Origin of the sequence: Bartonella sp. AP4SXKL (assembly GCF_042195845.1) — a bacterium.
Classification (GTDB): Bacteria; Pseudomonadota; Alphaproteobacteria; order Rhizobiales; family Rhizobiaceae; genus Bartonella.
Genome location: NZ_JBHIPA010000001.1, coordinates 1 through 115343 on the forward strand (window position 1 = coordinate 1; position 115343 = coordinate 115343).

Sequence of the window (115343 nt, forward strand, 5' to 3'; positions counted from 1 at the left end):
CTTGTAATTTTGATTGCAAACCTTTTATCGGCTTGTGCATTAGCACCAAAGCTAAAACAGCCCAATGATAGGAACCGTGTGCCCATTAATAAAACAATCCCTGCCGAAATCAAGCGAGGAGACAGATGAAAACAAAACAAGCAAAACCAGTGAAAGCCGAACAACTTAGAAGTTATTATGAAGAAAGCCGTGGCTTAGAACGTGATCTTATCAATGAATTTATAAGGTCGCGCAGAACGGCATGGCGTGTTGCGAGTACTGTGGGTCTTTTTGGCTTATTCGGTATGATATGTGGAGTTGTTGGATTTTCTCAACCAGCTCCAACTCCCTTAGTATTGCGCGTTGATAATACGACGGGTGCAGTTGATGTTATCTCAATCATGCGTGAACACGAAGAAAGCTATGGTGAAGTTGTAGATAGATATTGGCTAAATCAATATGTGCTTAACCGCGAAACTTACGACTACGATACTATTCAACTGAACTATGACACAACAGCACTTTTAAGTGCGGCATCTGTTCAACAAGAATATTATAAAATCTATGATGGAGAAAATGCACGGGACAAAGTGCTTTCCAACAAAGCACGTATTACAGTTAAAGTACGATCAATCCAGCCTAATGGACTCGGTCAAGCAACTGTACGTTTTACGACTCAGCAACTTGACAGTAACGGTGCTGCTACTGGACCAAAACAGCACCAAATTGCAACAATTGGTTACACCTATGTTGGTGCACCCATGAAATCATCTGATCGATTGCTTAACCCCCTTGGTTTTCAAGTAACAAGTTACCGTTCTGACCCAGAAATACTGTTGAATGATTAAGGAATTGATTGTTATGAAAAAACTTGCGTTCGTTGTTCTATTGTCTTCGTTTTCTTCTCTTTATACGGTACCTGTTCAGGCGCTCAAAAGTCCATCAAATTCACAATATGATCATCGCATTCGCTATATAACATATAACGAAGCCGATGTGGTTCAAATTGAAACAGTTCTTGGTGTGGCAACACATATTATTCTTGAAGAAGGTGAACAGTACATAACTCATGCCTTTGGCGATTCTGAAGCCTATGCCTTTGCTCATAAAGGGCGGCATATTTTTATTAAACCAAAAGCAGAACTTGCCAATACCAATCTCATCGTTGTAACCGACAAACGGAGTTATAAATTCCGACTACAATTTCGGAATGACCGTGCGGGATCAACATATGAATTGGCTTTCCATTATCCCGATTCAAACGATGAAAAGTCAGAAGAAAACAATCGACGCCTTGCGATTGAACGTGGTTTTCACCAAAGCGTCAACGGCTATAATCTCAGTTATACCATGAGTGGTCACCAAGATATTGCTCCGATAAATGCTTGGGACAATGGGCGTATTACTTACTTTAAATTTCCCGCTAACATGGATATGCCATCGATTTATGTCGTAGATGCTGAAGGTAATGAAAGCTTAATACCACGCACCGTTATCGGCAGTTCTAATGATATTATCGCCGTTCATAAGGTCAATCCTAAATGGCTTATACGGCTTGGTAAACGCGCTCTAGCTGTTTTTAATGAAGCCTATGACCCCAATGGCGTACCAAACACAACAGGGACAGTATCTTCGGTGGTTTATCGTATCAATAAAGGAGGAAAATGATGTTTGACAATAAGGAAGGAGAGGGAAAAGGTACAAAACTGGACAACGTCGAACAAAAACATATTGAAGGTACCTATGGAGGGTCCGAACTAGGTTCTGAACGTCGTCCAACAATTCCAGGTACCCGTGCATTGTTAATGGTAGGACTTATTGTCATAGTAGCGATACCGATTGCCTTGACTTGGAAAGCTTTTAAAATGCGTAATACCGTGGAGGTTGAGGAAGAAAAACCACAACAAATAGTACAGCAAATTATACCAAACTATGTCCCTCGGATTATAGAAGAGCCAAAGATTGTAGAAGAAGCAGAAAAATCAACACAAACAGAAGATTCAAACTTGGATATTCCACCGGCATTGAGTAAACTTCTTCAAACAGCCATTCCTCCACATATGCTCCAAGATTCTGAAGAATTAGCACGCAAACGTATGCTCAGTTCTAGCCTTAACAACGGTGGTAGCGAAGGATCTACAGATACAAATAATAAAGCATCGAATAATGATAGAGGTAATGGCGTATTATTTGATAACCTTCAGCCCGTGCGTTTAGGTCAATCACATGCGATGCAACTTCGTAACCGTGACTTTTTGATTACACAAGGAACGCAAATAGATTGTACGTTAGAAACAAAAATCATTACATCACAACCCGGAATGACGACGTGTCATTTAACACGCGATATTTATTCCACGAGTGGACGTGTTGTTTTGCTTGACCGTGGTTCTAAAGTTGTTGGTTTTTACCAAAGTGGCATACAACAAGGACAAACGCGCGTGTTTGTGCAATGGTTACGCATTGAAACGCCTTCTGGTGTTGTTGTCAATCTTGACTCACCAGGCACAGGTCCTCTGGGTGAAGCGGGTATTGGTGGCTGGGTTGACAGACATTTTTGGGAACGATTTGGTAGTGCAATTATGGTAAGCATTATCGGTGATTTAGGAGAATGGGTAAGAGGAAAAGTTGGTAAAAGCAGCAAAGAAAATAAAGATAACTCACAAAATAAAGGAGCTCAGAATGCTGAATCTATAGCAATCGATGTTCTTCAAAATTCCATCAATATCACACCAACACTTTACAAAAACCAAGGCGAACGAGTAAATATTTTTGTTGCTCGTGATCTGGATTTCAGCGATGTCTACAGTCTCGTCACACGTTAACCCGATACAAAAAGATCAAGCAGTTTTTCAGCTTCTGCAACCGCTTGATTGTTTTTTAGAAGATCCCACGATCACTGAATTATCGATTTGCCGCCCCTGTGAAGTATGGACGAAAAGCTTTAAGGGTTGGCAACTACACAGCGTACCAGAGTTAACAACCACTTTTTTGCAAACGCTTATTACAGCTATTATCGTTTATAACGGTATGGCTCCCAGAAGTATTAATTATGTGCTCTTGCCTGGTGGACAACGTGGTACAATTATACAAACACCAGCTGTTGTTGATGGTGCTCTTTCCTTTGTAATTCGTAAACATTCTCTCATAGTTAAAACGTTAGAAGAACTCAAAGAAGAAGGGGCATTTGACGATTTTTCTGATGTAAGTTTTAATAAGCCTTCAGCAAAAGAAGCCAATAACTTGTTATCGAGGCAGGACTTCACACGGTTGGAACCATTTGAAGTTCAACTCTTACAAAGTAAACGTGAGGGAAAAATTCTTGAATTTTTGGAAGAATGCGTCCTTCACAAACGCAACATTATTATTGCAGGCAAAACAGGATCTGGTAAAACAACATTTGCTCGCTCTTTAATTGAAAAGGTCCCTGTAGAGGAGCGTATTATCACAATTGAAGATGTTCATGAGCTTTTTCTACCCAATCATCCCAATCATGTACATATGATTTATGGTAACAATGTAGGCCGTGTTTCAGCTGAAGAATGCCTAGATGCGTGTATGCGTCAGTCGCCTGACAGAATTTTTCTCGCTGAATTGCGAGGCAATGAAGCATGGGAATATCTCAATTCGCTCAACACTGGTCATCCCGGATCGATTACAACAACGCATGCTAACAGCGCTTTGCAGACATTTGAGCGATGTGCCACCTTGATTAAAAGATCAGAAATTGGCCGGCAACTCGAGTTAGAAATGATAAAAATCGTTCTCTATACAACAGTTGACGTAGTGTTGTTCTTTAAAGATAGAAAACTCTCTGAAGTCTTTTACGACCCGATTTTTGCTAAATCAAAAATCGCTTAAGGGGAGCTTCCTCTCTCGGTAATATGAAGCAAACAAAAATAGCCGTAACTAATTGTTACGGCTATTTATTTAACTTTTCCTATTCTCTTTGCTTCTCCGATGGATTTTCTACACTCTTCATGAGGAAAAAAGTTAATAGACAACAACTCTACGAGAAAACCAAATTATACATAAGGTTCTCTTTATTCTCTTGCCTTTGATCATTCTTTCCATTTACCTTTTGAAAAAGTATCTTTGATGCAAAAAAGAAAAAATAGCTGCAAAATAAATATTTAAACAAAAGAAAAGAATAAATTTTGATTCGCCTATCAATGAAAGCTTCGTAAAATAGGTACTTTCGATCATCACAAATAATTATCGTCATCAAGACCAAAACTTACCGTTTAAAAATTCTAAGCGCTATTTTCAAGTGATTAATAAATATGTTTTTTAACCAAACAATCTCCAAATACGGAAAACCTCATACGAAATAAATTATCATTTCGATTTAGCATCCATAAACCACGTTCTATTTGGTAATAAAAAGTATAGTAGTATATACGACGTCTTCTTCGGACGAAGAAAGATTCTTAACCTCCAGTTGTTCGTAAACAACCAAATTTCTCTTAAGAAAGCTTTGCTAACCATATCACGTGGCTTATGTCCCTCTCCTAAAGATGATATCCATAGACTACATAAGGTAAGCTCTACTCTGAATATTCCTGCTCTCTTCTCTGCACCACAAAAAGCAAAAATTCCTAAAAGAACAGATCTACAATCACTCTTCTTAAGATGCATCACATTGTCTTATAAAGAGTGTTCATTATTTTGCGTGTTGGATAAAAGATCTTAGTACCGTAGGATTCTCTCATTTCAAAGCTGTTTATTAACCAAAACCATGTCTCTTGCACATTATAAGTAAATAAAGCCGTATAGAATGAAACTGTACAAAAAAGCACTAAAAATGCCTTTTATAAACCATCCAAAATGCCAAAAATTGTCACAACATTGGGAGTTTGCAAAGTGTCTAATGGCGCCCAACTTGTTCTTTTATGAAGTGTAAAAATGGAGATGCTCTATAAATTTTATATTATTCATCGGGGCTTTACCATTATACCATCCACGAACTCTGTAGTGAAATAAGCTTAGGCACCTTAAAGAAAGGTTTCTTAAAAACAAGCGTGCAAATTGACAAGCAAAGTGTATTTGGTTCGGGGCGTTCTGTTTTACATAAGGGTTTTGATCTTATTAAAGAACGAGAGAAACAAAAGCGTGAAGCAATGCGTAATCTCTATTATTTAAAAGACATTACTCTAAATGCTTTTGAAAGTCGTAAAGCAGAATTAAAAAATGATGCTAAAAATGGAAACTGGTTTGCACCTTTACAGCTTCATATTCTCCTCAAATTAGGCGGCTGTATAGCAACTTTCAAAGATTACGTCAACAGAGATACATAATACTCTTAACTCCCATTTGATAAGTAAAAGCTGCAACAGCAAAAGCTCTTTTAGAAAAACAACGCCATAAAGTCATTAATAAACCGGCAATGAATTGGAGAAATGTTCCAGATTTTTATCAAACACTCTGCAAAGCAACAATAATGATACAACTGGCTTTGCATCTGCTTATTCTTACAGGTGTTCGTACCCATCTCTTGCATCAATTCGTGAAGATCAGATTGAAGAGGATATATGAACAATTCTTGGCTCGAGAATACGAACGGTCTGCGTGATACTACAGGAGATTTCACATGCCATTATGATCACAAATATTAAAAATTTTAAAATAAGCACGCTTGTTTTTTCGCAATGATTTCTGTTTTCTGTAACCGGTCGTAGTCCTTATTAATGTGAATTTCCTATCACAATATATAAGAGAGATTAGACTAAAAACCTGTCCACGTAGATTTCGCTCTAGTTTACGTAATTGGCTAACAGACTCCACCTATCACACCTCAAAGGACGAAGCCTCTTAACACGCCACTGATCTGCAAACAATCCGCCCCCTCACCTAGCAGATTTCACCTTCTAACCACTCTAATTACCACATCCTAAATAAGATAGTGTTTTACAGCACAACAGAATAAATACCAAAACAATGGCTGATTATACCGTTAATACTTGGACACCTCTCTTTCATGTTAAGAAATATCTTTTATGCTAAAAAATAAAATAAAAAACACTTTTACTGCTTAAATAACTTTCTTCAGCATATATACAAGAAAAAATGAAATCCCCTAACATAATAAATAAGACCTAAATCTAGAAATCTCTATTTTTTATAGATAAAAACATATAAAATAAAAACCCACGAAACTCATAAAAATACAACATGTTTTCTTTGATGATTGAATTCATTCAACTCAAACGAACCTATAAACATCCCTTGTACCACATTCGCAACACGTGTTCTTAGAATTCTCACTAGCCTTTTCTAAATTTTTAGAAAAAACTATAAATTTGATATTTTTTAAAAACGTCTTATTTGCTCTTTAGTGAATTTAAATCTATGATGTTACAATATTTTTAAATTACTACCCCCTTAACTATATAATCTATCTCTACAATAGAGAAGGATTTTACGTTCTCCATTTTTTGAGAACTATAAATTTTGTTTTTTAATGCGATTAACAATCCAATCTTTAAAATAAAAAATATGACCTTTAAATATATAATGATATTATCAAAAATTCCTAATCCTTGAATATTAGCAATGTTTTCGATATTACAATAAATGTGTCGTAAAATGACGAATTGTCATAATGATCACTCCTTTGTATTTCATTTAGATAATTTACATGCGTTATAATATTTGTATCAGCATTTATTTTTGTGCTATATTTATACAGAGTAATCATTTTTTATAAAAAATGATTACTTAAATCTGCATCAAAGTATAAATTATGATGCGAATTTAATAAAAATAAAAACACATGGCATATTGATTTTATTGTTTTTACATAGAACGCTATTTAAAGTATAGTTTACTCGAAAGACTAATGCCTTTTTAAAGGCAATAATAACTATACTAACCGCCTCATAGAAGCCAATAAATTTTTAGAGATTAAGCCTCAAAGAGGCACAAAAACATGCACAATTTTCTATTTTTCTTTTTACTGTTCGTTAATCGGTCAAATTTCAAAGATAATATTCAACTATGAGTTTTCTGCTCAGCCATTGCAAGGATTGCTTCTACAAGGATTGCTTAATTTTTTAGGGATTACTTCACTTTTAGAATGATTATAGCTACTGCACCCTCATAAGCAGCCGATCTTCTTTTAGAGATTTAATTGCTAAAAGGAGATACAATTTTTTCCACCTTACGCTTTATTTTGATCAATCAGTAAATTTTCAAAGGCGGCGTTCAACCATGAGTTTTTTAATTTCAGCAATCGCTTTCGCTGGATTTAATCCCTTTGGACAAGTTTGCGCACAATTCATAATCGTATGGCAACGATAAAGGCGGAAAGGATCTTCTAAATTATCAAGACGTTCACCACACATCTCATCACGTGAATCCGCAATCCAGCGATAAGCTTGAAGCAAAACAGCGGGCCCCAAATAACGATCACCGTTCCACCAATAACTTGGACATGAAGTCTGACAACACGCACACAAAATACATTCATAAAGGCCATCGATTTTTTGGCGATCGGAGTGACTTTGTAACCATTCTTTTGCAGGTTCAGGAGAAACTGTTTGCAACCAAGGCTCAATGACTCGGTGTTGTGCATAAAAACGCTTTAAATCAGGAACCAAATCTTTAACAACCGGCATGGAAGGCAACGGATAGACCTTAATGGGATGTTTTACATCATCCATCCCTTTGGTACAAGCTAATGTATTGGTTCCATCAATATTCATCGCACATGAACCACAGATGCCTTCACGGCATGATCGACGAAGTGTCAAAGTTGGATCAATATGGTTTTTAATAAACAAAAGCCCATCAAGAATCATAGGACCACAAGCAGAACGATCCACATAATAAGTATCTAAATGAGGATTTTCCTCATCATCAGGCGACCAACGATACACGTGAAATTCCGTCAGCTTTGTAGCACCTTCAGGTTTAGGCCAAACCTTTCCCGGTTTTACTTGAGAATTTTTGGGAAGCTTAATTTGTACCATATTTCATTCTCCCCTTAATAAACCCGTTTTTTAGGTGCAATGCGCTTTAAATCGATCCCACCATCAGCTTCAGATGTTAACGGGTCCACATGGACAGGTCGATATGATAATGTCACCTTACCCTCTTTTGACAAATGTGAAATCGTATGTTTACGCCAGTTTTTATCATCACGCTCTGGATAATCTTCACGAGCGTGAGCGCCACGGCTTTCTGAACGTGCTTCGGCAGAATGAACAGTCATGATTGCATTCGCCATAAGATTTTCAAGCTCTAATGTTTCAACCAAATCAGAATTCCATATCAGAGAACGATCTGTGACTTTGAGATCCGACAATTCCCCCCAGATTTTATTCATCCGTTGACATCCCTGTTTCAAAGAATCTTCTGTACGGAAGACTGCTGCGTCTTCTTGCATCGTGCGTTGCATTTTTTCACGCAATACAGCTGTTGGTATTGCCCCTTGTGCAAAACGTAAACGATCAAAACGCGCTATAATTTCGTCAACAGCTTCTTCATTGATGGGTGGAATTTCTGCATTCCGATCAATAACTTCACCCGCGCGAATGGCAGCAGCACGACCAAACACCACAAGATCAATTAATGAATTTGACCCCAAGCGGTTAGCTCCATGAACAGAAGCACATCCTGCTTCTCCTACCGCCATCAGCCCTGGTTGAATACGATCAGGCGAATCAGCCGTTGGATTGAGAACTTCCCCGTAGTAATTGGTAGGAATCCCACCCATATTATAATGAACCGTTGGCAAGATGGGGATAGGCTCTTTTGTTACATCCACCCCTGCAAATATCCGTGCTGATTCTGAAATCCCTGGTAAACGCTCATGCAAGATTGCAGGATCAATATGATTGAGAACCAAATGAATATGATCCTTCTTAGGTCCAACGCCACGCCCTTCACGAATTTCAAGTGTGATACAACGCGAAACCAAGTCACGTGAAGCCAAATCCTTAAAGGAAGGTGCATAACGCTCCATAAAGCGTTCACCTTCAGAATTGATTAAATAGCCTCCTTCACCACGAGCTCCTTCTGTAATTAAGCAGCCAGAACCGTAAATCCCTGTCGGATGGAATTGCACAAACTCCATATCCTGAAGTGGCAATCCAGCACGTGCGATCATTCCACCACCATCACCCGTACAGGTATGCGCCGATGTCGCAGAAAAATAAGCGCGTCCATAACCACCGGTTGCAAGAACAACCATTTTGGCAGAAAAACGATGTATTGTACCATCATCGAGATTCCATGCCACAACCCCCGTACAAACCCCATCCGTCATGATGAGATCGAGTGCAAAATATTCAATAAAAAATTGCGCATTATGCTTTAAGCTTTGTCCATAAAGCGTATGCAAAATGGCATGGCCTGTACGGTCAGCTGCTGCGCAAGTACGCTGAACAGGCGGACCTTCACCAAATTGTGTCGTATGTCCACCAAAAGGACGCTGATAAATTTTGCCTTCTTGCGTTCGCGAAAAAGGAACGCCATAATGTTCTAATTCATACACAGCAGCAGGAGCATTACGCACCAAATATTCCATTGCATCGGTATCGCCCAACCAATCAGAACCTTTCACGGTATCATATAAATGCCACTGCCAATTGTCAGGTCCCATATTTGAAAGCGATGCAGCAATTCCCCCTTGTGCTGCAACCGTATGTGAGCGCGTTGGAAAAACCTTCGTAATACAAGCTGTCTTTAATCCTTGTTCTGCCATACCCAGTGTCGCACGTAATCCTGCACCACCTGCCCCAACAACAACAACATCAAATTTATGATCTACAGTGCGATAAGGGGCGTTACCTGCTTTAGCACCCAGAGATGATCCTGTACCCGCCATACTTGTTTAACCCCCTAATGCAATTTTCAAAAGAGAAAAAATAATGATACCACCTATGAGAAAACAAAATAAAATATTTAACGTCAAAAAGAATATCCGAAAACCTTCACGTGGAATATAATCTTCAATCACTACCTGCATACCAAGTTTCATATGATAAAGGACCGAAAAAGTCATCAATCCCATCAAAATAGCAACAATAGGATGTGCAAGTCTTGCACGCACAATACTATAATCCTTTCCCACAAGCGAAAGAATAAGAACAATAAAAAATATCAAAAGTGGTAGATTGATAAACCCCGTCAAACGTTCTAGCCAAAAATGCTCTGTTCCTTCATGAGCACTGCCACGCCCCCGTACTTTTCCAAGTTCCGTTCGAAAATCTTTTTTCATGTCTCTTTTCACCCCCAGCTAAACAACGGTATATCCAATAATCCAAATCGCAAAAGTAACAATAAGAGAAATAAACACTGTCGCCCAAGCAGTGACTGTTGCCTTTTCTTTTGCCAAAAGGCAAGGCTTCAGATCCCAAACAATGTGGCGAACACCACCAACCATGTGATGAACCCCTGCCAAAGTATAAAGAAACAAAATACACAATCCAAACCAAGAACTATAAATTTCGTAAACTGTTCTAAATGTCTCCTCGCCACACGCAATAGCAATTAACCAAACAGCAAGAAAAACCGTTCCAACATAAAGTGCCATACCCGTAATGCGGTGTGCAATGGACATGGCCATAGTAATTGTCCAACGATAAATACTTATATGAGGGGAACGAGGGCGCTCTTTTATCCTAGTTGTCTCTATCATAAAATATCCTGACCTGGTTTATCATAAAATATCCTGACCTGGTTTTTGCAACCGCAATGAACGAGAAAGTTCGCGCAAAACGACTAAACATACTCTCTCGTTTTTACTTGTTTGGCATCTCAAGATACCGATATTACAGGTCGGTTGTCTCAAATAACGGATTAAAGGTCACGCATAAAAAAACCGATTACTCCCTGGATATGATCCGCAAAACTCGCCTTAATCTAATACACTTTTATCTTCACGTCAAAGGTCTAAAATCTTTTCCAAATATAAACAGACATTTTTTCAGATTAAACTTATCCTTTTGAGTATTCACGATATACGCAATAGTCTCTTAAACTGCACCCATAATTAAGAATAAAAAGAGGAAAAATTGATAGATTGAACATTTTTATGTCCACTCCAAGCCTTTTAAAAGGCAAAACGAATCAAGAAAGACACAAATAAGCGGCATAAAAGCCGCTTTTGCATAAAGTTTAACCGATATAATCTTTACTCAGAAACTTGCTTTTCAACATCTGTGCTGACAGATGCTGCTTCTACTTTCTCAACAACCTTTTCAGCTTTTTTCCGATAATCTCTCTTTTCAGCTATACGTGCAGCTTTACCTCTCAAGCCACGTAGATAATAGAGTTTTGCACGGCGCACTTTACCACGGCGCACCAGCTCAACACCTTCAATCAAAGGAGAATAAACAGGAAATACCCTCTCCACCCCTTCACCATAAGAAATCTTGCGTACTGTAAAGGTCTCATTCAACCCACCGCCTGAACGCGCAATACAGACACCTTCATAAGCCTGAACACGCGTCCGTGTACCTTCTGTCACACGCACCATAACACGGACTGTATCTCCTGGCTGAAATGCTGGAAATTGGCGCTTTTCTTCAATTTTTGCACATTGTTCAGCTTCAAGCTGTGCGATAATATTCATTTCTTTTATCCTTCATGTTCTTTATCGAACAGTCAGAGCGCTCAACTCTTACCAAAAAAGCCTTTATTAAGAATAAGGAGCTCTTTAGGCTATGTCTTACACAGGAGCGAATACACCATTCCTTCATTTTAATTTTGGAACTACAGAAAACCTTTTATAAAAAACTCTCTAAAAAGAGAGCCATGCAATACACCACCTTATCATATGAATCAAGTTTTCTGATGATTTTTATTATAACGCGCATAAAGATCAGGGCGACGTTGACGTGTTAACAATTCGGCTTGGCTTTGACGCCAATCTGCGATCGCTTTGTGATGACCTGAGAGCAATACAGGCGGAATACCCCGCCCTTCGAAAAGAGAAGGGCGGGTATATTGCGGATGTTCCAGCAAGTCATTTTCAAAACTTTCACACCTTGCAGAAGCTGCATTCCCCATCACTCCAGGCAGAAGACGTATAATAGCATCTAAGATAACCAATGCAGCTGTTTCACCCCCTGAAAGAATATAATCACCAATAGAGACTTCTTCTAGTTCTCGTGCCTCTATGACTCGCTCATCAACCCCTTCAAAACGTCCACAAACTAACGTTACACCCGTATCACGAGCCAAGCTATGCGCGTAAGCTTGGTCAAAAGGACGCCCACGTGGACTCATCAACAATCTTGGCGAATCCTGTGGACAGCAGTCAAGAGCAGCCGCCAATACATCCGCCCGCATTACCATACCAGCTCCCCCACCAGCAGGTTTATCATCAACGCTATGGTGTTTGTCTAAAGCAAAATCCCTAATCTGTACCGTCTCCAGTGACCAAATTCCACGCTCTAAAGCTTGCCCTGCTAAAGAATACCCTAAAAAACCAGGAAACATTTCAGGATAAAGGGTTAAAACGCGCGCCTGAAATTTCATTTTATTTCTTATCCTTATTTTCTTAAACAGACTCTTAATAGCAAAAATAGCACAAACAAGACTTTTAACGCCATAGCGTTAATCTGAGTCTTCTTGATCTGCGCCATATTCAATACGATCCTTCTAAATACTTGCACTAAAAAAGACTCTAAAAATTCAGGACTATTTCGAGATAAAGTGCTTACAATATCTGCTCAAAAGAGCATTTTTAATATTTTCACACATTCCACTTTTTATTGACGAAATTCATCTGTTGTTTTTTACCTTCATCTTTATTTTTAGATTCAAGCTATTTCCTTTTTATCATTGTCTCCCCCATCAATTAAACCAGCGGCCATGGGATCAACAACAAGAAAACCAGAATCCATACAAATTTCTGGTACCGCCGCCTTACTAAAGGGAATAAGAACTCTTTTACCTGTATTCAAACGTATTTCAAGCAAATCACCAGCCCCGAAATTAAAAAAACCACACACTTCACCTAAGATTTTCCCCCCACAATCTTGGACACACAAGCCTATTAAATCGACTTGATAAAACTCATCCTCCATCAAATCATCAATTAATTGATCACGCGTCACATAAAGGCGAATCCCTTTTAAAGACTCAGCCGCATTACGATTTTCTACCCCTTTAAAACGTACAATCGCCTTATTTTTTTGTATGCGAAGAGTTACAATTTCATAAGAACGCCCCATATCATCATAAAGAGTGCTGTAAAACTTGAAACGCTGTGGCTCAGCACTTAGAATTTTAACAAAAACATCTCCTTTTATACCATGAGGCATACCAATAATGGCAAGATAGACTTTATTTTTAAGCTTTTCTTTATTATACTTCATGCAAAAATATTATCTCTCAAAAATGAACCCTTCAATCTTATAGTTTTCTATTCAATCTTGTTGCCATATGAGACAATCTTCTAAAAGACCTTTCTTGGTAACAAAAAACAAATTAATAAAGGAGAAAGTCTTATGGCAAATATTATGCTATTTTACAAAGATATCACACCAATCAACAAAATTTCCCATAAAAATCTAAAATTTGCTCCTCCAACTGATATGTCTTTTGCCAAGGATACTCATTGGGTTCCTTTAGCAAGTACTGAATATTTTCAAGCAGCGCTAGACTATCCTATTTTATTTATGTGCGCCGAAGATGAACAAAAAAAACGGCACTACACATCCGCAGCTCTTGTCGGTCTTTCTAATGACGAAAATGACTATATCGCTTCTGATAAAAGTTGGAAAAACAATACTTATGTTCCAGCTTTTGTCCGTCGCTATCCTTTTGTTTTGGCACAAATTAGCAATGAAAAAGAACTTTCTGTCTGCTTTGATCAACAGTCCGGTATGTTTAATGAAGTTGCAGGAACAGAACTTTTTAATTCCGATGGCTCTATTTCTCCTTTTATGGAAGAACGTATTCGCTTTCTTGAAAGTTTTAAAATCGCTATGGAGAAAACCTCTGAGTTTATTGATGCTCTTGTAGAAATGGATCTTCTAAGCCAAAAATCCATCAATGTGAAAAACGATAAAGGTCTCTCAGCGCAATTGGAACATTTTTGGGTTGTTGATGAAGAAAAATTGAATAAATTATCAGCAAGCCAACTTGCCAAACTTCATAAAAATGGCTTTTTAGGATTAATTTTTGCGCATTTGATGTCAACACACAATCTTGTGAAAATACTCTCTCTCAAAGGTGAAAAGCAACTTATCAATCGTGAAGAGCAACCCCAAAACAAGAATGGTCATTCTAACGATGAAAAATCTAAAAAGAAAGAAACTCTCAACTAGATAATGCCCATCAAAAACGACAAGAGAAAAGATGAAAATATTCCTCTCATTCCAGCAGACCATGCAATTTTAAACGCAAGGAAAAATTGGTTAGAGTGTCTTACCCAAACACGTCGTATGTCAGCACAAACAGTGCAAGCCTATGAACGTGATACGCGGCAATTTTTGTCTTTTCTCTGTCAACACTTAAGCCATACACCAACCCTTACAGATCTTGCTCATTTACGCATCAGTGACTTGCGTGCTTATCTTGCTTATCGGCGTACAAACAATATAAGTGCGCGCTCTTTAAGCCGAGGGGTGGCAGGCATCCGTTCTTTTTTCAAATACTTATCACGTGAAGGAATCGTCAATGTTCCCGCGGCTCAACTTATCCGAAGCCCCAAACACCCCAAATTGCTCCCAAAACCTTTAGCGATAAAATCAGCACTTCACATAGTCAAACAAGAAAATCAACTGGAAAATGAATCTTGGATTAGCGCTCGTAATGCTGCTGTCCTCATGCTTCTTTATGGCTGTGGAATGCGAATATCAGAAGCCTTAAGCCTCACACCAGAACAATTTTCTGATCCTAAAAAAACAAGTTTATTTATAACAGGAAAAGGCGGCAAAACACGCCTTGTTCCTCTCATCAAAATTGTTTACGAAGCTGTACAAAATTATCTCAAATGTTGCCCATATCCTTTATTGGATAACCAACCCATATTTCGTGGGGCGCGAGGCGGTCCCCTACAGCCTGCCATTATTCAAAAAGCTGTCCGTAATTTACGTGCAAGCCTTGGTTTACCAGAAACTGCAACGCCTCATACACTGCGCCATTCTTTTGCCACCCATCTTTTATCACGGGGGGGAGATTTGCGCACGATTCAAGAACTTCTTGGGCACGCTAGTCTTTCCACCACACAAATCTATACCCACGTCGATACAGACCATTTGTTAAAAATCTATCAAAAGGCCCATCCCCGTTCCTAAAAACGTCTCATCAAAAAATTAGAGTGTTTCAACCTCAAGTGCCAAAGCATGAACACAAGTAGCTAACTCTTCTTGTAAAACTTTATAAATCGCTCGATGTATTTCTACGCGTGTCATATTAGAAAAAGAAGAAGATAAAATTTTCACTCGAAAATGTGTTTCTCCTTTACCATCAAAAGCATGTTCATTATGAGGATGCCCCTCATGAAGATGACTTTCGTTAATCACTTCAAGCTTTTGCGGATGAAAAGCATCCTGAAGCTTTCTCTGAATTATTGTTTCTATAAACATTTTTCATTCCTCAAACAAAATGAACGTGCAAAAATACACCTTTTTCATAATAGAATAAGTGTGAAAACAAATTTTTCAAAAGTCAATTCTTGTAAAATTAATCAATTTTGCATAAACCAATAATATGACAATAACATCTAAATTATTCGATTCAATTCGCATAAGCTCAAATAAAAAACAAAAAGCTGAGCCAGAAGCACAACAGTGTCAGTGGGAAGGTTGTGAAAAAACAGGGTCCCATAAAGCACCAGCAGGTCGAAATCACGAAGGACAATATTTATATTTTTGTATTGAACACGTACGCGCCTATAATAAAAATTTTAATTACTTCTCTGGTCTTAGCAATAAAGATATCGCAAAATTTCAAAAGGATGCTCTCACAGGACATCGTCCGACATGGCCTACAGATCTGAGCAATGGTACATCGAAAAAAACAGCCGCGAATTATGCAAAGATTCGCTCTGGAACAGCTGCCTATCAAAATCGCATGCGCGATCCCTTCACGCTTTTTACTGGGCAGCATTCAAACAATAAGTTCTCACGAAAATTAAAGCCCTTAGAAGCAAAAGCTTTTGATACACTGGGACTACAGGCAAACGCTTCAGCAGAAGACATCAAAATGAAATATAAAGAGTTGGTAAAAAAGCACCATCCTGATTCCAATGGTGGTAATCGTGCTTCAGAAGAGCGCTTTCGTGATGTTTTACATGCTTACAATTTGCTAAAAAAGTCTGGTTTGTGCTGAAAACATGCGCTTATATGAGTCTATTTTCATTTAGACCATCATTATTTGCGCAAAATGTTACTTTTTTTGCAAAACATTATAGAATACGTAAAAAAATCTTTCTTCAATATCTAAGGCTCTCATTATAGAGCATTGCATAAATACTTTAACTCTTGTATCGTTTCTAATGAATAAATAGCGTCCTCTCCCTTCCAGAAACATAATGACAAATCTTACCGTTGAAAATTTGCCCGATATTACACTTTGTGCTCGCGATCTATTTCATATTGAAACAGATCTGAAAGTCCCTGCTTTTAGCACAAAAAGTCCCCATGTTCCTGATATCGATCCTGATTATCTTTTTGATCAGCAAACAACTTTAGCGATTCTCGCAGGTTTTACCTTTAACCGCCGTGTAATGGTTTCTGGCTATCACGGTACAGGGAAATCAACGCATATTGAACAAGTTGCTGCACGTCTTAACTGGCCTTGTCTTCGCATTAATCTCGATAGTCATGTAAGTCGTATCGATCTTGTAGGAAAAGATGCTATCGTTTTAAAAGATGGCTTACAAATCACTGAATTTAAAGAGGGCATTTTGCCATGGGCTTATCAAAATAATATTGCTCTTGTTTTCGACGAATATGATGCGGGGCGTCCCGATGTTATGTTTGTCATCCAACGCGTTCTTGAAACCTCTGGAAAACTAAGCTTACTTGATCAAAGCCGTGTCATCTCTCCACACCCAGCATTTCGTCTTTTTGCAACGGCAAACACCATTGGTCTTGGTGATACAACCGGTCTCTATCATGGTACCCAACAGATCAATCAAGCTCAAATGGACCGCTGGTCTATTGTTACGATACTCAATTATTTACCCCATGATAAAGAGGTTAATATCATTTGTTCAAAGGTCAAATCTTTTCAAACGGCTGAGGGAAAAAAGACAATTTCACAAATGGTTCATGTTGCTGATATGGTACGCCAATCTTTTATCAATGGAGATCTTTCAACTGTCATGAGTCCACGTACCGTCATTACTTGGGCAGAAAATACAACAATTTTTCAAGATGTCGGCTTTGCCTTCCGATTAACCTTTCTCAATAAATGTGATGAACTCGAACGTGCCACTGTTGCAGAATTTTATCAACGCGCCTTTGGACAAGAGCTTCCCGAATCACTCATTCATGGTGTTTCGCCTTAAGGAATCTGTCACTCATGGCTACCGATATTGGCGACAACAAAAATCCGGCAAAAGATTCTTCCAACAACACTCTTAATGCTGAAGCTTTTAAAAAAGCACTTTCCGCCTGTATGCGTGCGATTGCAGGCACAAACAACCTTGAAGTTTCCTTTAGTCATAACCGACCATCTTTAAGCGAAAGTTGCGCGCGTTTACCAGAATTACCTCAATACGCAACGAATAAAGACATCACTATTACCCGCGGACTAGGTGATTCCATGGCTCTGCGCAAAGCATGGCATGACAACCGCATTCACATGCAATTTTCTCCACTAGAATCAGAAGCACGTGCTGTCTTTGATGCCCTCGAACAAACACGTGTTGAAGCAATTGGTACTTTAGCCATGGAGGGACTTGCAAAAAATCTTGATGTCATGCTCGCCGATAAATACAAAAGAGCCCATTATCATAAAATTAGCAACCAAAGTGAAGCCCCCATCCAAGAAGCGATTGCACTTTTATTGCGTGAAAAAATAACAAAGCGCGCAGCTCCAAGAGAAGCGGGTTCTGTCTTAGAATTGTGGCGTAAAGAACTCGAACAAAAAGCAGCATCACAACTCAATGAACTCCCACATCATATTTACAACCAACAAGCTTTTGCACAGATTGTTCGCCAAATGCTTGTTACACTCAAAATGACAGTGCAACAAGCTGAAGCTTCTAACAGTGAAAACAATAAAAAATTAAAAAATGCGTGTGAACCTCAAGACCAAAGAGAAGAAGAGAGTAAAAACAAAAAACACGCTCAAAGTGAAGAACAAACCAGCACTGAACAAGAAAGTGATGTGCAAGATGATGGAAAAACACAAGCGACACAATCAAACAACAATGATCAAGCTGACGGCGAGCAAAAAAATGGACCTTGGCAAGAAAAGCCGAGCAAACCCAAACACCTTTTTTCTGATTCGGAACAAATGCAAAGACTTGGCAATTATAAAATCTTCACCCGTCAATTTGATGAAATTTTGGAAGCAACAGATTTTTGTTCTGAAAACGAGTTAGATCACTTACGCCGTTATCTTGATAAGCAAATCAATCATCTGCAAAACATCGTTGGACGTTTAGCAAACCGTCTCCAGCGCCGCTTGATGGCGCAACAAAATCGCAACTGGAACTTTGACCTTGAAGAAGGATATCTTGATACAACACGGCTTCCACGTCTAATTATTGACCCCATGCAACCCCTTTCTTTTAAAATGGAAAGCAACACCCAATTTCGGGACACAGTTGTTTCACTCCTCATTGATAATTCTGGCTCAATGCGCGGACGCCCCATTAGCGTTGCTGCAAGTTGTGCTGATATTTTGGCACAAACTCTTGAACGTTGTGGTGTCAAAGTTGAAATTTTAGGTTTTACCACCAAAACTTGGAAAGGGGGAAAATCGCGCGAACAATGGCTTACCCAAAACAAACTCCATAATCCTGGACGCCTCAATGATTTATGCCATATCATCTATAAAAGTGCTGATACCCCATGGCGTCGCGCACGACGCAATTTAGGTTTGATGATGCAAGAAGGATTATTAAAAGAAAATATCGACGGAGAAGCTTTAATTTGGGCTCATCAACGCCTTTTATCACGGCGTGAACAACGTCGCATCCTCATGGTCATTTCTGATGGCGCTCCTGTTGACGATTCGACACTATCGGTCAACTCCAGCAATTATTTAGAAAAACACTTACGCGCAGTGATTCAAGAAATCCAAACACACTCCCCTATCGAACTCATTGCCATTGGAATTGGTCATGACGTCACACGTTATTATCAACGTGCTGTAACAATTATGAATGCTGAAGAACTCGCCGACGCCATAACAAAACAATTAGAAATACTTTTTAGTGATAAAAGAACTCATATTCATAAGAAATGAACCTGCCTTGAATTAGCAACGATTACATTTTAAAAAATTATCTCTATCATTAAACCATCGGAATTTGATGGCTAACAACCTGAGAAGATAATCCCACAAATTGAATATCGAATTTTAAAGAAGCTTCTACTTTACTGGATGCATTATGAGCTCTAAAAGAAATGCTCCAACCATCTTCAAAAATTGTAATGAGTTTGTTTTTACTTTCTGGTTATATTGCGACTGATAAAGTTTTGCTTAGAACTTTCCATTTACGACCATATCCCAGAGTACCATTCAAATTCAAAGACTGAATAATCACCCATTTTTGTCTCGATCTTGTGTTATTTCATTATATTGAAATACACGTATATAGAAAAATATCTCCACTAGACATAGCTCTAAAATGCTGCTCTCACAGAAAATATAATGCCTAAACTTCCACCTTCAGTAATACAAAAAGATAAAAGTTGTATTTATTATACGCAAAAAAAGAGGATATTTTAAACACTAAGAATTTCTTTATAAAAGAATCGGCATAAATGGATTCATAGCAATTTTTCGGCAAAAATTGCTAAAGCAAGCGAAAGCCAACCTGTCCCCTAACCTTCCCAAAACAGTACTCACCACGGGTGATCTATCAACATAAGCTCCCATCTCATGGATAAAAGAAAAAATCTTTACTCACATAAAATATAAGAAAAACACGAAAAAAAATATTACTTCATTCACGAAAAAGAACACACCATTATATATCTTATCCGCACTCCTACATTCTTCCTTGCTTCCAAGCTTATTTCACAACAGCGCCCATATATGGCATAATGCAAAATCCAGAATCATCCTTTACTTTACAAGCTACAAGCCAAAAGCAGAATCCTACTTTCAAGTTTCCAATGTTTTTAAGATAAATCAATATACTTTCAGCGCCTAATATTGCACTTTTATTGCATTAAAGCTCTTCATAAGAAGTATTTCTTTCTCAAATGACGTTGTCCGCACGCCAATTCCTCTTATAACATAGGCAAGCAAATGATTTTTATTAACTCAATATAAGAGTATTTAAAACGCGTAAAATTTTATGATATTGGGCTCTTTCACTCAAATGAAAAATATAAGTTATCATTTTAAATCAATCTATTAATAAACATCAGTTGCAATTTCTGTCACATTGAATCATTTGTAAAAGCATATTTAGCCCCTTCTCAAACAAATGACTTTATCTTTTCCTCACAAGAGAATTTTGAAATAAAAAAGCGTTTTGTGTTGGAGTTCTTACTTAAGTTGGTAAATGATAAAGTATCCATTATAACTAACGTGTCACACCAAGCATAGCGTACAATTTTCTTGGCTTCAGGAAAACAAAAAGACAAAAATCCTTATTTGTGACAAACAAAAGAGGAATCATCTTTTGAATGACATTGATAAAGAGGAAGCTTTACGATGTTAAGAATTGTCCCATAAGGAATCAACATCAACAGACTCATAATAATTTTTACCGAAAAATCACCAAAAGCAAGCGATAGCCAAACTGGCATGCCTATCCCTCCCAAAACAGTACTCTCCACCAGTGAACTATCTGCATACCCTGTTATCTTATCAAAAACAGCAAACGAGCTAGAAAAAGCAAGAGCAAAAAACAGCACTGTATCCAAAGCTGAACCAACCAACGCTGCTGCTAAAGGTGCTTTCCACCATGTTTTACGTCGCAAAGGAGTAAAAACCACAATATCAAGGAGTTGCCCAAATAAAAATGCAAAACTAGAAGCAAGTGCAAGCCGTGGTGTCGCCAATATCCAAGAAACAAAGACACCCGTAAAAAAACCAGCATAAACCACACGCCGCGCAGCAGATGGACCATAAAAACGATTGGTCAAATCATTGATTAGAAAAGCAAATGGATAGGTAAAAGCCCCGTAAGTCAACAGCTCATTCAAATCAAACCAATAGACAGGATATTGAACTAAAATATTAGAAGCCGTGACAGCAAGGCACATTGCAAAAATAGAAAAAACAACATACCTTTTCTTTTGCTGTTCTAATAAAAGACCGCTTGAAGACATTTTTTTTAACCTGGGATATGGAACCAATAAAATGAAACGATCAACCTGCAAAAAACTTAACTTCTAGAACAGAAAACCGAAATCAAAGCATTAATAAACCAAAAAGAATGGCGCTAACAATTATGCTGCCTGTTCAGCCTTTTGCTCACCTTCTTGCTCAGCTTTTTTCTTAATGATTTGGCGTTTTAGCAAACGCGCACGTTGCGACAACTCTTTATCGTCTGCTTTAATCAAAAAACCATCAAGACCACCGCGGTGCTCAACAGAACGCAATGCATTTGCTGAAATACGCAAGCGATAACTTTGCTGTAACACCTCTGAAATCAATGTCACATTGCAAAGATTTGGTAAAAAACGACGCCGAGTCTTATTATTCGCATGGCTAACATTATTACCATACAGAACCGTCTTCCCTGTCAATTCACATGCACGAGACATAAACTTCACCCTTAAACTCTAAGAAACTTTCAAATCCCCATACCCAAAGGACACAATGAACGCAAAACACGCGCAATGCAACCTTGAACGGGCATCATTGGGAAGTTTCTTTCTAATAGGGGGTCGACAACAAAAGGTCAAGTCTTTTATAAAACCTTTTTCATCTCTTGTTGGCTCATTTTTCATCTTTTTCCTCAATAAGGCGTGCAAATTCTGCCAAAAAGCGTACAAAATGTTTCTTTTAATATATACCATGTTAGAATAAAAGCCTATTGTCCCGAAAGGAAGCACAAATCATGAGCAAAAAAGACCCCCCCATGACAAAGCTTCAGGGAAATTCTTGCCGTTTTTCTTCTTTTTTATTTGGAACTTTATGTATTTGTTTTTTTCTTCTCTTCAGTGCATTAGGTATATGGCAAGTACAACGGTTAAACTGGAAAACAAATCTTATCACCAGTACCAATCAGCGCATTCATTTACCCCCCATAAAAGCCCCTCCAAAAAATCAATGGTCAGATGTTACTTTTGAAAAATATGAATATCAACCTGTTATTATCACAGGAAAATTTTTAACAGATAAAAATATTTTAGTCACTGCTGCCGCTCAAAATACTACAGGCTATTGGGTTTTGACTCCCTTACAAACTGCTGATAATATACTGATCTTTATCAACCGTGGCTTTATCCCTATGGATGAACGTAACAATTTTCAAAACACAGAGCAATCGCATACAAATGCCTTATCTCAGCAAAATTCTACCACGGACACAGAACAAACAACGATTATAGGTTTATTACGCATGAGTGAAAAAAATGGATTTTTCCCGCGTAAAAATAATCCTGACAAAAATTTATGGTATACGCGCGATCTCCCCGCTATGGCACAAAAACTTGGTTTGTCCACTGTTGCCCCTTATTTCATTGATGCCAGAAAAACATCTCCACAAGCAAAACTTCCCGTCGTTGGTCTTACGATTATCCATTTTCGAAATAATCATCTCGTTTATGCAATCACGTGGTTTATTTTAGCTGCTGGTGTGTTAGGAGGTTTTCTTTTTCTGCTACGGCAAAAAAACTAAAAAAATACCTCTTCCATCTCAAGTAACAAAAATTTTTAGAATCTTGAAAACTGATAAAGAGAATAAAATCTACCAACTTGCGCCTTTGTTAAATATCGTCATAAACGCTTTTGAAAAATATAAAGTTAAATTTAAAAATGATAGGAAAGATGAGCACTCATTTTTGCCTTTATAATTTTATATTCTTGCTTCATTAGATTATTTCCCATTTCAGAGATTACTCCAATTGATATACGCAATACTTTCGCCTTCATCTAGTATAAAGGCTAATATAGCAGAGAACATACGGATGCATTTTTTGTTTCAAAACTGCTATGAAGATGAGATATTGAGTTATAAGCAACAAAAAAATATTTAATGTCTCAATGAGACTTTTATACCTATCACCACACCTCAAATGAGAGGTTTTTACAGGATAATAGAAAAAGGTGAATCATCCTATATTCTAAAAAGACAGTTTATCCTTTCAGTGTATTTTGCTAAAGGCTTATGCTATAAACGTATAAGCGTGTTTTACTAGAATTTTAACTCTTTCATTTTTAAGGCTTCTGTTATGGGTGTTGTTGCCAAAAATTTTCCCATACCTGATCTTCATCGGGTTCGTCGTGTTCTCTTTTCTGTGTCTGATAAAACGGGTGTGGTTGCTTTTGCACAAGCCCTTCATGCTACTTACAATGTTGAATTAATTTCAACAGGAGGAACAGCAAAAACCCTCATAGCAGCTGGTTTACCCGTAAAAGATGTTGCTGAAGTTACCGGATTTCCTGAAATAATGGATGGGCGTGTAAAAACACTCCATCCTTTGATTCATGGTGCTTTGTTAGGGGTAAGAGAAGATCCTAACCATAGGGAAGCTATGGAAAAGAACAGCATTCATGGAATTGATCTTTTAGTGGTGAATCTTTACCCTTTTGAAGAGACGATCCTTTCGGGAGCTGATGGGCAAACGACTCTTGAAAATATTGATATCGGTGGACCGGCGATGATTCGCGCTGCGGCAAAAAATTATGCTTATACCGGTGTTGTAACAGCGATAAAAGATTATGATTCGATTCTAGCTGAATTAAAGCAGCATAATGGATGTTTAAGCTTATCTATGCGTCATCAGCTAGCAATGCGCGCTTATGCACACACCGCTGCCTATGATACGGCAATAGCATCGTGGTTTGCACGGGATTTAAAAATTGAAACTCCATCATGGCAGAGTTTTTCCGGTCATCTTGAAAGTGTTATGCGCTATGGGGAAAATCCACATCAACAGGCAGCATTTTATCGCAATAATGAAAAACGTTTTGGTATTGCAACAGCAAAACTTTTACAAGGCAAAGCGCTTTCTTATAACAATCTGAATGATACAGATGCAGCCTTTGAACTTGTGGCAGAATTTGATCCGCAAAAAACCGCTGCTGTCGCTCTTATTAAACATGCCAATCCTTGTGGTGTTGCGGAAGGAGAAAATTTGAAAGACGCTTATTTGAAAGCTCTTATGTGTGATAATGTATCGGCATTTGGTGGAATTGTTGCTTTAAATCAAACCCTTGATGAGGAATGTGCTGAAGAAATTGTTAAAATTTTCACAGAAGTGATTATTGCTCCTGATGCCACAATGGCGGCACGTGAAATTATTGCCAAGAAAAAAAATCTTCGTTTGCTCATTACAGGTGGAGTTCCTGATCCACGCTGTGGAGGACTTCTTGCGAAAACACTTGCAGGAGGCATTTTAGTACAATCACGTGATAACGTGGTAGTCGATGATCTTAAATTGCAAGTAGTGACAAAGCGGGCACCAACTCAAGATGAAATGCGTGATCTTCAATTTGCTTTTCGTGTAGCAAAGCACGTTAAATCAAATGCTATTGTGTACGCGAAAAATAGCGCAACAGTTGGAATTGGAGCCGGACAAATGAGCCGCATCGATTCAGCAAAAATTGCTGCAAGTAAAGCAGCAGAAAGTGCGCAAAGAGCAGGCTTAACAGAAACTCTCACAAAAGGATCTGTTGTTGCATCAGATGCATTTTTTCCTTTTGCTGATGGTTTATTAGCAGCAGCTGAAGCAGGAGCAACAGCAGTTATTCAACCAGGAGGCTCCATGCGTGATGAAGAAGTTATCGCCGCTGCTGATGCACAGGGGTTAGCGATGGTTTTTACAGGAACACGTCACTTCCGCCATTAATAATTTTGCTGCTTTTCTTTTCGTATGAGACAAATGTTTCAAGGAATTTTTCATAATTATCGTATGACTATTGATAACTGTTGAAATGGAAGCAGTTATTCAATCCAAAGAAGCTACACGTGAAGAAGTTTATCACCGCAGAAAATGCACATAATTTAGCCATTGGTTAGGGATAAGATGTTCTTGTTGATATTTTTAATGGTTACCCTTTCGCATGAGGAAAATGTTAAAGGGACATTATCTTGTATGTAGATGCATACCTGCTATGATATTATAACACAACTCTTTTTAGTAATATACTCTATTCTTAAACTAAAGAGTGTAATGAAAAGTTTGAGTAGGGGATATGAATATTCTACGTTTTTATAGTAATTGGCGCCGTTATCGTCGAACCGTTAATGCGTTAAGTCGTCTTTCAACATATGAACTTAGTGATCTTGGAATTTGTCGAGGTGATATTGATTCAATTGCACGACGTTATTCGCGTAAATCTTTATGAAAATTGTTTAAGATATTTGAGAGAATGCTTTGCTATAAAAAAGCGCGCATTTTGTGGTTTGTTATTATAACTTCATTTTTAGTATAATAACAAAGAGCAGAAGAGTTATTTTTCTCGGCCATTGTTATGTATTGTTTCTCGAATTTTCAATGCTTCTGTGATGTACAACATTTGATTTGTAATAATAATTTAGCGTTATTCATATTAAATTAGAACCCCGAATACCGTAAAATTCTTCCATTTCAAATCTGTGTATGTTGAATCAACCAAAACCATTCGCCTGCACGTTACAAGCGCGGGGAGAGCTGTATGGATAAAAGCTATTAAGAAAAGGCTAAAAATGCCTCTTATGAACTATCTCTAGTGCCAAGAGCTTGTTACAAACATTGGGCACTGATCAATAGTGTGATAGTGCCGAACTGCTCCTTCATAAGCATAAAGATGGGGGGGGCTTAATGGATTTACCGTTATACCCATCACGGGCATCGTCGCAAAATAGCTTGGAAGCGTTAAGGAATTTTTCTTTAAAATAAGTTCGTGAATATACAATACAATAGCGCTCTGTTTTTCGTGAAGAACGTAATCCTATTAATGCAACTCTCTCAGAGAGAAATATTGATCCCAACAGCACACTTAAAAATTTATCGAAGATAAGAACGACTTAATTTTCTCTCTATATCTTTAAAGGATCAAAATCCTTAACTAGTACTCATCTGTCAACAATGGTCTTTCAAAAACCTTTTTTTCTGAAGCCAATTCCTTTAGCATCACCTCATGAGATTCTATGAGCAAACCTTGCCTAAAAACATCCAACCCATACTCCCAAAAAATGCTTCGTGTATAAAATTGATATGATCTTCAAATTTTGAGAATATTACCACAATAAACGATGATGTTTTGCGACACGCAAGATAAAACGCAATATACTATGGGTTGGAACAATGTTCTAATTTTTTATCAAACGCTTTACGGATAAAACGCCAACGAACTTTTTCCTGAAATGCAGGACGAAAATATAAAACAATCTGTTGTGTCCGTTGTGGACCTGTTAATTCTGCAAAATCAATCGAATCTTCAAGACAAATATCTGCGTCAGGCGATATAAAATACCATATTTGTTCACTCTTCACGTTCTCATTCTTTACGGCTAAACACACACGTTTGCCATCATAGTTAACTTCAACTTGTGGATGAAGATGAAACCGAACAGCAACATGATTTTGTTCATTTTGCACACTCTTGTGTCTCTTTCCCCCTTTATTTGGCATAAAAAAGCGATCAAAACCTTCAATCGTATCTCCATTTGTCGCCAAAATAAGACCACGCTCATGAATAAGATTAAAGGGTCGCATATAACCATTATGACTCGCAATAAAACCCGTCTTCTCTGAATCCTCTATACGGCACACTTGAACGTCTGTTGGTCCATCAAACAAAAATGGCGCGCCATTTTTGTTTTTATGATAAAAAGCACCCACTGAACAATCATTAAGCGTAGCTGTTGAATGTGCTGCAGTAACACGCCCTAAATGTCGATACTCTTCCCGCCCATCAGGATTAACACCGGCATTGATAATAAAACGGTGCCCTTGTGAAGACATTTCAAAAGACAAACACCCCGAACAAGCCTGCTGTGCTACAGAGCGAGGTGGAAACTTTCCTGTATCTGCAAGCACTGTTGTTTGATTGGCTTTTAAGCGCTGAAATCCTGAATAACGGGCATAACTAAAAGGATGTCCTCCTGTTTCATCAAGCTCCAAAAGTGATGATAACCGTTCCGATACAAGGGGACCAACCCCATTAAAATGGGCCAACGTTTGATCCTCATGGATAAAGAATCGTAAAGCTGGCAACATACGCTCAACAGAATCAATCAAAATACGGGGTGCTGTTTCATTGCTACGCATAAAAAGATGCCGTAACGACAATAAATCCGATAACAAATTCAGCAAAATAACAGGACTACGGGAAATATGCCCACCATCAACTAGGATTTGACGGGAAAGCTCCTCTATAAGTGTGGTTTGTACCTTTTTTTTCACTGCCGCTGAAACAGGCAAAGCAAGAGATGCGAATGTCAAAGCCACTGCTGCTTGTAAACGTTGATCATTGTGCTCCATACTACAAACTGTTACGCGCAAATAACGAAATTGCAAACCAAGTGCACGTAAAAAGCGTTTTTCAAACCGTTCACTTGCCCCTTCTAACAACATTTTCGAATGACAAATCCATGAAATCAAGCGCCGCGCCACAACAGGATCACTCCAAGCAAGCCCTTTTACCTTCTTACCAGCATGGTCAAACCAGTCTTCTAAAAGAGAGCGTGCATGTGCAGAAGCTAAATCACTTCCTGCTGCCTCCATATGGCGCAACCAATGAAAATCATGTAGAGCCGCTTCCCATTCTAGCGTTGGTGGAACCAATGAAAACGGCGAAACAGCACCAGAATGAACAATGTGACCAGCAAAAGCAAAACGACCATGATAAAATTCATGCGCCATCATCGGATCAGCTACATGCAAATCCATGGGATGCGCTAAAATTTTATGAGGACGAAACCCTGAAAATCGCCAACGAAACAATGGTCCAACCCATAAACGCCGCATAACATTCTGTATCGTATCGATACAGGCTGCCACTTTTACCTGAGGAGCTTTTACCGCAACCGCCAAAATTTCATCTCCATTTATGCTGAATCAAATACAATTTCGACCATTTTTGTAAATGAAGCGTTAATTAAGCAATTTTTCGTAAGCGCGCAGCGAAAAAACCATCCATTCCTAAAAATACGGTTTTCTCAGCATCAAAATTTTTATGACAAAAATCCGCAGGCGTTGTCCGTAACATCCCCCCACAAAGCAAATGTTCCAGTGCTCCCATTTCCTCTGGATAAATAGGGTCTAAAACAATGTCATTGCGTATCGATAAAATTTTCTCAATAAGATCTTCACCTTCTTCTCTTGCCAATGAACAATTGGAAAAAACAATCCGCCCCCCCTCCTTCACCAAAGAAATTGCTGCGACAAGCAAATCATATTGCAACGCCGCTAACTTGACGATATCTTCCCTCGATTTCGTCCATAAAATATCTGGATGACGACGGATTGTTCCTGTAGAAGAACAAGGAGCATCAAGAAGAACCGCATCAAAAAGCTGTGTTGAATGGAAATTTTTCACATCGCCCTGCCAAATATGAACTGAAAAATGAAGCCGTTCCATATTTTCTTTTAAACGCTTTATGCGGTTAGCAGAAAGCTCAATTGCAGTCACCTCAGCCCCTTGCAAAGCCAATTGTGCTGTTTTTCCTCCAGGGCTCGCACAAAGATCAGCAACGCGTTTACCCTCAATACTCCCAAGTAAACAAGCAGGCAAAGCTGCTGCAAAATCTTGGACCCACCAAGACCCTTCACGATAGCCTGGTAAATCAGAAACAGAACACTCCAGACGCTTCAATCGAACAGAACCATTGGGCAATACCACACCGCCAAGCCTTTCAGCCCATCCACCACTATCAGATTTCACTGTCAAATCGAAAGGAGGTTCCACACTTTGAATTGCGATAATCTGATGTACCTTTTCTGTTCCATAAGCTGATATTAAAAGCTGTCCAAACCACGCTGGCACACCTTCAATGGTAGGAACTTGTTGGCGTAAAGGCTCTGCCTCACGTGCAACATTGCGCAAAAGAGCATTCACCACCCCTGAAAAACGGCGCATTCGAGGATCAAGTTTCGCCACACGCACAGCTAAATCAATAGCCGCATGATCGGGAATATCAAGATAAAGAATTTGTGCAACACTGATATGCAAAAGATGCTGAAGTGAAAGTGCTTGTGAAGGCAAAGGACGCGCCAAAAAGCGTGAGAGAGCCGCCATAATCTGCCCTCGATGACGCAATGAAGCTGTTAAAATAGCCCGACATAACAAACGATCTCGTTGTGAAAGCTTCAAATATTGTGGATGTCCGTGTTCATTATCCGTCAAACCAGACAGAGGCGTGTACTTATCAACTACCGCCCCCAAAAGACGCACACACACCTGTCGAACAGCTAATCCTGGAACATTTTTTTCAGACACATGCCCCGCTTTTTTGTGTTTCAAAACACCACCTTTATATCACAGTTTTCTCAAGAGCTCTCTCAATAATTCTATGAACGAGATCTTTTTGAATTTTCATAACGAAGCCAAGAAGGACGTTTTGTAACACGCTGAAAAGAACTGTTTTCTTGCTCACCTAATGCATGAGCCTGACCACTATGAAAATCTCCATAGTTCATCCCGCTGCTTTTTTCATGTATAGCGTCTTCTTTATTCCATCCCACACTTTTGGCAAGAGCCCCTTTCATCTCTTCTGCTTGCTGATAAAGAGCAGCGATACGATTTGCAGTTGCTGGATGTGTCGAAAAAAGACTATCCGCTCCCTCACCGCTCAAAGGATTAATAATAAACAGATGCGCGGTTGCTGGATTATGCTCTGCTTCTTCATTATATACCCCACGTCCTCCATCAGCAATCTTACGCAATGCCGAAGCCAACCATAAAGGATTACCACATATTTCAGCCCCTCTACGATCCGCAGCATATTCCCGTGTACGGCTAATCGCCATTTGCACCAGCATCGCTGCAAAAGGCGCCACGAGCAATGCAATAAATCCTCCAATTGCCCCAGCGCCATGAGAATCTTCTGAAGAATTACGCTGTCCTCCCATAAAGAAAGCAAAATTACCAAGCATCGAAATTGCCCCTGCAATCGTTGCGGTTAGAGTCATTGTTAACGTATCACGATGCTCAATATGTGCGAGCTCATGCGCCATAACGCCGGCAATTTCCTCAGCGCTTAACCGCTCTAACAACCCAGTACTTGCAGCAACAGCTGCATTTTGCGGATTACGTCCCGTTGCAAAAGCATTTGGCTGTGCATTCTCAATAACATAAACCTTTGGTTGAGGAAGAGAAGCTTTTTTAGCTAAATCGCTTACAATCTTATAATAAACTGGTGCTGAATGCTGATCAACTTCACGCGCCCCGTACATGCGTAAAACGATTTTATCTGAATTCCAATAAGAAAAAAAGTTTAAACCACTTGCCATCAAAAGAGCAATGACCATGCCACCGCCCCCTCCAACAAGATAACCAACTCCCATAAAGAGAGCAGTTAAAAAAGCCAAAAGCATAGCTGTACGCATTATATTCATTACTCAAAAAACTCCATGATAAAAGTCAATCAATACTATATGATGGTGTTTTCTTTCTGCTTCTTCAATGGAATAGGTGTAAAATGAATAAAAAAGATGAGAAAACAAGCAAAAAAAATGCAACTGTCGTTAAACAGCAATCTCTTTCTCCCGCAGCACAACGCGCCCTTAAAGAAGCTGAAGAAAGACGAAAACGCGCAGCAAAAAAAGAACAACCTTTAGAAAACGGCGGACGCGGCGGCAAAGACCCTTCCCGCTATGGAGACTGGGAAATTAAAGGCCGCGCCATTGATTTTTAAAACCATTGATTTAAAAAAAACGGCGCAATTTAAACAAGCAGCTTTTTAATGAAAATCCGTTTTTGATAGACAAAAACGGATAATATTTATTTTTCTAAAGCTTTTAAAAACACATTGATTAAACAATCATGCTTCTTATGCTGAAGCAGATTCTGCTTCAGCCGCTGCCGCTGCTTCTTCTGCTGCTTGCTTTGCTGCTGCTATACGTTCTTGTGCTTTTTTACCCGGTTCACCTTTATGTGGATTATTACGAGTTGGACGCTTTTTCAAGCCAGCTGCATCTAAAAACCGTAAAACGCGATCTGTTGGTTGAGCCCCTTGCCCAAGCCAATATTGGATACGTTCTTCATTAAGTTTCACCCTCGGTCCATCTTTAGGCAACATTGGATCCCATGCACCAACACGTTCAAGAAACCGCCCATCGCGCGGACTACGAACATCTGCAACGACGATATGATAGTAAGGACGTTTTTTTGAACCTCCACGGGACAAACGAATTTTCAATGCCATATTTTATCTCCTATTGTCAGCTCTGGCTTTCGTTTAAATTGACTTTTTTTGTTTTTTGCTCTTCAGCAATAACTTCATGATGACTCACAACTTCTTTAATAATAAATTTTAAAAATCTTTCAGCAAAATCAGGATCAAGATCACTATCCATAGCCAATTGCCGCAAACGCGCTACCTGATATTGCTCACGCAGAGGATCTACTTTAGGTAAATCATAACGCGCTTTTAAGCGCCCAACAGCTTTCGTACAACGAAACCGCTCTGCTAAGATATGAATCAAAGTTGCATCAAAATTATCAATGGATGCTCGTAAATGTGCCAATTCGTTTAATACTGTTTCCTGCATTATATTCCTTTCCCTCTTTACATCTTATTTTTTCTTAGGATGCTGAGGAAAATTTCCCCCATCGACAATGCCATTGGAAAGACCAGGAAATGTAGGTCCACGCTTAGGAAGTCCGGGCAAGAGCTTCCCTCCATTACCATTTTCAATTTGCTTTTGAAGCGTTGAGAATTGCTTTGGATCCAATCCCGACAAATCCGGCATAGCTGGAGAATCCCCTCCCAAGTTTCCCATACCACCAAAACCCATTTTGGAACCAAGGCCTCCCAACATCTTTCCCATAAAACCACTTTTTCCTTTACCACCCATGGCTTTCATCATATCAGCCATTTGGCGATACATCTTCAAAAGTTTATTAATATCAGCCGCTGTCGTACCAGACCCCTTAGCAATTCGTTGTTTGCGGCTATGTTTTAAAAGCTCTGGATTCGCCCGCTCTTTGGGTGTCATAGATGAAATAATGGCCAATTGACGATCAAACAAACGATCATCAAACCCCGCAGCCGCAATCTGCTCTTTGACCTTCCCCATTCCTGGCAACATGCCCATAATACCGCCCATTCCACCCAGTTTTTTCATTTTCTGCAACTGTTCTGCAAGATCATTCAGATCAAATTTTCCAGCTTGCATTTTTTTTGCAAAAGCAGCAGCTTTCTCGTGATCCATTGTTTCAGCAGCTTTTTCAACCAAAGAAACAATATCCCCCATTCCGAGAATACGATCAGCAATACGACTGGGATGAAATTCTTCTAAAGCATCTATTTTTTCACCAGTTCCAATTGCTTTAATTGGTTTACCTGTAACAGCACGCATAGAAAGAGCAGCGCCACCACGCCCATCACTATCCATACGTGTTAAAATAATCCCCGTAATCCCTACACGCTCATCAAAAGAACGAGCAAGATGAACGGCATCTTGCCCCGTCAAACTATCAGCCACCAACATAATCTCATGAGGAAGGGAACATGCTTTAATTTCAGCCAATTCGAGCATCAAAGCTTCATCAATATGATTACGTCCTGCTGTGTCAAGAAGAAGCACGTCATAACCACCCAATTTAGCAGCCTGTACGGCACGTGATGCAATATCAACAGGCAGCTGACCCGCAATAATAGGCAAGCTTGCAAGTTTTGCCTGTTCTCCCAATTGGCGCAATTGCTCCTGTGCAGCGGGACGGCGTGTATCTAATGACGCCATGAGAACTTTTTTATTGTGCTTATCAGTAAAACGTTTTGCAAGCTTTGCTGTTGTGGTTGTTTTTCCCGAACCTTGCAAACCAGTCATCATGATAACAACTGGAGCTGGTGCATTTAAATCACTCAGAACGCTTTCATTTCCAAGAATATGAACCAATTCATCATGAACAATTTTAACCACCATTTGGCCTGGTTTAATTGATTTAACGATTTCGGCCCCAACAGCTTTTTCCCGAACTCTATCGGTAAAAGAGCGCACAACATCAAGAGCAACATCAGCTTCCAATAAAGCGCGACGAATTTCACGCAGCGCCTCTACAACATCCTGATCCGATAAAGCGCCACGTCCCGTCAAATGAGACAGGATAGAACCAAGTCGCTCTTGCAAGGATTCAAACATCATTTACCTCATTGTTGCATAACAAACAAACCAAAATAGCATCCGAGAACGCATCGCGCCGTCGGATGTTGACCTCTGAGATCTCTTTATACCCTTAAACTGGGGTCTCAGTCGGTGGCTCCAAGTTAATTTTGTCACTGAAAGCTTGCTCCTTCAAACAATAAAACCCCAGCTTTGTCAAGTTTTATCATAAAATATCTTTTTATACGAAGAAATAAAAACAACAAATACTATACTTCAAAACTTTCAACTTCAACACGCATAAAACAACCTGTTTCCTGTTCCATGCTCCATAATTTTCCGCTAGAGATATCAAACCAAACACCATGCAATGTCAAAAAACCTTGATCTTTGCGAAGCTTTATCCACGGAAACGTCTCTAAATTTCTCAACGAATGGCGAATAGAAAGCTGCTCTAATGCCGTCTGTTTTTCTGGCCAAGACAACGACTTATTATTCAAAACGATTTCTGCTGCTGGTGCTAAAAGACTTATCCATTGACCGATAAAATCATTTGATAATAAAGATTTATATGTCTCATTAAGAGCAGTACGAATGCCTCCACAATGGGCATGACCAAAAACGACAATATGTCTCACCTCAAGCAATTGCACAGCATATTCAAGAGCTGCTGATGTTGCGTGATATTGGTCATCAGGAGAAAAAGGAGGAACCACATTCGCCACGTTGCGCAGAGTGAAAATTTCCCCTGGCTTAGCATCAAAAATCATTTCTGGTACTGCACGCGAATCACAACAAGCAATGACCAAAACTTCAGGTTTCTGCCCCTCAATCGCCAATTGCTGATAATCTGCTATTTTATATAAAAAATGATTGTTTATAAAGTTTTGGTAACCACTTAAAAGTCTTTCTGGTAAATGCGCCATTCTCTCTTTACTTTTGCTTCTTTTTTTACTTTCATTTTGTATATTTTAAAAAACAAACTATTAACATACAAAAATACTAAAAGCGCCCTTTCCTTGAAGCAAAATATTTCTTTAAAGTACAAAATATTACTAAAAAATAGCAAAAACAAACTCATTCTTTCCAAATAAAGAGCTATTTTCTTTAGAAAGAAGGTGTTACAGTATATAAAAAATATAATGGTCTGCTTTTAATAAAGACCCCTTAAGAGCAAAAAGGGAGAGTGAATGTGTTGCAACAAAAAAAAACAGAGACAAAAAACACCCAAGATAAAATAGAACAAATCCTTTTTGCCCAAACCGATAAAGAAGATATTGCTTATTATGAAAATGAAGAACTTCAAAAAGCCACAGCCATCGCGGTAAAAGCTTTTAATCTCCATCAGACGGGAAAAAATACCATCTGCTTTGAGCAAAATTTAACCCGCAGTAACAAACCTATAACCGTTATCACGCTTGTCAATGATAACAAACCCTTCCTTCTGGATTCTATTTTAAATGTTTTTAATCAACACAAAAACCATATCTATTTGATTGCACACCCCATTATTGATTGTGCTTCTGGAAAACGCATCAGTCTGATGCAAATTCACATCGAGTCATTAAACAAACAGCAAATACAAAAACTTGAAAATGAACTCACCTTAGTTCTTGAACAGGTTAATGCTGCTGTACAAGACTGGAAACCTATGCTTGAAGAAGTTGAAAAGCATATTCATGCCTACCAAATAAGTCTTCCCCCGCACTACAAACAAGAAGGCGAACAAGCTATTGAATTTCTTCACTGGCTAATGGACGATAATTTCATTTTCCTTGGTATGCGCACTTACAACTTCATTAAAGACCAAAAACCCCTAAAATCCTTTACGGCAAGTAATATTGAACTTGGTATACTCACGGATGCTTCTATTCATATTGTTGACGATAAAAGTATGAAAGAACCTCCTCAAGAAGTTTTATCCTTCATGGAAAGCGATAATCTGTTTATCGTGACAAAAGCGAACAGCCGCTCCAAAATTCACCGTTCTGTTTGGCTCGATTATATTGGTCTTAAAATCTTTGATAAAGAAAACCAACTCTGTGGAGAATTACGCATTGTAGGGCTTTTTACCTCCTCAGCTTATACACGTTCTATTTTGCAAATTCCTTTCTTAAAAGAAAAAGCCCGAACTATTATTCAACGTCTTGGACACAATCACGCCGATTATTCAGGAAAAGCACTCATCAGTGCTTTAGAAACCTATCCAAGAGATGAAATGTTTCGCTCTGATGTTGATACATTGACAGAAAACACTAAGCTTATTCTACAATTAGATGAGCGCCCACGTTTACGGGTTCTTGCCCACACTGATTCTTTTGGACGCTTTGTTTCTATCCTTGTCTACGTACCGCGTGACCAATATAGCAGCAGCCTGCGTGAAAAAGTTGGCGAACATTTTGTAGAGCTTTATAAAGGTGACTTTTTTGAATCTTATCCGCTATTTTTGGAAAGCACCCTTATACGTGTCTATTATATCATCCATCGCAAAGGAAACGAAACTGTTCCCCTTCACGAGCGCTCCACACTTGAACAACATGTACGTTCGATTGCACGAAGTTGGGAAGACAGGGTTCAAGCCATCGCTCTTAACAAGAAAATAACAGAGCAACAAACACGTCTAGCCAGTGAATTCCCCAACAGCTATCGTGATTTATTTTCAGCTGAAGACGCTATTAACGATGCCGGACATATTCTAAGTCTTCATGATGAAAAGCCCCTTTTCGTGATCTTTTATCACGCACAAAACAAAGAAAAACAGTGCATTTCTCTTCGGCTTTTTCACCGCCATGAAGCACTTGCCCTTTCCAAACGTGTACCACTCCTTGAAAATATGGGGTTTCGCGTTATTGCTGAACAAACCCTTGAATTACCAGATGGCAATGGGCGCTCTGTGTATCTTCATGATATGCAGCTAGAAAGTACTTTCCAACGCTGTATCGATTTTGAAAAAGACGGTCAAAAACACGCCGAAACCTTTGAAGCCATTTGGGCACAAAATGCTGATAATGACGGCTTTAATGCTCTCACCCAAACAGCTGAGCTTGATTGGCATGAAATTGTTATTTTGCGCCATTATGGGCGCTATCTCCAACAAGCTGGAATTCCTTATTCGCAAGATCGCGTTGCCCAAACTTTAAATGCTTATCCTGACATTACCCAAGATCTTTATGCTTTATTTCATTTAAAATTTCATCAAAGCCATACAGAAAAAGAACGGAAAAAAAACCAACAAGTTATTCAAAAGCGCATTGAAGAAAAATTACGGAAAGTCTCTGGTTTAGACGATGATCTCATTTTACGCCGTTATTGTAACCTTATCGAGGCGAGTTTACGAACGAATGCCTTTACGACTCTTCCTGATGGAAGTCCACGGCGTATTTTAGCCACCAAATTAAATCCACGCCAGATTGAAGGTTTGCCTGAACCGCGCCCTTACCGAGAAATTTTTGTTTATGGACCAGAAGTTGAAGGGGTCCATTTGCGTTTTGGACCTATCGCTCGTGGCGGCATTCGTTGGTCTGACCGTGCATTAGATTACCGCACCGAAGTGCTTAGCTTAGTCAAAGCCCAACAAGTTAAAAATGCGGTTATCGTTCCTGCAGGTGCAAAAGGTGGATTCTATCCCCATCGGCTTCCCCAAACAAATGACCGTGCTGTCATCATAGAAGCAGCACGACAAGCTTATACAGACTTTATAACAGCTTTGCTCTCCATTACAGACAATCTGATTAACGGCAAAATAAGTTCTCCCCACAATGTCATCTGTCATGATGACCCTGATCCCTATTTTGTTGTTGCAGCGGACAAAGGAACAGCAACTTTTTCTGATACAGCCAACGCCATCAGCCAAGCAAACCACTTTTGGCTTGATGATGCTTTTGCCTCTGGAGGTTCAGCAGGTTACGACCACAAAGACATTGGTATTACAGCTAAAGGTGCATGGGAAGCCGTCAAAAGACATTTTAGAGAATCATTTAATCACGATATTCAAACAACGCCCTTCACCTGTGTCGGTGTTGGCGATATGTCTGGTGATGTCTTTGGCAATGGAATGCTGCTTTCCAAACAAACAAAATTGATTGCCGCTTTTGATCACCGCGATATCTTTATTGATCCAGATCCGAACATAGACGAAAGCTATGCAGAGCGTACGCGTCTCTTCAGACTACCTCGCTCAAGCTGGCAGGATTACGATAAAACCAAATTATCAAAGGGCGGTGGTATCTTCTCACGAAAAGAAAAAACCATTACTCTCTCACCTGAAGCAGCACAAGCCATTGGTTTCGAAAAACAAACAGGAACACCCTTTGAAATTATCTCTGCTCTTCTCAAAGCCCCTGTTGATCTTTTATGGTTCGGTGGCATTGGTACTTATATACGTGCTGCAACAGAAAATGATGCCCAAGTAGGTGATCGCGCAAATGATGCAATACGCATTACCGGAGAACAAGTGCGTGCAAAAATTATTGGTGAAGGAGCTAATCTTGGTGTTACACAACGTGGACGGATTGAATATGTCTTAAATGGTGGTCGATGCAATACGGATGCCATTGACAATTCTGCTGGTGTGAATTGTTCTGATATTGAGGTCAATCTCAAAATTGTTCTTGCATCAGCACTACGTGCCAAAACACTAACCCGCGAAGATCGCAATAAGCTCTTGAAAAAAATGACGCCTCAAGTCGAGCAACTCGTCTTGCGCAACAATTATCTACAACCCCTTGCGCTTTCTTTGGCGGAAAACCAAAGCACTACTGATTTGCCCTATCAAATACGCTTTATGCACGATTTGGAACAAAAAAAGCTTCTAGATCGCAGAGTTGAAATACTCCCTGATGAGCAAATTTTACGACAAAGAACAACCCAAGGCAAAGGTCTTCTCCGTCCAGAACTCGCCGTTATTTTTGCCTATGCTAAATTGACCTTAAAAGAAGAAATTGCTAATAGCCCCATTGTTGATGATCACTATTTCAATACAGCCTTGCTGAACTATTTTCCAACCCAAATTCAAGAAAATTTTAAGAAGGAAGTTATTAACCATCAATTGCGTCGTAATATTATCGCAACGCTGATTGCCAACGATATTGTAAATCGTGGAGGCCCCACTTTTGTTAATAGACTACACGATGCAACAGAACAAAAGACTGAAAATATTATTCGCGTTTTCATTGCCATCCGCGATGGTTTCGAAATTCCTCAATTGTCTGAGCAAATTGATAAGCTTGATAATAAAATACCCGGTCTTGTCCAAAATAAATTCTACGCAACAATGACCCCAATGCTCTTTGAAACAACCAATTGGGGTTTGCACAACATAGATCTCTCACGTCCATTAGAAGAAATTGTAAAAACAATAAAACAAGCCCGTAGCGTTATTGAAAAAGAGCTTATGCATTCTCACGGCAACGATATTAAGCAAAAGATTGAAGAAAAAGCATTACACTACAGCGAAGAGGGAGCACCAAAAGCATTAGCGAAACAATTAGCTCTCTTGGAAGCTGCTTCAACAATCTGTGATATTTCTTTGATTGCAAAACAAAGCAACAGTGATCTTATTAAAACCGCAGAGATCTACTTTTCACTTGCGCAAATCATTCGTATAAACCGCATTAACGAAGCAAGTCGTATAATTCCTGTAGTAGATTATTATGATAGTATGGCTTTAAGCCAAGCCAAAGAAAATGTTTCTGAAAGCTTTCGGCAAATCGTTATGAAAATCCTCAAAAATTATGGAAAGAAAAAAGATCCTTTTGACACTTGGAAAAAAACAGAAGAAGATCATATTCACAACATTACAAACCGCATTAGCGCCCTTATTGAAAATGATCTCAATATTTCTCGTTTTACTTTTGCAGCAGGATTGATTTCTCAACTTCAAAATATTGGCTTTCAAACCTAAAGAAAATACAAAACGACCCCCTCAATCTCCCGTTCTATCCCACCACCACAACAAACCAACTAAGACAGAGCAGAAGTTTGCATTTTAGACATAACACCAAAAATAAAAATCTCGCTATTTATCACAATAGAATTGTTTGCAACAATTTCAAAAAAACAACAGGATTGATTTCTCACCCTAAAAACATAAACTTTCAGACTTAAAAGCAGTACAAAACAGCTAAGCTTTTGCTCCGTTCTATCCATCCATGACTAATCAACAAGGGAAGAACGGAAACCCTATCCCGCATTTTTAGACAGAGCACTCAAAATAAAAAATAAATTCAAATTTTACTGTCAAATATCCTTCATCATAAAAATATAATATATTGATTTACAATCATAATTTTATCATTTTTATGATAATCCGATATTCTAAATTTGTCTCATTTAAAATCTATTTATATTCAATTAATTAACCCCATTTCCCCTTGCATATTGCAAATGGGAAAGCCGAATAGATAAAAACAGTAAAGAAAGGACTAAAAATGCCCCTCATAAACCGCCTCAAGTGCCAAAAGCTGCAGTAAGATTGAGAATTAGCAAATATAAGCAAATATAATATGATGATGTTTTCCCCTAGCTTGTTACTCCGTAACCGAAAAGATGATGGTGCTTAATGGCTTTATCCTTATACCATTCACAGGCGACATCGTGAAATAGGAAGCACTGAGAAATATTTTTTTAACAAATGCGTAAATATGCAATACAAATATATTCTGTTTTACGTGGAAGACATATAGCTTCATTAAAAAATATCAGAAATAAAAGGATAAGCTTAATCCATTATTTAAAAGATATAACTGTAACTGCTTTTGAAATGCGTAAAATCGAATAAAAAATGACAGTAAAGATGGATGTTGATTTTCCCCTTTACAACTTCATATCTTCCTCCAACTAGGCTATTTACTTGTTTTAAGAGGTTACACCCAAACAGATATATGCAATATGCTCATTCCATATATAAAGAAAAAGGTTCCTAACAAGTACCACACCACCTGTATAAAAAGGCAATTCAGCATACTTTAAAATGCCACTTTTTCCATAGAAACACTGTTGCTATATGTAGTTTGACATAAGATTTTGTACTAAGTGAAAAGAGGTTGGACGAGTTAGGAGTAGGTGATAATTTTTTATTTTTATAGCTATTTTTTTACCATTAAATACGCATTTTGTTAAAATAGATTTTGACACTCTAAAATTGCAAAAAAGTGTGAAAATCAGAAAAAGTTGAAATTTGGTAGTAAAAATGAAAAAAGGCTTTGGTACAACACCTAAAGTGGAGCAAGACGACCAAGTTTTAAAAATCCCAGTTTTACCCACCCATTGTTAATGAGCAAGGAAAGAACGGGAGCGCCGTCCGCATTTTTAGGCAAAGCACCCAAAATAAAAAATAACGCTTGAAGATTATTGGCTTGCGCGGGAAATAAGCGCTGCAGAGTGTTAAGAAGCTTCATGGACTGAATAAGGACAAGTTCAAATTTTGCTGTCAAATATCCTTCATCATCAAAAGAAAAAGGTCCACTAATACGCACTGCACCACCTGTATGAAAAGTCAATTCACCTTGCTTTAAAAGTCCACTTTTTCCATACAGTCGCTGTTGCCAATTTTTTTCTTCATGTTCAAACAGAAGAGAGGCATCATTTAAAATCCATTTCAAATTGCCATCAATTTTAGGAATATCAACAAAAGAAGATTTTAAAAAGGGAGAAGCATCAAAACCGTCAAAAGTTATATGTCCCGATAAATCATTCTTTTCATGTTTAAGATCAAGTCGAAAAAATTCTGCCGTTATTTTTTGAGGCATGTCTTGTGGCTCTAACGGCTGAATAATCACGTCATGCGTATTTTGCAAATGTGTCGTTTTTTTATCTGTCGTTGGTGCTCTTAATGTTTCTTGAAGCTTTTGATCTTCAGGGGAAGAGGAAAAAGATGAAATCTCAAGCCCTTCAGCTATAAACTTCAATGTTTTACCCGTTTTCCAATAAGGCTCTGTTTCAATCACCAAATTGCGCCAATGCGATACTATGGGAGTTTTTCCGGAAAAAACAATTAATGCAGGAGAATGAACATTAAACTCGACCAAATGAGGTGCGTAAATTGGTGCACCAGCTGTCAAACGCCCCGTCGATAAAGAAACCCCATGTAAAGGCCAAGAAAATTGAAACTTGTCACAAACAACACCGACACGTAAAGGATAACCATCCTTGTGCACATTCTCACATACCGCCGCCATATTATGGGAAGATACTTTTGTGAATATACCAGAAACATAGTCTTCTATTTTACGCGAAAAAAAAACCAGAGTGCGCTATAAATAAATATCAGAGCAAAACAAAAGAGCCCACAAATTAAATAACTCAAAGAAAAACTTTTTTGTGATGATGGTATTTGAAAGGATTTAGACAATATTCAAACTTTCTTTATCTCTTAACTTCCTCCCCACCCTAAAAAGGATAAAGATTCCCAACCACATTCAGTTTATACACAATCCAACTTCTTAATCGATCGGATTTTATCTACTGATCACTTCAAGAAGTCCCTATACATCGTTCTAAAGTACAGTATCTCATAAGCTCAATAAACAAGATTTTCTTAAAAAAAACCCATTACACCCTTTAACAAAAAACACCTCATATGTAAAGTTTTACATAGATTTTCTACCTCTAGCTTAAACCATACTGTTTTACAGCACAACAAAAATGATAATGAATAGTGTTTCTTAACGATAAAGCCATTGAGCCCCCCATCTTTACGCTTATGGAGACCCCAAAGCCAGCACCATCATTATATTTGGCTAGCCCCCAAATGTTGCGACAGCCCTTGGCACTTAAGACAGTTCATAAGAAGCATTTTTAGTCTTTTCTTATACAGTTTTTGCCCACACGCCAGCCCTACTTGTGACATGCAAACAAGAGGTTTTTATTGAGTCAACATACACAGGTTTGGAATGAAAAAACTTTACTATATTCGGGGTTCTCATTCAATATACAAAACCGTGAATTACCTATATAAATCAATTCGTTGTCAACAATCACACAAGTACGGGCGGTGTACAAAAAATCTGGTGTAATGCGCTTTCAAACCATTGGCTCAAAGCTCGATCATAGATTAAACGACCTTTCAAATGTGCACAAGCAGGTTGAGCACCTTTTTCAGTCAATTTATGTGCCGAACGCACGACCAAACGCCGCATCATAGCGCGTGTAAATTCAGCATGGAACTGCAAGCCCCATGCATTGTTTCCATAACGAAAAGCTTGTGTAGGATATGTATTCCCTGTTGCCAAAAGCATTGCCTCTTTCGGTAAATCATAAATACCTTCATCATGGAAATGGTAGACCATCTCTGGCCAATTCATCAATTCCTTCCCTTGTGGGGTTGCTTCTAGTGGATACCAGCCGACTTCAACAGTCCCATCACTTCTTGTACCAACGCGCCCCCCTAGATTTCGCGCTAACATTTGTGCTCCAAGACAAATACCCAAAAAAGGCTTATTTTCCTTTAGTGATAACGAAATCCAATCAATTTCCTCACCAATATAGGCTTCGCTGTCATTCACACTCATCGGTCCCCCTAAAATAACAACGCCGGCATAATGCTCTAATGTATCAGGGAGTTTTTGTCCAAAAATAGGACGATAAATATCAAGAACAAAACCATTTTGTTGTAAAAATTTTCCCAACCGACCAGTATAGGTAGAGCGCCGATGAATAACGACAGCAATCCTTGGTTTGTTATTTTTTTGTTTTTTATCAAGACATCTCTGATTTAAAAACATTTTTTAACCAATCACCTCTGCTACCAAGCAAAACTTTATTTTTAAAGCATAAGAGAATAATTTTATTGGACAAGACTAACGATATTTTTTCTTCTAGGTCAATTGTTTCTTCTGAGAAAACATTCGTATTATCACATTGGTGCAATTTAAAATAAACGAAATTTTTTCCTCGATAAAGATGTTTCTTCTTCTGTTTTAACCCCTGGATCATCAACATTTAAGTGAGTTTGACTGAACATTTTTACATCTTTTTCTTTTATATCTTGTTTCTCCACCTGCACATTATGCAAAAGAGAATCATCTATAGGTGTTAATTTTTCAAGCTTCTTATCTCCAACATCATCACTTTTTCCCATAACATACTCTTTGTCTTGCCTTTTCGACACAATATTGTCCGCCTCTAATGTGAGAGAAGGCATACAAGGAGGTGCCTTCCATTCAAAACAGCCCAAACGTCCACTGATTGGAGAAACCACTGACCAAGAAGAAAAAATGGCCCCATCACACATCCACACTGGATCACGTTCAGCACGAAGTGCTAAAGAAAGCCATTGACGCACAGCACCTTGATTGTTTCCCTGTGCCTCTTCAATATCTGCCAACAATAAATAAACACTTTCCCGTGGATGACATTGTAATGCTTTTTGTGCCTTCTCTCTTGCTAATGCTGTTTCACCAGCATCCAAAGCTGCTTTAGCAATAAGGAAAGCCGACTCAAATGCATCTTTATTATAAGAAGCAAGTGTCTTAGCCCTTTTCAATCGCCCAATGGCTCCTTCTTCTCTTTCAAGATAAAGCGCTCCCAAGTCAGGATGAGGCTCCTTTTGCCAAGCCGCTATAATCATTTTATCCGCTTTACGCGTTTCGTTTAATTTATAAAGAATATCAGCAGCAATAACTATTATTGGAACAAAATCAGGCGCCAATTTATGGGCTTTCAAAATAGCTTCACGTGCTTGTACAGGATGTGTATCAAACAAAGAAAGTGCCTGCCCACTTAGTAGTAAAACCTGTATATGCTGCCGCTCTGGAGTCGCGCGAATAGAACGCGGGAGAGCTTTTTGCGTTCTTTCAAAAATAGTAAGTGCCTTATCCCATTTACCCTCAGTACTTAACCGATCAAGCACCGCCTGATGCGCCCATAAAAGTGCTGGCGATAAAGTCAGTGCCTCTTCGGCATATTGTTGCGCCGCCTCATAAGCTTTACTCTTCATCGCTTCACGAAACAAACCATAAAGTCCAACCAGTTTTGTCGGATCTTCCTTTCTCATCTCTTCATAAAGACCGATGGCGCGGACAGAGTCATTTTGTAAAGACAAGGTTTGCGCTTGTAAGAGTTTTACCAATGGCTCTTGTTTTCCTGCAAGATATTTAGCAACCCGTTCTTCCATTTTTTGCGCAACCATACTATCACCAGCAAAAGTTGCAAGAATCCCCTTTGAAAGAGCTTCGTAACCACGCTTTTGATGGCGTTTATAAAAATAATTGGAAAGAGCACTCGGTATGGAAAAAAAGAAAGATAATAACCACCATAAAAGCACCAGCGTTATAAAAAACAAAATAAGCACACTTAACACTGTAAGAAATGAAGCAGAAAATCTGAAATGCAAAAATGTGAGAACAAAAATACCATTGTGATTAGCAACCCACGTGAAAGCTAAACCGAGGATACAAACAACAAAAATATAAATAAAAACACGTATCATCTTGGGCCTATTTACATCTTTGTTGCTTTAAAAGATCCTTGTTGCACAGACAATAACAATTGCTGCAACAACTGTTGAATAGCAATATGTCTTTCAAGCTGCTTAACAAAATCCATTGAAACATCTTTTGCACTTTGAGGCAATGATTGCCATTCGCTCAAAGCCTTTTCGTAATCACCAGCTTGAATGGCAACTTCCATGCGTGCCGCAATAGCCCCCAGCGTTGTCCCTTCAACATTTCCAATCGGTCGCGAAACAATGAGCCCTTTTATCCACGCTAAAATTCGGTCAAAAAAACCAGCATCTGACGCAACAAGATTTTGCGTACCAACAATTGTATCAGCAACATGAGCAAAATCAACTGAAAGTTGTGCTGAACTTGGAAGGCCCACAGTAGCTGTTTTTTGCAACACATCAAGTCCATTAATCGAAGGCGATAATTGTTGTAACAGCTTTAATTCATTATTATAAGATCCACCACGCTCTACAGCATTTTTTAATGAACTAATTGCAGTAAAAAGCGCGGTATCTATTTCTCTTTTCTCACTATTTTTAACAGCAGTTTCTTCTTGTAGTGCTTCTAACTGTTGTTTTAACGCAGCAAGATCATTTGCATTGCTCAGCCCAACAGACAAAGCCGTCTCTATCTCTTTCGACTCTCTAACAAAAGTTTGTACAGTTTCTTCAAGAGCTTTTACTTTTTCCTCTAAAATCGCAAAAGCTTTTTTGCTTTCTTCTTTCGATAGTTCATCATTTTTCGTTGTTTTAAACTGTTGTGATGAAAAAGAAGAAAACTCTGTTTTTAACGTATCAATTTCTTGAAAGACCCGCCTCAATTGTTCCTTTGTGTCTTTACCTTGACTTTTTGCGGCTTCAGCAATCTGCAAAGCTTTTTCTCCTCCAGCAGAATTTTCCACAAAAGGAGAAGGAAAAAAACCAGCCCATTGAAGCCCCATAAAAATTCCCAAAGCAATGAATCCTCCCAAAATCCCAGAAAGGGACAAGAAAAGCCAAGTTGTACTAGAGGTACTTTTATCCTGACCTTGCATATTCTGTTTTTCTCGCGCATGAGCTTCTACAGAATTGTGGATTTTTTCCTCTGAATCATGGGGAACAGCTTCATGTTCAATAACTGGTTTCTTACGACGCGTACCAGCATAATGTGGTTTAACTTTTGGTTTTGAAGAATCGACCATCTCTGTCACTTTTCGTGCACACTTTTTTTAATGATAAAATAATAAAATGAAAAAAGTTTTAAAAACGCAGCTTTTCTCAATAATATTTACAAGTATCGCCTTTAATAGACAAGTTTTTAAAAAACATTTGCATTTTATACTCGAAAATACAGCTTTATTTTTTAATCAACGATATCATAAAATTCAAAGAAATAGAAATATCAATTCTAAGAGAAATACTTTGCATCTTTTTCTGTTCATGGTACGCACGCAGGAAAGAAGCTTCCATATAAGGTTTTGTTTAAAATGCGTCTGCTGGGAATAGAAACAAGTTGTGATGAAACGGCAGCAGCTGTCATTGAATATAACAATGAATCAAACAGCCGAATTCTTTCCAATGTTGTTTGGAGTCAAATTGATCACCATGCACCTTACGGCGGTGTTGTTCCTGAAATTGCTGCTCGTGCCCATGTTGAAGTTCTTGATCATTTAATTCTACAAGCACTAACAGAAGCAAACACAAAATTAAAAGATATTGATGGCATTGCAGCCACCAGTGGTCCTGGTTTGATAGGAGGATTGTTGGTAGGCGTTATGAGCGCAAAAGCACTCTCTCTTGCCACTGGCAAACCATTTATTGCGGTAAATCACTTAGAGGGACATGCTTTAACAGCTGTGTTAACGCACAACGTCAGCTTTCCTTATTTATTACTTTTAGTTTCAGGGGGTCATACACAAACAATCATTGTTCATGGAGTAGGCAACTACCAACGTTTAGGAACCACCATTGATGATGCATTAGGAGAAGCCTTTGATAAAACTGCAAAACTTTTAGGTCTTCCCTATCCTGGTGGACCAGCACTTGAAAAAGCAGCTTTATTTGGTGATAAAAATCGCATTCCCCTTCCACGACCTTTAAAAGGTGAAAAACGGTTAGACTTTTCTTTTTCCGGACTAAAAACTGCTGTTCGACAAGCCGCAACAGCCATAGCTCCTCTTACAGAAAATGATATTGCTGACATTGCCGCAAGTTTTCAAGCCGCTGTGACCGATACAGTACATGATCGTATTCACCTAGCCCTACAACACTTTGCCCACCAATACCCTCTCTCTCATGATCAAGAAAAGCGTTCTCCTGCTTTGGTTGTCGCAGGCGGTGTTGCCGCAAACCAAGCCATTCGCTCTACGTTGCAAAAACTTGCCCATCAACATGGTTTTGAATTTATAGCCCCTCCTCTTTCCTTGTGTACCGATAATGCTGCAATGATTGCTTTTGCCGGTGCACAAAAACTCGCACGAGGAGAAACAAGCTCTCTTGACATTGCACCCCGCTCACGCTGGCCATTAGATGAAAAAGCCGCGCCCTTGATCGGGATGGGACGCCGTGGAACAAAAGCATAATAAAATTGACGTCCCACACACACCTTAAAGAACGAAGATTTCTACTCAATCCGGTCTATAGATAGCCCGAATTCTCTATCGAGCAGCTTCCACCTGCTTCCCACTCACACAATTCACTTAACCCAAAGCTCGACACGTAAACCTAAATATTCACCACATATTCTGAAAACCTTCATGTTTCAAAAAACTGCCTTATATCATTACATTTCAAATGACAGTATTTTACAGCATAATAAGATCTACTCTCTCCCACGAAGCATAAATATGAATGCCATTCGTTGACCTCTTCATCTTTGACCATTCATTCGTTTCATTGCCATTGTAATCTTAAAGCTTTTTAGAACCAATTTTCTTCATTTTTTCCAACAAACTCTTATAATGACCGCATTTCAAACCATAGCTAAAAGGATAAGCAAAGAGCAAAATACCTTTATACAACATGAAATATCAATAGAGCGCGTCTCTCTACTACACGTTATTTTGAAACAAGAAAAAACAGATAATAGCCGTTCTTTACCCCATTTTAAAAATCATCGTTGATGGTATTACAAAGATACTTATAAAAATGCATAACAGTCTATGAAAAAGGAGAACTCATGGCTTATTGGCTTTTTAAATCTGAACCCCATAAATGGTCATGGGAGATGCAAAAGAAAAAAGGAGTTAATGGCGAACAATGGGATGGTGTACGCAATTATCAAGCCCGTAATAATATGCGCGCTATGAAATATGGCGATAAAGGTTTTTTTTATCATTCAAATAAAGGTTTAGAAATTGTAGGAATTGTAGAAATATGTACTGAAGCGCACCCTGATTCTACAAGCTCTGATCCACGCTGGGAATGTGTGGATATCCGTGCACTTTGTGACATGCCAACACCTGTTTTATTAAAACAAATTAAAGCCAATCCCAAACTAGCAAATATGGCGCTGGTCAAAGCCAGCCGCTTATCAGTGCAACCCGTAACAGAAGATGAATGGAAAGAAGTCTGTTTGATGGGCAACCTTAAGGAGGAAATGCTTTTATCTTAAAACAATAATTTTTATTCATTAACTCATATAAAAAGATGCTTCATAGCGCAGAAGAATAAGCTCAACACCCCCTTCTGTTGAGGTATTCTCATGCTAAATGCATAAATATGATATTTTTCTTTGTCATTTTTTATCCTGCACTCTTTCTCAATACAGTCTCCTTCCAAATTACACAAAAAACCTCTTTATGATGCATCTTTTCGGCATTGCTAAAGGCAAAGCTTGCTCAACGATTATAATAAGCAACACCACGAACATAACACTCAATCCCCTTCGCACACAAATGCAACAAAAAAACAAAACTGAACGTGAATAAAAACAATAAAAACGATCGTGAAGTTCTCCTAAACAGTGCATATGTTCTAGGTGTTGCACAATTCTCTTCACGCCTAAAAAACGCATCATATTGCGTGTTCATTGTTTTGCATGTTGGACGAGTGCGCCTCATACCGCAGGATTCTCTCATTCCCAACCTGTTTATATTGAATCAATCAAAGGCTATTTGCTTGCACATTCTAAACGGAGAAAGTCCCATATGGAAAAAACCGTGAAAGAAAGGACTAAAAATTCCTCCTATGAATCGTCTCAAGTGCCAAGAACTGTCCGCAACACCCACGAGCTGGCAAAGTGAATGATAGTGCCACACCTTGTTTCTCCATAAAGCGTAAAGATGATGACACTCAATAGCTAAAACACGTTCTAGAACATAAAAAAACGCTTCCAACCAACACGTAAAATACCCTGCAGACGGAATACCGTCTTTTCAGCAAGCAACCATTAGAAATTATAAAAGTTTATTTTTTAGAAGCGCTCTTTTTTAATTTTCCTCTTTTAATTTTTCTTGCATGAAATCTTATTTTTCATGAAACTATATCAATCAGTGCATCAACATGCCTATAAGGAAAAACATGAACCACTATACTCTTTTAATCGTTGAAGACGATGATCTACGCCCTATTTTAGTAGAACAATTGCAAATGCATCAAGAGTTTAAAATTTTCCAAGCAAAAACAGCAGAAGCGGGAATGAGAATAATCCAAGAAAAAAATATTGATCTCACTATTTTGGGATTTCAACTTCCTGATCTTGATGGCTACAAAGCCGTTAAACAATTACGCACCCAAGGATTTCGTGCCCCCATTATCATGATAATAAATTATGATACAGACTGTGATAATATTTTAGATCTTGAAACAGGCGCCAATGATTATGTAACAAAACCCTTTCGCTTTGCGGTGTTATTAGCGAGAATTCGAGCACAGTTGCGCCAATATGAACAAAATGAAGACGCAACCTTTCATATTGGTCCCTATACTTTTAAACTAAGACAAAAACTTCTTCTTGATCAATGCAACAATAAAATCTGTCTCACAGAAAAAGAAGCAGCGATCCTTAAATGTCTCTATCATGCCAATGATAAAATTGTCAGCCGTGAAACATTGTTAGAACAAGTTTGGGGATATAATGAAAATATTATCACCCATACTTTAGAAACCCATATCTATCGTTTGCGACAAAAAATCGAAAACGATCCCTCCAATGCGCAAATTCTCATAACAGATCAAAATGGTTACCGTTTAAATCTTTAATTCGAGATTTTCTGTTTCAAAAATAATTTTAATATTCTAAATGAAAACAGAAACGAGATGAAAAAACCTTCGCATATAATTCGAATGCTATTACATAGAACTTACTCTTATGACAAAATATATAACATTATGAATAAAAAACGAAATATTCCAACATGAGAACCAAAAACAAAAATGCTTTCAACCCTCACGATATACTTTGTAACTTCTGTTTCACATGCTTTTGTTCTTTCTAAAGTTTTTAATATGTTTCGCATATAAATAATCGTGATATCTTTTAGCAACATTCTTGATCATAACTATCATCTTTAGATGAGTGCTATTTATGATTATTTTTTTCAGAAAAACCGCTCCACGCACTGCTTTATCTCACATTCACTAACCTAACTTGAGAGATGTTTTTTATCTTTATAGTTTTCCTCCATTCTTTATGACTTTATCTCCTCTTAAGAGGTTATATAATTCATGATATAACGCTAAATGTTTATCCTAACGATAAAGCCACTGGGCACCACCATCTTTACGCTTATAAAAGAACAAGCCAGCACCATCACACTTATGTTAGATCTTGATGTTGCAGAGGAGCCCTTGATACTTGAGATGGTTTATAAGAAGCATTGTAATCCTTCCTTGTACAGTTTTTACCACCATAAACCATATTATGTAAGATCTCTTGGACTCTGCTATTTTTACGTTTACGAAGATACCAGCATTTTTTTCTTTTAAAATGTTTCCACTATTCATGAAATATGGTTCGGTATATAGATACTTGAGATTTTTATTCACATACCAATTCCACATATTAATGTACAAAAGAATATTTTTTAATTGTAAATGCAAAAAATTGAAATAAGAGAATGCCTCTATATTTGCGATTCTTATGACAATGACAAAATGATTAATTATCTTTATAAATTAAAATATTTCTTGTCTGTGGTGATAAAGCAGGAATAAAAATACGTCGCGACTGACGACGCTGTACGAGCAAACCCTGATAAACACGTTTTTGTGCCTGACACATTAAGAGTCCACCAAAATAAGGCAAAAGATAGCGAGCAAATGGCTCGTAAAAAAATGAGAGCAACCGCGAAAAATACCCCGTAGAGGGCATATAGTGTACAATTTCTTGTATTGGTCCAGAAACAAAATTTGTTTTTTCGAACAAACGAGTAATTTGTTGCCGACTATAGGGTTCGCCATAACCAAAGGGCGTAGTAATATTGCGCGCCCAAAAGCCAGAGCGATTAGGTACAATAACGATCAAGTGGCCATTGGGTGCTAAAACACGCCATATTTCATTCAACGTTTCAAATGAATTTTCTGTATATTCTAATGCATGTACCAATAAAATACAGTCAACTGACGCATCAGGAAGTGGCAAATCTTCTTCAAAAACAAGCGCTGTAGCAACTTGCTCAGAACAAGGCCAAGGCGAAACACCCTGAGAAGCTGGCATAAAAGCAAAACATTGTTGGGCACGTTCACGCAATGTAGAAAGATAAGGAAGTGCATAACCCAATCCCATAATCCGTTTATCCGTAAGATCAGGCCACCATAAATTCAATTGGTCACACAGCGTTTTTTGCACACGCAGTCCAAGTGCAGAAGCATAAAAATCTTTCAGCGTAACGATATCCAACTCAACATACCATGTAGAAACAAATTTCAAACATTACAGATTTTCATATACCAAACCTATATGGACTTCTGCTTTTTTTCCGCAATAGCGAACATTTCAATATTGCATATTTTAAACTTAAATGATTAAAAAATCAGTACAATAGGATGATTATTGCCTTACAAGCACTTTAATCATTTTTTTGGAGATAAACCCCATAGAGGTTCTTCATATACTGTTTTTGACATCAATTAAGAAAAAAGCCAACACTGGTTAATTAAAATGAAGCAATCTTTCAAGATAGTTTTTTTCTTCTTCTGAAAGATGCTCTTTACCAAGACGTTTGCGAATTTCATCCAAAATCTGCCGCGTACGCATTTGATCACTTTCTTGTGGTAGTGCCTCGCCTTCTTGTTCTTCATCTGTTGTTGAAGAAAGTGGACGTCCTAACGGATCTTTAGGACCAAAATCAGCATTTTGATCATCTCCCGTTTCTTTAAGTGTTTCGCGCATTTTTTTCAAAACATTTTGTGCACCTTGCCTCAAAGATTCCAAAGCATCAGACTGATTTTGTATAGATACCTGATGATTTCCATTATCAAGAGCATTTTCCGCAGAATTCATTTTTTCTTCTGCCCTTTTCAACGCCCCCCCTGTTTCAAATCCTTGTTCTGATAATTCTTTTTCTAATGTTGATAATTCAGATTGCAATTCAGCTTGACGTTTTTTTAAAGATTTTTTTTGTGTTTCCGGTACATTTTCTCCGCGTTTTTGTTCCATCTCTAACTGATGTGTTTCATTGAGAATTTCTTGCTGACGACGCATTAAATCTCCAAGCTGGTCCATCTTTTCTTTCATTTGTGCAGATTGGCTTTTTTCTCCCTCATTTTGATTGCCTTTTTGCACATGCAAATGATCAAGCGTCTGTTCAACTTCCGCCAAGAGTTGTTCAGCTGCTAAAGAAGAGCCCGTTTTAGCCATTTCCTCAATTAAATTTAGCTTTTCTTGTAATGTAGATTCAGAAAGATTAGGACTTTTTGAGCTTTTAGAAACTTGACTATCCGGTGCTTTTTCAGCCAAAGCACGAATATACTCATCCATAGCTTGACGTAAATCTGCCATAAGCCGTTCAATTTCTGCCGCTGAAGCACCGTAACGCAATGCATCACGTAAAGCAGCTTGTGCTTGTTTTAACTTTTTTTGCACGGATTCAAGTTGATTGCCTTCAATACCCAAAGCAATTTGCCATAAATAATCCACCACATCGCGCAAATCCTCGTCTGTTTGTGCTAAAGAAAGTCTTGTCCACGCACTTTGTAGAACAATAAAATGCGATGCATTTTGCAACCCCTTTTCTGGACGTACAAGCAAAGCAGAAAGCATATCAAGTACCCGCTCTCGCGCTAAAGGATTAAGAGCTAATAAACGACGCAGTTCAACCACTGCGCGTGCAACAGGATTCGAAAAAACACGCTGTGGTAATATCATAACAAAAGTTTTGCTACGCCCTTTCTGCCCCGCACCATCTTCTGCCACCAAAGTAATTTTGACTTGCGAACCCGCCCATGGATGCGCTGATATATCCTGTACCATTCGCATTTTCCCCTTTCCACCACGCGGAAGAAGAAGTTCTATTTCCGGAGCATTATAAAGAGAAGAAGCACTTTTATTCTGAGGAAGAAAAGGCTCTATTTCAACAAAAGCCTTTGTCACACCATAATCATCATCCACCACATATCGTAACTCCAATGATCCCGTTAAAATCCTCCCTGGTTTTTCCAACCAATGAATTGTTGGAAGCGTGTCCTTAATTATCTGCAAATGCCATTGCTGTTTTTTACGACGTGATGATACAAATAAATTTATTGGATGCTTTAAATGTGTTTCAAAATGAACAATTGGATCATTCAAAGCTGTTTGTTCCGTTTTCTCTGAAAACGAAACTTCCCTCCCATCTTCTACAGACTTTGCTTTTACTGTAATGCCAGCCCCATTGACAACACGCACAACAACATTACTCCCTTCAGGGATTTCTAGTTGTGTTTTCTCATCTTTTGTCAAATAAATCGGTGCCACACCGGTATAAGCAGGTGGTGTTACCCAAGCATCAATCCGCATGAGTTTTTCATCAACGATAGGACGAAAATCAAAGGCATCAGCCAAACGCCCCCCTTGTGAACCAAAAGAAAAACTAAAAGCGCACACAAAAAGAAGAGCACACAAAGCCCTCAAAGCTAAAGGATCATAATCCGCACTATTAAGAGAGATAAATCCAGTTTTTAAATGGTATAATTGCTTTGCCATTCGGCGTTGATGTTCATGCCAAATAACAGCACTAAAATCTTCATCATTTTCAGAACATAAACGATCTGTCTGAATATTCAAAGGCTGGTGTCTAAGATCATTAACGCGTTCAAGGCGGCAATTTACTTCCCGCATTGTGGGAAACCGAAAACGAATAAGAAAAAATAAACTCGCCCCAGCACAAATAAGTATAACCCCAAGTAAGAGCAAATGTGACCAATAGCCCAAAATACCAAAAAGTCCCAACCAGCTAAACGAACAAAAGAGACTAAGAACGAGGAAAAATGGCAACAACCGTACCCACATCCGTTCAAATGAAAGGATCCCCCACATCAAAATGCGCACACACAAAAGCTTCATTGCAAAACCTTTGATGTTTTTATTTTTCATAAACAAGCATTTATCCCCTTTTATCGTGGTGCATTAAGATCATAAACCCCATACAAAACAATTTCTAGAAAATAAATTGTTTCATCAAAGTTTAGTAAAAATAAGACCCAAAATATTTAATAATGCTCAATCTAATTTGGGCTCAATCCAATCTGGAATATGATCACAGCCTATCAATTGTGCATAATCAAGGCGTGGACGAATGACTGCATAACGCGTATCCTGAACCAGAACTTCCGGCACCAAAAGTCGACTATTATAAGTGCTTGCCATCACTGCGCCATAAGCCCCTGCTCCTGTTAACATCAAAACATCACCCGCTTTTAACACTGGTAAAGAACGTTCCAAACCTAAATAATCACCAGTTTCACAAATAGGACCGACAATATCAGCATTAATCAGAGGGGCATCTATTGGTGTTTTTTTCACTGGCATTACATTTTGCCACGCATCATAAAGCGTTGGACGCATGAAATCATTCATCGCCGCATCAACAATAACAAAATTTCGTCCTTCCCCCTTTTTAAAATACACAACCGATGTCACCAACACACCGGCTTCACCAACAATACTACGCCCAGGTTCTAGGATAATATTGATCCCTAAAGGCGCAATATGTTTCTTTACCAGTGCTGCATACTCAAAAGGAGAAGGTACTGGATGCTTCTCATAACCATAAGGAATACCAAGCCCGCCCCCAATATCGATATGGGTTATCGCATAACCATTATTCCATAATTGACGCACAAAATCTGCAACAATAACAAATGCATCTTCAAACGGTTTTAAATCACAAATTTGACTGCCAATATGGAGATCAACACCACACACATGAAGACCAGGCAATTGAGCTGCTTTTTTATATACATCACCCGCCAAAGACAGTGGAATACCAAATTTATTCTCAGACTTACCTGTTGTAATTTTCTTGTGAGTCTTAGCATCCACATCAGGATTAATGCGTAAAGAAATACGAGCCGTTTTTGAAAGCGCAGCAGCCCGCGCCGATAATTGTTCAAGTTCTGGCTCTGATTCAACGTTAAAACAATAAATATCTTGTGCAAGAGCAAAATCTATTTCTCTCACTGTTTTACCAACACCAGAATAAACAATATTCTGCGCAGGAATACCAACAGCAAGTGCACGCCGTAATTCCCCTTCTGAGACCACATCAGCTCCCGCTCCATTGTTAGCTAAAAGTTGTAAAACTGCTTGATTGGAATTCGCTTTAACCGCATAAGCAATTAAACTCGGCATATCATGAAATGCATTCTGATAATCTTTAAAATGTGCAACGATTGCGCTAGCTGAATAACAATAAAAAGGTGTTTCAACTTCTCGCGCAAGTTCCAAAAGAGAAAGACCTTCAGCGTGAAGCACACCCTGATGATAAGAAAAAAAACGCATAAAAATTCCTATTGTATTAACCGATCAAGAATAAAAGGTTTATCTGTTTTACCTTGAGAAACAAAAGTTCCTTGTGAAGAATTCACTCCTGTTGAAGGAGGTAACTCTAATGACCCTTTACGCCCACACCCAACGATACCCAAGCCCCCAAAAAGGACAATTATCAACCCCTTTAATATAATTTTCATCTGTCCTCTTTCCTCATCTCGATCTCTTTGTTACCTTTAAAATACAATCACTCAAGCGCTCACGAGACGCTTTTTCCAATACGCAATTTGCCGAAGAACCTCTGAAGGCGCTGTTCCCCCAAAGCTTTTACGACTTTCAACAGATTTTTCAACGGTCAAAACATCAAAAAGTGTCGCATTGATATCAGGACAAATTGCTTGAAGTTCATCTAATGATAAATCATGAAGGCGACACTGTTTTTTTTCTGCCAATGCCACAGCACACCCTGTGATGTGATGTGCTTCGCGAAAAGGAATCCCTAAATTGCGTACAAGCCAATCCGCAAAATCTGTAGCTGTTGCATACCCTAAATCCGCTGCTTGTTTCATGGCTTTTTTATTCACTTTCAAATCAGCAATCATCCCTGTCATTGCTGCTAGTGATAATTCCAAACTCAAAGCCCCATCAAACACATATTCCTTATCTTCTTGCATATCCTTTGAATAAGCAAGCGGTAATCCTTTCATCACCGTTAACAATCCCATAAGTGCACCATTCAATCGACCTGCTTTCGCTCGTACTAACTCTGCCGCATCAGGATTTCTCTTTTGTGGCATAATGGAAGACCCTGTTGAAAAAGCATCTGATAAATGAATAAAACAAAACTGTTCACTTGACCAAAGAATTATTTCTTCTGCTAAACGTGAAAGATGTGTTGCACAAAGAGCGCCAGCGCTTAAAAATTCCAATGCAAAGTCACGATCTGAAACACTATCAATTGAATTGCGTGTAGGTTCGCGAAAGCCTAGCGCTTTTGCTGTCATAAAACGGTCAATTGGAAAGCCTGTCCCCGCTAAAGCAGCCGCCCCTAAAGGCGATTCATTCATTCGCTCAAGAGCATCACGCATCCGCGATAAATCTCGACCAAACATTTCAACATAAGCCATCATATAATGACTCAATGTTACGGGTTGAGCCAATTGTAAATGCGTAAAGCCTGGCATAAAGGTATCAACATGTTGTTCTGCGCGAATAAGTAATTGCTCTATCAATCCTTTTAAAGCTTGTGCTATCTTTTGCGTTGCTTCACGTACCCACAAGCGAAAATCAACAGCAACTTGATCATTGCGTGAACGCGCCGTATGCAAACGCCCAGCTACAGGACCTATCAATTCGCTCAGCCGCGCTTCAATATTCATATGAATATCTTCAAGCTTTCGTGAAAAAACAAATTTACCGTCTTCAATTTCTTGGCGAATAAGTTTCAAACCATGAACAATTTTTTCATAATCTGATTGTGAAATGATTTTCGTTTGCGCTAACATAGCTGCATGAGAAAGAGAACCTTCAATATCTTGTCGATAAAGTTTTTGATCAAAATCAATAGAAGCATTAATTTCTTCCATAATTGCAGCAGGGCCTGCCGCAAACCGACCACCCCACATTTGGTTCTTTAACTTCTCATCTGTCATATTCTGAAAACACCCATCCAAAGGACAAAATTATGATTTTTCAAATTTTCATCAGCAAAAAAAACAATAAAAAAAGGCAACTTTCCCTTGCATTCTTTATCATTGCATTGAGTTTATACGCAACCATAAACTACGATACCAAAAGAGAGTTTTTTCTTTTCAATTTCATTTCAGCAGCACAAGCACAAGAAATAAATACTGATAAAGCACGAGCAGAAAAAATGATGGCGATACGAAAAGCAGCAAAAGGCTTTTTTAGCCACATACGATTTGCTGATACGCCCTCAGATATGAATAAACTCTCTTTCAAGGATATTCTAGGAAAAGAGCACACACTCAGCGAATTTATCGGAAAACCAATGCTGGTCAATCTATGGGCTATTTGGTGTGCACCTTGCCGCACAGAAATGCCTGAACTTGCGCAATTAAAACGTGAATTAGGTGGAGAAAACTTTGATGTCATAGCTATAAATATCGATAAAACTGCTTCTCCTGAAAAAATTCAGCAATTTTTACAGAATATTCATTCAGATAATTTGCTTTACTATCGCGATAAAACAATGGATATTTTCAACAATGTTAGAAAACAGGGGCTCGCTTTAGGACTCCCCATTACATTGCTCATTGATAAAGAGGGATATCTCATTGCTTCCTTCAATGGTGCAGCTCCATGGGCCAATGACGATGCCAAAGCACTTATAAAAGCAGTCATTAAAGAAGCCCTATAACTTTAATAACCGCGTCTTTTTAAACGTTGTATAACAAGATCCAGTGCTGACAAAAAAGCAGAACGGTCTTTACGAGAAAAAGGACGGGGACCACCTATTATACTGCCCTGTCCACGCAAATCTTCCATCAAATTGCGCATCGCCAAAGCCTGACCAATTGAATTTACATCAAAAATACGCCCCGTTGGCGAAAGACAAAAACCCCCAGCTTGCACAACCCGCGCTGCTAAAGGAATATCACTGGTAATAACGATACTTGCCTCATGCACATGTTCTACGATCCAATCATCAGCACCATTGAATTCACCAGCAACGACCACTCTTTCAATGAGTGCTTCATCTGGAAGGGACAAAGAACGATTTGCCACAACAAATGTCTTAAGCTGATAACGATTCATCACACGATAAACTTCATCTTTTACAGGACAAGCATCTGCATCAATCAACAAAGTGATAGCAGGCTTTATTGGGATAATCATACCTTGGCTTTCAAGCAATAATAAGCTCTTTCATTTATCTGAATGTTGCAAATCCTTGCGATAAAACATTATCGCCGCGTTTATTTCTCCTCCCAAAATAAAAATTGCACTCAATATGTACAGAAAAATAATAGCAACCATAATAGATGCCAACCCTGCATAGGTAGAAATATAATCAAACATCGTTAAATATTGCGCAAAAGCGATAGAAGCCATAAACCATATAAACATTGTCACCACTATTCCTGGTAAAATATCTATAATTTTCCGCCGCCCTGCTGGAAGCCATTTATGAACAATCAAAAGACTGATAAACAAAATAACGATTGCAACTGTATAACGCCATACACGAATAACAGCAATATATTCAGTCATAAAAAAAGAATGATTTTGCATAATTTTGATCAACAAAGGCGCCAGAATCAATAAAAAACTAATCACAACAAGACCAACAGCTCCAAGGATTACAAAAAACAGACTTTGAAAACGACAAAATAACAAACTCCGTCGATCAGTAACACGGTAAGCTTTATTTAAAGCCGTACGCAAAGCCTCTATCCCATTAGAAGCAAAATAAGCCGCTCCAATGACAGAAAGCGTCAACACACCTCCTCGATGAATGGTTAAAACATTAACAATTTCCTGAGATAAAGGCTCTGCAATAACATCAGGCAATAACTGCACCAGTGCTTTAATTTTTTGCGGTGTATAAGTAAAAGCACCTAGAAAACGAGCAAAAGATGTTCCAAAAATAAAAAAAGGGAAAAATGCTAAAAGCCCCGATAGCGCAACATGGCTTGCAAAAGCACTCCCATTATCACGCCAATAATGACTTACTGCGTCACACAAAATACGATAGCTATACCAAAAGATATTTTTTAACAAAACTCAATACTTTCTGGTAAAACTCTTCCTCAGTCTATTTCAAGTTTTATAAAAATCATCAAAACTCTGCAAATAAACATTTTGCAATGTTGCAATATAACGGTCAATAATCAATACGGTCAAGCCCGACTTTATACCAAAACAAAAACAATAACCCACTCTATGAAGTTCTACAACGACCTCATTTTTTTGTTACTTCTACAGATCAGTAACCTCTTCTGTACATCATATGCCCTATAGAGAACTAAGCAAGATGATCGTGCACACATAAAACCTTTTGAAGTCATGGTTATCTATATCGGAGCAATCGCCACTCTTTTTTATTGCAATCTATGACTGAGTAGAGAAAAAACTTCTTATCGGTTTTTAGAAAAAACCAACGAAATTCAACAAAAACCTCTTGTTTTTACTCACCCTTTTTTAGAAACATTCTGACGCCCAAAATCAGGAGCATCAATTTCCTGTCCAGCATCAATAATATTGCGGCGTACAGCACGCGTACGTGTAAAAAAGTTAAACAGTGTCTCACCATCTCCTAAATGAATTGCCCGTTCTAAAAAAGCAAGCCCCTCACTAAAACGGCTCAACATTTCTAAAATAGCATCCTTATTATGCAAACAAATATCTCGCCACATAACGGGATCAGAAGATGCTAAACGCGTAAAATCACGAAAACCGGAAGCGGAATAAGCAATCACTTCCGAATTTGTTACTTTTTCTAAATCACTCGCTGTCCCAACAGTATTATACGCAATCAAATGGGGTAAATGTGAAACAATAGCCAAAACAAGATCATGATGCTTAGGTTCCATCTTTTCGACACGCGCACCACAAGCTTCCCAAAACGCTGTTAATTGTGCGACAGCAGCAGCATCGCTATCCGCAAAAGGCGTTAAAATACACCAACGATTCATAAATAAATCAGCAAAACCAGCATCCGGTCCTGAATATTCCGTTCCAGCAATTGGATGCCCTGGAATAAAATGAACCGTTTTTGGCAATAAAGGTGCCATTTCCGCAATAACCAACGCTTTCGTAGAACCAACATCACTCACAATCGCTCCAAGTTTTAAATGATCACGAATGGTTTTTGCCACTTCTGCACTAGCCCCAACAGGAACAGAAAGAATAACCAAATCTGCTCCTTCAACAGCTTTTGCATTATCTGTCGTATAAAAGTCCCCAAGCTCCAATTCTCGCGCTCTTTTCAGGGTTTCTGGACGACGTGTTGCAATAGAAATCTGAGCCGCAAGATTTTTCTTTTTAATCACTCTTGCTAAAGAAGACCCAATCAGACCGATCCCAATGAGTGCTATTTTTTCAAACTGAGTATGGAGCATCTTTCACCTTCAAAGATTCTTTGCAAATGGCAATAAAGACTAATTGTAAAATCACAATTTTCTTGTTTGTTTGTTCAAGAGTTATGCGTAAAACATTAAAAAATGACAACTAGGGAATAAAGAATAACGCAGTTTACCAATTATCACCTGCGCAAGCTGACAACAGATCACTTTACCTAGAAAACACATAAAAAATAAATGACGAGAAATCTAACATCACGCTCTAAAACTCCCTCTTAATTACTGATCAAAGCGCATCACCGAAACAAAATAAAATGCACTCTCAATTAGGATAACAACGACTCTACATAAAATCCCATCAGTTTACTTTATCTTACTAATTTACTCACAAAAAAACACATCAAAAGCGTAAGCAGACACTAACTCTTCTCCAATTATCCCGATACGTTCATTAATTTGTACATTAGACCTATATAAAACGTATTGCGCCTCCACCTACAACATCAACATAAGTTTCGCGAATATTGAAAACACCGTAAAACAACGCATACCAAAAGATACCATTAAAAACATTTTCCTCTCCCGATTCCGGATACCGTAAATCAAATAAATATGAGAAAAACACGCCCTCTCAATAAAGAAAAAGTTTGATAACAAAAACACCGAATATCCCTTTAATGGAATCACACCCCTCACGTAAAACAGAACGCCCTCAACAGAATAAATTTGGATTACAAATTCATGGGTTTGTTTTAAAAGACATCTCGCTCCCTAGCCTATCTCACGACAGTGTTCGTAAATGTTATAACTATAAATCTATTAAGCACGACCCTCTTCACACTTAAATAAAACACTATCATTATATTTTCCTACCCCCAATGTTGCAAAAAACCTTGGAATTTGAGAGCATTCATAAGAGGCATTTTTAGTGCTTTCTTGTACAGTTTTTATCCACACGCCCCCCACTTATGACGTGCAAAAGACATTGTTCTGATTGATTTAATATGAAAAATAATAAATTATTAATAATAAACGATGACTAGCTCTGTTTATGAGACACATTCATTGCTAAGATAATCATCTCTGTATCAAACATAAAAGTTTCCCCATAGGTGCTGTGGTTTTCATCATAATCTATTTTGACTTTCTTCTCATCCCATGAAGATTCTTAATTCATACTGATCTGCAAACAATTCATTTTCTTGTCTAAAAGATTCCTCTGGCTCACTATTTTAAGTGATTCAATTAATCTATAATACATTGATTTATAAAAATAATACTTTTTTTCAATTTGAATCATAACTTCGAATACTGTAAAATTCTTCCATCACAAACCCTCTTATCAATTAAAATCTCTTGGCTACACGTCACAAGAAGACATGTGAGAAAAAATGATGAAAAACGCTCTCTAATGCTAAAAACTGTAGTAACATTAGAGGCTAGCAAAGTATATAATGAGTGTCGACTTGCGCTTTTATTAAGCATAAAGATAGAGTTGCTCTATGGGTTTTATATTCTTCACAAGGAACTTTACTTCTACACCATTCATAAACACCGCCGCGAAATAGATATGACGCGCATTGAAAAATATTTCTAAGAAAGCGTATGAATCTACCATACAAGTGTCTTCTGTTGTTTGAGATACTCTGTTTTACATGGGGGTGTTACTCCATTAAGACTCTATGAACCAACCTAATATTCACCAAATACCCACACAAAAAAACATCGAACACATAAAATTTGATATGGGCCTCGTATCACTACCCTAAAAACAGTATTTTACGACACAACAAAATAATAAAACTGTTTCAAAATGGCCTTTTGAAAATAAACTATTTCTTTTGAAGAAAAATTTCTATCAAGCTTTCAAGCTCCTAAAATGCATCCTCAAAAATACAAGTTCCATCAACCTCTACTTGATAGCATAACAGTTTTAATTACTGAAAATACCTCTGTGGTATACCAAAAATAAAAAATCATTATATTTCTAGGCTGTTAAGCTGCCATCTGGCGTCGTGCAATAATTGTAAGCCCTAACAAAACTTGACGAATGATAGCTTCGCCCAAAAGTGGATTTTTACGACTGTCTAAAACAGCACTCTGAATTCTTTCCATTGCATAAGAAATTTGTTCTAACTTCCAATATTTTAAAGCTTGTTCAACGATCTTTTTCCGTTGAAAAAAAATGGGAGGGCGTGCCTGAGAAACCACCGTAAAAGGTGAATTTCCTTCAACCTCTACCTGATAACGCAATAGCTGTAATTGCTGAAAATGCCTTTGAGCTGTACTCAAAATTAAAAAAAGTGCCCCCTGCACTGCTGCATGTCGGTTAAAATGCGCTTCAAAGCCTGATATATCGCCCAATAAAAGAGCATCAATGACTTCATCTTGAGAAAGAGCACTGACATCGCTTACAACAGCTTTCACATCTTCAAGAGTAATATGAACATTTGCAGCGTAAAGACAAAGCTTTTCTAATTCACTGCGTGATACAAGGCGATCCGCCCCTAAACATTCATGCAACCATCTACGTGCATCTAAAGAAAGAGTCTTCTTAAACTGTCCTAAAACCTCATCAATCAAACCGTCAAGAGACCGCATATCATCGGCAAAACAGGGTAAAGCCATCGCTTTTGATGCTGTTTCAACAGCATTGCGCAACCCTGTTCCTTTTTTTAAATCCCCTGCCTCAATGAGAATAAAACAAGCTTCTGGTGGTTTCTCAATTAAAAGTTTTAAGGCAGCAAGAAAACCTTTTTGGTTAGCAGCATTAGAGATCCATATCAAACGATCTCCCCCAAAAAGCGATAACGTACGCGCTTCATTTTCTAAACGTGCAGGATCTTTATCAATTTCAGCAGCATCCAAACGAATTGTCGAAAATGGATCTTCTATTGCTACCCGTGTAAGTTTTGCAAAACATTGTGCACGCTCACAAATAAGACCACGATCTGGCCCATAAATGAGAACAATAGGAAAAGCACGTGAAAAACGCATTAGAAACTGATCAACTTCATGTGCTTTTTTCTGAGCCACACTATTAATCCATTAATAGTTCATCATCATCAAGAACTTCCCCGCGAACTTTCTGAAACATGCCAATTAAATCATTGACATCCAAGCCCTTCCGCTCTTCATGACAGACATCCAAAATCACTTTTCCACCATGCAACATCAAGGTACGATCGCCATAATCAAGAGCCTGACGCATAGAATGAGTCACCATAATAGTTGTTAATTTTTTCTCTTCAACGATTTTTTCAGTCAACCGCATCACAAAATCAGCCATTCCAGGATCAAGCGCTGAGGTATGTTCATCAAGCAATAAAACATCCGCATGTGCTAATGTTGCCATCACAAGACAAACTGCTTGGCGTTGCCCACCTGATAAACTATCCATAGGATTATGAATATATGCTTCAAGACCAATGCCTAATTGAGCAATTTTCTCTCGAAAAAATTGCCGTTTCTCATGATTTAAAGCCGCACGCAAACCACGACGACTTCCTCGAAGAGCAGCAAGAGCCAAATTTTCTTCAATTGTTAAAGAACCACAACTTCCCTCTAACGAATCTTGAAAAACACAAGCAATTTTTCCAGCGCGTTCACTGACTGATTGCCTAGAAACATTTTGTCCATTGATAACCACTTTCCCTGTTGAAGGAAGCGTTGCACCCGCTAAAACACTGAGCAAAGTTGATTTACCAGCACCATTTGAACCAATAACCGTAACAAAACTACCCTGATCAATTTTCAGGTTAATATCAATTAAAGCCTGTTTTTCCAAAGGTGTTTGCGGTTTAAATGTGACCCCAACATGAAAAAACTCAATCACGTTTATGCCTCCTCCAATAGCGTGGCACAATAAGGGTTAAAATAACCAACAGTGAAGTAATCAACTGAAGATCTGTCGACGTATCAATACCAATGCCATTTGCTTCAAATGCAAATTGCACCGCCACACGATAAAGCACAGACCCTACAATACAGCTGATTATAATCCAAAAAATATTGCGCGTACGAAAGAGAGTTTCACCGATAATCACGGCTGCCAATCCAAAAACAATTGTTCCAATTCCACCGGTAATATCTGTTGCAATCGCAGTTTGAATATAAAGAGAACCACCAAGTGCCACACACGCATTGGAAAGCCCCATTCCAAAATATATCAATGCTGATGTATGAACACCTTGCGCCGTCGCCATGCGTGGATTAGCTCCCATTGCACGCATAGCAAGACCAATTTCACTTTCCAAAAAGCGCCAAATCAAAAACGCCATAACGAGCAACACAATACCAACGAAAAGAGGACGCACAAAAATATCAGACAAACCAAACAGATTATAAAAGGGCGTTAACGCCGTATCAGCAAGAGCTAAATTAACATTAGACCCTCCCATAATTCCCATAATACGAAGATTAACCGTATAAAGTGCCGACATTGTTAAAATAGAAGCTAAAAGATTCAAAATGCCAAAACGCAAATTCAACATAGCTGTTAATAAACCAGCCACCATACCTGCACAAAAAGCGCATGCCATAGCTGTCCATGCATTGAAACCCAAGAGAATCAAAACACCACAGACACAGGATCCAAGAAGAAACGATCCATCAACCGTTAAATCAGGAAAATCTAAAACCCGAAATGAAAGATAAACCCCTATAGCAACAAACGCATAAATAAGGCCTAATTCCACAGCACCAGAAAACGCAAATATATTCATGTAAAGACAATCCCCATGAAAACTTAACGTATTTTTATTGTATCAACACTCTATCAATAAAAGTTATTGAATCACTTTTGTTGCACGATCAATAACTGCCTGCGGAATAATAATCCCTGCTTTTTGGGCTGCTTTCAAATCAATTCGAATGTCATTATTAGCCGCCTGCACAACATCAATATCACCAGGCTTTTCACCCTTTAGAATACGCACAACCAATTTCCCAGCATCAACCCCTACATCATAGAAATTCACACCTTGCGTCATAAAAGGCCCACGCCCGATAGTATTAGCATCAACAGTAAATACAGGCATATTGGCTTCCTCTGAGACCTTTATTGCACCTTCTAAAACAGATAAAATCGTATTATCAGCAGGAACAAAAATAATATCGACCTTACCGATTAAAGCGCGTGTTGCTGCCTGAACATCTGAAGGCTTTGGTGCCGATGAGGGAATAATTTCAATTCCAGCTTTTTTTGCTACATCCTTTAACGTTTTAAGTGTCGAAACAGAATTTGCCTCAGAAGCATTATAAAGATAACCAATTTTTTTCAAATCTGGTTTTACTTCTTGTAAAAGTCTAACACTTTCTGCAACATCTATACGATCAGAACTCCCCGTCATATTACCGCCAGGTTTGGTAAGTGAAGAAACGATTTTAGCTCCGATAGGATCAGAAATTGCTGCAAAGACGATAGGAATTGTTTTTGTTGCCGCAAGCATCGTTTGTGCTGAAGGCGTGGTAATTGCTACAATAACATCGGGTTTATCACCAACAAATTTACGTGCAATTTGCGTTGCTGTTGAAATATTACCCTGCGCTGATAAAAAGGTAAGTTGAAAATTTTCACCTTGCTTATAACCATTTGCTGCAAGCACATCTTCCACACCTTTACGAACAGCATCCGCAGCAGGATGGACCATAATTTGCGTTATTGCAACTTTAACGTGTTTAACTTGGTCATCGGCCTTTGCAACACTGTTCATCATAAAAACAGTTGCAATGATAATCCCTAATATATTTATTCTCTTCAACATTATATTCCACCCCTCTCCATGCAAAAATTAAAAAAGGAATAATCTATTACTGAAGAATTTTCTAAAATCAATCTTTATTTCATTTTATTTAAACATGGACAAAATAAATCAAACTAAAATGATATTTTTTTGTTGCAATTCGTAGAAGCCTACGCCATACAGACAAGACATATATCGAATCGGTAAGCGGGTGTAGCTCAGGGGTAGAGCACAACCTTGCCAAGGTTGGGGTCGTGGGTTCGAATCCCATCGCCCGCTCCATTGAATTTTGTATTTATTCGTTCTTGTATGGAGTTATAGTGTAGCTTGCCAGCGGTTTTTGTATATTTTGCCACTGTAGCTTGCCAGCAGGTTTTGTATATTTTGCCACTAGGTTTTGTACCAATTTATTTTTTTCAAAGAGTTTTTAAGGGGTTCTCAAAGGGTCTTCAAAGACCTTTCAAAGATCATTTAAAGGTCTTTTATGTGTATTGTTTCTTTTTCTATATCGCAGTCGATGATGAAAAATCTCTCACGCTAATTGTAATTATTTTCAAACGAAATAACTGTTTTCACCTATTATTTAGAGTAAATTAAGTTTTTTGGATTTCTGGCACATCATTTGAAAGACAAAAGAAATGTTCCCTTGTACTTGTGCAAACAGCGTGGACATCATTTGATAATCCTCTTTCTTGAACAAATTCTTATCCAGAATAATCTTCAATACAAAAATAAATTAATAACTTGGTTTATAAAGATAATTTATAATTATTCATATTGAGCAAGCGTCTAAAATATCATAGGATTATCTCATTCCAAATCTCTATACATTAAAATCACTCACAATCATCTGCTCATGCATAACAGGAAAAATTGAGGCATCAATAAAATTCACTTGAAGAAAGGAATAAAAACTCTTCTTCTGAACACTCTGAAATACCAAAGATTATCGCAAAATTGGGAGCTAAAATAGTATAGGGGAGTACCCCTTTCACCTTGAAAACGTAAAAATGGGAAGCATAATAGCTTTATACACTTCATAGAGGCTTTAGACCATTCACGAACGTTATTATAAAATGGATATGACACACTTTGAGAGAAATCTCTTTAAAATAGACATGTGAATTAACAATATAAATGCATTCTATTTTACATGAGGAGCATAACTTCAAATCAAGGTAAGGTAACATAAAGTATTGAAACCGTCATAGCGCACAATAAAATCAGACCATTTTAAATGTTTAATGGTAACCTCTGCTAAACAACAGAATAAAAATTCAATTTTGAAAAGATTAAACCATATGCTACAGGTCTATTGAAACTCCGATTGTGCAATCGACTACCTTCTCGCTAAAACTTAATCACTATAAATATAAAAACCTTAAAGTCCGCTCTAAATTCGTAAAAGTTTTTAGATCTTGCTGTATTAAATGTTGAAACTCCTCATGGCTACTCATCTGAAACGCCAATAATTTCATAAAGCAGTTCCATAAAAAAGGATAATGACGTTGTAATATCCGAAAAAAATTTACCACATAACCTGAAAGATCATTGATAATTTCATCAGGAAGTATCAATTTCTATTTAGAAAACCCTATCCATGCCGACAAAAACTATATAAATGTTAGATATATAATAATTTTGATGACGATTTTGGCTCATCCTGTTTTGCCACCAATATAAGAAACAGCGAATATAGTGGATCCGCCAGCTTTAATATCGCCTTGTAAAAGGTCTTTCCCTCTACTCTTTTTGCTATCAAATCCTGATTTTACAATTCCTTGCTCTCTTTTTTATACTCAAAATTGCCTCTAAAACAGGATAGATTAATCGTAAAAAATATATAAAAGAAGCAAATTATAACATTTTTTCTTATCCTTCTTAATACAAAATAACTGTTAAGCTACAATACGCTAACATTTATCAGTCATAAGTCCAAAACATCATATAATGACGAAACAAATTCATAGAGTGAAGATTTTTCACTATCAACCGTTGTATTAATCTTTCCATAATGCATAAAAATGATGAAGCGGCCCTCGCCCTTTCCCTACTTTTAAAGCATCTGAGGCAGTTAAAGCGCCATGCAAATAATCTTTTGCTTGTTTAACAGCGCAATCCAAAGGTTGGGTAGGTAACAGAGCTGCAATGGCAGCAGAAATGGTACACCCTGTCCCATGATCATGAGTAGTTGAAAGACGAGAGGCTTCAAGTATAACAAGGTTTTCACAATCACAATAAAGATCTGGACTAGAACAATCGTAATTTTCTGTACTATTTTTGGTCAGCGTATTCAAATGTCCCCCTTTTAACAAAACTGCATGACACCCTAGCGCCAAGAGTCGTGGAGCATATTGATACATAGTCTCTAAAGACCATTGCACTTCACGCCCCAATAACAGTGCAGCTTCAGGCAAATTTGGCGTGATCAAAGTTGACATCGGCACAAGAACATCACGCATAATTTCAATTGCATCAGACTTTAAAAGAACATCACCACTTTTTGCAACCATAACCGGATCAAAAACAATGAAACGCGCTTTATGATAAGCAAGACGTTCTGCAATAACCTGTGCAATCTGAGCATTTGCAACCATACCAATTTTAACGGCATCAACATGGATATCCTCAAAAACAGAATCAATTTGATCTGCAACAAAAGAAGCATCTAATGCCTGAAAAGAACGCACACCCTGAGTATTTTGTGCAACAACAGCTGTAACCACACTCATACCATAAGTTTTCATAGCTGAAAAAACCTTCAAATCCGCCTGCATTCCAGCGCCACCAGAAGGATCTGTTCCCGCAATAGATAAAATCCGTGGAATAAAAAGTTTATCTTTTTGTAATTCCATTAACCTCTTTCCTTCTGTTTTTAAATATCGGAAAATGAGTTACCGAAAAAATAGATGCTTGAAAAAACATAAAGAAGATGTTTTCTCATGTGAATTATATTATATATGAAGTCTTCTTATAGATATAAAATGGAAAATGTAGTGCTTATCCTTCGTTCTATTCTTTTTACGTTCGCTTTTTATACAACAACTTTCATACAAATGATTCTTTACGCTCCCGTTTATTTTTTAATGCCCCGCAAAAAGGCATGGATTGTCCCTAAAACATGGGCGCGCGTTACACTCTTTTTGCAAAAATACATCGCAGGCACAAGTTATGAGATTGAAGGTTTAGAAAATCTTCCCAAAGGACCCTACATCATTGCTCCAAAGCATCAATCGGCTTGGGAAACTTTCAGTCTTGTTCCCTATTTTGATGATCCCACTCTCATTTTAAAACGTGAATTGATGTGGATTCCATTGTTTGGCTGGTATATGGCAAAAACGCAAATTATCCCCATTAACCGCACAACACCCATCAAAGCCTTAAAAATGATTATACAAAAAGCAAAAGAGAAAGTAAAACAAGGGCGCCAAATCTTGATTTTTCCCGAAGGAACACGCCGACAACCCGGTCAAGAACCAGATTATAAGTCAGGAATTGTCGCGCTCTATAATGAATTAGGACTTCAAGTTGTTCCTATTGCACATAATGCGGGTTTATATTGGCCACGCAATAATTTTCGCCGCTATCCTGGAACAATTCGTGTCCGTATTCTTCCCCCGATAGAGGCTGGTTTAAGCAAACGTGATTTTCTAGATCAACTTGTCCAAAAAACTGAAAAAGCGTGTGATGAACTGCTTCTCTTAGCAGCTCAAGATCCTACCCCTCCTCCTATGCCACCATACGCTGTTCAGAAACTTCAAAAACTAAATCATCATGAAACAATGCACTGATTGATAAGAATAATGCATCACTTTGTATATTGAGCGGAGTATAGGGAACAAAAATATAAGAAAGATACTTCAAACTTTCTAATTCAAAATTATAAAACACATGTACATGATAAGAAATAATCAATGTGTAAATTTTTTTGAAAAAGAATTCTTCCTCTCTTTAAAATCATTTAAATAACATACATCTCTTTGATTTATAAGGATATTTTAGCGTTATTCAACTTGAATGAGAACCCTGAATACCGTAAGATTTTCTCATTTCAAATCTACTCTAGGTTGAATCAATTAGAATTATTTTCTTGCACATTACAAGTGGGGATACCTCGTGTGAATAAAACGATACAAGAAAAGATTAAAATACTTTTTACGAACCGTCTCAAGTGCCAAGGGCTATCCTAACAGGAGAGCAAGAAAAATGCATGATTATGCAGATTCATTCCTTTCTGAGAAATTCAATCCCTCCAAGAGCCTGAAATCTTGTACAATCTTCATTATTTAAAAAGTATTTCTTGAGATACTTAAGTCATCAAACCAAATTCAAGGGGAAAATAAAAATGAGAATTGGTTTTTATCCCACAGACACAACGGATACAGCAATTAACCATCTTTCCTTCCTATCCTAGACTTAAATGCTTTGTGTGCTACATTAAAACAATTCTAAATAACGAATAAGAGGGAACTAGATTTAAATTAATGCGACGTCTCTTCTATAATTTATTTTTTTCTGTGATTTTGAGTTTATCCAGCGCTGTTGCTCTAGCGCAGCCTTTTATTTCTGTTGATGTTACAACGAGGCGTATCTTAAAACATAATCAAGCTTTTGAGCGTTGGTATCCTGCTTCCTTGACAAAATTAATGACCGCTTATGTTATTTTTCGTGCCATGAGCCGAGGGGAAGTTTCACCAAACAAACATATCACCATCAGCGAATACGCCGCAAAAGCTCCCTCATATCGTTCAGGCTATAAAGCTGGTTCTGTACTCACACTTGATACAGCCTTAAGTATCACCATGGTTAAATCTACTAATGATTTAGCCATTGCCATGAGTGAAGCTGTTGCGGGTTCACAGAAAGATTTTGTACGTAAAATGAATAGCGAAGCTAAACGTTTAGGCATGTTTGGCACCCATTTTGCGAACGCAAGTGGTTTACCAGATCCTCAAAACTACTCCACGGCACGCGATATTGCTCTTTTAGCCGTTCAAATACGTCGAGAATTTCCACAATATGCTCATTATTTTTCTATTCCAGCCATTGATTTTGGTAATAATCGAAAAATCCAACATAACTCAAACAACCTCATTGGCCGTTTTTATGGGATAGACGGTATGAAAACAGGCTTTATTTGTGCCTCTGGTTTTAATCTTGTTGCCTCAGCCACCCGCAATAAACGTACAATTATTGCTGTCATTCTAGGTGCTAACAACATAAGTGAAAGAGAAGAAAAAGCTGCACAACTTCTTGAAATAGGATTTTTGCACCAAGGAAGCCCCCAATTAACACTAGCAACATTAAAACCTTATGGGAGCAACATAACACAAGCCAACAATATGAGACAACAAACATGCACACCTGAAGCCATAAAAATGCATGCAAATTCATATGATGATCAAGGAAATATTATTCTCACCTCACCTTTTATCACTGCTCCACCTTCTTTTTCTCATCCTTTATCAGTACACCTCATTCGTACGCCACAAACACCTAAAATGACAGTAAAACCACTAAGAAAACCCTATATTCCGTATAAAAGGCACGCAAACCATTCTATAAAAAGCCATAAATCATAATCTACAATTAATTATAATACTTTGATTTATAATCATAATTAATTATTTTGTACCTTATGTCAAAACCACAAGTATTGTAAGATTCTCTCATTTCAAATCTGTATTTGTTGAATCAATAAAACCAGTCTCTTGCGCGCCACAAGGTGGATGAACATGTAGATAAAATAATTAAAACAAGGAATAAAAATCCTTCCTATAAGTCCTTTCAAGAACCAAAAATTATCATAACATTGACGCTAAAAGTGTATAATATACCCACGTGCACCTACCTTTATAAGCGTAAAGATAGTGGTACAATGGATTTCATGGGGGATTAACCATTATATCCCTCACGGACATCATTATAAATTGCTTAGACATACTGAGATATATTTTTTAAAAACAAAACTATGATTGATGATTAACATGAAAATAAAGCGCATCCCTCTCACGCTTATTACGGGTTTTTTAGGCTCTGGCAAAACAACTTTGCTCAACCGTATGCTACAAGACCCTCTTCTAACAGAATGTGCTGTTATCATCAATGAATTCGGCGAAATCAGTATTGACCACCTTCTGGTTGAAAAAACGACAGAAGGAATTATTGAGCTTGCCAATGGTTGCTTATGCTGTAATTTACGCAGTGATCTCATCGACACATTAATTGATTTAATAAATCGCGTTCAGACAGGACAGATCAAACAACTCCATCATATTATCATTGAAACCACAGGGATGGCTGATCCCGCCCCTATTTTACAAATACTTTTAAGCCACCCATTGTTTATTCAAACATTGTCCATAAATGCTGTTCTTGCAACATTTGATACATTAAGTCCACTTTCCATATGTAAGCGCTATCCTGAAATATATAAACAATTAATATTTGCTGATAAAATCATTCTCACCAAAACAGATCTTAGAGACCCACAAACGCTTTCAGATGCACTCCTTAGCACACTTAAAACAATGAATCCTACAGCACAAATCATTGACGCCCATTCTAAAGATTTCTGTTCAAATCTATTAATAAATAACACATTATGGGATGAAAAAGTAGAAAATACAAAACTTAAACAAAATCTTACGACTACCCCACATGATCATACCCCCCATAAAACCATTCGTACCTTTTCACTAAACTGTGAGGGTCCTGTTGATTACGCCACAATTGAAGCTTTTTTAGATCTCCTACAAGAGCGTTATGGTACAAAATTATTACGTATTAAAGCAATTATCGCATTGCGTGATGACCCTTATCGCCCACTTGTATTACATGGCGTACAAACATTTTTTCATCCTCCCATAAGATTGCCGGCATGGCCAAAAGGAATAAAACAAACACGTTTTGTCATCATTGCCGATGGTGTTGAAAAAGACGCAATACAAAAGCTCCTCAATGCTTTTTTTAATAAACCAGCAATAGATACTGCAGACAAAACAGCTCTCTTAGAAAATCCTCTGGTCATTCCAGGAATAAAATTTTAATTTTTTCTCCCCTTCAATGATATAATATTAAATTCATTGGCACCACCATCTTTATGCTTTTAAAGAAGCAAACCGGCACCATTACACACTTTGCTAATTCCCAATGTTGAAACAAGCCCTTGGTACTTGAGACGGTTTGTAAAAAGCATTTTAGTCTTTCTTGCACAGTTTCACCCACGCGGTTATCCCCGCTTGTAACGTGCAAGAAAATGGTTTTAATTTATTCAACATGGAACGGCTTTGAAATGAGAGAAGCTTACGGTATTCAGGGTTCTAATTTAACTTGAATAACACTAAATTATCATTATAAATCAAATTGTTATGATAAAAAATTTAATACCCATCAATCTGCAAACAGATTGTTTTCTCTCTAAATGCGCTTCATCTGCAAACCACTTCATGTGATTCATTTCACAGACCGATTGGCCAAATTCTTGGTTCTAAAATATTCTGCTCAACTCTATGTTTACTCAAGCTAATTGAAATCAAAATCCCTGTTAAGAAAAAAACCAAAATCAGACAGAGGCAATATCGCATTTTAAAATATGTGAATGTATCTTATATAACAGCACGACAAGACAATATTTTACAGCATAAAAGAATAAAACTCTTTGAAAGAAATAAAAAGAGAGGTACATTTCATGTTAACTTACTCTTCACTAAAAACGAAGATTGATACCAGTAACGATGTGCAAACAATCCAACTTCTTTGAGAAAATTCCTCTTGGCTTCCCACTTCATATGATTTACTTACATAAAGCTCTATGAAAAAACTCTGCGCTTTAAAATATTGACTACTCACTTAAACACCTTATGTGCAAAGTTTTTGCATATCCTGTATCACCATTATTAAGTGATAGTGTTTACGGTGCTGTAGGATACAATAACACTCACTGCATTAGAGAAACTGAATTTTTATCAATATCGCGATTAAAAACGTAACGTTTTCCATAAACCTCAACAGTTGGAGGTTGACGATTTTTTTCAAAAAAATCATAACCTTTCTTAAGCATAACCCAGAATTGATAATGAGGATTCTTGCTATGACGTGACATATTATCCTTGGTCATGCGGAAAGGAAAAGCCTGCAACTGAAACTCTCTTTGTCCTCCTTTAAAAGCATCCCGTGCAAACGCATAAATCTGAGCCATGTTCTTATCACTCATAGAATAACAACCTGCGGAAAAGCAAGAACCATGCACCATAAGATTGCTTCCTGTGCGACCATTTTCCTGATCATAAAGGTTAGGAAATCCTATATTAAAAGAGAGATAATATTTTGAATAAGGATTCATTTGGTTTGCGCTAATAGTATAAAAACCCTCTGGTGTCTGAAGATCCCCTTCTTTATATTTAGGTCCAAGCTTACCAGACCATTTGCAAATGCCATAGCGAGCAACCAAGATAAAAGGTCCTGAACGAGATTGCTTCCAAACTTCAGCAAGATTTTCTTCCTTAAAAAACCGCATCATAATCGGTGCATAGGGATCTATATCATACAGAACCATTCTATTTTTGATTTCTTGCGGCAACGGCTGCTCAACTTTAGCGCGAATAGAGGCTGGTAATCTTCCTTCACATGCTGTCAATAGTCCCATTACAAACAACACACACACAGCAAGGAATCTGCTAAATGTCATCGAATAAAACTCCAATCCAACACCCCTCACAAAAAATAACCTATGTTAGAGATCGACCAATTTGAAGGTATTTTTCCCTTCGCTCTTGTTTAAGCACTTGACCATCTTTTCCAGCCATAGCTTTTAAAGCTTCTGAAATAACATCACCCGTTGCATCAATGACAATCTCTTTGCCACGATGCGCTCCCCCTAAAGGTTCCGAAATAATGCCATCAATAATCTTTAAGCGATACAAATCTTGAGCGGTAATACGCATATTCATTGCAGCATCTTTTGCACGAGCTGGATCACGCCATAAGATAGAAGCTGCTCCTTCTGGTGAAATAACAGAGTAAATTGCGTGCTCCAACATATAAACTTTGTTGGCAGCCGCGATTGCTATCGCCCCTCCAGAACCGCCTTCTCCAATAACAACGGAAACCACAGGAACTTTCAAACGCAAAGTTGTAGCTGTTGATTGAGCAATTGCTTCCGCTTGCCCACGTTCTTCAGCGCTTACCCCAGGATAAGCACCTGCTGTATCAATAAAAGTGAGGAGTGGCAAACCAAAGCGGTCAGCCATTTCCATAATACGTACAGCTTTACGATAGCCTTCTGGACGCGCAGAACCAAAATTATAGCGCAAACGTGTTTGCGTATCGTGACCTTTCTCTTGACCAATATAAGCAACGGCCTCACCTTTAAAGCGTGCAAACCCCGCTTGAATAGCCTCATCTTCAGCAAACTTGCGATCTCCGGCCAAAGGCGTAACGTCACTCAATAGGCGTTTAGAATAGTCCATAAAATGGGGACGATCCGGATGACGAGCGACTTGTGTTTTTTGCCACGGCGATAATTTTTTATAAATATCGCGCAACGCTGTTTGGGAACGCGTTTCAAGACGAGCAATCTCGTCACTCATATCAAGACTGCCTTTTTCCTGAGAAATTTTTTTTAATTCAAGAATTTTCCCATCAAGATCAGCAACTGGTTTTTCAAAATCAAGATAATTATACATTTGTGTCAACTCATTCAGTGTCACTTATACACTTATAATTTGCTTTATAAAGTCTTTTTCAAAAACATCACCTTTTCTTTAACGAGCCTTTTGCTCATCGGCAAGTGGATGATGCTCATTGACTAAACGATAAAGTCCCTCTTCCAACACATGGGTATAAATCTGAGTGGTAGCAATATCAGAATGACCTAACAAATGTTGAACGGCACGCAAATCAGCACCATTTTGCAAAAGATGACTAGCAAAAGCATGACGCAACACATGGGGAGAAAAGCTATCACTTCCTATCCCTGCTCTTCTAGCGAGATTTTTCAACTCTCGTGCAACGACTTGACGAGCAATATATCCTGTCTCGGAATGCGCAGGAAAAAGATAAGAACTCGTAGCGTCCTTTCCCTGATCACGCAAATTTAACCACTGTGAAAGAACTTGGCATGCTTTTTTTGATAACAGCACCATTCGTTCTTTTTTGCCCTTACCACGAACCAAAACGCTGTATTCATTCCTTCGAACAGACTGAACCGGCAGACTCACCAACTCACTAATACGTAACCCTGTTGCATAAAGCATTTCAATCAATAGCTGAAGACGCAGTGCACGGAAATAACCTTTGGACCCATAGTCTGCTTGGTTGACTTCTAACTCCGCAAAATCAAGCAATTTTATCACTGCATCTTCACTCATGATTTTGGGCAAAGGACGCCTCTGACGAGGTGCATCAATATCATGAGAGGGATCATCTGCTCTCAACCCTTCAGCATAAAGGAATTGATAAAACTGACGCAAAGTTGATAAACGGCGCGCTTGCGACGATGCCGCAAAACCAAAAGTATGCATAAGTGACAAAAGAGTAATTAAATCTTCTTTTTGTGCTGAAAAAAGCGAAACAGAGTGTGAAGACAATTCGTCTTGTGCCCACTGCAAATCATGCTGATAAGCCGCAAGCGTATGAGACGAAGCCCCTCTCTCCGCACTCATCATCTCAAGAAAATGATCTATCACAGCACCACTTTTCATTTCATTGATTCGCTTCCGTAGAAAGATTCCATGAATTCAAGGGAACATCAATGTACATATCCACAGTTACTGGTTCAACCCAAACCACAAGAGCACCCATTATAATGAAAAGAACAGAAAGCAAAATGAAAAGAATCATCAAAAATCTAGTCAATGTTGGCATAAGACAATAACCTACCCAAAAATATTCTATCTCGTATTATGCCTCACAAAGATTAACAGGAATTGACTTTAAGATGGATAAATGCCGAAATAAAGTTATGAAAAGCAATCGACAAAAACGCGTCCCCATAACACAAATAAAGAATCAGCTCTTATCGTCCCTTGATAAAAGAGCACTTGTCCTTGTTGGTCTTATGGGGGCAGGCAAATCAGTGATCGGAAAACGCGTCGCCACCATGCTTCGTTTACCTTTTTATGATTCTGACCAAGAAATTGAAAAAGCTGCACAAATGACAATCACGGAACTCTTTGAAATTTATGGTGAATCCGAATTTCGTGCTCTTGAACAGCGTGTTATTCTAAACCTCATGAAAAAAAGTCCCCTTGTTTTAGCAACAGGTGGTGGTGCCTACATAAATGAAAATATCCGAAAAGCCATTCACCAAAATGGTATATCCATATGGCTAAAAGTCGATCTTGATATCCTCATGCAACGTGTCTCAAAGCACCCAACACGTCCCCTGCTTCAAACAGCCAATCCTAAAGAAACCATGCAAAAACTCATGGAACAGCGTTATCCTATCTATGCAAAGGCAAACTTAACAATTAACAGTCATAAAGAAAGCCGTCATACCGTAGCACAAAATGTTATACGATCCGTACAGCACTACCTATACACAGAAATTAACAATAGGGATAACCAGCATGCAAACCAAAACCGTCACTGTTAAACTGGACAAACACTGTTACGATATCATCATTGGTCCGGGTCTGATTACACAAGCTGCTTCACAAATTAAACATGCTCTTAATAAAAAAGATCCTCATCAAACGCGCTTGGCACTTGTTACAGATACAAATGTTGCTTCCCTTCATTTGGAGATATTGCAAGCAGAATTAACAAAAAATAAAATTCATACTGTCCCTATTATTGTAGAAGCGGGAGAACAATCAAAATCATTTTCAACCCTGCAAGTTGTTATCGATCAAATTCTTGCTGCACGCTTAGAAAGAGGCGACTGTGTTATTGCTTTTGGCGGTGGTGTCATTGGTGATCTAGCAGGATTTGCGGCAAGTATAATCCGCCGTGGCATGAACTTCATTCAAATGCCCACAACGCTTCTTGCACAAATTGATTCTTCTGTTGGTGGAAAAACGGGAATCAATAGCCAATATGGCAAAAATCTTATTGGTGCCTTTTATCAACCACAATGCGTTATTGCTGACACGTGTCTTCTTGATACCCTGCCACCGCGTGAATTTCGCGCTGGCTACGCAGAAATAGTAAAATACGGTCTCATTAACCAACCTGACTTTTTTGAGTGGCTTGAAAAAAATGGGCAGAAAATTTTCTCTAATGGCCCTATGCGAACAGAGGCCATTGTTCGCTCATGCCAATTTAAAGCTGCCATTGTAGCACGTGATGAGTACGAAACGGGAGAGCGCGCACTCTTAAATCTCGGCCATACATTTGGACACATGCTTGAAACAGCAACCGCTTATGACTCCAACCGTTTAATCCATGGCGAAAGTGTAGCAATTGGGATAATTCTAGCTCATCAATTCTCTGCTCAATTAAATTTAATAAGCCCCACGCTTACACAACGCATTGAAGCGCACTTCAAATCTATAGGATTGCCTACACAATTAAAGGATATCCCAGGGTCTCTACCAGATGCTGAAACTTTAATGACTCTCATTGCCCAAGATAAAAAAGTTTCGCAAAACAATTTGACTTTCATATTAACACGCGGACTTGGCCAATCATTTATTGCAAAAAATGTTTCACCAGATGCAGTTTTATCCTTTTTGGAACAAAAATTAACAGAAATTCGTTAATTCATATTGAATATAATTGATTCGTTTTTATACTTCTATTAAAGATTAAATATGATGATGTCTGCGTAGCTCAGTAGGATAGAGCACAGGATTCCTAAAGAAATTGGGCACTTTGAGGAGAAATCCTCAAAGTGAATCTGCTCAAATTCGGGGAAAGCTTCATGGGCGACTATATGCCAATCCCGAGCCAAGTCTCTTTTCAAATGAGAGAAAGGTGTAGAGACTGAACGGGCAGCACCTAAAGAGCAAAAGCTTCAAGGTGAAGAGACAGTCCAGACCACAAACAGCCGATAAGGCTGGCGGTGAAAATCGAAGTGGTATGAATCCTGGGGTCGCAGGTTCGAATCCTGCCGTAGACACCATCGTATCAGTCAAATTATTCTTTGTGCACAATATTAGGAATATAGGGAAGCATCATGAAAAAAACTTTGCACATTTTAGGATTTTTCACCGCTTTAAGTTTATCACTCTTCAGCTCAAACAATAGCTTAGCTGGTTCTTTAATCATTGAAGTACCAGACAATCCAGAGCCCAAAACAGAGACCATTACCTATCAGTGTGATACTGAAACAGGTAAAGAGCGCGTAGAGGCAGTCTATCTTAATGCTGACAATATTTCGTTGGTTGATTTCAAATGGAACGGTGATCGTGTCATTGCTGCTAATGTCATCGCGGCAACAGGAGCAAAATTTGCAGGAGCTCAGTACATCTGGTGGGAGAAGAACAAAGAAGTCACGCTTTATGACCTTGCTCAGGATCCAGAAGAAAAAAAACCTATCCTCTGTAAAGATGAGTCAACATTATTATTTTAAATAACACGGGAAATATTATGAAAAAAATTTCTTTTACTAAACAATTTTTCATTACTTTAAGTGTGCTCCTCCTCGGTTCAATTAATGCATTAGCAAGTTCTTTAGTCATTGAAGTACCAGATAATCCAGAACCAACAACAGAGACCATCTCCTATCAATGCGATATGGGAACAAGCAAAGAGTATGTTGAAGCAACTTATTATAATGCTGGTAATATTGCGCTTGTTGATTTAAAATGGAACGGTAAGCGCATCGTTGGTTCTAATGTAATTGCCGCTTCTGGAGGAAAATATGTGGGTGGACAATACATTTGGTGGATAACTAAAAATGAAGCCATATTTTACGATCTTATTAATGATCCAAAAGAAGAAAAGCCCATCCACTGTGTAGAAGAAAAAAGCACAGAATAAGGAAGATTCTTACATTTCAAGAACCGCGCTGGCTCTCATCTCTTGATGTTCCTTCTGACGTGGGTAACTTTTCCTCCGTCTTGTGTAATAAAAGAGCCAGCGGTTTTTCTGACTGTTCTTCTGAATGATGTCGATAAGCTGCTGTATGTGAGAGCAACATAGAAGCTACCGGTGCTGTTAAAAACAAAAAAAACATCAGCAACACTTCATGAAAAACAAAATAATGGTCCACAAATATTGAATAAAGAAATGAAGAAATAAGAATACTACCAACGCCCCAACTCGTACATACTGAAAGCATATGCAAACGCTTATAAAAATTGGAAAAACGCACCAAACCTATCGTTGCGATCAATGTCAATCCAGACCCTAATATTAAGAAAACTGTGATAGCAATAGCAACCACAAGCGATATATCATCTTTCATTCAATAATCTCCCCCCGCATAAGAAATTTCGCCAAAGCGATGCTTGAGACAGATCCCAACAATCCAATAATGAGAGCTGCGACAAAATAAGTGGTTGTTCCTGAACGAATATCGAATGTAAGAAACAAAAGAATAGTGGTTATATAAAGGGCATCCAAACCAACAATTCTATCCTGCGCCCGTGGACCACGAATCAACCGAAACAGCGCGAAAATCACCGCTAAACTTAAAAAAAACTGTGAAAAGAAAAGCCCCCAATAAAGAATCACCATACTCATAAAAAAATCTCCAAAAGCAATTGCTCATACCGTTGTTTGATCAACTGTTTGTAATCATATCCATTTTTTAAATTTAAGACATGAAGCAAAAGTTCACCCTTTTTACTATTATAGGCAACCCAAGCAGTTCCAGGGGTTGCCGAAAGGATGCATGCTAAAATAGCCAAAGCAGTGCGATTATGAAGCAGAAGAGGTACTACAATAAAACCAGATTTCTGCTCTCGAGACCTTTTTGTTAAAACAAACCAAGCCACCGAAACATTTGAGAATATAGAATCTATAAATACTCGAAAAACGAGACGAAAAACCGCACTCCAGCTTTTAATAACAACCTTCTCCGGCTCCAGAAGCCGTATCATCCAACCACAAAACAAAGCGGTTAAAATCCCTAAAAGCAATTGCCCTAAACTAAAACCATTTAAAATAAGCCACATAAGGACAATGACACCACTGAAAAAAGGGGAAGGACAAAAACGATTCATTTACTTATCTCCCTATTTTCGAGAGAAAAATCCGTTAAAACGCTCCCAATATAGTTTTGAGGTTCATACAAAGTCTTAGCAGTTTCAGACATATAATGACTAACAGGACTGGCTACAATTGTTATAAGAAAACACAAAGCAAGGAGAACGGCAATAGGCGCAAATTCTATCACTTGCACACGAGGAATACGCCCTTCAAGAGAAACCCAAAAAGTTCGGATACCCGTTCGTGTCAATGCAATCAAAGCCGCAAAACCAGAGAGAGTGACAAAAACTACAAAAAGCCAATCTTGGTAAACCGGAAGAGAAGCAGAAAAATCCTCTCTACTGTGGTTTAAAATTGCCATGAACATCATAAATTTAGCAACAAAACCAGAAAAAGGCGGCAATCCAATAATCAAAATGGCACAGATACCAAAACAAGCTCCAAGAATTGCCAAGGTTACTGGAAAATAGATGCCAACTTCATCTTCTTCCTCCTCTTCATCGTCACCATACACCTCCATTGTGACAGCAAGAACATTAGCAGCCACATCTTGACAGCGTTCTACCAACTCTACCAAAAGAAAAAAAGCTCCCAGTGCTAAAGTTGAAGAAACAATATAAAAAAGTGCGCCTGCTGTCAGTGCTGCATTGCCTATCCCGATCGCAGCCAACAATGTGCCAGAAGAGACAAGAACGCTATAAGCTGCCAAACGCACCAAAACTTGGCTCGCCAATACTCCAATAAAACCAATAATCATAGTGGCAAGCCCACCATAAAACAAAACTGTATGACCAAAATGGTTAAAATATTCACTTTCAGGACCAAACCATAGCAACGTTAAACGTAAAATAATATAAATACCAACCTTGCTCAAAAGTGCAAAAGAAGCTCCAACAGGCGCTGCTGCTGCACTGTAAGTTGGCACCAACCAAAAATTAAGCGGCCACATACCCGCTTTAAGCAAAAAAGCAATACCTAAAAGTGCAACACCTATTTCGAACAAAACAATATCTGTAGAAGATATATATTTTATTTTAACAGCCAAATCGGCCATATTAAGAGTACCAACGACTCCATAAATGAGCGCTATACCAACTAAAAAAAATAATGAAGCAACAAGATTAACCACAACATAATGCAACCCTGCACGCACGCGCGTCTGACCAGAACCATGCAAAGCAAGCCCATAGGAAGCCGTTAACATAACTTCAAAAAACACAAATAAATTAAATAAATCGCCAGTCAAAAAAGCACCATTTATCCCCACCATAAAAAATTGCATTAGTGACTGAAAATGAGAACCAGCTTTGTACCAATGAGCCCGCGCAAAAACCAACACGCTAGTCACCAACAAGCTGGAAAGTAAAAGCATCATAGCGCTTAAGCGATCAAGGACTAAAACAATTCCAAAAGAAGACGGCCAATTACCAAGTCGATAAACATCGCAAGCCGGTGCTATTTCAAGAGTACGTATAATCAATAAAATGGCAGTAACGACCAACAGTCCCGCAGAAGAAAGACTGATGAATGATTTAAGTCTTGCACGACGTTCATCATAAAAAAGAAGAAGTGCTCCAGTGATTAACGGCAAAAGAATAGGCAAAATAAGGAGATGATGCACTCCTATTTCCATTATTGCACCTCACGTCCATCAACGTGATCAGAACCCGTTAAACCACGTGAAACCAACAAGATAACTAAAAATAAAGCTGTTGTTGCAAAACCAATCACAATCGCAGTTAAAACCAAGGCTTGTGGAAGAGGATCGACATAATTAGCTGGATTAATAACAGTGGTAGGATCAACAATTGGAGCAGCATTACTACGCGGTCTACTCATTGAAAATATAAAAAGATTAACACCATAGGAGATCAAGGACAAACCAAGAATGACTTGAAAAGTACGTGGACGCAAAACAAGCCAAATACCTGATCCGACAAAAACACCGATACCCAAAGAAAGAACAATTTCCATTAATTTTCCTTCTCTTTTAAAATAGGTTTCTTACCGATTCGGTAACTCCTAATTGACTGGTGTGCAAGTGCAATTAAAATGAGAACAGTTGCTCCTAACACAAGAGAAAGCACACCAAAATCAAACAAAAAAGCAGATGCCATGGGAACTTTCCCAATTAACGGAAGATGAATATATCGAAAAAAGGATGTTAAAAAAGGATACCCAAAAAACCAAGAGCCCATCCCCGTTACGACTGACAATAATAAACCAAAGCCTATCCAACGCAAAGGTAAAACTCTCAAATGCGTTTCCACCCACCGAATATCGCGTGCAAGATATTGTAAAATAAATCCTATAGCCAAAGTAATACCACCGACAAATCCACCTCCTGGCAGATCATGCCCTCGCATGAATAAATAAATAGCAAAAGCGATAATAATCGGAAAGAGCCAACCCATAATAACAGCAGGAACAGCTAAATAATTCAATACTGTATCTCCCACATTTCGATTAGGCTGTGCTATATCAAAGGCTTTCTGGATACGTTGTTGAAAAGGCGCATCAATACTCTCAGGCGCAGGACGAAAACGTCGTAAGAGTGCAAAAACAGTAAGGGAAACAACACCCAAAACCACAATTTCTCCCATGGTATCAAAACCACGGAAATCAACCAATAACACATTCACAACATTGCGACCACCAGCATCTGAGTAAGCATGCGTTAGAAAAAAATCAGAAATCGTTGTACCTTGGGGACGTGTCATCACTGCAAAAGAAAGCCATGCTACACCAGCACCTCCTACAAGGGATATGATGAAATCACGGAAACGACGCAAGCGAACCCAAAAATGAACAGCAGCTGGCCCAGGGTCATGCAAACGTTTAGGCAACCACCGTAAACCAAGCAATAATAAAACGACTGTAACAACCTCAACAACCAATTGTGTTATTGCTAAATCAGGAGCAGAAAGCCATAAAAAGGTTGCACAAGTCATCAAACCAGCTCCCCCTAAAAGCATAAGTGAAGCAAGACGATGAAACTTTGCTCGCCAAGCAACTAAAAGCGCACATAATCCGCCAACCAGCCAAAGAGCGAGAAAAGGAATATCAAGTGGAAAAAGCGGTAATGTCCCCACTGGAATGAAACCATCGCACCAAAGTAAAAGACCAACAAAGGCAAAACAGACCCAAAAAATCCAATGCAATTGGATCTGCAAACGGCGTGTTGACAAAGCAGACTCCACCGCACGGGCCCATTTCCAAGAAATAATTACGAGAATGCGTTCAAAAATACGCGGTCCTTTTAAGTGACGGAAAAAAGGAGCCCCATCATCACAGGATAAAAAATAACGATGCCCAACAGCATAGAGCAATCCGCCCCCTAATAATGCAACAAAGCTCATCACTAATGGAGTGTTAAACCCATGCCAAACAGCCAAACTATAAGGAATTGTCATTGGTCCTAAAACAGACACGACCGCATTATCTAAAATAGGTCCTATTGTTAAATTAGGAAAAATACCAACCGCTAAACAAATAAACACCAAAAGCTCCATTGGTAAACGCATGAAATGCGGTGGTTCATGGGGAGTCTTGGGTAAATTGTCAGGCTTTGGTCCTAAAAAAACGCCATGAATAAAGCGTATAGAATAGGTCACACTAAACAGACTAGCTAGCGTTGCCACATAAGGCGCAATCCAATCGAGCCATGATTCCATATGCGTTTCAACAGCTTCAGCAAAAAACATCTCTTTCGATAAAAAACCATTCAACAAAGGAACCCCAGCCATCGCTGCACTCGCAACTAAAGCAAGAGTTGCTGTGATAGGCATAGAACGATAAAGCCCTGACAGTTTACGCATATCACGTGTTCCCGTCTCGTGATCAATAATGCCAGCAGCCATAAATAAAGAAGCTTTAAAAGTAGCATGATTGGCCATATGAAAGATCGCCGCAACACATGCAAGTGGACTACCAAGACTTAAAAGTGTTGTAATTAATCCAAGATGACTAATAGTCGAGTAAGCAAGCAGTCCTTTCAAGTCTTGCTGAAACATGGAAAAATAGGCACCTAGAAGAAGAGTTGAGAGTCCTGAAAAGCCAACCAGCCAAAACCAAGATTCTGTTCCAGAGAGCACAGGCCATAAACGAACAAGCAAAAACAATCCCGCTTTTACCATTGTTGCCGAATGCAAATAAGCCGATACGGGAGTTGGAGCAGCCATCGCGTTAGGTAGCCAAAAATGAAAGGGAAATTGCGCGCTTTTTGTTAACCCTCCCAATAAAATACAAATAAGGATAGGACTATAAAGAGAACTTGACCGGATCATATCTCCAGACTGTAGCACCTTATCCAAATCAAAACTGCCAACAGTATACCCAATCAATAAAACTCCAATAAAAAGAGCAAAGCCGCCAAAACCTGTGATCGTTAGAGCCATACGCGCACCCTCACGCGCACTTGCATTATGGTACCAATAGCCGATCAGCAAAAAAGAAAAAATACTGGTAAGTTCCCAGAAAACAACCAAAAAGACGAGATTACCTGATAAAACTATTCCTATCATTGATCCCATAAAGGCCAAAAAAAAGGAAAAAAAACGCGGTACAGAATCCGCTGGATCTATGTAATAACGTGAATAAATGACAACAAGCAGCCCAATCCCTGTAATAAGCAAGCAAAAAAGCCAGGACAAACCATCTATGCGGAGAATCAAATCGCTTCCCCATTCTGGAAGCCAAGAAATATCTAAACGCACTATGTGGTTTCCGCGAACTTCCGGATAAAGCATTATTGTAAAAATAAGACAGAAAAGTGCGACGACCCCAGCAAACCACGCTTCATTATTTTTTGCTGTCGAACGAAAAAAGCCAATGACAGCACTTCCACCAAAAGGAAGCAAAACGAGCAATACCAACATTGCTTCCCGTGTTGTCATTCTTTAAACTCCATTTTACCTTAATATTTTGTCATCGACAAAACAAAAACTTATATTCTCACCCCCCCCATTCCACACTTAATGATAATAAGATTTAATAAAACTTAAAAGCATTTAAATTTTAAAAAAAACAATGCTTGCATGAAAATACTGCGCACCACACAAGTCTTCTCTTTATTGTAAGAACAATAACGCCCACGACAAGAAGCAATTAAAATTTTATTTAATTTCTATCCTTTAAAAAAGCGTGATAAACACTGCCTACGCCCCCCATGAAAAGGCTGAAAACTATTATCATTTTTATTATAAGAGCGATAACGCGCACGGCAAGATTCAATATGTTGTTTAAGCATCCATGGCTCTTTTTTTTCTAATTTTTCCGAAGAAGACGTTAAAAACACTTTTTTAGCATCTGGTACAACTTTTAATGATGCGCCTTTTGTGCTTAAGTGCGGTGATGTAACAAATGCCACTTCAGGATACCACCAATTATCACTGTATTTACGATAACCACGCCGATAATGACGATAACCTTTGAAACCATTAAGTTCTCTACGCCCCGTAAAAATCAGAGGCACCGAACTATCTTGGACAGAAGTATGAGTAACCAGTTTGGCTTTAGCGTTACTTCTATTTTGCCCCCAATTAACAAGAGTGGTTGTTATAATGAAAAAAATGCTAACAAATACAAAAGCTAAAGCATAATATAATTTTTTTTTCATACTCATAACAAAAAACTCAACATAATAAACAACAGTAATTACAGAAAGCCTTTCTCTTGCTAGACAGAAACAGATTCTTTTCTTAAGATTCTTTTTTCTTGAGACATTCTGTTACTCTTTGTACTAAACGTTGATCTTGGCAATAAGATCCTTCAAAAAAGAATGAATAAATGATGATAAAAACCCCCTATTATCTTATAGACAAATCGAAACTCATCAAAAACATGCAAACAATTTCTCATTTACGGGAAATGTCCGGAGCTAAAATTTTACTTGCTTTAAAATGTTTTGCCACATGGAGTGTTTTTGATTTAATGTCTGAGTTCATGGATGGAACCACATCATCATCCCTTTATGAACTACGTTTAGGAAGAGAAAAATTTGGCAAAGAAACCCATGCTTATTCAGTGGCTTGGGCAGATGATGAAATTGATGAAGCCTGTGGTTATGCAGATAAAATCATCTTTAATTCCATCCAACAGCTTCAACGCTTTTCTGATGCAACAAAAACCATTCAAAGAGGTTTAAGGTTAAACCCAGGAATGAGCGCATCAAATTTTGATCTTGCCAACCCCTCACGCCCTTTTAGCCGCTTAGGAGAAACAAACCAAAGCGCTATCAAAGAAATTCTGCCACTTATCAACGGATTGATGATCCATAACAATTGTGAAAATGCTGACTTTAATCTTTTTAACCAAATGCTTGGGTATATGGAAGAAAAATTTGCAGAACTTTTTTCTGCTGTTGACTGGATAAGCCTTGGCGGTGGAATCCATTTTACGGCTGAAAATTATCCTCTAGAAGCTTTCGCAAAACGCTTAAAACAATTTTCTAAAACTCATGGTGTCACTCTTTTTCTGGAACCAGGAGAAGCTGCTATTACCAAAAGCACCACATTAGAAGTCAGTGTTCTTGACACATTGTATAATGAAAAGAATCTAGCCATCGTTGATAGCTCAATTGAAGCACATATGCTTGATCTTCTCATTTATCGTGAAAATGCTAAATTAGAACCTAATCAAGGACCACACGAAATTATGATTTGTGGAAAATCTTGTCTTGCCGGCGATATTTTTGGAACATTTCAATTTCAAAAACCTCTTAAAATAGGCGATAGACTGTCTTTTCAGGATGCAGCAGGTTATACAATGGTCAAGAAAAACTGGTTTAATGGCGTTACAATGCCTGCTATTGTTCTCAAAGAGTGCGATGGTACATTAACACTTCAACGCCAATTCAGCTATAGCGACTATCAGGAAAGCCTTTCATAAAGATAAACCATAAAAAACGTCATACAACAGTATTAAAAAGGGAGATGGACCTACAATGAAAAAAAATGTTCTCATTATTGGTGCTGGAGGTGTTGCACAAGTTGTTGCACACAAATGTGCTCAAAACAATGATATTCTTGGTGAAATTCATATTGCGTCACGAACACTCAAAAAATGTGAAGCCATCATTGCTTCTATTAAAGAAAAAAACACAATGAAAGAGCAAGGTGTTCTCAAAAGCCATTCGCTCAATGCCATGAATGTAGAAGAAACTATAAAGCTCATCCAAAAGACCAAATGCGAAATTGTCATTAATGTTGGTTCTGCCTTTCTTAATATGTCTGTTCTTTCAGCTTGTATTGAAACCAAATGCGCTTATATCGATACCGCAATTCATGAAGACCCATTGAAAATTTGTGAAACACCTCCTTGGTATGGCAATTATGAATGGCCTCGGCGTCCAGAATGTGAAAAAGCTGGTATAACCGCTATTTTAGGAGCAGGTTTTGACCCAGGTGTAGTGAATGCTTATGCAGCATTAGCGCGCGATGATTATTTTGATAAAATCACAGATATTGATATTATTGATATTAATGCCGGAAATCATGGACGTTGGTTTGCTACAAATTTTGATCCAGAAATTAACTTCCGTGAATTTACAGGACAAGTATGGTCATGGCAAAATAAAAAATGGACTTCCAATAAAATGTTTGAAATCAGCCATGAATGGGATCTTCCCGTTGTGGGAAAACAAAAAGCCTATATGACAGGACATGATGAAATTCATTCACTTTCCAAAAATCTTGATGTAGAGAATGTCCGTTTCTGGATGGGATTTGGTGATCGTTATATCACTGTTTTTACGGTTCTAAAAAATCTTGGTCTCTTATCTGAACAGCCCATTAAGACAGCAGAAGGACAAGAAGTCGTGCCCTTGAAAGTCGTAAAGGCCGTCTTACCCGACCCTTCCTCTCTCGCCCCAGACTACACAGGAAAAACCTGTATTGGAGATCTTATTAAAGGCGAAAAAGATGGAAAACCGAGAGAAATTTTTATCTATAATATAGCCGATCACAAACAAGCTTTTCATGAAACTGGGGCACAAGGCATTTCCTATACGGCTGGCGTACCAGCAGCGGCAACAGCTCTTCTTATTGCCACAGGTGAATGGGATGTTAAAACTATGGTCAATGTGGAAGAATTACCACCCCACCCTTTCCTTAAATATCTTGATCATATGGGGCTTCCCACTTTTATAAGAGAACAACAAGAGGATAAAAAATTACAATTTTAATACCTATAGAAAGCATATGCTTGATTTTTTAAGTTATCACAAAACTGCCCAATGAAAACAAACTTAATATTCTCGTGTAATTATGGTTTTCAAAAAAATTTTAGCTATTCGTTATATTTTGGCAACATTGCGATTTCTTAACAACCCTAAAGAAGAGACATAGCATCTTTTTAAGACATAGCGAGCAATGATCAAGAAAAACAGAGAAGAAAAAACTAATTTAATCACACTGTATAACTTGTCATTATCATCAAAAAGATAGTGTCATAAACAAAAGATATAAAAATACCGCTCTTTTAAAGAAGAGCGGTATTTTGTAGAATATTCAATTCCTCGCCTCTTCATCTTAAATGACAAAGATCCTTAACCTACACCAATCATTAAACAATTCAATTTCTTTGAGTGAATTCCTTTTGACTTCCCTCTTCATATATAACGATTTGATTTATAACAATAAATCATCATTTTCAACTTGATTCATAACGCTGAATACTGTAAAATTCTCTTAATCACAAACTCTCTCACATTGAAGTAATTAAAATCTTTTGTCTGCACATCACAAACAAAACGAGCGTGTGAGGTAAAATGATAAAAGAACAGAATAAAAATTCTCTTATGAAAATTCTCAAATAATAAAGAGCTTTAGCAATATTAAGAACTGAAAAAGTGTATTATAATGCCAGCGTGTACTTTTACTAAACATAAAGATGATGGTGCACAATAGGTCTTATAACAGTTTGAATGAATTTCATATATTTCAAGAGGAACTTTTACAGCTATACCATTCACGAACACCCTCGCGAAGTAGATTTGAGCATTTTGAGAGATGTCTTCTTAACACAAAGCACCCAGATAGGCTCAGAATCCTATCTTAAATATTTTATAACAGTATAAAAACTACCCCATATATAAAACTTTACATAGACTAAACACCACCGCTCTAAACGATAGTGCACAACAGAATAATCAATCAAAACTGCACAACAGATATCTAAAACAGTAATTATCGAAAAGCATACAACAAATGGAACATTTCAATACAATTGGTTATATTCTTTTTTAAAGTTTTAAAATGTTGTTGCATGCTTCACAAATATTTTCTGCCTCATGTGCCTTTTAAAATTTACTTTTTAAAAGCTTTTTAAATATGAAGTGGTTTAGCAAATGTTGCCAAAGCTGCCTCACGCACGGCTTCTGATAAGGTAGGATGTGCATGGCAACAACGTCCCAGATCTTCTGATGAACCTCCAAATTCCATTAAAACTGCAATTTCATGGATCATTTCACCAGCACCAAATCCAAGAATATGCCCCCCTAATACCCGATCTGTTTTTTTATCAGAAAGGATTTTAACGAACCCATCACTCTTTTGCATTGCACGTGCACGACCATTGGCCATAAAAGGAAATTTGCCAACATTATATTCAATACCAGCAGTTTTTAGCTCTTCTTCTGTCCTTCCTACACTCGCAATTTCCGGCTGTGTATAAACAACACTAGGAATAACATCAAAATTAACATGCCCTTTTTGACCTGCCAAAATTTCTGCCACAGCAACGCCTTCTTCCTCTGCTTTATGTGCTAGCATTGGTCCTTTTACGACATCACCAATCGCATAAATTCCTGGAACATTCGTCTGCCAATGAGCATCAATTGCAATAAATCCGCGTTCATCTAACTGAACACCAGCCTCTTGTAATCCAAGCCCCTCTGTATAAGGAGAACGTCCAGTAGCAATAAGCACAACATCAGCCTCTAAAGTTTCAGATTCACCACCTTTGACAGATTCAAAGCTCACCTGAGCAGTTGAGCCAGATTGTGTAACAGCTGTTACCTTTGCACCCGTTTTATATTCAATCCCCTGTTTTTCCATTAATTTCTGAAATTGCCGTGAAACTTCACCATCCATTGAGCCCAAAACTTTATTAAGATACTCAATAATGGTCACCTTAGCACCTAAACGGCTCCAAACTGATCCAAGTTCTGAACCAATGACACCAGCACCTACTACAATCATATGCGTTGGTACTTTTTCAAGTGAAAGAGCTCCCGTAGAAGAAACAATAGTCTTTTCATCAATTTCAACATTCACCCCTGGAATGCCTGAACTCTCTGAACCGGTAGCAATAATAATATTTTTTGTCTCAATTGTTTGTTTATTACCATCTCTGGCAACAACTTCCACATGACCCGCACTCAAAATTTTGGCTGTCCCAAAAAAAGTATCAACTTTATTTTTTTTCATCAAAAAAGAAACACCACTCGTATTGGCTGTCACCACAGCTTTCTTATGAACCATCATTTGTTCAAGATTAAGCTTAGATTTACCAATAGAAATACCAAGCGTTTCAAAACCATGCTGGGTTTCAGAAAACACTTCTGAAGCATGCAGCAACGCTTTAGAAGGAATACAACCAACGTTGAGACATGTTCCTCCTAATGTTGTACGCTTTTCAATAATTGCTACTTTAAGTCCCAGTTGCGCCGCTTTTATTGCTGCTACATAACCACCTGGACCCGCTCCGATCACAGCCACATCATAAGACATCCGTTTCTCCTTTCATCCTGAAAACTGTATTTTACAAATCAAGAACAAGGCGTTCCGGATCTTCTAAGCTTTCCTTAACACGCACAAGGAAAGTCACAGCTTCTTGCCCATCCACAATACGGTGATCATAAGAAAGCGCTAAATACATCATGGGGCGGATCACAACTTGACCCTCAACAACCATTGCTCGCTCTTTAATCGCATGCATTCCCAAAATACCAGATTGTGGTGCATTCAAAATCGGTGTTGACATCAACGATCCATACACACCACCATTGGTAATGGTAAAAGTTCCGCCCTGCATATCAGAAACGGCTAATTTTCCATCACGCGCAAGACGCCCCAAACGACCAATCTCTTTTTCAATCTCTGCCAATGACATTTGATCTGCATCTCGCACCACTGGAACAACAAGCCCTTTATCCGTTCCAACAGCAATTCCAACATTGACATAGTTTTTGTAAACAATATCTGTCCCATCAATCTCTGCATTAACAGCAGGAAGTTCTTTTAATGCATGACAAACAGCCTTGGTAAAAAAACCCATAAAACCAAGCTTAACACCATGTTTCTTTTCAAAAAGATCCTTATAACGCTTGCGCAAATCCATCACCGCTGACATATCAACCTCATTAAATGTGGTTAACATTGCTGCTACATTTTGTGCATCTTTAAGACGGCGAGCAATTGTTTGACGCAATTTCGTCATACGAACCCGCTCTTCACGTGTTTCTTGGACAGGAGGTGCCGAAGAACTCGTCGCAGAAGAAGAGGGTGTAGGAGCATTTGTACTTTGTTTTAATCCACCAAGAACATCTTCTTTAAGAATTTGTCCACGTTTTCCAGAACCTGAAATATCGCTTTTTGCAACATTATTTTCAGCCATCAATTTTGCTGCTGAAGGAGAAGGAGGCATTGCACTGCTCAAAGCAGGCTTCTCCGATTCAGATGAAGCCGCTGGAACAAGTGTAGCAGAAGGTGAAAGTGATTGGGAGATACCAGCTTCTCCAGCTTTCACCACTCCTAAAAGAGCATTTACTTCAACCGTATCGCCTTCTTTTGCAATGATTTCAGATAATTTCCCAGCAACAGGAGAAGGAACTTCAACGGTTACCTTATCAGTTTCTAATTCAACCAAAGGCTCATCCATAGCGACAGCTTCGCCAAGTTTTTTAAACCATTTGCCAACCGTTGCTTCGGTAACCGATTCGCCCAAAGTAGGAACACGAATTTCAGTAGTCATAATATTTTTCCATACATCAGAGTAGTAATAAATTAAGAACCTAACGCGTCTTTAAGAAACGCAGCCAGTTGTTCAAGGTGTTTCACCATTAACCCAGAGGCCGGTGACGCACTCGCAGGACGTCCTGCATAACGAGCACGTGAATATTGCGCATTAATATGCGTCAAAACCCATTCCAAATAAGGCTCAATAAATGACCAAGCCCCCATGTTTTTTGGTTCCTCTTGGCACCAAAAAACTTCCGCCTGCAAAAAGCGCGATAATACATTCACCAAAACTTTTGCAGGGAAAGGATAAAGCTGTTCAACACGAAGGAGGTAAACATCATCAATACCCCTTTTTTCACGTTCTTCATAAAGGTCGTAATAAACCTTACCAGTACAAAGAACGACACGGCGAATCTTATTATCTTTTTGCAACTTAATGACAGAATCTCTGAGACATTCTGCATCATCAAGCAACACACGACAAAAACTTGTTTCTGGCCCCATTTCATTGAGAAAAGAAACAGCTCTCTTATGACGTAAAAGTGATTTCGGTGTCATCAAAATCAATGGCTTCCGGAAATCACGCTTAATTTGTCGACGCAAAATATGAAAATAATTTGCAGGGGTTGTACAATTAGCAACCTGCATATTATCTTCCGCACAAAGTTGAAGAAACCGTTCTAAACGTGCAGAAGAATGCTCCGGCCCTTGCCCTTCAAAACCATGAGGCAATAAACACACAAGACCAGACATACGAAGCCACTTACGCTCTGCGGATGAAATAAATTGATCAAAAATGACCTGTGCACCATTAGAGAAATCACCAAATTGTGCTTCCCAAAGTGTTAATCCTCGTGGTTCAGCAAGAGAATATCCATATTCAAAACCAAGAACAGCTTCTTCAGAAAGCATAGAATTAACAACGTCATAAAGCGCTTGCCCCTTTTGTAAATGATTCAAAGGAATATAACGCGCCTCATTTTCTTGGTCATAAAGAACTGAATGACGTTGTGAAAAAGTTCCCCGTTCAACATCTTCACCGGAAAGACGAACCGGTGCACCTTCCAAACAAAGTGAACCAAAGGCTAAAGCTTCAGCGGTTGCCCAGTCAACACCCTCACCGGTTTCAAAAATTTTAGCACGATTATTTAAAAAACGTTGAATGGTTTTGTGAACGTGAAAATTCGCCGGAATTTCAACAATTTTCTGACCAATTTCCTTTAAAGTTTTTACTTCAACACCGGTTGCTCTAGAATGCTGCTCATCAGAACTACTAAAAGCTTTGAGTCCCGTCCAGCTTCCATCAAGCCAATCAGCCTTATTAGGCTTATAAGAAGCACTCGCTTCAAGTTCACCTTCAAGCTTATCGCGCCATAATTTTTTTTGTTGCTCAATCTCTTCTGAAGAAATCATTCCTTCTGCTACCAATTGGTCACTATAAAGTTGAAGTGTTGTTTTATGATTACGAATTGCTTTATACATAAGCGGCTGCGTAAAGGAAGGTTCATCACCTTCATTATGCCCATAACGGCGATAACAAAACATATCAATAACCACTGGTTTATGGAAAATTTGGCGAAACTCTGTTGCTATTTTGGCAACAAAAACAACCGCCTCAGGATCATCACCATTCACATGGAAAATTGGTGCATCAATCATTTTTGCGACATCTGATGGATAAGGCGAAGAACGTGAAAAACGTGGAGATGTTGTAAAACCAATCTGGTTATTGATAATAACATGAAGTGAGCCTGCAACACGATAACCTTTAAGACCTGAAAGACCAAAAGTTTCTTGGATAACGCCTTGTCCTGCAAAAGCGGCATCACCATGAATAAGCAATGGCATCACTTTTGAACGCTCACTTAATGGGAGTAAATCAGTATGCGCAGGTCCCATAAGTTGATCTTGTTTAGCACGTGCTTTTCCCATGACAACCGGATCAACAATCTCAAGATGAGATGGATTGGCTAACAGCGATAAATGAACTTTTTTACCATCAAAGTCCAGATCAGCGGTAGTTCCCAAATGATATTTGACATCACCGGATCCCTCCACATCATCAGGCTTGTAAGATCCCCCTTTGAATTCATGAAAAATAGCCCTATGCGGTTTGGCAAGAACTTGTGAAAGAACATTTAAACGACCACGATGTGCCATTCCTAAAATAACTTCCCTAACCCCCAAAGCACTACCACATTTGATAATCTGTTCAAGAGCGGGAATCAGCGCCTCACCACCATCGAGTCCAAAACGCTTTGTACCTTTATATTTAGTGTCTAAAAACTGTTCGAATCCCTCTGCCTGAATAAGCTTATTCAGAATAGCTTTCTTGTCTTGTTGTGTGAAAGAATTTTTTTTATCTCGCCCTTCAATGCGTTCTTGAAGCCATACTTTCTGAACCGGATCAGAAACATGCATATATTCCACACCGATTGTTGAACAATAGGTACGATTGAGAATCTCAAGCATTTGCGGAATAGTTGCATATTCCAACCCTAAAACATTATCAATAAAAATGGGACGCTCGTAATCAGCTGGAGTAAAACCATAAGCTTCTGGAGAAAGTTCCTTATAATCTTCTTGTTTTTCGGCCAATTGAAGAGGGTCAAGTTGCGCATGAAGATGTCCCCGTTCTCGAAACGCACGAATCATCATAATTGCATGAACGGAATCACGTGTTGCACGAATAATATCTTGTTCACTGGAAGTTTTTCCCTTTTGTGCAGCACCTGTTATTGCTTTTTCCTTTAATTTATCGCCAAAATATTTTTCAAGAGAAGACCAATCACCATCAAGAGCAGAAATCAATTCACCCTCTGCTTTTAATGGCCAATGATCACGCTGCCATGTTGCTCCTTCAGCATTTTTAAGAACATCCTCTTTATTATCATGAAGTCCTTCAAAAAAAGCACGCCACTGTGAATCAACACTGGTAGGATCTTTTTCATATTGAGCATAAAGTTGATCTATATAATCCGCATTCCCACCATAAAGAAATGATGTCTGTGCAAAAAGGCTATTTATTTCGTCCTGCCTTGCCATATACTTCTCCGGAACATTTATTCCGTCTCCTTATATCTCTTTTTGACCTTTAAATGCTTACAAACAAGCAGTGATTCGAACATTCAAAAAAGTTTTACCTTTTTATACTCAAGCTTTTTCACCTGAATCTAAGAACCTTTTCTTATTCAGGTGAAACTTTCTTTTAGCCTTTCAAAACTGACATCAAAGTCTTACCTATCTGTGATGGCGAAGAAGATACACGAATCCCTGCTGATTCCATTGCCGCAATTTTATCTTCTGCTCCACCTTTACCACCAGAAATAACAGCACCAGCATGTCCCATTGTCCGTCCTGGAGGAGCCGTACGGCCAGCAATAAAGCCAACAACTGGCTTTTTACGACCTTTTCTTGCTTCATCTTGCAAAAACTGTGCTGCTTCTTCTTCAGCAGAACCACCAATCTCACCAATCATAACAATAGACTCGGTTTCATCATCCGCTAAAAACATTTCCAACACATCAATAAATTCAGTGCCCTTAACAGGATCGCCACCAATCCCTATAGCAGTTGTTTGTCCGAGACCTTCCTGACTCGTTTGAAAAACGGCTTCATAAGTTAAAGTTCCCGACCTCGAGACAACCCCAACAGAACCTTTTCTAAAAATAGAACCAGGCATAATACCAATTTTACATTCATTTGGTGTAAGAATACCGGGACAATTAGGACCAATAAGACGAGACTTTGAGTTTTCTAATCGCGCCTTCACTTTAACCATATCCATAACGGGAATACCTTCCGTAATACAGATAATTAAACGAACTTCAGCTTCTATAGCCTCTATAATAGCTGCAGCAGCCCCTGCAGGAGGAACATAAATAACGGAAGCATCTGCACCTGTTTTTTCTTTTGCTTCTGCAACATTAGCGAAAATAGGAAGAGTTTCGCCTTCTGAACCTTCCCATGTTTCTCCACCCTTTTTAGGATTAACGCCACCAACCATTTGCGTACCATGATAAGCAAGCGCCTGTTCTGTATGAAACGTTCCTGTTTTTCCTGTAAGCCCTTGAACTAGAACTTTTGTCTCTTTATTCACAAGAATTGACATAGCTTAAGCTCCCTTCACGGCTGCAACAATTTTTTGGGCAGCATCATCTAAATCATCAGCAGGAATAACATTCAAACCACTCTCATTGATAATTGCTTTACCTTGCTCAACATTAGTACCTTCAAGACGAACAACCAAGGGAACCTTTAAACCAACCTCACGAACAGCAGCAACCACACCTTCAGCAATGACATCACAACGCATAATACCACCAAAAATGTTAACCAAAATGCCCTTAACATTTGGATCGGCCGTAATAATTTTAAAAGCAGCTGTCACCTTTTCTTTTGATGCTCCACCACCAACATCCAAAAAATTCGCTGGCTCTGCTCCATAAAGCTTAATGATATCCATTGTTGCCATAGCAAGCCCAGCACCATTAACCATGCAACCAATCGTACCCTCAAGAGCAACATAAGCAAGATCATGCTTTGATGCTTCTATTTCCTTTGGATCTTCTTCTGAAAGATCGCGCAATTCTAAAATATCTGGATGACGAAACAGAGCATTATTATCAAAAGAAACTTTCGCATCAAGAACACGCAAGTGACCATCTTTCATCACAATAAGCGGATTGATTTCTAAAAGGCTCATATCTTTTTCACAAAATGCCTTATAGAGAATCGGAAAAAGCTTTTCACCATCTTCTCGCGCACTACTTTGTAGTTTCAACGCATCACAAAGTCTTGCACAATCAGCAGAAGTAACACCCTCTACAGCATCAATGGGAAGCGTGAATATTTTTTCTGGTGTCTCTTCAGCAACCGTTTCAATATCCATTCCACCTTCTGTTGAAACAACAAAAGCAATTCGACCAACGCTACGATCAACCAAAAGTGAAAGATAAAGCTCCCGTTCAATATCGGCACCATCTTCAATATAAAGGCGGTTGACCTGCTTACCCTCTGGACCAGTTTGTTTGGTTACCAAAGTTTTTCCAAGCATTTCTTGAACATTTGCAACAACTTCTTCAACAGATTGTGCAAGCCGAACACCACCCTTTGCATCAGGACCAAGTTCTTTAAACTTACCCTTACCACGACCACCAGCGTGTATCTGACTTTTAACCACATAGAGAGGTCCGGGCAATTTTTCCGCCCATTTTTCAGCTTGCTCTACAGAATAAACAGCGACACCATTTGCAATTGGTGCTCCATATTCATGAAGCAGACGTTTGGCCTGATACTCATGGATATTCATGCATTTGTCCTTTTCTTTTATGGATCTTATTAATCCTAAAGTTTTAACATTCTAAATACTTATTTTAATGAATTAAATCTTGTTCAATTTACTTGAGACTAGGTACAAGAGCAATACAAGCTTCACAAAGCTTTTTAACCGCATTTACTGAATGATCAAAAGCACCTCTTTCTTCTTTATCAAGATCAATTTCAATGACTCGTTCAACACCACCTGCACCAAGTACAACAGGAACACCAACGTAAGTATCATTAACCCCATATTCTCCTGAAAGATAAGCTGCAACAGGCACAACACGCTTAGTATCCTTTAGGTAGGCCTCAGCCATAGAAACAGCAGAAGCTGCTGGTGCATAATAAGCAGAACCTGTTTTTAACAAACCAACAATTTCTGCACCGCCATCACGGGTACGCTGGATAATTTGATCAATTCTTCCCTGTGTTGTCCAGCCCATCTTTATAAGATCAGGCAAAGAAATACCACCAACCGTTGAATAACGCACGAGAGGAACCATTGTATCACCGTGGCCCCCTAAAACAAACGCTGTCACATCTTTAATAGAGACCTTAAATTCCTCAGATAAGAAATGACGAAAACGCGCTGAATCAAGAACACCAGCCATACCAACCACTTTATGTGTAGGGAGACCTGAAAATTTCTGCAATGCCCACACCATCGCATCAAGGGGATTGGTAATACAAATAACAAACGCTGAAGAAGCGTATTTTTTAATTCCAGCTCCAACTTGTTCCATAACCTTTAAATTAATGCCCAAAAGTTCATCACGACTCATACCAGGTTTTCGCGCAACGCCTGCTGTTACAATAACAACATCAGCACCTTCAATTGCTTCATAAGCATTAGCACCTTTTAGACTGATATCAAAACCATCAACAGGAGAAGATTCGGCTATATCTAGAGCCTTACCTTGTGGCACACCTTCTGTAATATCAAATAAGACCACATCAGCAAGCTCTTTAAGCCCAATAATATGTGCTAAAGTACCACCAATCATACCTGAACCAATGAGAGCTATTTTTTTCCGTGCCATTTTATTTTTTCCTAACTTTTAGATAATTCAGCGCACACCCAATCAACGTCCGTATACTGAATATTTTTGACTTCAACCATATTCAAACAATATCATAAAAAGGAGTAAAGAAATGAAATTTACAAATTTATCTCCTTACAGAAACAACAACCCTCCGCTGAAACAACTATTAGAAAATTATCACGATGTATCGATAAAGTGAATTTAAAAAAAATACAACAGAATTATTATATTTCTTTAATTTCAAAAAGTTATTGTTTTGACAGTTTACGTAAAGGTAAAAGTATAATCAATGCTTCTTCTTCAAAAGAAAATGTTCTTCCCAAAGTTTTAAATAATCGTAGCTTTGCATTTCGAAAAGACGTGATTGTGTTCTTTGAAATTCAAATGTTTCCGTAATCTGCGCATGCCCTTTATACAAATCCCCTATCCCTGCGGCTGCCGACATAAACAACCGTATGTGGCGCTCATAAAGAATATCAATAAGCAAAATAAACCGTTTTGTTTCATTACGACATGTATCATCCATGACCGGTACATTATCAATAAAAATCGTATGATAATGCTTTCCTAATAACAAATATTCAGCCGCGGCCAAAGGCTTTGCACATAAATCCCCATAATCAAAACGAGCACATCCTGCACCAAAGCGCGGAATAGGAATAAAGCGCCCTTTTATAGAAAGCTCATCAGACATCTCCTTATGTCCTTGCAATACAAGTGTCCATGCTTGATCCATATATTCATTTGCTTGAACCCCCAACGGCGATACATACATCTGTTGTAGATTTGATTTTTCAAGGCGATAATCTGTTTTTGCATCAAGATTAACAACACGAACATATGCTTTCAAAACTTGAATAAAAGGCAAAAAGAGCTCACGATTTAAACCGTTACAATAAAGGTTATCTGGCGCCACATTTGAAGTCGCAATAAAGAAAATTCCTTTATCAAACAGAGCAGAAATAAGCCGCCCCAATACCATAGCATCAGCAATATCCGTTACACTAAACTCATCAAAACAAAGTACTTTTGCTTCTCGTGCAAGATCCTCAGCAACAGCTAAAATAGGATTATCTTGTTTAAATTTTGCACACCCAGATGCTTGACGATAAAAATTAATACGCTCATGCACATCAGCCATAAAATCATTAAAATGGGCACGCTTTTTATGACCTTTAGGCAAACAAGAAAAGAACAAATCCATCAGCATGGTTTTGCCCCGTCCTACTTCACCATAAATATACAGTCCCTGAAAAAAACCTGTTTCATCTCCTTGTTTTACAACACAAGAAATATTTTGTTTTTTCCTTTTAAATATTCTGTTAAAGAAAGAGCAAAATATCCAAGGCAAAGGATGAGAGATATTTTGTTCCGCAATTTTTTTTAATAAATGATCAAAATATTCTGTTATAGCTAATTGAGCGGGATCAAAACAAACCTCTCCTTTAGCGACAAGCTCCTTATAACATGTTGAAACGAGAATCATCCAAAAAACCTTTTTCAAACCGATCTCAATGAAAAATACAAATACTTTTCAAGAATCTGTCCGTCTAGTTTAGTTTGTCATAAACGATCAAAAATGATTTAACGACTTAAAATAACGGGATGATCATCAAGTGTACGTCCCTCAAAACGATCAACATTTGAAGAATAAAGAACGAGGATAACACGTCCAGAGTTATTATAAAAATATAATCTTTTTCCTTTAACAGCCCACGATCTCACTTGGGAAGCAATTCCTGGACAGTGTAAAGGACCAGCACGGTACCCTTGTCCAAACTTTGTTTGTGGAGTTGCAATCCGGCAAACTTTTCCTCCCATAGAAAGATTCCACACCCCAGCAACACTTGCAGGAAATAAATCAGTAGCATTACTTGGCAATTCGAGACTAGCCATTCGTCCATCGCTCTGAGAATCTCCTTTTTCATACATCGGAGCGTTTGCATCTTCAGATATCGACGAAGAAGTAGACGACAGATCAGACGCTTCTAATATTGTCATTTGTTGAGATGGATAAAAAACTTCTAATGCGTTACCATCGTCATTACCATCAAACCGTGTTGTTGAACATCCCCCTAAAAACATTACAGTTGATAGTGCAACGAAAAACGAAACTTTTGAAAACGCCATGTCTGTACTCTCTCCCACGACAATAAATAAGTTCACAAAAAAATTAAGCGAATATTTGTTATAGTTACAAAGATAAATTAACAAATTAAAAAAAACAGGTTAAAATCACTTATTTTAAAAGAAATAATTTATGTGCCCAATTTTATATTTATTAAACACTAGAAATTTATAATATTTTCAGTCATATATCTTTTTATAAGTAATCATTAGAAATAGAGAAGTTTCATGAAAACGCCATTTAGCAAAATGGACGGTCTTGGAAATCAAATTATTGTTGTTGATATGCGTGAAAGCACATACGCTCTTACACCACAAGCAATCCTTGCTTTGTCGGCAGATCCTGAAATGCATTTTGATCAAATCATGGCTATCCACACACCAACCCAGAAAAAAACCGACTTCCGCATAGAAATATGGAATGCCGACGGATCAATGGCTAAAGCTTGTGGCAATGGTACCCGCTGTGTCATCGCATGGCTTAAAGATCACAATTTTGGTGAAAAATTTCATTTAGAAACTCCCGCTGGAATTATTGAAGGAAAATACCAAACCGATAATCTCATTTCTGTTGATATGGGATGCCCAAATTTCAATGCAAAAGAGATGCCTGTTTCACGTGAAATAGTTGATACCAATCACGTAGAAATTATGGCTGGTCCCCTAAAAGACGCTTGTCTCATATCCATTGGCAATCTCCATGCTATCTTTTTTGTTGAAAATGATATTCAACATATTCCATTAGAAAAATATGGGCCAAAACTTGAATATGATCCCCTGTTTCCCGAACGGTGCAATATTTCCATTGCTTGCATAACGTCAAAGAAAAGTCTAAATTTACGTACATGGGAGCGAGGGGCAGGATTAACACAAGCATGTGGGAGTGCTGCTTGTGCAAGTGCAGTGGCTGCTTATCGTCGTGGACTTACAGAGCGCCATGTTGATGTAAATTTACCAAAGGGAACACTTAATATTTTTTACCGAGAAGACGATCATATTATCATGACAGGACCAATTAAATATCACTTTAGTGGTTTTTTAAGCCCTTTAACAGGGTGTTACAAAAAGGATCACTCCTGATGGCAATAGAAATTGTAACTTTTGGTTGTCGACTTAATAGCTACGAATCGGAAATCATTCGCAAAGAAAGTACTTCTTCAGGGCTAGATCAACTTAAAGATGGTGCTATTATCTTTAATACCTGTGCTGTCACTGCCGAAGCCGTACGACAAGCAAAACAAGCTATCCGCAAAGCAAGACGTGAAAATCCTCATGCGCGTATCATTGTAACAGGGTGTGCAGCCCAAACAGAAGCACAAAATTTTGCCTCAATGACAGAAGTAGATCTTGTTTTAGGAAACGAAGATAAACTTCACGCTCATTCTTATCGTCAACTTCCTGATTTTGGTATTAATCATTCTGAAAAGGTGCATATCAATGACATTATGGAAGTACAAAAAATTGCTCCACATATGGTCAGTGCAATGCAAGAGCGCACCCGCGCTTTTGTACAGGTACAAAACGGATGCGATCACCGCTGTACATTTTGCATTATTCCTTATGGACGAGGACCATCTCGTTCAGTTCCCATGGGTGCTGTCATAGAACAAATTAAAAAGCTGATAGGTGGGGGTATCCAAGAAGTGGTCCTTACAGGTGTTGACCTTACAAGTTATGGCCACGATCTTCCTGGAAAAGCTACTCTAGGAAAATTAACTTCAGCTATTTTGCATCATGTCCCTGACTTAGCCCGATTACGCCTCTCATCTATTGACTCTATTGAAGCAGACGAAGAACTCATAAATCTTTTAGCTTATGAAACAAGAATCATGCCCCATTTGCATTTATCTTTGCAAGCAGGTGATAATATGATTTTAAAACGGATGAAACGGCGTCATCTGCGCGAACATGCCATTCAATTTTGCCAAGAATTGCGTGCCAAACGTTCTACAATGGTTTATGGTGCCGACTTAATTGCTGGTTTTCCTACAGAAACAGAAGAGATGTTTCAAAATAGTCTTGCCTTAATCAAAGATTGTAATTTAACCCATCTCCATGTCTTCCCCTTTAGTCCAAGAGAAGGAACACCTGCCGCACGTATGCCACAAATCAACCGTAAAATAGTTAAGCTGCGTGCTGAAAAATTGCGTAAAGCAGGTGATATGGCTTACCAAAAGCATCTTGCTCATTTACAAAACAGTCTACAAACAATTCTCGTTGAAAAAGATGAAATCGGACGAACAGAAGATTATACTCTTGTACAAGTTAAAGGTGCAAAAGCAGGAACAATTGTTCAAGCCCTTATCGTGGATCATGATGGCGATAAATTGATTGCTGTCCCTCCAAAATTAAACGCTGCTTGAGCAGGAGAATTCTTATGACTAAATCTTTTATAAAAAAAATATTCTCTTTTAACAAATCTCAAGAGCAAGAAATTGAACAACAGATTTCTATTCCTGATAAAAGCGATATAATAGAAGAAAATAAAGACAAAAATGAAAAGACAAAAAATAATCAAATCTCTATAAACACAGAAAAAGAAGAACAAACAAAAAATCCAGAGTCAATACTTACAAAATATGATGAAAAATCTCCATTTCTAGAATCCCATTCTGATAAAATTCCCTTTTCTGGTAAAATTATTGTCACAGACAACATCCGTGAAAAAAAGAATGAAGAAATTTTATCTGAACCTTCTGTTGAACAAAAAAAGACAGCGTGGTTTGGGCGCCTTAAAAAAGGCCTATCCCTTTCTTCACAACGCCTAAGCGGATCAATTGGCGATCTCTTTGTTAAAAGAAAACTTGATGAAGATACACTGCAAGAGCTCGAAGATATTCTTATCCAAGCTGACATAGGTGTAGAGACAGCAACACGCATCACAAATACTTTAGCTTCCAGTCGTTACGGAAAAAACCTCTCCCCAAATGATATTCATACTATTGTAGCTGATGAGGTCAAAAAAGTTCTGGAACCTGTTGCAATACCATTAGAACTTGATCTCAGCCATAAACCTCATGTTATTTTGCTGGTAGGTGTAAATGGCACTGGAAAAACGACAACTATTGGAAAACTTTCAGCCAAATTAACAGAAGGGGGATTAAAAGTTATGCTGGCAGCAGGTGATACTTTCCGAGCCGCTGCTATTGAGCAACTACACATTTGGGGTGAACGTACCAATTCTCCTGTTATTTCGACAAAATTGGGTGCAGATGCCGCCAGCTTAGCATTTGATGCTTATGAAAAAGCAAAAAAAACAAACAGTGATGTATTAATTATTGATACAGCAGGGCGTTTACAAAATAAATCTGAATTAATGGATGAGTTGGCAAAAATTATTCGTGTTTTAAAAAAACACACCCCTCAAGCACCCCACACAATCCTTCAAACTCTTGATGCAACAACCGGACAAAATGCACTCAACCAAGTGGACATTTTCCGTGATATTGCTGGTGTTAATGGTTTAGTTATGACAAAGCTAGATGGGACTGCACGAGGAGGAATTCTTGTCGCTATCGCAGCAAAATATAAATTACCCGTTTATTTTATCGGTATAGGAGAAGATATTGAAGACCTTCAACCCTTTTCTGCTTCTGACTTTGCCGAAACTATTGCAGGAAAACACGCATGAAACAGCCTTTATCTAATCTTAATTTACACAATAATTCTGAAAAAAAGATGAATAACAATAAAAAAAATTCTCTCTCACCAACACTTAAATTTCTTTTGGAAATGGGTCCATTGGTTGCCTTCTTTTTTGCCAATTATAAGGGAGAATGGCTGATAAAAAACATTGGATTTTTTCAAAATTTTAGTAAGCCTATTTTCCCTGCAACAGCTATTTTTATGGTGGCTATTATTATTTCCCTAAGCTTATCATGGATCCTTGCAAGACAAATTCCTATTATGCCTCTTATTTCAGGAATATTTGTTTTAGTTTTTGGCTTTCTAACTCTCTGGCTTCATAATGAAACTTTCATAAAAATGAAACCAACAATCATTAATAGCTTATTTGCTTTTATACTTTTTGGAGGGATGTTTTTTAAAAAACCACTTTTACGTTATGCTCTTGATTCTACCTTAAAACTTGATGATTTAGGTTGGCAAAAACTTACCTATCGTTGGGCGTTTTTTTTCATTTTTCTTGCCATTTTGAATGAAATAATTTGGCGTAATTTTAGCGATAATTTCTGGACAAGTTTCAAAGTATTTGGCGTCATGCCTATAACAGTCCTTTTCATGCTTACCCAAATGCCTATAATTATAAAACATTCAAAAGGACTTTTTACAGAAGAGGACAAATCTGATTCTTAAAAAAATCATCACTACCGATTATTTTATAGATTCATCGCCAAACACTGTTCGGGAGAAAAAATATGTTGATTGAACAGTTTATTTGTCGAGAAGACAATTTCGGTGTACTCCTTCATGATGAAAAAAGTGGTATGACAGCTGCAATAGATGCTCCTGAAAGCAAAGCGATTCACAATGCCTTAAAGCGCCACAATTGGACACTTAACACTATTTTTGTAACTCATCATCATCACGACCATGTAGAAGCCCTATCAGAATTAAAACAAGTTTACAACGCTACGGTTATCGGACCAGAAGCAGAAAAAGAAAAGATCAATCATCTTGATAAAACACTTCAACCTGATGAAAGTTTTTCTTTTGGCTCACACCTTCTTTTAGCTCTTTCAACACCTGGTCATACTCTAGGCGCATTATCTTACTATTTTCCTGAAAAGAATTTACTCTTTGCTGGAGATACACTTTTTTCATTGGGCTGTGGACGTCTTTTCGAAGGAAAACCAGCACAAATGCTGAATTCTTTAAAAAAACTTCGTAAACTTCCTGATGAAACACTTCTCTATTGTGGACACGAATATACAAAAAATAACGCTCTTTTCGCACTAACAATTGACCCACATAATAAAAAACTCCACCAAAGAATAGAGGAAGTTTTTTTGCTACGTGCAAAAAACGCTATGACTTTACCAGTAACCTTAGGGCAAGAAAAAGCCACAAATCCCTTTCTCCGCTGGGATGATAGTGTATTGCGAAAGAACCTTGTAATGGAAGAAAAAACAGATGAAGAAGTTTTTGCTGAAGTTCGAAGAAGAAAGGACAATTTTTAACCATGCGTAAGTTCGTATTACGTTTGTTCCTGCTTTTTCTTTTCGTGATACATATTCAACAAACAATGGCAGAGGAAAAGGAAACAGATAATTCTTCTCTTATAGCACCTCTCATTGCAAATTATCCCTTAACGGAAGATTTTCTTTTAAAGCTGGAAAAAATTGAAAAAGAATGTAAAAACTTACTTCCAGAAACAAAAAATAATCTTATAACTTATGATTCTAGTATCCACTCTAGTATTGAAAACTACACTACCTATATTTCTAGTAAACCAAAACTTGTGAATATTTTAAAAGAAAATAATATAACACCGAAAGATTTTGCTGCGGGAACCTTAGCACTTAAAGAAATATCAGCGCTTCTCATATTTGTACCTGAAAAGGAATATTCTACTGAGAAAAATACTATATTTCTAAACAATCTTGAATTTGTTAAAAAACATTTTTACAAAGCAACAATTCTTTTAAATAGCTGTGAAAAACTCATTTTGAGCAACTAATCAGCTATGAGACATTAAAAAATATCATCCCATTAATCTAATAAAAAAGTACGTGCATTAAAAAATCACCGTGTTTTTACCATTCCTAATAATTGTTTTTATTTTGATTATATTTACAAATGTTTTTCTAAAAATAAAGAATAACAGACGGAAAAATATTTATTGAAATTCAAAAAAGAAAGGATAATTTTTGTCATGTTTAAACTTCTATTGTGTTTTTTCTTCATTTTTCCTTTTGTATCATACGCTCAAGAAAAAAAACAAGAAATAGATGATCCTTCTTTTATACCGCCTTTCATTGCAAATTATCCCTTAACAGAAGATATTCTTTTAAAGCTGGAAAAAATCAAAGCAGAATGTAGAAATTTATCTTCAGAACCAGAACAAAAAAATACAAAAAGTGATCTCAGTACTTATGATGATAATATTGAAAAAGACGCTTCCTATATTTTTAATAATCCAAAACTTGTAAATATTTTAAAAGAAAATAATATAACACCGAAAGATTTTGTTGTTGCTCACCTAGCACTTCAAGCGACATTGTATGTACTTACTGATGAAGAAAATTCTACTTATGAAAAAAACTCTTTACCTGCAAGAAATATAGAATTTGCTAAAGAGCATATGTATAGAATAATAAAAATTTTAAAAGATAACTGTTAAAAAAATCTTTTTAGAACAATTGATTAACTTTGTAAACGCCGACAAATTTCATCTAATTGTTCTAATGAAGAGTAATGTATTTTTAAATCTCCACCTTTTTTACCATGTCGAATAATAACTTTCATTCCTATCACATCTGCAAGTAATTTTTCTAAAGATTTTGTTTCAGCATCTTTCTCCGTATTGGTACGCTTTTTAGTTTTAGGATTAGCTTGCTCATATGCAAGTATTTCTGTTTGACGTACTGAAAGCCCTTCACGAATAATTTTCTCAGCTAAATTTTGTGGATCATCAACGGTTATAAGACAACGTGCATGACCTGCAGAAAGTTGTCCATCAGTTAAGAATTGTTGTACTTTTTCTGGAAGTTTTAACAAACGAAGCGTATTTGCAACATGACTACGACTTTTTCCTATAACTTGCGCTAAATCTACTTGCGTATAATCATGTTCATTTAGAAGCATCTCATATCCCTTTGCTTCTTCGATAGGATTAAGATCTGCACGTTGAACATTTTCAATAATTGCCAATTCCAAAGCCGTTTTATCGTCCACATCACGAATAATAACGGGTAATTGACTTAAATTTGCACGTTGTGCTGCACGCCAGCGCCGTTCACCCGCAATCAATTCAAACCGATGAGGATGATCTCTTAAAGGCCTCACAATAACCGGTTGAACCACACCGTGTTGACGAATTGATTGTGTCAAATTATCAAGCTCTGTTTCAGTAAAATGACGCCGAGGATTGTGAGGATTACATGAAATAGATTCAATAGAAATAAATCGCTCAGAAAGACTACCGGATTCATTTAATTTATCAAAGCTTGATGAACGTGCAATATTGTTGTTTAAATTGATATCTCCAATCAATGCCGCTAATCCACGTCCTAGTCTTTTTTTTGATAGATCATCGTTCATAATTTTGCTCTTTGAGTTTTCTTACAAAAAATTTTACATTTTTAAGCAGCAGCACGTGCTTGTTTTTCACGTTGAATCATTTCTGATGCTAGACGCAAATAAGCTTGGCTCCCAGCACATTTAAGATCATAAAGCAATACAGGTTTGCCAAAAGAAGGCGCTTCTGATACTCTTACATTTCGTGGAATAACAGTACGATAAACTTTATCTCCCATAAAAGAGCGTACATCTTCAACAACTTGATTTGAAAGGTTATTACGTCCATCATACATTGTTAAAACAATACCTTGGATCTCTAAAGATGGATTAAGTACGGATCGCACTTGTTTTACTGTTTCAAGTAATTGACTTAAACCTTCAAGTGCTAAAAATTCACACTGCATAGGCACTAAAACAGAATCGGCAGCCCCCATAGCATTAAGTGTTAAAAGATTAAGGGAGGGAGGACAATCAATTAAAATATAATTGAATTTTTTTTCCATTTCCGGATCATCATAGAGAGCTTTACGTAAGCGTTGTATGCGATCTTTTGATGAAGAAATTTCCATTTCCACACCTAAGAGATCAAGTGTAGAAGGAACTATATAAAGATTGGGTACGGCTGTTTTTAAAGCCGCCTGCGTAATTGAAACGCCCGAAACCAAAACATCATAAGAAGATAAAGGACGGCTATTACGATCAATCCCTAAACCTGTACTAGCATTACCTTGTGGATCAACATCCATAATAAGGACATTTTCACCAATAGCCGCTAAAGCTGTAGCAAGATTAATTGCTGTGGTTGTTTTTCCGACTCCACCCTTTTGGTTTGCAATAGCGATAATTCGTGTTTCGCTCATTTTGCTCTACCCTCTATATGATCGAATATGAGAAATTTCCAAAATAACAGAATTTTCATCAACTTTACTTTTATGTTTTAACAGATCAAAGTGCCAATTGGCAGAGGCATTTTTTATTTCTGTAGCGTAATCCCGACCTTTTTGCAAAAGAGCTATTGTTTTTTCTGTTAATAAAGGAAAAATGAGTTGTAAAAGAGTATCAAGCGGCGCTAATCCCCGTGCTGTTATAATATCAGATATGGGAATTTTTTGATATATATCTTCAATTCTAGCGTGATAAACCGTTGCTGGAAGATTAAGTTGAGCAATAACTGTTCGCAAAAAAGCAACTTTTTTCCCATTACTTTCAACAAGATTAATATGTCCTGCTTTTTTTTCTTTCAAAAAGATAGCAATCACAATTGCAGGAAAACCTCCTCCTGATCCTAAATCACACCAATGTAAAGAATGAGCATACAAAGGAAAAATTTGTGCTGAATCTAGAATATGTCGTGTCCATAGATCTGGTATAGTTGTAGCAGATATCAAATTAATATGTGCATTCCACTGAAGTATTAAAGACTCAAACTGAATTAAATTTTCCATCGTTTCACGTGAAACAGAAGGAACAATATTTAATAATTGTTGATATTTTTTTTCTGTAGAAAAATTCATTAAGCTGTTTTAGCCTTTTCACGTCGTTGACGTTGAATATGTGTAATAATAAGCGATAACGCGGCGGGTGTCATGCCATCAATTTTTTGTGCATCAGCAATTGAACGCGGCGACACTTCTTGAATTTTTGATTTAAGTTCATTTGAAAGACCTGAAATTGCCTGAACATCGAGAGAAGAAGGAATTTCTAAACGCTCATCTCTCTGAAGAGAGGCAATATCTTGTGCTTGTTTATCTAAATAAACCGCATATTGTGCTTCAATTTCTAAAGATTCTGCTGTTTTAGAATCAATTGTTTTTAATTGTGGCCAAAAATCTGAAAGACGCTCTAAGGTCATATGAGGATAAGCAAGAAAATCATAAGCCGAACGCCGAATTCCATCATGATTAACATGTAATCCATGAGCAGAAGCTTCATTGGGTGTTAAAAAAAGATTTTGACATATTGATCGTGCTTGATCAAGCCGTTGTTGTTTTTTCTGATAACATTCCCAACGTATTTTACTCACAATACCCCATTTTTGTGCCAAAGGTGTTAAACGCGTATCAGCATTATCAGATCGTAAAGATAAACGAAATTCAGCACGTGATGTAAACATCCTATAAGGTTCACAAACACCACGTGAAACCAAATCATCAATCATAACACCAATATAAGCAGTAGAACGACTTATAAGTATTTCATCTAATTTACCTACTTTACGTGCAGCATTTAATCCAGCTAAAAGTCCTTGTGCTGCTGCTTCTTCATATCCTGTTGTACCATTAATTTGGCCTGCTAAGAACAAACCCGGTAAAGAACGTAATTCTAAGTTTCTCGTTAATTGTTGTGGATTAACAAAATCATATTCAATAGCATAACCAGGTTGCAAAACTATAGCATTTTCCAATCCTTCAATGGTTTTCAATAGAGAAATTTGTACATCTTCAGGAAGAGAAGTAGAAAGACCATTTGGATAAACAGTATCATCATTTAATCCTTCTGGTTCCAGAAAGATCTGATGTCCATCACGTTCTCCAAATTTAACAATTTTATCTTCAACAGAAGGACAATAACGTGGTCCTAACCCTTCAATATTTCCAGAATATAAAGCAGAGCGATAAATATTCTCGCGAATAATTTGATGTGTTTTCTCATTTGTACGTGTTATTGCACATTCAATTTGTGGTTGTTCAATTTTCTCTGTTAAAAGAGAAAAGGGTATGGGATTTTCATCTGCTTGTTGTTTTTGGAGAGCTTCCCAAGCAATTGTTTTTTTACTCAAACGAGCAGGGGTTCCTGTTTTTAATCGTCCAAGTTTTATATGATATTTTTTCAAATGTTCAGCAAGTTTTACACTTGACTGATCTCCCATACGACCAGCAGCCCATGTTTTATTACCAATATGAATAAAGCCATTTAAAAACGTACCTGTTGTTAAAACAACAGCACCAGAAAAAATTGTTCCTTGTTTTTTTAAAATAACACCTGATACACAATTATCTTTAACAACCAGATCAATAACTTCATCCTCAATAAGAGTAAGATTTTCTTGTTCTTTTAATAATTTTTGAATTGCTTTTTTATAAAGTTGTCTATCTGCCTGTGTTCGTGGTCCTCTTACTGCCGGTCCTTTACGTCTATTAAGTAGTCTAAACTGAATTCCAGCAGCATCTGCTGCTCTTCCCATAAGACCATCTAACGCATCTATTTCACGAACTAGATGCCCTTTTCCAAGTCCACCAATAGCAGGATTACACGACATTGTTCCCAGTGCTGATATTTTATGTGTAACAAGCGCTGTTTTGGCTCCTACACGTGCTGAAGCTGAAGCCGCTTCACAGCCAGCATGACCACCACCAACAATAACAACATCATATGATTGCATTTAATTCATTCCGTAGAAAATATTCTAAGGTTTCACGTGAAACAGGATATAAATTACATAATCTTTATAATCTGTCTATGAAATAATCAATGTTTCACGTGAATCATTATTTACCAACACAAAATTCTGAAAAAATAATATCAAGCAAATCTTCAACATCAATATCTCCTGTAATTTTCCCAAGAAAATCACTTGCACAACGGAGATGTTCTGCACGTAAACTGAGATCAAGAGAATGATAATTAAGAGAAAATTCAATCTCTTTAACAGCCTCCTTTAATAATTGAAGTTGCCTTTTACGTGCTGGAACAATATTTCCAATTTCAGAAGCACGATGATGACAAAATAATTCAAGTTCTTTTATAAAATAATCAAAATTTAAACCAGTTAATGCGGAAAATTGTATAGACCAACGCTGATCATTTTTTTCATAAAGATCAAGCTTATTGCCAACACACCATATTTCAGCCGATGTTTCTGGTAAATCAACTTGCTTAGGATTTCCTATATCATAAACCAAAATAACCAAATCAGCTTCCCTAACATGCTGTTTAGCAATTTCTATTCCCATCTGTTCTATTTTATTTTCTGTTTTTCTAAAACCAGCAGTATCGGTTAAAAAAACAGGTAAACCACCAAGAATAATTCTCATTTCTAAAGCATCACGGGTTGTTCCTGCTTCTTCCGTTACAATAGCAACAGATCTTCCTGAAAGACGATTCATAATGCTTGATTTTCCAGAATTTGGAGCACCAGCAATAACAATTTTTAATCCATCACGTAAAATACTCGCACGTTCTCCTTCAGTAATATATTCCCGAATAGAAGTACAAAGATCCTGAACATCTTTCCAAACTTTATCAGATATTGCGTTGGGAATATCTGCTTCATCAACAAAATCAAGTTCTGCCTCAATAAAAGCACGCGCCTTCATAAGCTTATGACGCCAATCACGATAAAGCGTCGTTAAATGTCCACTTGTACCCATAACAGCTAAACGCCGTTGGCTTTCCGTTTCTGCTTCTATTAAATCAGCAAGACCTTCTGCTTGAACAAGATCTAATTTTCCTTCCATAAAAGCACGACGTGAAAATTCACCTGCTTCTGCAATACGGCATCCAGAAAATGTCGACAATTCATCGAGAAAACGATTAACGACTGCTTTTCCTCCATGTAAATGGAATTCTGCACAATCTTCCCCCGTAAAACTATGAGGAGCAGGAAAAAAAACAGTTAAACCAGAATCTAAAAAACTACCATCACGAGCAGTAAGATTTCCATAATGCATAAAACGTGCTTTAGGTAAACGACCACAAAGCGTTTTAACTATATCCACAACATGAGGACCAGAAAGCCGAATGACTGCAACCCCTGAAGGTAACAATCCACTCGAAACAGCAAAGATTGTATCCACAGGTTTTATCCTAATAAAAACTTTAATGACTCTACGTATTCATTGAATCAAAAAATTCACTATTATTTTTTGTTTGCTTTAATTTATCAATCAAAAATTCAATTGCATCTGTTACATTCATAGATGCTAAAATACGACGAAGAACAAAAATTTTGTGTAAATCTTGTCGTTCTACCAGAAGTTCTTCCTTACGCGTTCCTGACTTTAAAATATCCATAGCAGGGAAAATACGTTTATCAGCAACTTTTCGATCAAGAACAATTTCCGAATTACCTGTTCCTTTAAATTCTTCAAAAATAACCTCATCCATACGACTTCCTGTATCAATCAAAGCCGTTGCAATAATGGTTAAAGATCCGCCTTCTTCAATATTACGTGCTGCACCAAAAAAACGCTTTGGACGCTGGAGGGCATTTGCATCCACACCACCTGTTAAAACTTTACCTGAAGAAGGAACAACTGTATTATATGCACGCCCAAGACGTGTAATAGAATCGAGAAGAATAACAACATCACGCCCATATTCAACGAGACGTTTGGCTTTTTCAATGACCATTTCTGCCACTTGTACGTGACGTATTGCAGGTTCATCAAAAGTAGAAGAAACCACTTCTCCTTTTACTGAACGCTGCATATCAGTAACTTCTTCTGGTCGTTCATCAATTAAAAGAACAATGAGATAACATTCAGGATGATTAGTGGTAATAGAATGAGCAATATTTTGAAGTAAAACTGTTTTTCCCGTCCGAGGAGGAGCTACAATTAACCCTCTTTGTCCTTTTCCCAATGGAGATATCAAATCAATCACGCGTGATGACATATCTTTCTCTGTAGGATCTTGTATTTCCATTTGGAAACGTTCATTTGAATAAAGAGGAGTAAGATTATCAAAGTGGATTTTATAACGAATCTTTTCAGGTTTTTCGAAATTAATTGTATTAATTTTAAGGAGAGCAAAATAACGTTCTCCCTCTTTTGGACTGCGTATGGGACCTTCAATTGTATCGCCTGTTTTTAAAGAAAACGACTGTATTTGTGCAGGTGAAAGATAAATATCATCAGGACCAGGAAGATAATTAGCATCAGCAGATCTCAAAAATCCAAATCCGTCTTGTAAAACTTCAACAACACCTTCTCCTATAATTTCAACGTCTTGTAGAGCAAGTTTTTTCAAGATAG

94 protein-coding genes, 1 tRNA gene and 1 pseudogene (1 of these 96 running past the window's edge) are annotated in these 115343 nt (G+C 38.0%); 37 read left to right on the forward strand and 59 right to left on the reverse strand.

The window, feature by feature from the left end:
• From ACFIMI_RS00005 to ACFIMI_RS00030, 6 genes are all read left to right on the forward strand, one after another.
• The coding region (locus ACFIMI_RS00005; protein WP_375654308.1) for a TrwH protein at positions 1-129 on the forward strand (129 nt) is incomplete at its 5' end.
• Complete coding sequence (locus tag ACFIMI_RS00010; RefSeq protein WP_375606007.1) at positions 126-827, forward strand: virB8 family protein; 702 nt, start codon at positions 126-128, stop codon at positions 825-827. The genes ACFIMI_RS00005 and ACFIMI_RS00010, both read left to right, overlap by 4 nt.
• Positions 828-840: 13 nt before the next feature.
• Positions 841-1647, forward strand: a complete 807-nt coding sequence (gene virB9, locus ACFIMI_RS00015; RefSeq protein WP_375606008.1) for a P-type conjugative transfer protein VirB9 — start codon at positions 841-843, stop codon at positions 1645-1647.
• On the forward strand, positions 1647-2804 hold the full coding sequence (virB10, locus tag ACFIMI_RS00020) for a type IV secretion system protein VirB10 (protein ID WP_375606219.1): 1158 nt from the start codon (positions 1647-1649) through the stop codon (positions 2802-2804). The genes virB9 and virB10 overlap by 1 nt, the downstream gene beginning before the upstream one ends.
• Positions 2779-3840, forward strand: coding sequence for a P-type DNA transfer ATPase VirB11 (virB11, locus tag ACFIMI_RS00025; RefSeq protein WP_375612249.1), 1062 nt, complete (start codon positions 2779-2781; stop codon positions 3838-3840). Before virB10 ends, virB11 begins: the two co-directional genes overlap by 26 nt.
• Before the next feature lie 1160 nt (positions 3841-5000).
• Entirely contained in the window at positions 5001-5276 is a 276-nt protein-coding gene (locus ACFIMI_RS00030; protein ID WP_375692160.1) for a hypothetical protein, read from the forward strand.
• Positions 5277-7169: 1893 nt separating this feature from the next.
• Here the strand turns inward: ACFIMI_RS00030 and ACFIMI_RS00035 are convergent.
• The 7 genes from ACFIMI_RS00035 to rimM form a co-directional block, all read right to left on the reverse strand.
• Entirely contained in the window at positions 7170-7949 is a 780-nt protein-coding gene (locus ACFIMI_RS00035) for a succinate dehydrogenase iron-sulfur subunit (RefSeq protein WP_005774220.1), read from the reverse strand.
• Positions 7950-7963: 14 nt separating this feature from the next.
• The gene (gene sdhA, locus ACFIMI_RS00040) at positions 7964-9808 is read right to left on the reverse strand and encodes a succinate dehydrogenase flavoprotein subunit (RefSeq protein ID WP_375620955.1); all 1845 of its coding nucleotides are present in this window, start codon (positions 9806-9808) and stop codon (positions 7964-7966) included.
• Positions 9809-9814: 6 nt separating this feature from the next.
• The gene (gene sdhD, locus ACFIMI_RS00045) at positions 9815-10201 is read right to left on the reverse strand and encodes a succinate dehydrogenase, hydrophobic membrane anchor protein (protein WP_375612246.1); all 387 of its coding nucleotides are present in this window, start codon (positions 10199-10201) and stop codon (positions 9815-9817) included.
• An 18-nt stretch (positions 10202-10219) separates the two neighbouring features.
• Entirely contained in the window at positions 10220-10621 is a 402-nt protein-coding gene (gene sdhC, locus ACFIMI_RS00050) for a succinate dehydrogenase, cytochrome b556 subunit (protein WP_375606014.1), read from the reverse strand.
• A gap of 495 nt (positions 10622-11116) precedes the next feature.
• Positions 11117-11557, reverse strand: a complete 441-nt coding sequence (gene rplS, locus ACFIMI_RS00055; protein WP_375612245.1) for a 50S ribosomal protein L19 — start codon at positions 11555-11557, stop codon at positions 11117-11119.
• A gap of 209 nt (positions 11558-11766) precedes the next feature.
• A complete protein-coding gene (trmD, locus tag ACFIMI_RS00060) occupies positions 11767-12465 on the reverse strand; it encodes a tRNA (guanosine(37)-N1)-methyltransferase TrmD (protein ID WP_375612244.1) in 699 nt (232 codons plus the stop codon).
• A 284-nt stretch (positions 12466-12749) separates the two neighbouring features.
• Positions 12750-13307: a ribosome maturation factor RimM gene (gene rimM / locus ACFIMI_RS00065; protein ID WP_375618306.1), complete on the reverse strand. Its 558-nt coding sequence runs from the start codon at positions 13305-13307 to the stop codon at positions 12750-12752.
• Between the two features lie 132 nt (positions 13308-13439).
• Here rimM and ACFIMI_RS00070 point away from each other — a divergent pair, with 132 nt between their 5' ends.
• Both ACFIMI_RS00070 and ACFIMI_RS00075 read left to right on the forward strand, forming a co-directional pair.
• Positions 13440-14261, forward strand: a complete 822-nt coding sequence (locus ACFIMI_RS00070) for a SapC family protein (RefSeq protein WP_375612242.1) — start codon at positions 13440-13442, stop codon at positions 14259-14261.
• 3 nt (positions 14262-14264) lie between these two features.
• Entirely contained in the window at positions 14265-15233 is a 969-nt protein-coding gene (locus tag ACFIMI_RS00075; protein ID WP_375692162.1) for a tyrosine recombinase XerC, read from the forward strand.
• Between the two features lie 18 nt (positions 15234-15251).
• On the opposite strand, the gene ACFIMI_RS00080 is transcribed toward ACFIMI_RS00075, so the two are convergent.
• A complete protein-coding gene (locus ACFIMI_RS00080) occupies positions 15252-15524 on the reverse strand; it encodes a BolA family protein (protein ID WP_375612716.1) in 273 nt (90 codons plus the stop codon).
• Positions 15525-15648: 124 nt separating this feature from the next.
• Here ACFIMI_RS00080 and ACFIMI_RS00085 point away from each other — a divergent pair, with 124 nt between their 5' ends.
• The 3 genes from ACFIMI_RS00085 to cobT all read left to right on the forward strand — a co-directional run bounded on the left by ACFIMI_RS00085 (position 15649) and on the right by cobT (position 19362).
• Positions 15649-16269: a J domain-containing protein gene (locus ACFIMI_RS00085; RefSeq protein WP_375612239.1), complete on the forward strand. Its 621-nt coding sequence runs from the start codon at positions 15649-15651 to the stop codon at positions 16267-16269.
• A 202-nt stretch (positions 16270-16471) separates the two neighbouring features.
• Positions 16472-17452, forward strand: coding sequence for a cobaltochelatase subunit CobS (gene cobS, locus ACFIMI_RS00090; protein WP_375612717.1), 981 nt, complete (start codon positions 16472-16474; stop codon positions 17450-17452).
• Positions 17453-17466: 14 nt separating this feature from the next.
• Complete coding sequence (cobT, locus tag ACFIMI_RS00095; RefSeq protein ID WP_375612237.1) at positions 17467-19362, forward strand: cobaltochelatase subunit CobT; 1896 nt, start codon at positions 17467-17469, stop codon at positions 19360-19362.
• Between the two features lie 49 nt (positions 19363-19411).
• Here the strand turns inward: cobT and ACFIMI_RS00100 are convergent.
• From ACFIMI_RS00100 to rpmB, 3 genes and pseudogenes are all read right to left on the reverse strand, one after another.
• A pseudogene (locus tag ACFIMI_RS00100) lies at positions 19412-19558 on the reverse strand (HaeIII family restriction endonuclease); the annotation flags it as partial.
• A 1162-nt stretch (positions 19559-20720) separates the two neighbouring features.
• Entirely contained in the window at positions 20721-21404 is a 684-nt protein-coding gene (locus ACFIMI_RS00105) for a VUT family protein (protein WP_375612236.1), read from the reverse strand.
• 120 nt (positions 21405-21524) lie between these two features.
• Positions 21525-21842, reverse strand: coding sequence for a 50S ribosomal protein L28 (gene rpmB / locus ACFIMI_RS00110; RefSeq protein ID WP_375612235.1), 318 nt, complete (start codon positions 21840-21842; stop codon positions 21525-21527).
• A 296-nt stretch (positions 21843-22138) separates the two neighbouring features.
• On the opposite strand from rpmB, the gene ACFIMI_RS00115 reads away from it, so the two are divergent.
• The 3 genes from ACFIMI_RS00115 to ACFIMI_RS00125 all read left to right on the forward strand — a co-directional run bounded on the left by ACFIMI_RS00115 (position 22139) and on the right by ACFIMI_RS00125 (position 25593).
• Positions 22139-22921, forward strand: a complete 783-nt coding sequence (locus ACFIMI_RS00115; protein ID WP_375612234.1) for an SURF1 family protein — start codon at positions 22139-22141, stop codon at positions 22919-22921.
• A 553-nt stretch (positions 22922-23474) separates the two neighbouring features.
• Positions 23475-25094, forward strand: a complete 1620-nt coding sequence (gene purH / locus ACFIMI_RS00120) for a bifunctional phosphoribosylaminoimidazolecarboxamide formyltransferase/IMP cyclohydrolase (RefSeq protein ID WP_375638442.1) — start codon at positions 23475-23477, stop codon at positions 25092-25094.
• A 346-nt stretch (positions 25095-25440) separates the two neighbouring features.
• The gene (locus ACFIMI_RS00125) at positions 25441-25593 is read left to right on the forward strand and encodes a DUF1127 domain-containing protein (protein ID WP_273790070.1); all 153 of its coding nucleotides are present in this window, start codon (positions 25441-25443) and stop codon (positions 25591-25593) included.
• Positions 25594-26519: 926 nt separating this feature from the next.
• Here the strand turns inward: ACFIMI_RS00125 and ACFIMI_RS00130 are convergent.
• The 3 genes from ACFIMI_RS00130 to htpX all read right to left on the reverse strand — a co-directional run bounded on the left by ACFIMI_RS00130 (position 26520) and on the right by htpX (position 30788).
• Positions 26520-28265 carry a heparinase II/III family protein gene (locus tag ACFIMI_RS00130; RefSeq protein ID WP_375689033.1) on the reverse strand — a complete coding sequence of 582 codons (1746 nt, stop codon included), beginning with the start codon at positions 28263-28265 and terminating at the stop codon, positions 26520-26522.
• 64 nt (positions 28266-28329) lie between these two features.
• Positions 28330-29694 (reverse strand): RsmB/NOP family class I SAM-dependent RNA methyltransferase, encoded by a 1365-nt coding sequence (locus tag ACFIMI_RS00135; protein WP_375612722.1) that lies wholly within the window; start codon positions 29692-29694, stop codon positions 28330-28332.
• A gap of 47 nt (positions 29695-29741) precedes the next feature.
• Positions 29742-30788 (reverse strand): zinc metalloprotease HtpX, encoded by a 1047-nt coding sequence (gene htpX / locus ACFIMI_RS00140; RefSeq protein WP_375638440.1) that lies wholly within the window; start codon positions 30786-30788, stop codon positions 29742-29744.
• A gap of 83 nt (positions 30789-30871) precedes the next feature.
• On the opposite strand from htpX, the gene ACFIMI_RS00145 reads away from it, so the two are divergent.
• A complete protein-coding gene (locus ACFIMI_RS00145; protein ID WP_273790074.1) occupies positions 30872-31087 on the forward strand; it encodes a DUF1674 domain-containing protein in 216 nt (71 codons plus the stop codon).
• A 135-nt stretch (positions 31088-31222) separates the two neighbouring features.
• On the opposite strand, the gene rpsP is transcribed toward ACFIMI_RS00145, so the two are convergent.
• The 4 genes from rpsP to ACFIMI_RS00165 form a co-directional block, all read right to left on the reverse strand.
• Positions 31223-31597, reverse strand: coding sequence for a 30S ribosomal protein S16 (rpsP, locus tag ACFIMI_RS00150; protein WP_273787601.1), 375 nt, complete (start codon positions 31595-31597; stop codon positions 31223-31225).
• A gap of 16 nt (positions 31598-31613) precedes the next feature.
• Positions 31614-31943, reverse strand: a complete 330-nt coding sequence (locus tag ACFIMI_RS00155) for a chorismate mutase (RefSeq protein ID WP_273790075.1) — start codon at positions 31941-31943, stop codon at positions 31614-31616.
• Positions 31944-31967: 24 nt separating this feature from the next.
• Positions 31968-33536, reverse strand: a complete 1569-nt coding sequence (gene ffh, locus ACFIMI_RS00160; RefSeq protein ID WP_273790300.1) for a signal recognition particle protein — start codon at positions 33534-33536, stop codon at positions 31968-31970.
• Positions 33537-33766: 230 nt separating this feature from the next.
• The gene (locus ACFIMI_RS00165) at positions 33767-34423 is read right to left on the reverse strand and encodes a carbonic anhydrase (protein WP_375612226.1); all 657 of its coding nucleotides are present in this window, start codon (positions 34421-34423) and stop codon (positions 33767-33769) included.
• Between the two features lie 266 nt (positions 34424-34689).
• Between ACFIMI_RS00165 and ACFIMI_RS00170 the strand changes: the two genes are divergently transcribed.
• Positions 34690-39399, forward strand: coding sequence for an NAD-glutamate dehydrogenase (locus ACFIMI_RS00170; protein ID WP_375692163.1), 4710 nt, complete (start codon positions 34690-34692; stop codon positions 39397-39399).
• 1312 nt (positions 39400-40711) lie between these two features.
• Here the strand turns inward: ACFIMI_RS00170 and ACFIMI_RS00175 are convergent.
• The 4 genes from ACFIMI_RS00175 to ACFIMI_RS00190 form a co-directional block, all read right to left on the reverse strand.
• Positions 40712-41674, reverse strand: a complete 963-nt coding sequence (locus tag ACFIMI_RS00175; protein ID WP_375692164.1) for a DUF2125 domain-containing protein — start codon at positions 41672-41674, stop codon at positions 40712-40714.
• A gap of 798 nt (positions 41675-42472) precedes the next feature.
• The gene (locus ACFIMI_RS00180) at positions 42473-43219 is read right to left on the reverse strand and encodes a glutamine amidotransferase (RefSeq protein WP_375606037.1); all 747 of its coding nucleotides are present in this window, start codon (positions 43217-43219) and stop codon (positions 42473-42475) included.
• Between the two features lie 146 nt (positions 43220-43365).
• Positions 43366-44925 (reverse strand): heme biosynthesis protein HemY, encoded by a 1560-nt coding sequence (locus ACFIMI_RS00185; protein WP_375692165.1) that lies wholly within the window; start codon positions 44923-44925, stop codon positions 43366-43368.
• Between the two features lie 11 nt (positions 44926-44936).
• Positions 44937-46121 carry a COG4223 family protein gene (locus ACFIMI_RS00190; RefSeq protein ID WP_375686173.1) on the reverse strand — a complete coding sequence of 395 codons (1185 nt, stop codon included), beginning with the start codon at positions 46119-46121 and terminating at the stop codon, positions 44937-44939.
• Positions 46122-46406: 285 nt separating this feature from the next.
• Here ACFIMI_RS00190 and tsaD point away from each other — a divergent pair, with 285 nt between their 5' ends.
• The 3 genes from tsaD to ACFIMI_RS00205 all read left to right on the forward strand — a co-directional run bounded on the left by tsaD (position 46407) and on the right by ACFIMI_RS00205 (position 50121).
• Entirely contained in the window at positions 46407-47501 is a 1095-nt protein-coding gene (tsaD, locus tag ACFIMI_RS00195; RefSeq protein WP_375692182.1) for a tRNA (adenosine(37)-N6)-threonylcarbamoyltransferase complex transferase subunit TsaD, read from the forward strand.
• 596 nt (positions 47502-48097) lie between these two features.
• Positions 48098-48532, forward strand: coding sequence for an EVE domain-containing protein (locus ACFIMI_RS00200; protein ID WP_375692166.1), 435 nt, complete (start codon positions 48098-48100; stop codon positions 48530-48532).
• 908 nt (positions 48533-49440) lie between these two features.
• A complete protein-coding gene (locus ACFIMI_RS00205; RefSeq protein WP_375612729.1) occupies positions 49441-50121 on the forward strand; it encodes a response regulator transcription factor in 681 nt (226 codons plus the stop codon).
• A gap of 898 nt (positions 50122-51019) precedes the next feature.
• On the opposite strand, the gene ACFIMI_RS00210 is transcribed toward ACFIMI_RS00205, so the two are convergent.
• The 5 genes from ACFIMI_RS00210 to argH form a co-directional block, all read right to left on the reverse strand.
• Complete coding sequence (locus tag ACFIMI_RS00210) at positions 51020-51790, reverse strand: class I SAM-dependent methyltransferase (RefSeq protein WP_375612730.1); 771 nt, start codon at positions 51788-51790, stop codon at positions 51020-51022.
• A 222-nt stretch (positions 51791-52012) separates the two neighbouring features.
• Positions 52013-54433 carry a TIGR02302 family protein gene (locus ACFIMI_RS00215; RefSeq protein ID WP_375692167.1) on the reverse strand — a complete coding sequence of 807 codons (2421 nt, stop codon included), beginning with the start codon at positions 54431-54433 and terminating at the stop codon, positions 52013-52015.
• A gap of 126 nt (positions 54434-54559) precedes the next feature.
• A complete protein-coding gene (lysA, locus tag ACFIMI_RS00220) occupies positions 54560-55840 on the reverse strand; it encodes a diaminopimelate decarboxylase (protein WP_375628585.1) in 1281 nt (426 codons plus the stop codon).
• Positions 55841-55848: 8 nt separating this feature from the next.
• Entirely contained in the window at positions 55849-56028 is a 180-nt protein-coding gene (locus ACFIMI_RS00225; protein WP_375622099.1) for an LPS translocon maturation chaperone LptM, read from the reverse strand.
• Between the two features lie 51 nt (positions 56029-56079).
• Positions 56080-57480 carry an argininosuccinate lyase gene (gene argH / locus ACFIMI_RS00230; RefSeq protein ID WP_375612734.1) on the reverse strand — a complete coding sequence of 467 codons (1401 nt, stop codon included), beginning with the start codon at positions 57478-57480 and terminating at the stop codon, positions 56080-56082.
• A gap of 32 nt (positions 57481-57512) precedes the next feature.
• Here argH and ACFIMI_RS00235 point away from each other — a divergent pair, with 32 nt between their 5' ends.
• Entirely contained in the window at positions 57513-58208 is a 696-nt protein-coding gene (locus ACFIMI_RS00235) for a TlpA disulfide reductase family protein (RefSeq protein WP_375692168.1), read from the forward strand.
• Positions 58209-58210: 2 nt separating this feature from the next.
• Here ACFIMI_RS00235 and ACFIMI_RS00240 read toward each other — a convergent pair whose 3' ends face one another.
• The 7 genes from ACFIMI_RS00240 to ACFIMI_RS00270 form a co-directional block, all read right to left on the reverse strand.
• Positions 58211-58687: a YaiI/YqxD family protein gene (locus ACFIMI_RS00240; RefSeq protein ID WP_375612882.1), complete on the reverse strand. Its 477-nt coding sequence runs from the start codon at positions 58685-58687 to the stop codon at positions 58211-58213.
• 30 nt (positions 58688-58717) lie between these two features.
• Positions 58718-59572, reverse strand: a complete 855-nt coding sequence (locus ACFIMI_RS00245; RefSeq protein WP_375612736.1) for a YihY/virulence factor BrkB family protein — start codon at positions 59570-59572, stop codon at positions 58718-58720.
• A 410-nt stretch (positions 59573-59982) separates the two neighbouring features.
• Positions 59983-60912: a prephenate/arogenate dehydrogenase family protein gene (locus tag ACFIMI_RS00250; protein ID WP_375612737.1), complete on the reverse strand. Its 930-nt coding sequence runs from the start codon at positions 60910-60912 to the stop codon at positions 59983-59985.
• Positions 60913-62868: 1956 nt separating this feature from the next.
• The gene (gene holA / locus ACFIMI_RS00255) at positions 62869-63909 is read right to left on the reverse strand and encodes a DNA polymerase III subunit delta (protein ID WP_375612738.1); all 1041 of its coding nucleotides are present in this window, start codon (positions 63907-63909) and stop codon (positions 62869-62871) included.
• A gap of 4 nt (positions 63910-63913) precedes the next feature.
• Positions 63914-64708, reverse strand: a complete 795-nt coding sequence (locus ACFIMI_RS00260) for an ABC transporter ATP-binding protein (RefSeq protein ID WP_375618340.1) — start codon at positions 64706-64708, stop codon at positions 63914-63916.
• Positions 64701-65597 carry an ABC transporter permease gene (locus ACFIMI_RS00265; protein ID WP_375612210.1) on the reverse strand — a complete coding sequence of 299 codons (897 nt, stop codon included), beginning with the start codon at positions 65595-65597 and terminating at the stop codon, positions 64701-64703. Before ACFIMI_RS00265 ends, ACFIMI_RS00260 begins: the two co-directional genes overlap by 8 nt.
• Before the next feature lie 63 nt (positions 65598-65660).
• Entirely contained in the window at positions 65661-66638 is a 978-nt protein-coding gene (locus ACFIMI_RS00270) for an ABC transporter substrate-binding protein (RefSeq protein WP_375620923.1), read from the reverse strand.
• 186 nt (positions 66639-66824) lie between these two features.
• On the opposite strand from ACFIMI_RS00270, the gene ACFIMI_RS00275 reads away from it, so the two are divergent.
• Positions 66825-66899: transfer RNA gene (locus ACFIMI_RS00275), tRNA-Gly, on the forward strand.
• Between the two features lie 1718 nt (positions 66900-68617).
• Here the strand turns inward: ACFIMI_RS00275 and thiD are convergent.
• Positions 68618-69472, reverse strand: a complete 855-nt coding sequence (gene thiD / locus ACFIMI_RS00280; RefSeq protein WP_375612742.1) for a bifunctional hydroxymethylpyrimidine kinase/phosphomethylpyrimidine kinase — start codon at positions 69470-69472, stop codon at positions 68618-68620.
• 129 nt (positions 69473-69601) lie between these two features.
• Here thiD and ACFIMI_RS00285 point away from each other — a divergent pair, with 129 nt between their 5' ends.
• The 3 genes from ACFIMI_RS00285 (at position 69602) to ACFIMI_RS00295 (ending at position 73666) form a co-directional block, all read left to right on the forward strand.
• A complete protein-coding gene (locus tag ACFIMI_RS00285) occupies positions 69602-70408 on the forward strand; it encodes a 1-acyl-sn-glycerol-3-phosphate acyltransferase (RefSeq protein ID WP_273790137.1) in 807 nt (268 codons plus the stop codon).
• 693 nt (positions 70409-71101) lie between these two features.
• On the forward strand, positions 71102-72199 hold the full coding sequence (locus ACFIMI_RS00290) for a D-alanyl-D-alanine carboxypeptidase family protein (protein WP_375611309.1): 1098 nt from the start codon (positions 71102-71104) through the stop codon (positions 72197-72199).
• A 405-nt stretch (positions 72200-72604) separates the two neighbouring features.
• Entirely contained in the window at positions 72605-73666 is a 1062-nt protein-coding gene (locus ACFIMI_RS00295) for a CobW family GTP-binding protein (RefSeq protein ID WP_375611310.1), read from the forward strand.
• Positions 73667-74556: 890 nt separating this feature from the next.
• Here the strand turns inward: ACFIMI_RS00295 and ACFIMI_RS00300 are convergent.
• From ACFIMI_RS00300 to ACFIMI_RS00310, 3 genes are all read right to left on the reverse strand, one after another.
• Positions 74557-75306, reverse strand: coding sequence for a L,D-transpeptidase family protein (locus tag ACFIMI_RS00300; protein WP_375628563.1), 750 nt, complete (start codon positions 75304-75306; stop codon positions 74557-74559).
• Positions 75307-75346: 40 nt separating this feature from the next.
• Positions 75347-76303 (reverse strand): acetyl-CoA carboxylase carboxyltransferase subunit alpha, encoded by a 957-nt coding sequence (locus ACFIMI_RS00305; protein WP_375611312.1) that lies wholly within the window; start codon positions 76301-76303, stop codon positions 75347-75349.
• Between the two features lie 78 nt (positions 76304-76381).
• Positions 76382-77320 (reverse strand): site-specific tyrosine recombinase XerD, encoded by a 939-nt coding sequence (locus ACFIMI_RS00310; RefSeq protein ID WP_375611313.1) that lies wholly within the window; start codon positions 77318-77320, stop codon positions 76382-76384.
• 260 nt (positions 77321-77580) lie between these two features.
• Between ACFIMI_RS00310 and ACFIMI_RS00315 the strand changes: the two genes are divergently transcribed.
• From ACFIMI_RS00315 to ACFIMI_RS00330, 4 genes are all read left to right on the forward strand, one after another.
• Positions 77581-78213, forward strand: a complete 633-nt coding sequence (locus ACFIMI_RS00315) for a shikimate kinase (protein ID WP_375606223.1) — start codon at positions 77581-77583, stop codon at positions 78211-78213.
• Entirely contained in the window at positions 78188-79321 is a 1134-nt protein-coding gene (gene aroB, locus ACFIMI_RS00320; protein ID WP_375638134.1) for a 3-dehydroquinate synthase, read from the forward strand. Before ACFIMI_RS00315 ends, aroB begins: the two co-directional genes overlap by 26 nt.
• Positions 79322-79737: 416 nt before the next feature.
• On the forward strand, positions 79738-80133 hold the full coding sequence (locus ACFIMI_RS00325) for an MliC family protein (protein ID WP_375617422.1): 396 nt from the start codon (positions 79738-79740) through the stop codon (positions 80131-80133).
• A gap of 17 nt (positions 80134-80150) precedes the next feature.
• The gene (locus ACFIMI_RS00330; RefSeq protein WP_375681198.1) at positions 80151-80543 is read left to right on the forward strand and encodes an MliC family protein; all 393 of its coding nucleotides are present in this window, start codon (positions 80151-80153) and stop codon (positions 80541-80543) included.
• A gap of 16 nt (positions 80544-80559) precedes the next feature.
• On the opposite strand, the gene mnhG is transcribed toward ACFIMI_RS00330, so the two are convergent.
• The 7 genes from mnhG to ACFIMI_RS00365 all read right to left on the reverse strand — a co-directional run bounded on the left by mnhG (position 80560) and on the right by ACFIMI_RS00365 (position 87339).
• Positions 80560-80970 (reverse strand): monovalent cation/H(+) antiporter subunit G, encoded by a 411-nt coding sequence (gene mnhG / locus ACFIMI_RS00335; RefSeq protein WP_375612747.1) that lies wholly within the window; start codon positions 80968-80970, stop codon positions 80560-80562.
• Positions 80967-81248 (reverse strand): K+/H+ antiporter subunit F, encoded by a 282-nt coding sequence (locus tag ACFIMI_RS00340; protein ID WP_375606068.1) that lies wholly within the window; start codon positions 81246-81248, stop codon positions 80967-80969. Before ACFIMI_RS00340 ends, mnhG begins: the two co-directional genes overlap by 4 nt.
• On the reverse strand, positions 81245-81730 hold the full coding sequence (locus ACFIMI_RS00345; protein ID WP_375612748.1) for a Na+/H+ antiporter subunit E: 486 nt from the start codon (positions 81728-81730) through the stop codon (positions 81245-81247). The genes ACFIMI_RS00340 and ACFIMI_RS00345 overlap by 4 nt, the downstream gene beginning before the upstream one ends.
• Entirely contained in the window at positions 81727-83349 is a 1623-nt protein-coding gene (locus tag ACFIMI_RS00350) for a monovalent cation/H+ antiporter subunit D (RefSeq protein WP_375611319.1), read from the reverse strand. The genes ACFIMI_RS00345 and ACFIMI_RS00350 overlap by 4 nt, the downstream gene beginning before the upstream one ends.
• Complete coding sequence (locus ACFIMI_RS00355; protein WP_273790150.1) at positions 83349-83690, reverse strand: Na+/H+ antiporter subunit C; 342 nt, start codon at positions 83688-83690, stop codon at positions 83349-83351. Before ACFIMI_RS00355 ends, ACFIMI_RS00350 begins: the two co-directional genes overlap by 1 nt.
• A complete protein-coding gene (locus ACFIMI_RS00360; RefSeq protein WP_375612749.1) occupies positions 83690-86611 on the reverse strand; it encodes a monovalent cation/H+ antiporter subunit A in 2922 nt (973 codons plus the stop codon). Before ACFIMI_RS00360 ends, ACFIMI_RS00355 begins: the two co-directional genes overlap by 1 nt.
• Positions 86612-86841: 230 nt before the next feature.
• A complete protein-coding gene (locus tag ACFIMI_RS00365; RefSeq protein WP_375612750.1) occupies positions 86842-87339 on the reverse strand; it encodes a BA14K family protein in 498 nt (165 codons plus the stop codon).
• A gap of 167 nt (positions 87340-87506) precedes the next feature.
• Between ACFIMI_RS00365 and ACFIMI_RS00370 the strand changes: the two genes are divergently transcribed.
• On the forward strand, positions 87507-88604 hold the full coding sequence (locus tag ACFIMI_RS00370) for a carboxynorspermidine decarboxylase (protein ID WP_375612883.1): 1098 nt from the start codon (positions 87507-87509) through the stop codon (positions 88602-88604).
• Positions 88605-88659: 55 nt separating this feature from the next.
• Entirely contained in the window at positions 88660-89898 is a 1239-nt protein-coding gene (locus ACFIMI_RS00375; RefSeq protein ID WP_375612751.1) for a saccharopine dehydrogenase NADP-binding domain-containing protein, read from the forward strand.
• A 1141-nt stretch (positions 89899-91039) separates the two neighbouring features.
• On the opposite strand, the gene lpdA is transcribed toward ACFIMI_RS00375, so the two are convergent.
• The 8 genes from lpdA to ACFIMI_RS00415 all read right to left on the reverse strand — a co-directional run bounded on the left by lpdA (position 91040) and on the right by ACFIMI_RS00415 (position 102171).
• Positions 91040-92446 carry a dihydrolipoyl dehydrogenase gene (lpdA, locus tag ACFIMI_RS00380; protein ID WP_375611323.1) on the reverse strand — a complete coding sequence of 469 codons (1407 nt, stop codon included), beginning with the start codon at positions 92444-92446 and terminating at the stop codon, positions 91040-91042.
• A gap of 31 nt (positions 92447-92477) precedes the next feature.
• Positions 92478-93689 (reverse strand): 2-oxoglutarate dehydrogenase complex dihydrolipoyllysine-residue succinyltransferase, encoded by a 1212-nt coding sequence (gene odhB, locus ACFIMI_RS00385; RefSeq protein ID WP_375612752.1) that lies wholly within the window; start codon positions 93687-93689, stop codon positions 92478-92480.
• Positions 93690-93721: 32 nt separating this feature from the next.
• Positions 93722-96721 carry a 2-oxoglutarate dehydrogenase E1 component gene (locus ACFIMI_RS00390; RefSeq protein WP_375628545.1) on the reverse strand — a complete coding sequence of 1000 codons (3000 nt, stop codon included), beginning with the start codon at positions 96719-96721 and terminating at the stop codon, positions 93722-93724.
• A gap of 163 nt (positions 96722-96884) precedes the next feature.
• Positions 96885-97787 (reverse strand): succinate--CoA ligase subunit alpha, encoded by a 903-nt coding sequence (sucD, locus tag ACFIMI_RS00395; RefSeq protein ID WP_375628543.1) that lies wholly within the window; start codon positions 97785-97787, stop codon positions 96885-96887.
• A 3-nt stretch (positions 97788-97790) separates the two neighbouring features.
• Positions 97791-98987 (reverse strand): ADP-forming succinate--CoA ligase subunit beta, encoded by a 1197-nt coding sequence (gene sucC, locus ACFIMI_RS00400; protein ID WP_375612755.1) that lies wholly within the window; start codon positions 98985-98987, stop codon positions 97791-97793.
• 88 nt (positions 98988-99075) lie between these two features.
• Positions 99076-100038 carry a malate dehydrogenase gene (mdh, locus tag ACFIMI_RS00405; protein ID WP_375628541.1) on the reverse strand — a complete coding sequence of 321 codons (963 nt, stop codon included), beginning with the start codon at positions 100036-100038 and terminating at the stop codon, positions 99076-99078.
• Positions 100039-100327: 289 nt separating this feature from the next.
• The gene (gene zapE / locus ACFIMI_RS00410; protein ID WP_375668172.1) at positions 100328-101527 is read right to left on the reverse strand and encodes a cell division protein ZapE; all 1200 of its coding nucleotides are present in this window, start codon (positions 101525-101527) and stop codon (positions 100328-100330) included.
• 98 nt (positions 101528-101625) lie between these two features.
• Positions 101626-102171: an AprI/Inh family metalloprotease inhibitor gene (locus ACFIMI_RS00415; RefSeq protein ID WP_375620904.1), complete on the reverse strand. Its 546-nt coding sequence runs from the start codon at positions 102169-102171 to the stop codon at positions 101626-101628.
• A 225-nt stretch (positions 102172-102396) separates the two neighbouring features.
• Between ACFIMI_RS00415 and dapF the strand changes: the two genes are divergently transcribed.
• The 7 genes from dapF (at position 102397) to ACFIMI_RS00450 (ending at position 108469) form a co-directional block, all read left to right on the forward strand.
• On the forward strand, positions 102397-103248 hold the full coding sequence (gene dapF / locus ACFIMI_RS00420) for a diaminopimelate epimerase (RefSeq protein ID WP_375612758.1): 852 nt from the start codon (positions 102397-102399) through the stop codon (positions 103246-103248).
• Positions 103248-104531, forward strand: coding sequence for a tRNA (N(6)-L-threonylcarbamoyladenosine(37)-C(2))-methylthiotransferase MtaB (mtaB, locus tag ACFIMI_RS00425; RefSeq protein ID WP_375612759.1), 1284 nt, complete (start codon positions 103248-103250; stop codon positions 104529-104531). The genes dapF and mtaB overlap by 1 nt, the downstream gene beginning before the upstream one ends.
• Before the next feature lie 14 nt (positions 104532-104545).
• Entirely contained in the window at positions 104546-105799 is a 1254-nt protein-coding gene (gene ftsY, locus ACFIMI_RS00430; protein WP_375612760.1) for a signal recognition particle-docking protein FtsY, read from the forward strand.
• Positions 105796-106482 (forward strand): septation protein A, encoded by a 687-nt coding sequence (locus ACFIMI_RS00435; RefSeq protein WP_375639861.1) that lies wholly within the window; start codon positions 105796-105798, stop codon positions 106480-106482. Before ftsY ends, ACFIMI_RS00435 begins: the two co-directional genes overlap by 4 nt.
• 62 nt (positions 106483-106544) lie before the next feature.
• The gene (gene gloB, locus ACFIMI_RS00440) at positions 106545-107306 is read left to right on the forward strand and encodes a hydroxyacylglutathione hydrolase (protein ID WP_375612762.1); all 762 of its coding nucleotides are present in this window, start codon (positions 106545-106547) and stop codon (positions 107304-107306) included.
• A gap of 2 nt (positions 107307-107308) precedes the next feature.
• A complete protein-coding gene (locus ACFIMI_RS00445; RefSeq protein ID WP_375612763.1) occupies positions 107309-107806 on the forward strand; it encodes a hypothetical protein in 498 nt (165 codons plus the stop codon).
• Between the two features lie 195 nt (positions 107807-108001).
• Positions 108002-108469, forward strand: a complete 468-nt coding sequence (locus ACFIMI_RS00450; RefSeq protein WP_375612764.1) for a hypothetical protein — start codon at positions 108002-108004, stop codon at positions 108467-108469.
• Between the two features lie 23 nt (positions 108470-108492).
• Here the strand turns inward: ACFIMI_RS00450 and ACFIMI_RS00455 are convergent, their stop codons facing one another.
• The 6 genes from ACFIMI_RS00455 to rho all read right to left on the reverse strand — a co-directional run.
• On the reverse strand, positions 108493-109389 hold the full coding sequence (locus ACFIMI_RS00455; RefSeq protein ID WP_375612765.1) for a ParB/RepB/Spo0J family partition protein: 897 nt from the start codon (positions 109387-109389) through the stop codon (positions 108493-108495).
• A gap of 41 nt (positions 109390-109430) precedes the next feature.
• Positions 109431-110228, reverse strand: a complete 798-nt coding sequence (locus tag ACFIMI_RS00460; RefSeq protein ID WP_273790170.1) for a ParA family protein — start codon at positions 110226-110228, stop codon at positions 109431-109433.
• Between the two features lie 6 nt (positions 110229-110234).
• Entirely contained in the window at positions 110235-110882 is a 648-nt protein-coding gene (rsmG, locus tag ACFIMI_RS00465) for a 16S rRNA (guanine(527)-N(7))-methyltransferase RsmG (protein WP_375611339.1), read from the reverse strand.
• Positions 110882-112750 carry a tRNA uridine-5-carboxymethylaminomethyl(34) synthesis enzyme MnmG gene (gene mnmG, locus ACFIMI_RS00470; protein ID WP_375639846.1) on the reverse strand — a complete coding sequence of 623 codons (1869 nt, stop codon included), beginning with the start codon at positions 112748-112750 and terminating at the stop codon, positions 110882-110884. Before mnmG ends, rsmG begins: the two co-directional genes overlap by 1 nt.
• A gap of 106 nt (positions 112751-112856) precedes the next feature.
• The gene (gene mnmE / locus ACFIMI_RS00475; RefSeq protein WP_375688776.1) at positions 112857-114164 is read right to left on the reverse strand and encodes a tRNA uridine-5-carboxymethylaminomethyl(34) synthesis GTPase MnmE; all 1308 of its coding nucleotides are present in this window, start codon (positions 114162-114164) and stop codon (positions 112857-112859) included.
• 31 nt (positions 114165-114195) lie between these two features.
• A protein-coding gene (gene rho, locus ACFIMI_RS00480) for a transcription termination factor Rho (protein WP_015857121.1) crosses the window boundary here: on the reverse strand, positions 114196-115343 show its 3' portion. It continues 118 nt past the right edge of the window; only the last 1148 of its 1266 coding nucleotides appear in the window; its start codon lies beyond the right edge, outside the window; the stop codon is at positions 114196-114198.

Coding starts and splice junctions, on each gene's coding strand:
- ACFIMI_RS00010 (WP_375606007.1), top strand. CDS start 126: ATGAAAACAAAACAAGCAAAACCAGTGAAAGCCGAACAACTTAGAAGT.
- virB9 (WP_375606008.1), top strand. CDS start 841: ATGAAAAAACTTGCGTTCGTTGTTCTATTGTCTTCGTTTTCTTCTCTT.
- virB10 (WP_375606219.1), top strand. CDS start 1,647: ATGTTTGACAATAAGGAAGGAGAGGGAAAAGGTACAAAACTGGACAAC.
- virB11 (WP_375612249.1), top strand. CDS start 2,779: ATGTCTACAGTCTCGTCACACGTTAACCCGATACAAAAAGATCAAGCA.
- ACFIMI_RS00035 (WP_005774220.1), bottom strand. CDS start 7,949: ATGGTACAAATTAAGCTTCCCAAAAATTCTCAAGTAAAACCGGGAAAG.
- sdhA (WP_375620955.1), bottom strand. CDS start 9,808: ATGGCGGGTACAGGATCATCTCTGGGTGCTAAAGCAGGTAACGCCCCT.
- sdhD (WP_375612246.1), bottom strand. CDS start 10,201: ATGAAAAAAGATTTTCGAACGGAACTTGGAAAAGTACGGGGGCGTGGC.
- sdhC (WP_375606014.1), bottom strand. CDS start 10,621: ATGATAGAGACAACTAGGATAAAAGAGCGCCCTCGTTCCCCTCATATA.
- rplS (WP_375612245.1), bottom strand. CDS start 11,557: ATGAATATTATCGCACAGCTTGAAGCTGAACAATGTGCAAAAATTGAA.
- trmD (WP_375612244.1), bottom strand. CDS start 12,465: ATGAAATTTCAGGCGCGCGTTTTAACCCTTTATCCTGAAATGTTTCCT.
- rimM (WP_375618306.1), bottom strand. CDS start 13,307: ATGAAGTATAATAAAGAAAAGCTTAAAAATAAAGTCTATCTTGCCATT.
- ACFIMI_RS00070 (WP_375612242.1), top strand. CDS start 13,440: ATGGCAAATATTATGCTATTTTACAAAGATATCACACCAATCAACAAA.
- ACFIMI_RS00075 (WP_375692162.1), top strand. CDS start 14,265: ATGCCCATCAAAAACGACAAGAGAAAAGATGAAAATATTCCTCTCATT.
- ACFIMI_RS00080 (WP_375612716.1), bottom strand. CDS start 15,524: ATGTTTATAGAAACAATAATTCAGAGAAAGCTTCAGGATGCTTTTCAT.
- ACFIMI_RS00085 (WP_375612239.1), top strand. CDS start 15,649: ATGACAATAACATCTAAATTATTCGATTCAATTCGCATAAGCTCAAAT.
- cobS (WP_375612717.1), top strand. CDS start 16,472: ATGACAAATCTTACCGTTGAAAATTTGCCCGATATTACACTTTGTGCT.
- cobT (WP_375612237.1), top strand. CDS start 17,467: ATGGCTACCGATATTGGCGACAACAAAAATCCGGCAAAAGATTCTTCC.
- ACFIMI_RS00105 (WP_375612236.1), bottom strand. CDS start 21,404: ATGTCTTCAAGCGGTCTTTTATTAGAACAGCAAAAGAAAAGGTATGTT.
- rpmB (WP_375612235.1), bottom strand. CDS start 21,842: ATGTCTCGTGCATGTGAATTGACAGGGAAGACGGTTCTGTATGGTAAT.
- ACFIMI_RS00115 (WP_375612234.1), top strand. CDS start 22,139: ATGAGCAAAAAAGACCCCCCCATGACAAAGCTTCAGGGAAATTCTTGC.
- purH (WP_375638442.1), top strand. CDS start 23,475: ATGGGTGTTGTTGCCAAAAATTTTCCCATACCTGATCTTCATCGGGTT.
- ACFIMI_RS00125 (WP_273790070.1), top strand. CDS start 25,441: ATGAATATTCTACGTTTTTATAGTAATTGGCGCCGTTATCGTCGAACC.
- htpX (WP_375638440.1), bottom strand. CDS start 30,788: ATGAATATAATGCGTACAGCTATGCTTTTGGCTTTTTTAACTGCTCTC.
- ACFIMI_RS00145 (WP_273790074.1), top strand. CDS start 30,872: ATGAATAAAAAAGATGAGAAAACAAGCAAAAAAAATGCAACTGTCGTT.
- rpsP (WP_273787601.1), bottom strand. CDS start 31,597: ATGGCATTGAAAATTCGTTTGTCCCGTGGAGGTTCAAAAAAACGTCCT.
- ACFIMI_RS00155 (WP_273790075.1), bottom strand. CDS start 31,943: ATGCAGGAAACAGTATTAAACGAATTGGCACATTTACGAGCATCCATT.
- ffh (WP_273790300.1), bottom strand. CDS start 33,536: ATGTTTGAATCCTTGCAAGAGCGACTTGGTTCTATCCTGTCTCATTTG.
- ACFIMI_RS00165 (WP_375612226.1), bottom strand. CDS start 34,423: ATGGCGCATTTACCAGAAAGACTTTTAAGTGGTTACCAAAACTTTATA.
- ACFIMI_RS00175 (WP_375692164.1), bottom strand. CDS start 41,674: ATGGCGGCGGTATGTGAGAATGTGCACAAGGATGGTTATCCTTTACGT.
- ACFIMI_RS00180 (WP_375606037.1), bottom strand. CDS start 43,219: ATGTTTTTAAATCAGAGATGTCTTGATAAAAAACAAAAAAATAACAAA.
- ACFIMI_RS00185 (WP_375692165.1), bottom strand. CDS start 44,925: ATGATACGTGTTTTTATTTATATTTTTGTTGTTTGTATCCTCGGTTTA.
- ACFIMI_RS00190 (WP_375686173.1), bottom strand. CDS start 46,121: ATGGTCGATTCTTCAAAACCAAAAGTTAAACCACATTATGCTGGTACG.
- tsaD (WP_375692182.1), top strand. CDS start 46,407: ATGCGTCTGCTGGGAATAGAAACAAGTTGTGATGAAACGGCAGCAGCT.
- ACFIMI_RS00200 (WP_375692166.1), top strand. CDS start 48,098: ATGGCTTATTGGCTTTTTAAATCTGAACCCCATAAATGGTCATGGGAG.
- ACFIMI_RS00205 (WP_375612729.1), top strand. CDS start 49,441: ATGAACCACTATACTCTTTTAATCGTTGAAGACGATGATCTACGCCCT.
- ACFIMI_RS00215 (WP_375692167.1), bottom strand. CDS start 54,433: ATGAAAAATAAAAACATCAAAGGTTTTGCAATGAAGCTTTTGTGTGTG.
- lysA (WP_375628585.1), bottom strand. CDS start 55,840: ATGCGTTTTTTTTCTTATCATCAGGGTGTGCTTCACGCTGAAGGTCTT.
- ACFIMI_RS00225 (WP_375622099.1), bottom strand. CDS start 56,028: ATGAAAATTATATTAAAGGGGTTGATAATTGTCCTTTTTGGGGGCTTG.
- argH (WP_375612734.1), bottom strand. CDS start 57,480: ATGACAGATGAGAAGTTAAAGAACCAAATGTGGGGTGGTCGGTTTGCG.
- ACFIMI_RS00235 (WP_375692168.1), top strand. CDS start 57,513: ATGATTTTTCAAATTTTCATCAGCAAAAAAAACAATAAAAAAAGGCAA.
- ACFIMI_RS00240 (WP_375612882.1), bottom strand. CDS start 58,687: ATGATTATCCCAATAAAGCCTGCTATCACTTTGTTGATTGATGCAGAT.
- ACFIMI_RS00250 (WP_375612737.1), bottom strand. CDS start 60,912: ATGCTCCATACTCAGTTTGAAAAAATAGCACTCATTGGGATCGGTCTG.
- ACFIMI_RS00265 (WP_375612210.1), bottom strand. CDS start 65,597: ATGAATATATTTGCGTTTTCTGGTGCTGTGGAATTAGGCCTTATTTAT.
- ACFIMI_RS00270 (WP_375620923.1), bottom strand. CDS start 66,638: ATGTTGAAGAGAATAAATATATTAGGGATTATCATTGCAACTGTTTTT.
- thiD (WP_375612742.1), bottom strand. CDS start 69,472: ATGGAATTACAAAAAGATAAACTTTTTATTCCACGGATTTTATCTATT.
- ACFIMI_RS00285 (WP_273790137.1), top strand. CDS start 69,602: ATGGAAAATGTAGTGCTTATCCTTCGTTCTATTCTTTTTACGTTCGCT.
- ACFIMI_RS00290 (WP_375611309.1), top strand. CDS start 71,102: ATGCGACGTCTCTTCTATAATTTATTTTTTTCTGTGATTTTGAGTTTA.
- ACFIMI_RS00295 (WP_375611310.1), top strand. CDS start 72,605: ATGAAAATAAAGCGCATCCCTCTCACGCTTATTACGGGTTTTTTAGGC.
- ACFIMI_RS00300 (WP_375628563.1), bottom strand. CDS start 75,306: ATGACATTTAGCAGATTCCTTGCTGTGTGTGTGTTGTTTGTAATGGGA.
- ACFIMI_RS00305 (WP_375611312.1), bottom strand. CDS start 76,303: ATGTATAATTATCTTGATTTTGAAAAACCAGTTGCTGATCTTGATGGG.
- ACFIMI_RS00310 (WP_375611313.1), bottom strand. CDS start 77,320: ATGAAAAGTGGTGCTGTGATAGATCATTTTCTTGAGATGATGAGTGCG.
- ACFIMI_RS00315 (WP_375606223.1), top strand. CDS start 77,581: ATGAAAAGCAATCGACAAAAACGCGTCCCCATAACACAAATAAAGAAT.
- aroB (WP_375638134.1), top strand. CDS start 78,188: ATGCAAACCAAAACCGTCACTGTTAAACTGGACAAACACTGTTACGAT.
- ACFIMI_RS00325 (WP_375617422.1), top strand. CDS start 79,738: ATGAAAAAAACTTTGCACATTTTAGGATTTTTCACCGCTTTAAGTTTA.
- ACFIMI_RS00330 (WP_375681198.1), top strand. CDS start 80,151: ATGAAAAAAATTTCTTTTACTAAACAATTTTTCATTACTTTAAGTGTG.
- mnhG (WP_375612747.1), bottom strand. CDS start 80,970: ATGAAAGATGATATATCGCTTGTGGTTGCTATTGCTATCACAGTTTTC.
- ACFIMI_RS00340 (WP_375606068.1), bottom strand. CDS start 81,248: ATGAGTATGGTGATTCTTTATTGGGGGCTTTTCTTTTCACAGTTTTTT.
- ACFIMI_RS00345 (WP_375612748.1), bottom strand. CDS start 81,730: ATGAATCGTTTTTGTCCTTCCCCTTTTTTCAGTGGTGTCATTGTCCTT.
- ACFIMI_RS00350 (WP_375611319.1), bottom strand. CDS start 83,349: ATGGAAATAGGAGTGCATCATCTCCTTATTTTGCCTATTCTTTTGCCG.
- ACFIMI_RS00355 (WP_273790150.1), bottom strand. CDS start 83,690: ATGGAAATTGTTCTTTCTTTGGGTATCGGTGTTTTTGTCGGATCAGGT.
- ACFIMI_RS00360 (WP_375612749.1), bottom strand. CDS start 86,611: ATGACAACACGGGAAGCAATGTTGGTATTGCTCGTTTTGCTTCCTTTT.
- ACFIMI_RS00365 (WP_375612750.1), bottom strand. CDS start 87,339: ATGAGTATGAAAAAAAAATTATATTATGCTTTAGCTTTTGTATTTGTT.
- ACFIMI_RS00370 (WP_375612883.1), top strand. CDS start 87,507: ATGATAAAAACCCCCTATTATCTTATAGACAAATCGAAACTCATCAAA.
- ACFIMI_RS00375 (WP_375612751.1), top strand. CDS start 88,660: ATGAAAAAAAATGTTCTCATTATTGGTGCTGGAGGTGTTGCACAAGTT.
- lpdA (WP_375611323.1), bottom strand. CDS start 92,446: ATGTCTTATGATGTGGCTGTGATCGGAGCGGGTCCAGGTGGTTATGTA.
- odhB (WP_375612752.1), bottom strand. CDS start 93,689: ATGACTACTGAAATTCGTGTTCCTACTTTGGGCGAATCGGTTACCGAA.
- ACFIMI_RS00390 (WP_375628545.1), bottom strand. CDS start 96,721: ATGGCAAGGCAGGACGAAATAAATAGCCTTTTTGCACAGACATCATTT.
- sucD (WP_375628543.1), bottom strand. CDS start 97,787: ATGTCAATTCTTGTGAATAAAGAGACAAAAGTTCTAGTTCAAGGGCTT.
- sucC (WP_375612755.1), bottom strand. CDS start 98,987: ATGAATATCCATGAGTATCAGGCCAAACGTCTGCTTCATGAATATGGA.
- mdh (WP_375628541.1), bottom strand. CDS start 100,038: ATGGCACGGAAAAAAATAGCTCTCATTGGTTCAGGTATGATTGGTGGT.
- zapE (WP_375668172.1), bottom strand. CDS start 101,527: ATGATTCTCGTTTCAACATGTTATAAGGAGCTTGTCGCTAAAGGAGAG.
- ACFIMI_RS00415 (WP_375620904.1), bottom strand. CDS start 102,171: ATGGCGTTTTCAAAAGTTTCGTTTTTCGTTGCACTATCAACTGTAATG.
- dapF (WP_375612758.1), top strand. CDS start 102,397: ATGAAAACGCCATTTAGCAAAATGGACGGTCTTGGAAATCAAATTATT.
- mtaB (WP_375612759.1), top strand. CDS start 103,248: ATGGCAATAGAAATTGTAACTTTTGGTTGTCGACTTAATAGCTACGAA.
- ftsY (WP_375612760.1), top strand. CDS start 104,546: ATGACTAAATCTTTTATAAAAAAAATATTCTCTTTTAACAAATCTCAA.
- ACFIMI_RS00435 (WP_375639861.1), top strand. CDS start 105,796: ATGAAACAGCCTTTATCTAATCTTAATTTACACAATAATTCTGAAAAA.
- gloB (WP_375612762.1), top strand. CDS start 106,545: ATGTTGATTGAACAGTTTATTTGTCGAGAAGACAATTTCGGTGTACTC.
- ACFIMI_RS00445 (WP_375612763.1), top strand. CDS start 107,309: ATGCGTAAGTTCGTATTACGTTTGTTCCTGCTTTTTCTTTTCGTGATA.
- ACFIMI_RS00450 (WP_375612764.1), top strand. CDS start 108,002: ATGTTTAAACTTCTATTGTGTTTTTTCTTCATTTTTCCTTTTGTATCA.
- ACFIMI_RS00455 (WP_375612765.1), bottom strand. CDS start 109,389: ATGAACGATGATCTATCAAAAAAAAGACTAGGACGTGGATTAGCGGCA.
- ACFIMI_RS00460 (WP_273790170.1), bottom strand. CDS start 110,228: ATGAGCGAAACACGAATTATCGCTATTGCAAACCAAAAGGGTGGAGTC.
- rsmG (WP_375611339.1), bottom strand. CDS start 110,882: ATGAATTTTTCTACAGAAAAAAAATATCAACAATTATTAAATATTGTT.
- mnmG (WP_375639846.1), bottom strand. CDS start 112,750: ATGCAATCATATGATGTTGTTATTGTTGGTGGTGGTCATGCTGGCTGT.